At 58.6% G+C, this 115,343-nt stretch carries 112 protein-coding genes (2 of these 112 running past the window's edge); 49 read left to right on the top strand and 63 right to left on the bottom strand.

Annotated elements, in window-relative coordinates; all coding sequences use genetic code 11:
- The 16 genes from bamB to trmJ form a co-directional block, all read right to left on the bottom strand.
- Positions 1-576, bottom strand: partial view of an outer membrane protein assembly factor BamB gene (gene bamB, locus C4S72_RS23695; RefSeq protein WP_104005679.1) — the 5' portion only. The gene continues 573 nt to the left of window position 1, outside the view; the window shows 576 of its 1,149 coding nt (coding positions 1-576); the start codon lies at positions 574-576; its stop codon lies off the left edge, out of view.
- On the bottom strand, positions 573-1,232 hold the full coding sequence (locus tag C4S72_RS23690) for a YfgM family protein (RefSeq protein WP_235009245.1): 660 nt from the start codon (positions 1,230-1,232) through the stop codon (positions 573-575). Before C4S72_RS23690 ends, bamB begins: the two co-directional genes overlap by 4 nt.
- Before the next feature lie 13 nt (positions 1,233-1,245).
- Positions 1,246-2,526 (bottom strand): histidine--tRNA ligase, encoded by a 1,281-nt coding sequence (hisS, locus tag C4S72_RS23685; protein WP_104005677.1) that lies wholly within the window; start codon positions 2,524-2,526, stop codon positions 1,246-1,248.
- A gap of 30 nt (positions 2,527-2,556) precedes the next feature.
- A complete protein-coding gene (locus tag C4S72_RS23680) occupies positions 2,557-3,537 on the bottom strand; it encodes a RodZ domain-containing protein (protein WP_104005676.1) in 981 nt (326 codons plus the stop codon).
- On the bottom strand, positions 3,534-4,313 hold the full coding sequence (gene pilW, locus C4S72_RS23675) for a type IV pilus biogenesis/stability protein PilW (protein ID WP_104005675.1): 780 nt from the start codon (positions 4,311-4,313) through the stop codon (positions 3,534-3,536). The genes C4S72_RS23680 and pilW overlap by 4 nt, the downstream gene beginning before the upstream one ends.
- A 9-nt stretch (positions 4,314-4,322) precedes the next feature.
- Positions 4,323-5,459: a 23S rRNA (adenine(2503)-C(2))-methyltransferase RlmN gene (gene rlmN / locus C4S72_RS23670; protein WP_104005674.1), complete on the bottom strand. Its 1,137-nt coding sequence runs from the start codon at positions 5,457-5,459 to the stop codon at positions 4,323-4,325.
- A gap of 56 nt (positions 5,460-5,515) precedes the next feature.
- A complete protein-coding gene (gene ndk, locus C4S72_RS23665) occupies positions 5,516-5,923 on the bottom strand; it encodes a nucleoside-diphosphate kinase (protein WP_104005673.1) in 408 nt (135 codons plus the stop codon).
- Positions 5,924-6,066: 143 nt separating this feature from the next.
- Positions 6,067-6,267, bottom strand: coding sequence for a Fe-S cluster assembly protein IscX (gene iscX, locus C4S72_RS23660; protein ID WP_104005672.1), 201 nt, complete (start codon positions 6,265-6,267; stop codon positions 6,067-6,069).
- Between the two features lie 14 nt (positions 6,268-6,281).
- Positions 6,282-6,620, bottom strand: a complete 339-nt coding sequence (fdx, locus tag C4S72_RS23655) for an ISC system 2Fe-2S type ferredoxin (RefSeq protein ID WP_104005671.1) — start codon at positions 6,618-6,620, stop codon at positions 6,282-6,284.
- Positions 6,620-8,500 carry a Fe-S protein assembly chaperone HscA gene (gene hscA, locus C4S72_RS23650; protein WP_104005670.1) on the bottom strand — a complete coding sequence of 627 codons (1,881 nt, stop codon included), beginning with the start codon at positions 8,498-8,500 and terminating at the stop codon, positions 6,620-6,622. Before hscA ends, fdx begins: the two co-directional genes overlap by 1 nt.
- A 12-nt stretch (positions 8,501-8,512) precedes the next feature.
- Positions 8,513-9,043, bottom strand: coding sequence for a Fe-S protein assembly co-chaperone HscB (gene hscB / locus C4S72_RS23645; protein ID WP_104005669.1), 531 nt, complete (start codon positions 9,041-9,043; stop codon positions 8,513-8,515).
- A gap of 47 nt (positions 9,044-9,090) precedes the next feature.
- A complete protein-coding gene (iscA, locus tag C4S72_RS23640; protein WP_104005668.1) occupies positions 9,091-9,414 on the bottom strand; it encodes an iron-sulfur cluster assembly protein IscA in 324 nt (107 codons plus the stop codon).
- 45 nt (positions 9,415-9,459) lie between these two features.
- Positions 9,460-9,840: a Fe-S cluster assembly scaffold IscU gene (gene iscU, locus C4S72_RS23635; RefSeq protein ID WP_104005667.1), complete on the bottom strand. Its 381-nt coding sequence runs from the start codon at positions 9,838-9,840 to the stop codon at positions 9,460-9,462.
- Positions 9,841-9,869: 29 nt separating this feature from the next.
- Positions 9,870-11,084, bottom strand: a complete 1,215-nt coding sequence (locus tag C4S72_RS23630) for an IscS subfamily cysteine desulfurase (RefSeq protein ID WP_104005666.1) — start codon at positions 11,082-11,084, stop codon at positions 9,870-9,872.
- Between the two features lie 24 nt (positions 11,085-11,108).
- The gene (gene iscR / locus C4S72_RS23625) at positions 11,109-11,597 is read right to left on the bottom strand and encodes a Fe-S cluster assembly transcriptional regulator IscR (protein ID WP_104005691.1); all 489 of its coding nucleotides are present in this window, start codon (positions 11,595-11,597) and stop codon (positions 11,109-11,111) included.
- Between the two features lie 84 nt (positions 11,598-11,681).
- Positions 11,682-12,455, bottom strand: a complete 774-nt coding sequence (gene trmJ / locus C4S72_RS23620) for a tRNA (cytosine(32)/uridine(32)-2'-O)-methyltransferase TrmJ (protein ID WP_104005665.1) — start codon at positions 12,453-12,455, stop codon at positions 11,682-11,684.
- Positions 12,456-12,651: 196 nt separating this feature from the next.
- Between trmJ and C4S72_RS23615 the strand changes: the two genes are divergently transcribed.
- Positions 12,652-13,458 carry an inositol monophosphatase family protein gene (locus C4S72_RS23615; protein WP_235009244.1) on the top strand — a complete coding sequence of 269 codons (807 nt, stop codon included), beginning with the start codon at positions 12,652-12,654 and terminating at the stop codon, positions 13,456-13,458.
- Between the two features lie 93 nt (positions 13,459-13,551).
- Here C4S72_RS23615 and C4S72_RS23610 read toward each other — a convergent pair whose 3' ends face one another.
- From C4S72_RS23610 to C4S72_RS23555, 12 genes are all read right to left on the bottom strand, one after another.
- A complete protein-coding gene (locus tag C4S72_RS23610; protein ID WP_104005663.1) occupies positions 13,552-14,847 on the bottom strand; it encodes an adenylosuccinate synthase in 1,296 nt (431 codons plus the stop codon).
- 37 nt (positions 14,848-14,884) lie between these two features.
- The gene (locus C4S72_RS23605) at positions 14,885-16,060 is read right to left on the bottom strand and encodes an ATP phosphoribosyltransferase regulatory subunit (RefSeq protein ID WP_104005662.1); all 1,176 of its coding nucleotides are present in this window, start codon (positions 16,058-16,060) and stop codon (positions 14,885-14,887) included.
- A gap of 30 nt (positions 16,061-16,090) precedes the next feature.
- Complete coding sequence (locus tag C4S72_RS23600; RefSeq protein WP_104005661.1) at positions 16,091-16,285, bottom strand: DUF2065 domain-containing protein; 195 nt, start codon at positions 16,283-16,285, stop codon at positions 16,091-16,093.
- A gap of 96 nt (positions 16,286-16,381) precedes the next feature.
- Complete coding sequence (gene hflC, locus C4S72_RS23595) at positions 16,382-17,275, bottom strand: protease modulator HflC (RefSeq protein ID WP_104005660.1); 894 nt, start codon at positions 17,273-17,275, stop codon at positions 16,382-16,384.
- Positions 17,275-18,477 carry an FtsH protease activity modulator HflK gene (hflK, locus tag C4S72_RS23590; protein WP_104005659.1) on the bottom strand — a complete coding sequence of 401 codons (1,203 nt, stop codon included), beginning with the start codon at positions 18,475-18,477 and terminating at the stop codon, positions 17,275-17,277. Before hflK ends, hflC begins: the two co-directional genes overlap by 1 nt.
- 133 nt (positions 18,478-18,610) lie before the next feature.
- Entirely contained in the window at positions 18,611-19,924 is a 1,314-nt protein-coding gene (gene hflX, locus C4S72_RS23585; RefSeq protein WP_104005658.1) for a ribosome rescue GTPase HflX, read from the bottom strand.
- Positions 19,925-19,932: 8 nt separating this feature from the next.
- On the bottom strand, positions 19,933-20,172 hold the full coding sequence (hfq, locus tag C4S72_RS23580; RefSeq protein ID WP_027854732.1) for an RNA chaperone Hfq: 240 nt from the start codon (positions 20,170-20,172) through the stop codon (positions 19,933-19,935).
- A gap of 105 nt (positions 20,173-20,277) precedes the next feature.
- The gene (gene miaA / locus C4S72_RS23575) at positions 20,278-21,183 is read right to left on the bottom strand and encodes a tRNA (adenosine(37)-N6)-dimethylallyltransferase MiaA (RefSeq protein WP_235009247.1); all 906 of its coding nucleotides are present in this window, start codon (positions 21,181-21,183) and stop codon (positions 20,278-20,280) included.
- Between the two features lie 35 nt (positions 21,184-21,218).
- Entirely contained in the window at positions 21,219-23,177 is a 1,959-nt protein-coding gene (gene mutL / locus C4S72_RS23570; RefSeq protein ID WP_104005656.1) for a DNA mismatch repair endonuclease MutL, read from the bottom strand.
- Between the two features lie 44 nt (positions 23,178-23,221).
- Positions 23,222-24,568 (bottom strand): N-acetylmuramoyl-L-alanine amidase, encoded by a 1,347-nt coding sequence (locus C4S72_RS23565; protein WP_327332991.1) that lies wholly within the window; start codon positions 24,566-24,568, stop codon positions 23,222-23,224.
- A gap of 97 nt (positions 24,569-24,665) precedes the next feature.
- Positions 24,666-25,130, bottom strand: a complete 465-nt coding sequence (tsaE, locus tag C4S72_RS23560) for a tRNA (adenosine(37)-N6)-threonylcarbamoyltransferase complex ATPase subunit type 1 TsaE (RefSeq protein ID WP_104005654.1) — start codon at positions 25,128-25,130, stop codon at positions 24,666-24,668.
- Complete coding sequence (locus C4S72_RS23555; RefSeq protein ID WP_104005653.1) at positions 25,123-26,640, bottom strand: NAD(P)H-hydrate dehydratase; 1,518 nt, start codon at positions 26,638-26,640, stop codon at positions 25,123-25,125. The genes tsaE and C4S72_RS23555 overlap by 8 nt, the downstream gene beginning before the upstream one ends.
- Before the next feature lie 36 nt (positions 26,641-26,676).
- On the opposite strand from C4S72_RS23555, the gene queG reads away from it, so the two are divergent.
- Positions 26,677-27,825, top strand: coding sequence for a tRNA epoxyqueuosine(34) reductase QueG (queG, locus tag C4S72_RS23550; protein WP_104005652.1), 1,149 nt, complete (start codon positions 26,677-26,679; stop codon positions 27,823-27,825).
- A gap of 29 nt (positions 27,826-27,854) precedes the next feature.
- Here the strand turns inward: queG and orn are convergent, their stop codons facing one another.
- Entirely contained in the window at positions 27,855-28,397 is a 543-nt protein-coding gene (gene orn, locus C4S72_RS23545) for an oligoribonuclease (RefSeq protein WP_104005651.1), read from the bottom strand.
- A 93-nt stretch (positions 28,398-28,490) separates the two neighbouring features.
- Here orn and rsgA point away from each other — a divergent pair, with 93 nt between their 5' ends.
- The 8 genes from rsgA (at position 28,491) to C4S72_RS23505 (ending at position 38,766) form a co-directional block, all read left to right on the top strand.
- A complete protein-coding gene (gene rsgA / locus C4S72_RS23540; protein WP_104005650.1) occupies positions 28,491-29,528 on the top strand; it encodes a small ribosomal subunit biogenesis GTPase RsgA in 1,038 nt (345 codons plus the stop codon).
- Positions 29,529-29,564: 36 nt separating this feature from the next.
- Positions 29,565-31,178: an HDOD domain-containing protein gene (locus C4S72_RS23535; protein ID WP_104005649.1), complete on the top strand. Its 1,614-nt coding sequence runs from the start codon at positions 29,565-29,567 to the stop codon at positions 31,176-31,178.
- 57 nt (positions 31,179-31,235) lie between these two features.
- Entirely contained in the window at positions 31,236-32,051 is an 816-nt protein-coding gene (locus C4S72_RS23530; protein ID WP_104005648.1) for a sulfurtransferase, read from the top strand.
- A 35-nt stretch (positions 32,052-32,086) separates the two neighbouring features.
- The gene (gene asd, locus C4S72_RS23525) at positions 32,087-32,983 is read left to right on the top strand and encodes an archaetidylserine decarboxylase (protein WP_104005647.1); all 897 of its coding nucleotides are present in this window, start codon (positions 32,087-32,089) and stop codon (positions 32,981-32,983) included.
- A gap of 25 nt (positions 32,984-33,008) precedes the next feature.
- A complete protein-coding gene (gene ygfZ, locus C4S72_RS23520; RefSeq protein ID WP_104005646.1) occupies positions 33,009-34,046 on the top strand; it encodes a CAF17-like 4Fe-4S cluster assembly/insertion protein YgfZ in 1,038 nt (345 codons plus the stop codon).
- Between the two features lie 154 nt (positions 34,047-34,200).
- On the top strand, positions 34,201-35,388 hold the full coding sequence (locus tag C4S72_RS23515; protein WP_104005645.1) for an efflux RND transporter periplasmic adaptor subunit: 1,188 nt from the start codon (positions 34,201-34,203) through the stop codon (positions 35,386-35,388).
- A 3-nt stretch (positions 35,389-35,391) separates the two neighbouring features.
- On the top strand, positions 35,392-37,341 hold the full coding sequence (locus tag C4S72_RS23510; RefSeq protein ID WP_104005644.1) for a MacB family efflux pump subunit: 1,950 nt from the start codon (positions 35,392-35,394) through the stop codon (positions 37,339-37,341).
- Positions 37,342-37,347: 6 nt separating this feature from the next.
- Positions 37,348-38,766 (top strand): efflux transporter outer membrane subunit, encoded by a 1,419-nt coding sequence (locus C4S72_RS23505; RefSeq protein ID WP_104005643.1) that lies wholly within the window; start codon positions 37,348-37,350, stop codon positions 38,764-38,766.
- 80 nt (positions 38,767-38,846) lie between these two features.
- Here C4S72_RS23505 and C4S72_RS23500 read toward each other — a convergent pair whose 3' ends face one another.
- The 5 genes from C4S72_RS23500 to prfB form a co-directional block, all read right to left on the bottom strand.
- Positions 38,847-39,152, bottom strand: a complete 306-nt coding sequence (locus C4S72_RS23500; RefSeq protein ID WP_104005642.1) for a monooxygenase — start codon at positions 39,150-39,152, stop codon at positions 38,847-38,849.
- Positions 39,153-39,154: 2 nt separating this feature from the next.
- Positions 39,155-39,856 carry a uracil-DNA glycosylase gene (ung, locus tag C4S72_RS23495; RefSeq protein ID WP_104005641.1) on the bottom strand — a complete coding sequence of 234 codons (702 nt, stop codon included), beginning with the start codon at positions 39,854-39,856 and terminating at the stop codon, positions 39,155-39,157.
- 41 nt (positions 39,857-39,897) lie between these two features.
- Positions 39,898-40,344 (bottom strand): hypothetical protein, encoded by a 447-nt coding sequence (locus tag C4S72_RS23490; RefSeq protein ID WP_104005640.1) that lies wholly within the window; start codon positions 40,342-40,344, stop codon positions 39,898-39,900.
- A 94-nt stretch (positions 40,345-40,438) separates the two neighbouring features.
- Positions 40,439-41,947, bottom strand: a complete 1,509-nt coding sequence (lysS, locus tag C4S72_RS23485) for a lysine--tRNA ligase (protein WP_104005639.1) — start codon at positions 41,945-41,947, stop codon at positions 40,439-40,441.
- 50 nt (positions 41,948-41,997) lie between these two features.
- Positions 41,998-43,092, bottom strand: coding sequence for a peptide chain release factor 2 (prfB, locus tag C4S72_RS23480; RefSeq protein ID WP_104005638.1), 1,095 nt, complete (start codon positions 43,090-43,092; stop codon positions 41,998-42,000).
- A 304-nt stretch (positions 43,093-43,396) separates the two neighbouring features.
- Here prfB and C4S72_RS23475 point away from each other — a divergent pair, with 304 nt between their 5' ends.
- Positions 43,397-44,071, top strand: coding sequence for a cytochrome b/b6 domain-containing protein (locus C4S72_RS23475; protein WP_104005637.1), 675 nt, complete (start codon positions 43,397-43,399; stop codon positions 44,069-44,071).
- A 115-nt stretch (positions 44,072-44,186) separates the two neighbouring features.
- Here C4S72_RS23475 and C4S72_RS23470 read toward each other — a convergent pair whose 3' ends face one another.
- From C4S72_RS23470 to C4S72_RS23460, 3 genes are all read right to left on the bottom strand, one after another.
- Positions 44,187-44,630 carry a c-type cytochrome gene (locus tag C4S72_RS23470; RefSeq protein ID WP_104005636.1) on the bottom strand — a complete coding sequence of 148 codons (444 nt, stop codon included), beginning with the start codon at positions 44,628-44,630 and terminating at the stop codon, positions 44,187-44,189.
- Between the two features lie 77 nt (positions 44,631-44,707).
- Positions 44,708-45,223 carry a flavodoxin FldB gene (fldB, locus tag C4S72_RS23465; RefSeq protein WP_104005635.1) on the bottom strand — a complete coding sequence of 172 codons (516 nt, stop codon included), beginning with the start codon at positions 45,221-45,223 and terminating at the stop codon, positions 44,708-44,710.
- 156 nt (positions 45,224-45,379) lie between these two features.
- Positions 45,380-45,703 (bottom strand): phasin family protein, encoded by a 324-nt coding sequence (locus C4S72_RS23460; RefSeq protein WP_104005634.1) that lies wholly within the window; start codon positions 45,701-45,703, stop codon positions 45,380-45,382.
- Between the two features lie 129 nt (positions 45,704-45,832).
- Here C4S72_RS23460 and gloA point away from each other — a divergent pair, with 129 nt between their 5' ends.
- From gloA to C4S72_RS23430, 6 genes are all read left to right on the top strand, one after another.
- Entirely contained in the window at positions 45,833-46,225 is a 393-nt protein-coding gene (gloA, locus tag C4S72_RS23455; protein ID WP_104005633.1) for a lactoylglutathione lyase, read from the top strand.
- A gap of 194 nt (positions 46,226-46,419) precedes the next feature.
- Entirely contained in the window at positions 46,420-47,229 is an 810-nt protein-coding gene (locus C4S72_RS23450; RefSeq protein ID WP_104005632.1) for a tetratricopeptide repeat protein, read from the top strand.
- Positions 47,230-47,310: 81 nt separating this feature from the next.
- Complete coding sequence (locus C4S72_RS23445) at positions 47,311-47,784, top strand: RDD family protein (RefSeq protein ID WP_104005631.1); 474 nt, start codon at positions 47,311-47,313, stop codon at positions 47,782-47,784.
- A 69-nt stretch (positions 47,785-47,853) separates the two neighbouring features.
- Positions 47,854-48,951, top strand: a complete 1,098-nt coding sequence (locus C4S72_RS23440; RefSeq protein ID WP_104005630.1) for an HD-GYP domain-containing protein — start codon at positions 47,854-47,856, stop codon at positions 48,949-48,951.
- A 31-nt stretch (positions 48,952-48,982) separates the two neighbouring features.
- Positions 48,983-49,528 carry a heme NO-binding domain-containing protein gene (locus C4S72_RS23435; protein WP_104005629.1) on the top strand — a complete coding sequence of 182 codons (546 nt, stop codon included), beginning with the start codon at positions 48,983-48,985 and terminating at the stop codon, positions 49,526-49,528.
- Positions 49,525-52,581 carry a PAS domain-containing hybrid sensor histidine kinase/response regulator gene (locus tag C4S72_RS23430; RefSeq protein ID WP_104005628.1) on the top strand — a complete coding sequence of 1,019 codons (3,057 nt, stop codon included), beginning with the start codon at positions 49,525-49,527 and terminating at the stop codon, positions 52,579-52,581. The genes C4S72_RS23435 and C4S72_RS23430 overlap by 4 nt, the downstream gene beginning before the upstream one ends.
- Before the next feature lie 66 nt (positions 52,582-52,647).
- Here the strand turns inward: C4S72_RS23430 and lptG are convergent, their stop codons facing one another.
- On the bottom strand, positions 52,648-53,715 hold the full coding sequence (gene lptG, locus C4S72_RS23425; RefSeq protein WP_104005627.1) for an LPS export ABC transporter permease LptG: 1,068 nt from the start codon (positions 53,713-53,715) through the stop codon (positions 52,648-52,650).
- Positions 53,712-54,836, bottom strand: coding sequence for an LPS export ABC transporter permease LptF (gene lptF, locus C4S72_RS23420; RefSeq protein WP_104005626.1), 1,125 nt, complete (start codon positions 54,834-54,836; stop codon positions 53,712-53,714). The genes lptG and lptF overlap by 4 nt, the downstream gene beginning before the upstream one ends.
- Before the next feature lie 200 nt (positions 54,837-55,036).
- On the opposite strand from lptF, the gene C4S72_RS23415 reads away from it, so the two are divergent.
- The 11 genes from C4S72_RS23415 to C4S72_RS23365 all read left to right on the top strand — a co-directional run bounded on the left by C4S72_RS23415 (position 55,037) and on the right by C4S72_RS23365 (position 66,070).
- Positions 55,037-56,545: a leucyl aminopeptidase gene (locus C4S72_RS23415; RefSeq protein ID WP_104005625.1), complete on the top strand. Its 1,509-nt coding sequence runs from the start codon at positions 55,037-55,039 to the stop codon at positions 56,543-56,545.
- Positions 56,546-56,561: 16 nt separating this feature from the next.
- Complete coding sequence (locus C4S72_RS23410) at positions 56,562-56,993, top strand: DNA polymerase III subunit chi (RefSeq protein WP_104005624.1); 432 nt, start codon at positions 56,562-56,564, stop codon at positions 56,991-56,993.
- A gap of 21 nt (positions 56,994-57,014) precedes the next feature.
- Positions 57,015-57,947 (top strand): LysR family transcriptional regulator, encoded by a 933-nt coding sequence (locus C4S72_RS23405; protein WP_104005623.1) that lies wholly within the window; start codon positions 57,015-57,017, stop codon positions 57,945-57,947.
- Between the two features lie 90 nt (positions 57,948-58,037).
- Positions 58,038-59,069 carry a TRAP transporter substrate-binding protein gene (locus C4S72_RS23400; protein WP_104005622.1) on the top strand — a complete coding sequence of 344 codons (1,032 nt, stop codon included), beginning with the start codon at positions 58,038-58,040 and terminating at the stop codon, positions 59,067-59,069.
- 59 nt (positions 59,070-59,128) lie between these two features.
- On the top strand, positions 59,129-59,608 hold the full coding sequence (locus C4S72_RS23395; protein ID WP_104005621.1) for a TRAP transporter small permease: 480 nt from the start codon (positions 59,129-59,131) through the stop codon (positions 59,606-59,608).
- A 6-nt stretch (positions 59,609-59,614) separates the two neighbouring features.
- Entirely contained in the window at positions 59,615-60,892 is a 1,278-nt protein-coding gene (locus tag C4S72_RS23390; RefSeq protein WP_104005690.1) for a TRAP transporter large permease, read from the top strand.
- 2 nt (positions 60,893-60,894) lie between these two features.
- Positions 60,895-61,689 carry a M15 family metallopeptidase gene (locus C4S72_RS23385; protein ID WP_104005620.1) on the top strand — a complete coding sequence of 265 codons (795 nt, stop codon included), beginning with the start codon at positions 60,895-60,897 and terminating at the stop codon, positions 61,687-61,689.
- 90 nt (positions 61,690-61,779) lie between these two features.
- Positions 61,780-62,946 carry an efflux RND transporter periplasmic adaptor subunit gene (locus C4S72_RS23380; protein WP_104005619.1) on the top strand — a complete coding sequence of 389 codons (1,167 nt, stop codon included), beginning with the start codon at positions 61,780-61,782 and terminating at the stop codon, positions 62,944-62,946.
- On the top strand, positions 62,943-63,680 hold the full coding sequence (locus C4S72_RS23375; RefSeq protein WP_104005618.1) for an ABC transporter ATP-binding protein: 738 nt from the start codon (positions 62,943-62,945) through the stop codon (positions 63,678-63,680). The genes C4S72_RS23380 and C4S72_RS23375 overlap by 4 nt, the downstream gene beginning before the upstream one ends.
- The gene (locus C4S72_RS23370; RefSeq protein WP_104005617.1) at positions 63,667-64,884 is read left to right on the top strand and encodes an ABC transporter permease; all 1,218 of its coding nucleotides are present in this window, start codon (positions 63,667-63,669) and stop codon (positions 64,882-64,884) included. The genes C4S72_RS23375 and C4S72_RS23370 overlap by 14 nt, the downstream gene beginning before the upstream one ends.
- Entirely contained in the window at positions 64,877-66,070 is a 1,194-nt protein-coding gene (locus tag C4S72_RS23365; RefSeq protein WP_104005616.1) for an ABC transporter permease, read from the top strand. The genes C4S72_RS23370 and C4S72_RS23365 overlap by 8 nt, the downstream gene beginning before the upstream one ends.
- Positions 66,071-66,133: 63 nt before the next feature.
- On the opposite strand, the gene C4S72_RS23360 is transcribed toward C4S72_RS23365, so the two are convergent.
- The 4 genes from C4S72_RS23360 to C4S72_RS23345 are packed head-to-tail and all read right to left on the bottom strand — an operon-like array spanning position 66,134 to position 69,644.
- Positions 66,134-66,766, bottom strand: coding sequence for an ABC-type transport auxiliary lipoprotein family protein (locus C4S72_RS23360; RefSeq protein WP_160115580.1), 633 nt, complete (start codon positions 66,764-66,766; stop codon positions 66,134-66,136).
- A 10-nt stretch (positions 66,767-66,776) separates the two neighbouring features.
- Positions 66,777-67,715, bottom strand: a complete 939-nt coding sequence (locus C4S72_RS23355; RefSeq protein WP_104005614.1) for an MlaD family protein — start codon at positions 67,713-67,715, stop codon at positions 66,777-66,779.
- Position 67,716: 1 nt separating this feature from the next.
- Positions 67,717-68,538: an ABC transporter ATP-binding protein gene (locus tag C4S72_RS23350; protein WP_104005613.1), complete on the bottom strand. Its 822-nt coding sequence runs from the start codon at positions 68,536-68,538 to the stop codon at positions 67,717-67,719.
- On the bottom strand, positions 68,535-69,644 hold the full coding sequence (locus C4S72_RS23345) for an MlaE family lipid ABC transporter permease subunit (protein ID WP_104005612.1): 1,110 nt from the start codon (positions 69,642-69,644) through the stop codon (positions 68,535-68,537). Before C4S72_RS23345 ends, C4S72_RS23350 begins: the two co-directional genes overlap by 4 nt.
- Before the next feature lie 244 nt (positions 69,645-69,888).
- On the opposite strand from C4S72_RS23345, the gene C4S72_RS23340 reads away from it, so the two are divergent.
- Positions 69,889-72,744: a valine--tRNA ligase gene (locus C4S72_RS23340; RefSeq protein WP_104005611.1), complete on the top strand. Its 2,856-nt coding sequence runs from the start codon at positions 69,889-69,891 to the stop codon at positions 72,742-72,744.
- Positions 72,745-72,908: 164 nt separating this feature from the next.
- On the opposite strand, the gene C4S72_RS23335 is transcribed toward C4S72_RS23340, so the two are convergent.
- The 4 genes from C4S72_RS23335 to C4S72_RS23320 all read right to left on the bottom strand — a co-directional run bounded on the left by C4S72_RS23335 (position 72,909) and on the right by C4S72_RS23320 (position 77,395).
- A complete protein-coding gene (locus C4S72_RS23335; RefSeq protein WP_104005610.1) occupies positions 72,909-74,450 on the bottom strand; it encodes a sensor domain-containing diguanylate cyclase in 1,542 nt (513 codons plus the stop codon).
- The gene (locus C4S72_RS23330; RefSeq protein ID WP_104005609.1) at positions 74,450-75,370 is read right to left on the bottom strand and encodes a phosphate/phosphite/phosphonate ABC transporter substrate-binding protein; all 921 of its coding nucleotides are present in this window, start codon (positions 75,368-75,370) and stop codon (positions 74,450-74,452) included. The genes C4S72_RS23335 and C4S72_RS23330 overlap by 1 nt, the downstream gene beginning before the upstream one ends.
- Positions 75,371-75,494: 124 nt before the next feature.
- Positions 75,495-76,694, bottom strand: coding sequence for a tryptophan synthase subunit beta (gene trpB / locus C4S72_RS23325; protein WP_104005608.1), 1,200 nt, complete (start codon positions 76,692-76,694; stop codon positions 75,495-75,497).
- 101 nt (positions 76,695-76,795) lie between these two features.
- Positions 76,796-77,395 carry a YitT family protein gene (locus tag C4S72_RS23320; RefSeq protein WP_104005607.1) on the bottom strand — a complete coding sequence of 200 codons (600 nt, stop codon included), beginning with the start codon at positions 77,393-77,395 and terminating at the stop codon, positions 76,796-76,798.
- Between the two features lie 425 nt (positions 77,396-77,820).
- Between C4S72_RS23320 and C4S72_RS23315 the strand changes: the two genes are divergently transcribed.
- Positions 77,821-78,231 (top strand): host attachment protein, encoded by a 411-nt coding sequence (locus tag C4S72_RS23315; protein WP_104005606.1) that lies wholly within the window; start codon positions 77,821-77,823, stop codon positions 78,229-78,231.
- 191 nt (positions 78,232-78,422) lie between these two features.
- On the opposite strand, the gene C4S72_RS23310 is transcribed toward C4S72_RS23315, so the two are convergent.
- On the bottom strand, positions 78,423-79,052 hold the full coding sequence (locus C4S72_RS23310) for a hypothetical protein (RefSeq protein ID WP_104005605.1): 630 nt from the start codon (positions 79,050-79,052) through the stop codon (positions 78,423-78,425).
- A gap of 275 nt (positions 79,053-79,327) precedes the next feature.
- Between C4S72_RS23310 and C4S72_RS23305 the strand changes: the two genes are divergently transcribed.
- Positions 79,328-80,083, top strand: coding sequence for an RIO1 family regulatory kinase/ATPase domain-containing protein (locus C4S72_RS23305; protein WP_104005604.1), 756 nt, complete (start codon positions 79,328-79,330; stop codon positions 80,081-80,083).
- 41 nt (positions 80,084-80,124) lie between these two features.
- Here C4S72_RS23305 and C4S72_RS26155 read toward each other — a convergent pair whose 3' ends face one another.
- The gene (locus C4S72_RS26155; RefSeq protein ID WP_268807741.1) at positions 80,125-80,247 is read right to left on the bottom strand and encodes a hypothetical protein; all 123 of its coding nucleotides are present in this window, start codon (positions 80,245-80,247) and stop codon (positions 80,125-80,127) included.
- Positions 80,248-80,419: 172 nt separating this feature from the next.
- On the opposite strand from C4S72_RS26155, the gene C4S72_RS23300 reads away from it, so the two are divergent.
- Complete coding sequence (locus C4S72_RS23300) at positions 80,420-81,862, top strand: mannose-1-phosphate guanylyltransferase/mannose-6-phosphate isomerase (protein WP_104005603.1); 1,443 nt, start codon at positions 80,420-80,422, stop codon at positions 81,860-81,862.
- 31 nt (positions 81,863-81,893) lie between these two features.
- On the opposite strand, the gene C4S72_RS23295 is transcribed toward C4S72_RS23300, so the two are convergent.
- The 6 genes from C4S72_RS23295 to C4S72_RS23270 all read right to left on the bottom strand — a co-directional run bounded on the left by C4S72_RS23295 (position 81,894) and on the right by C4S72_RS23270 (position 88,367).
- Complete coding sequence (locus C4S72_RS23295; RefSeq protein ID WP_104005689.1) at positions 81,894-82,550, bottom strand: DsbA family oxidoreductase; 657 nt, start codon at positions 82,548-82,550, stop codon at positions 81,894-81,896.
- Between the two features lie 54 nt (positions 82,551-82,604).
- Positions 82,605-83,927 (bottom strand): DEAD/DEAH box helicase, encoded by a 1,323-nt coding sequence (locus C4S72_RS23290; RefSeq protein WP_104005602.1) that lies wholly within the window; start codon positions 83,925-83,927, stop codon positions 82,605-82,607.
- 65 nt (positions 83,928-83,992) lie between these two features.
- Positions 83,993-85,390, bottom strand: a complete 1,398-nt coding sequence (locus C4S72_RS23285) for an amidase (protein ID WP_104005601.1) — start codon at positions 85,388-85,390, stop codon at positions 83,993-83,995.
- 32 nt (positions 85,391-85,422) lie between these two features.
- Entirely contained in the window at positions 85,423-86,721 is a 1,299-nt protein-coding gene (locus C4S72_RS23280; RefSeq protein ID WP_104005600.1) for a TRAP transporter large permease, read from the bottom strand.
- Positions 86,721-87,311 carry a TRAP transporter small permease subunit gene (locus C4S72_RS23275; RefSeq protein ID WP_104005599.1) on the bottom strand — a complete coding sequence of 197 codons (591 nt, stop codon included), beginning with the start codon at positions 87,309-87,311 and terminating at the stop codon, positions 86,721-86,723. Before C4S72_RS23275 ends, C4S72_RS23280 begins: the two co-directional genes overlap by 1 nt.
- 18 nt (positions 87,312-87,329) lie before the next feature.
- Positions 87,330-88,367: a TRAP transporter substrate-binding protein gene (locus tag C4S72_RS23270; RefSeq protein ID WP_104005598.1), complete on the bottom strand. Its 1,038-nt coding sequence runs from the start codon at positions 88,365-88,367 to the stop codon at positions 87,330-87,332.
- Positions 88,368-88,697: 330 nt separating this feature from the next.
- On the opposite strand from C4S72_RS23270, the gene C4S72_RS23265 reads away from it, so the two are divergent.
- From C4S72_RS23265 to C4S72_RS23210, 12 genes are all read left to right on the top strand, one after another.
- A complete protein-coding gene (locus C4S72_RS23265) occupies positions 88,698-89,384 on the top strand; it encodes a GntR family transcriptional regulator (protein WP_104005597.1) in 687 nt (228 codons plus the stop codon).
- A 192-nt stretch (positions 89,385-89,576) separates the two neighbouring features.
- On the top strand, positions 89,577-90,329 hold the full coding sequence (locus C4S72_RS23260) for a maleate cis-trans isomerase family protein (RefSeq protein WP_104005596.1): 753 nt from the start codon (positions 89,577-89,579) through the stop codon (positions 90,327-90,329).
- On the top strand, positions 90,329-91,780 hold the full coding sequence (hydA, locus tag C4S72_RS23255) for a dihydropyrimidinase (protein WP_104005595.1): 1,452 nt from the start codon (positions 90,329-90,331) through the stop codon (positions 91,778-91,780). Before C4S72_RS23260 ends, hydA begins: the two co-directional genes overlap by 1 nt.
- Positions 91,780-92,604 carry a fumarylacetoacetate hydrolase family protein gene (locus C4S72_RS23250; RefSeq protein WP_104005594.1) on the top strand — a complete coding sequence of 275 codons (825 nt, stop codon included), beginning with the start codon at positions 91,780-91,782 and terminating at the stop codon, positions 92,602-92,604. Before hydA ends, C4S72_RS23250 begins: the two co-directional genes overlap by 1 nt.
- A 36-nt stretch (positions 92,605-92,640) precedes the next feature.
- Positions 92,641-93,636 carry a TRAP transporter substrate-binding protein gene (locus tag C4S72_RS23245; protein WP_104005593.1) on the top strand — a complete coding sequence of 332 codons (996 nt, stop codon included), beginning with the start codon at positions 92,641-92,643 and terminating at the stop codon, positions 93,634-93,636.
- Positions 93,633-94,172, top strand: coding sequence for a TRAP transporter small permease (locus tag C4S72_RS23240; RefSeq protein WP_146071933.1), 540 nt, complete (start codon positions 93,633-93,635; stop codon positions 94,170-94,172). Before C4S72_RS23245 ends, C4S72_RS23240 begins: the two co-directional genes overlap by 4 nt.
- A complete protein-coding gene (locus tag C4S72_RS23235) occupies positions 94,169-95,449 on the top strand; it encodes a TRAP transporter large permease (protein ID WP_104005591.1) in 1,281 nt (426 codons plus the stop codon). The genes C4S72_RS23240 and C4S72_RS23235 overlap by 4 nt, the downstream gene beginning before the upstream one ends.
- A gap of 13 nt (positions 95,450-95,462) precedes the next feature.
- Positions 95,463-96,209, top strand: a complete 747-nt coding sequence (locus C4S72_RS23230; RefSeq protein ID WP_104005590.1) for an aspartate/glutamate racemase family protein — start codon at positions 95,463-95,465, stop codon at positions 96,207-96,209.
- 151 nt (positions 96,210-96,360) lie between these two features.
- The gene (locus C4S72_RS23225) at positions 96,361-97,053 is read left to right on the top strand and encodes a P-loop NTPase family protein (RefSeq protein ID WP_104005589.1); all 693 of its coding nucleotides are present in this window, start codon (positions 96,361-96,363) and stop codon (positions 97,051-97,053) included.
- A 181-nt stretch (positions 97,054-97,234) separates the two neighbouring features.
- Positions 97,235-98,194, top strand: a complete 960-nt coding sequence (locus C4S72_RS23220; protein ID WP_104005588.1) for an ABC transporter substrate-binding protein — start codon at positions 97,235-97,237, stop codon at positions 98,192-98,194.
- Between the two features lie 21 nt (positions 98,195-98,215).
- On the top strand, positions 98,216-99,913 hold the full coding sequence (locus C4S72_RS23215; RefSeq protein WP_104005587.1) for an ABC transporter permease: 1,698 nt from the start codon (positions 98,216-98,218) through the stop codon (positions 99,911-99,913).
- Positions 99,910-100,926, top strand: coding sequence for an ABC transporter ATP-binding protein (locus C4S72_RS23210; RefSeq protein ID WP_104005586.1), 1,017 nt, complete (start codon positions 99,910-99,912; stop codon positions 100,924-100,926). Before C4S72_RS23215 ends, C4S72_RS23210 begins: the two co-directional genes overlap by 4 nt.
- Positions 100,927-100,966: 40 nt before the next feature.
- Here the strand turns inward: C4S72_RS23210 and C4S72_RS23205 are convergent, their stop codons facing one another.
- Positions 100,967-102,553: an ABC-F family ATPase gene (locus tag C4S72_RS23205; RefSeq protein WP_104005585.1), complete on the bottom strand. Its 1,587-nt coding sequence runs from the start codon at positions 102,551-102,553 to the stop codon at positions 100,967-100,969.
- Positions 102,554-102,840: 287 nt separating this feature from the next.
- Here C4S72_RS23205 and C4S72_RS23200 point away from each other — a divergent pair, with 287 nt between their 5' ends.
- The 4 genes from C4S72_RS23200 to C4S72_RS23185 all read left to right on the top strand — a co-directional run bounded on the left by C4S72_RS23200 (position 102,841) and on the right by C4S72_RS23185 (position 108,623).
- A complete protein-coding gene (locus C4S72_RS23200) occupies positions 102,841-103,377 on the top strand; it encodes a sigma-70 family RNA polymerase sigma factor (protein WP_104005584.1) in 537 nt (178 codons plus the stop codon).
- A complete protein-coding gene (locus tag C4S72_RS23195; protein WP_104005583.1) occupies positions 103,364-104,383 on the top strand; it encodes a FecR domain-containing protein in 1,020 nt (339 codons plus the stop codon). Before C4S72_RS23200 ends, C4S72_RS23195 begins: the two co-directional genes overlap by 14 nt.
- Positions 104,384-104,497: 114 nt before the next feature.
- A complete protein-coding gene (locus C4S72_RS23190) occupies positions 104,498-106,885 on the top strand; it encodes a TonB-dependent siderophore receptor (protein WP_104005582.1) in 2,388 nt (795 codons plus the stop codon).
- A 94-nt stretch (positions 106,886-106,979) separates the two neighbouring features.
- Positions 106,980-108,623 carry an alpha/beta hydrolase-fold protein gene (locus C4S72_RS23185; RefSeq protein ID WP_104005581.1) on the top strand — a complete coding sequence of 548 codons (1,644 nt, stop codon included), beginning with the start codon at positions 106,980-106,982 and terminating at the stop codon, positions 108,621-108,623.
- Between the two features lie 57 nt (positions 108,624-108,680).
- Here the strand turns inward: C4S72_RS23185 and C4S72_RS23180 are convergent, their stop codons facing one another.
- Both C4S72_RS23180 and C4S72_RS23175 read right to left on the bottom strand, forming a co-directional pair.
- Positions 108,681-109,103 carry a YbaN family protein gene (locus tag C4S72_RS23180; protein ID WP_104005580.1) on the bottom strand — a complete coding sequence of 141 codons (423 nt, stop codon included), beginning with the start codon at positions 109,101-109,103 and terminating at the stop codon, positions 108,681-108,683.
- A 128-nt stretch (positions 109,104-109,231) separates the two neighbouring features.
- On the bottom strand, positions 109,232-109,915 hold the full coding sequence (locus C4S72_RS23175) for a hypothetical protein (RefSeq protein ID WP_146071932.1): 684 nt from the start codon (positions 109,913-109,915) through the stop codon (positions 109,232-109,234).
- 221 nt (positions 109,916-110,136) lie between these two features.
- Between C4S72_RS23175 and C4S72_RS23170 the strand changes: the two genes are divergently transcribed.
- The gene (locus C4S72_RS23170; protein ID WP_104005578.1) at positions 110,137-112,059 is read left to right on the top strand and encodes a bifunctional diguanylate cyclase/phosphodiesterase; all 1,923 of its coding nucleotides are present in this window, start codon (positions 110,137-110,139) and stop codon (positions 112,057-112,059) included.
- A 22-nt stretch (positions 112,060-112,081) separates the two neighbouring features.
- Here the strand turns inward: C4S72_RS23170 and C4S72_RS23165 are convergent, their stop codons facing one another.
- The 5 genes in view from C4S72_RS23165 to C4S72_RS23145 are tightly spaced (at most 31 nt apart) and all read right to left on the bottom strand, a layout consistent with a single transcriptional unit that may run on beyond the window.
- Complete coding sequence (locus C4S72_RS23165; RefSeq protein ID WP_104005577.1) at positions 112,082-112,546, bottom strand: phosphatase domain-containing protein; 465 nt, start codon at positions 112,544-112,546, stop codon at positions 112,082-112,084.
- Between the two features lie 7 nt (positions 112,547-112,553).
- Positions 112,554-113,135 carry a histidine phosphatase family protein gene (locus C4S72_RS23160; protein WP_160115579.1) on the bottom strand — a complete coding sequence of 194 codons (582 nt, stop codon included), beginning with the start codon at positions 113,133-113,135 and terminating at the stop codon, positions 112,554-112,556.
- A gap of 31 nt (positions 113,136-113,166) precedes the next feature.
- Positions 113,167-114,246, bottom strand: a complete 1,080-nt coding sequence (locus tag C4S72_RS23155) for an MBL fold metallo-hydrolase (protein ID WP_104005575.1) — start codon at positions 114,244-114,246, stop codon at positions 113,167-113,169.
- Positions 114,243-115,271, bottom strand: coding sequence for an ABC transporter ATP-binding protein (locus C4S72_RS23150; RefSeq protein WP_104005574.1), 1,029 nt, complete (start codon positions 115,269-115,271; stop codon positions 114,243-114,245). Before C4S72_RS23150 ends, C4S72_RS23155 begins: the two co-directional genes overlap by 4 nt.
- Positions 115,259-115,343, bottom strand: the end of a protein-coding gene (locus tag C4S72_RS23145) for an ABC transporter permease (RefSeq protein ID WP_104005573.1). 1,616 nt of this gene lie beyond the right edge of the window; only the last 85 of its 1,701 coding nucleotides appear in the window; its start codon lies beyond the right edge, outside the window — the gene reads right to left on this strand; its stop codon occupies positions 115,259-115,261. Before C4S72_RS23145 ends, C4S72_RS23150 begins: the two co-directional genes overlap by 13 nt.

Below are 115,343 nucleotides of genomic sequence, written 5' to 3'. Positions count from 1 at the left end.
AGTAACCACCGGCGCGCTGGTACCACGCAGACTCAGCTGCGGGATCTGGCTGTCGTAGGTCCAGAGCTGCTCACCGGTCACACGATCAAGAGCAGTCACCTGACCATTGATCACCTGCACAACGACCAGGTTGGCGTTCACCTGCGGCTGCGCGACCACCTCGGAAGCTACCCGGCTACGCCAGAGCTCGGCACCGCTATCACTGTCGAGCGCGATCACTTCACCGTTCTCGGAGGCAACGACCACAGTACCGAAGCCATAACCGACACCGCCGGAAAGGCGCATATCCAGTTCTACTTCCCAGAGACGGTTGCCGCTGGCCCGATCAAAGGCATGTACTTCACCTTCTGCATCGGTCGCGTATACGCGACTTTCACCGATGGCCGGTGCAAACTGGTGATAACCCTCGCCCGGGCCATCACCGACCTGAGCACTCCAGAGAACGGAAACCTCTTTCTCGGCATCGAAGTCGACCAGTTCGGCAGGTTCGATTTCATCGGGTCCACCCCACAGGCCACAACCACCCAGGGTCGCGGCCAGCATGCCGGCGGCCAGCACACGAATCATAGGTTTCATGAGTTTTCTCCCCCGGCCAGATCGTCATGTTTCATCTGAATGACCGGACGCATCTGCGGACTGGCAGTTTCGAGCGCCTTGGCATAAGCCTGACGCGCCTCAGCCAGCTGTCCCTGTGCAACCAGGATGTCCCCATGAAGCTCGGCATAAGCTGAGCTGAAATGGTCAGCACTGGCCTGTGCCAGCAGAGAACTTGCAGCGGCAGCATCGCCCTGAGCCAGCTTAATGCGCGCACTACGCACGGTTGCCAACTGCTTGAGCTCTTCGTCTTTAGCATTCTCGCGGGCCCAGTCAAGCTGAGTCAGCGCCTTATCCAGATCACCCGCATCAACGGCAACCCGCGCCATGAGCATAGCGCCCAAGGAAGCGTAACCGGTGCTGGAGTAATCATCCTGCAGCACACCCGCCAGATGTTCAGCCGTGGTTGCCTGAGCCTGATCATCCGGAGCACCGCGCAACGCTGTTACTGCCTGGAGCAGCTCCTGATAAGTGACTGATGCGTTGCTTGACTGAACTTCGACACGCTTCTGCCAAGCCTGCCAGCCAACCACACCGGCAATCGCTACAGCAACGGCCAGAAGCAGTGAGCGTCCATTCTCTTTCCACCAGCTTTTGATCGCCTCGATCTGTTCCTCTTCGGTACGCAACTCAGCCACGATCCTGCCTCTCTTAATCTTCGCTATAGATACTGACCAGTTCCGCGGCCAGATCCTTAAAGGTTATCTGTTTCTGTTCAGCGGCTTCGCGCAGCGGCTTCAGGGTTACCACCCCGTTGGCCAGCTCGTCATCGCCCAGCAGCAAGCCAAAGCGTGCGCCACTTTTGTCCGCTTTCTTCATCTGGCTCTTGAAACTGCCGCCGCCGCAGTGCAACTGGACGCGCAAGCCGGTCTCATCACGCAGCTGTTCGGTGAGACGGAACATCTCAACCTGAGCATCGTCACCCATGGCCATGGCATAGATATCGACATTCTGGTGGACGCTCTGCGGAACCAGCTCCAGGGTTTCAAGCAGCAGGATAAGCCGCTCCATGCCCATGGCAAAACCAACCGCTGGAGTTGCGCGACCGCCCAGCTGTTCAACCAGGCCGTCATAGCGTCCGCCGGCACAAACGGTTCCCTGGGAGCCAAGCTTATCGGTGATCCACTCGAACACGGTTTTACCGTAGTAATCCAGGCCACGTACCAGGCGCGCGTTAACCTCGTATTTCACACCCGCCTGATCAAGCAGGGTGCGAAGACGATCAAAGTGCTCGCGCGATTCTGCATCGATGTAATCGTGGAAATGCGGTGCATTATCCAGCAGTGCCTGAGTACCGGCATCCTTGCTGTCCAGCACACGCAGCGGGTTGGTCTTCAGACGGCGCTGGCTATCCTCATCCAGCGATGCTTCGTGCTGCTGCAGATATTCAACCAGATCCGCTTTAAAGCGCGCCCGCTCCTGCGCAGTACCCAGGGTATTGAGGTGCAGGGTCACCGCGTCGCTCATACCCAGCTGACGCCACAGGCGTGCGGTCAGAATGATCAGTTCAGCATCGATATCGGGACCCTGCATACCGAAGGTCTCGACACCGATCTGATGAAACTGGCGATAGCGTCCCTTCTGCGGGCGCTCATGACGGAACATCGGCCCCATGTACCAGAGACGCTGAACCTGGTTAAAGGTCAGTCCATGCTCTTCACAGGCACGCACACAGCTGGCGGTTCCCTCGGGACGCAGCGTCAGGCTGTCGCCGTTACGGTCCTCAAAGGTGTACATCTCTTTTTCAACGATGTCGGTTACTTCGCCGATGGAGCGCTTGAACAGGTCGGTCTGCTCGACTATCGGCATGCGCAGTTCGCTATACCCATAGGCGCCAAGCACCTCTTTAACCTGCTTTTCAAGGTACTGCCAGACCGGGGTCTGCTCCGGCAGGATATCGTTCATGCCCCGGATGGCTTTTATTTTCGCCAAGGTATTACTTTCCCGTATTGCAGATGGTGGTTAACGCAGAGACGTCGGCAGCCTCAGACGGGCGACATTGTTATCGCTTGCCTGGGAGAGATCAACCGGCTCGCCCCGATATTCAATACTGGTGACCGCACTGGCGCGCCCGATCACCACCGCGAGCGGCTCTTCACCTTCGAATGTCAGCTCACTGCCTGGTTGGGCAATGCCGTTAAACAGTGTACGACCCGTAGCATCCTTCACACTGAGCCAGCTCTCATCGGCCAGCACCAGGCGAAACTGATCGTCAGTAGCGGCCACTGCAGGCGCGGCTTCAGCCTCTTCAACCTCAGCCGCCTCTTCTGGCGAGGCCGCACCTTCGACTGTCTCAGTTGCAGCGGCGGAATCCGGCAGAGCAGGTAATGCCGCTGAAGCTGCGGTTTCCTGGATCTCTTCCGCCAACCCGGCCTCAGCACCTACGCTATCCGGAGAATTAAAAGCCGGCAGTTCGCCCGCCGGGGCCGCAACGGCTTCATCGTCCAGCGGCGGCAGTACAAGGGTGTTACCATCGGCTGTATCCACCGTCACAGGTGAATCGCCCGCCGGTGTAAGCACGCTGTCGATGGAGTACTGGGTCTGCCACCACCAAACGATAAAGCCAACGATGGCGACGATAAAAATCAGGGTGCCAACACGCATTAGCGAACGGCTCTGCCGTGCGGGACTGGTTGAAACTGTACCCACGGCGCGCACAGCCGCCGCGGTATCCTTGATACCAGAGAGGCGGTCGAACTGGCTGACGTAGGTATCGGGGTTCATTTTCAGGCGGCGGGCGTACGAGCGGATATAACCGCGTACAAAAACGGGCCCGCCCAACCCCTTGAACTCTCCCCTTTCAATCGCTTCAAGCGTGCGCACCGGCAGATGAAGCTCTCGGGAGAGCTCCTGAAGACTGACCCCTAGGCTTTCCCTCGCCTTAACGAAGTTACCACCGCTGAAAGTGGCACCAGCATCCTGAGATATTTCTTCGCTGCTCACTGCGCAGACTCCTTATATGCCCTGTATTCAACGGACTGAGGGTACATATTTTTTAACAACAGCGCGTAGGTCGCCGCCATATTGGCATTCCCCTCGTAACGGGCCACGCGGATACCCACCCAAAGGCTCAACGGGAAGTGGTTCACACGCTTCTGCTCTACCAGCTCGCGGAAACGGTTGAACAACGCTGCAGCCTCAGGGTCCTGATTTTTCTCAAGCATCAGATCCGACAGCTCAACCAGAGCCAACGGACGCTGCTGCGACAAAGTCAGGGAACGGCGCAGGGCATGCTCCGCGACGTCCGGACGCCCCGTACGACGGTAGCAACGTCCCAGGTTTTCAAACGCCTGAGCGCGGGCTGTATAGAAAGGATCTTCGGTGGCGCGGGCGAGTTCAGAACAGGCTTCCTGGTACCGTTCCTGGGAAAACAGGAAGACACCGAAGTTGTTGTGAATCATCGCCGAATCGGAATCGGCATCGATCGCCTTGCGGAAGTAGCTCTCGGCGATATCCAGGTCGCGCTCGGCCTGGAACACCAATGCCATGGCGTTGTATGCCGGCGCGTAGCTATCATCGATGTCGAGGGCGCGCTGCAGCGGCGACTTGGCCCCGGCAGTATCGCCGGCACGCAGGTACTGCAGACCAAGACTGGTATAGGATTCGAGCGCATCTTCCTTGGAGGCACCGGCCTTTTCAAACCGGTCGGAGGAGGTCGTCGAACATGCTGAAACCATTATTGCCATCAATAGCAGCAGCACAGCATGAACTTGTCGCATTACTCCCCCTTACAGAGTCTGGCTCTTCCCCTGAACAGGCTCTTCTTGTACCACAGCGATATATTTTTGGCTACGCCGGGTACGGTCAGCAACCTGCCCTACCAACTGACCACAGGCGGCATCCACATCGTCACCACGGGTGCGGCGAACGGTGGTGATAATATTGCTGGTCAGCATGATCTGCTTGAACGCGGCAATCGCCTTTTCACTCGGCCTTTCGTAGCCGGAATTAGGGAAGGGATTAAACGGAATCAGGTTAAGTTTGCACGGCACCTTGCGCAGCACTTTGATCAATTCACGCGCGTGCTCCGGCTGGTCGTTAACGCCGGCGATCAAGGTGTACTCGACGGTGATCGAGCGTTTGTCATTGAGGCTGGCCAGGTAACGATTACATGCGGCCAGCAATTCGGCGATCGGATAACGGCGGTTGATCGGTACCAACTGGTCACGCAGCGCGTCATTCGGCGCGTGCAGGGATACAGCGAGGGAGACGTCGCTGACATTACAGAGCTTATCCAGCGCCGGCACAACACCGGAGGTACTTACCGTCACTCGACGCTTGGACAGCCCGTAGGCGTTGTCGTCCATCATCAGCTGGGTAGCCGCGACCACATTGTCGAAGTTGAGCAGGGGCTCACCCATACCCATGAACACGACGTTGGTCACCCGGCGGTCGCCATTAGGATCGAAGGGACCGAATGAACGGATCGCCACACGCAGCTGACCGATAATTTCGGCGGTGCTCAGATCTCGGTTAAAACCCTGTTTACCGGTAGAGCAGAAGCTACAGTCCAGCGAACAGCCAACCTGAGAGGAAACACAGAGAGTCGCGCGATCACCTTCAGGGATCAGCACCATCTCTATGGCAGAGCCACCATCCATACGGATAACCCATTTACGGGTACCGTCTTTGGAAAACTTCTCCAGCACGATTTCAGGCTCACGAATATCCGCCATCTCAGCCAGTTTGGCACGCAATGCCTTGCTGATATTGGTCATCTCGTCGAAGCTACTGGCCCCATACTGATGCATCCATTTCAGCACCTGGGTGGCACGGAAGCGCTTTTCGCCCATTTCGTCGAAGAACTGTTCGAGCTGTGAAGGGGAAAGACCGAGAAGATTGACCTTGGAGGGAGCGTCAGTCATGAGAAATCACCGCGTTTGGAGTATGGGAGCCGCTCGAATGAGCGGCTCCGACAGGATCAGTTACCGAAGAAGTAACCGATCTCGCGCTCTGCAGAAGCAGCAGAATCAGAACCGTGTACGGCATTCGCATCGATAGACTCAGCGAAGTCGCGACGGATAGTACCTTCAGCAGCTTCTTTCGGGTTGGTAGCACCCATCAGTTCACGGTTCTGAGCGATAGCGTTTTCGCCTTCGAGAACCTGAACAACAACCGGACCAGAGGTCATGAAAGCGACCAGATCAGCAAAGAAAGGACGCTCTTTGTGCTCAGCGTAGAAGCCCTCAGCTTCAGCCTGGCTAAGAGACTTCATCTGCATTTCGACTACTTTGAGGCCCGCTTTTTCGAAGCGAGTCACGATTTCGCCGATCACGTTTTTAGCAACAGCGTCAGGCTTGATGATGGAGAGAGTACGTTCAGTAGCCATGGTTTAAACCTAATCCAATTGATTATATAAAAATGACAAGGCGCGACATTATACGCGAGTGATTAAAGGCTGAACAGTTCCACCGAGATAAACAAAACCCGGCGCTTAGCCGGGCTTGTAGACCATCAGAAGCGGAATTTGTTTCAGTCCTTCTCCTCGATCCAGGCCATCTGGATCGCCTCAAGGATTTTCTCACCACAATGTGACGGGTCATCATCGAACTGCTCGAGATCCATCACTTTCTGATAGAGATCGGGAAAGCTGATCTGCATCGGATCCACATCGGGATACTGCTCGTCGAGCTCGATAGCGATATCAAGAACGTCAACCCACTTGAAACCCATGTCGCCTACCCCGCTCAGTGCTGTTCCGAAACCTGGTTGATGGTGTACTTGGGAATCTCGACCACGAGATCCTCATCGGCCACGATCGCCTGACAGCTCAAACGCGACTCCGGCTCAAGGCCCCAGGCCTTGTCCAGCATGTCATCCTCAAGCTCATCAGACTCTTCGAGCGAATTAAAACCTTCGCGCACAATCACATGACAGGTTGTGCAGGCACAGGATTTCTCGCAGGCGTGCTCGATATCCACACCATTGGCCAGAGCGGCATCGCAGATGCTGATACCCGGCTCAACATCAACCACCTTGCCTTCCGGGCAGAGTTCCTCATGCGGCAGAAAAATCAGCTGCGGCATTACTCCGACTCCTTATCCAGTTCGTCTATTCGATGCCCCTTCAGCGCACTCTGGATACCTTTATCCATGCGCCGAGCGGCGAACTCATCACTCAGTTTAGCAAGCGTTTTCACGCCCGCCTCTATGGCAGCAGAATCACGACCTGCCGCCGTCTTACGCAGTTCTGCCACACCCGCTTTTAGCGCCGCCAATTCATCAGAATCAAGCAGCTCTCCGTCCTGGACGATGGCCGCCTCTACCGCAGCGGCGAGACGCTCCGCCTCAACCTGCTGTTCACGCAACGCGCGGGCGGTCAGATCTTCCGCAGCATGGCTGAATGAATCCTGCAGCATACCGGTAATTTCATCATCGGTAAGGCCGTATGAGGGCTTCACCTGAATACTGCTTTCAACCCCGGTAGACAGCTCCTGCGCCGAAACGCTGAGCAAGCCATCCGCATCCACCTGAAAGGTGACACGAATTTTGGCTGCGCCCGCGGCCATCGGCGGTATACCACGCAGGACAAACCGGGCCAGCGAGCGGCAGTCCGCTACCAGCTCACGCTCACCCTGGACCACATGAATAGCCATGGCAGTCTGGCCATCCTGGTAGGTGGTGAACTCCTGGCCACGCGCCACCGGAATCGCGGTGTTACGGTGGATAACCTTTTCCACCAGCCCACCCATGGTTTCAAGACCAAGCGACAGCGGGATCACATCCAGCAGCAGCATCTCGCTGTCCGGCTTATTGCCGGCCAGGACATCCGCCTGCAGCGCAGCACCGACGGCTACGACGCGGTCTGGATCAATATCGATATGCGGCTGACGACCAAACAGCTCGCCCACCTTGGTACGCACCAGAGGCACGCGGGTGGAACCACCGACCATGACTACATCGCGCACCTCATCTGCCGACACACCGGCGTCTTTAAGGGCACGACGACAACTGCGCAGAGTCTTTTTCACGAGCGGTTCAATGACTTCGTCGAACTGTTCACGACTTACATTCACTTCGGCGCTCTGACCGGCCAGATCCAGCTTTACCCGGGTTTCCGATTCAGCACTCAGAGCCTCCTTGACGCGTTTGGCCAGAGTGGTGAGATAACGAGCCTGCTGCGCGTCGGGCTCCAGCTCAATACCGGACTCTTTCAAAATCCAGCGCGCCAGAGCGTAATCGAAGTCATCACCACCAAGAGCACTGTCGCCGCCGGTGGCAAGCACTTCGAACACGCCTTTATTGAGGCGCAGAACGGAGATATCGAAGGTACCGCCGCCCAGGTCGTAGACCGCGATAACGCCCTCATCGCCCTGATCCAGCCCATAGGCCACAGCAGCCGCGGTAGGCTCATTCAGCAAACGCAGTACGTGCAGACCCGCGATGCGCGCCGCATCCTTGGTGGCCTGACGCTGAGCATCATCAAAGTAAGCCGGCACGGTAATCACCGCTCCGGTCAGCTCACCCTGCAGCGAATCTTCGGCGCGCTCACGCAGGGTACGCAGAATATCGGCCGACACCTGGACCGGACTGCGCAGCCCTGCACTGGTCTCGATATAGGGCATACCGCCCTCGCCTGGCGCGAAGCGGTAAGGCAGCTCATCACCGAAGGAGAGCACATCCTCAACACCACGCCCCATCAGGCGCTTGACCGATATTATCGTGTTATAGGGATCGTCTGCGGCGCACTCAAGCGCCTCGCCACCCACCTGCAGCGAACCGTCGCCGGAGTAATGCACCACCGAGGGCAACAGGTGTTCGCCGTTCAAATCCGGCAGCGTCTGCGCCTCACCGCTGCGCACCGTAGCCGCCAGCGAGTTGGTAGTTCCCAGGTCGATCCCGACCGCGAGTCTGCGCTCATGAGGCGCAGCACTCTGGCCGGGTTCGGCGATTTGCAACAAAGCCATATGGGGTTCCGTTCAGTCGTCGAACAAACGATCTTCGAGCGCTTCTATCTCGCTTTCAAGCTTGGTGGCAAACTGCATCTTGCGCACCGTACGCTCAGCGCCGTCGAGATCGCCGCCCGTGTAGAGTGAGACAAACTCAGCCCGAAGCTCCCGCAGCGCCTGCTCAGCTTCCTGCTGCAGCTGCTCAAGCTCCGCCTCCGGATCATCCTGTTCGGCAACCTCTGACAAGCGCTCTCGCAGCTCCATCTGCTCCATCAGGAACATGGGATCAAGCTGCGCGCCGGATTCCCCGTGGGTATCGCGGCCCTGAAGCAACAACAGATACTGCGCGCGACGCAGTGGAGACTTGAGCGACTGGAACGCCTCGTTCAGATGTGCCGTGTACTGCACGGACAATCGGCGTTCACGCTCGGAGAGATGGGCAAAGCGATCGGGGTGCCACTGTTTCTGGAGTTCCCGGTACTTTTCACTGAGCAAGCCAAGATCCAGCTCGAACCCAGGCGTGAGATCGAACAGCTCAAAGTAATTACGGGTCATATCCATTGTTTAGCCGGGCACCCTCGCTATTATATTTAGGTGTTAACGTACGTTTAGACGTTAAAACTTTCGCCACAGCCGCATTCGCTGCTGACGTTAGGGTTATTGAACTTGAAGCCTTCGTTAAGGCCTTCCTTGACGAAATCCAGTTCGGTTCCGTCAAGGTAGACCAGGCTTTTCGGGTCGATCGCCACACGCACATCACCAAACTCAAAGACCTGGTCTTCAGCTTCTACCTGATCGATGAATTCGAGCACATAAGCCATGCCTGAGCACCCTGAAGTGCGAACACCCACCCGAATACCGCTGCCGTGGCCGCGCTTTTCAAGGAAGCGTGCGACATGGTTTACCGCCGCGTCTGTCATGCTGATCGCCATATAACCCTCACCCTGTTCTGCTTGGCAAAGCCAAGGCCGAAGGCCTTAGCCCTGCTTTTTACGGTAATCTTCTACGGCTGCCTTGATCGCATCTTCCGCGAGTACGGAGCAGTGGATTTTCACCGGCGGCAATGCCAGTTCTTCCGCGATCTGTGCGTTTTTCAGCTCAGCCGCCTGATCCAGCGTCATGCCCTTGACCCATTCGGTTACCAGGGAGCTGGATGCGATTGCTGAACCACAACCGTATGTCTTGAATTTTGCATCTTCGATCACGCCGTCGTCATTGACGCGGATCTGCAGGCGCATAACGTCGCCACATGCCGGAGCACCCACCATGCCGGTACCGACATGATCGTCTTTATCGTCCATCTTACCGACGTTGCGTGGGTTTTCGTAATGATCAATAACCTGTTCGCTGTAAGCCATGATGACCTCCAAGAGCCTGTTTAGCCGGCTTAGTGGTGAGCCCACTCAACTGTGTTTAAATCGATTCCGTCTTTGTACATATCCCACAGAGGAGACAGTTCACGCAGCTTGTCGACAGCAACGCGGATCTGTTTGACGGCGTAGTCCACTTCTTCTTCGGTGGTAAAACGACCAAAGGAGAAACGGATGGAGCTGTGTGCCAGCTCGTCATTCAGCCCCAGTGCACGCAGCACGTAGGAAGGCTCAAGACTGGCCGATGTACACGCTGAACCGGAGGAAACCGCCAGGTCCTTGATGGACATAAGCAGAGACTCACCCTCAACGAAAGCAAAGCTGACGTTCAGGTTGCCGGCAACACGCTGCTCCAGAGAGCCGTTCACGTGTACTTCTTCCATATCACTGACGCCCTGCCAGAAACGATCGCGCAGCGCTTTCAGCTTCTCGCTTTCGCTGGCCATCTCTTCGTGACAGATACGGGCAGCTTCGCCCATGCCAACGATCTGATGGGTCGGCAATGTACCTGAGCGCATACCACGCTCATGGCCGCCACCGTGCATCTGGGCTTCCAGGCGCACGCGCGGCTTGCGGCGCACGTAAAGGGCACCAATACCTTTCGGACCGTACATCTTGTGACCAGAAACGGAGAGCAGATCCACCTTTACACTGGACATATCCAGCGGCAGTTTGCCTGCGCTCTGGGCGGCATCCACGTGGAACAGCACGCCGTGACTGCGGGTCAACTCGCCGATTGCGGCGATATCGGTGATGGTGCCGATCTCGTTGTTCACATGCATCAGTGACACGAGAATAGTGTCTTCACGCAGAGCATCAGCCACCATCTGCGGTGTGATAATGCCATCGCTGCCCGGTGTCAGATAGGTCACTTCAAAACCTTCGCGCTCGAGCTGACGGCAGGTATCCAGCACCGCCTTGTGTTCGATCTTGGAGGTAATGATGTGCTTGCCCTTCTTCTGATAGAAGTGGGCGACACCCTTGATCGCCAGGTTATCGGACTCGGTCGCACCGGAGGTCCAGACAATTTCACGCGGATCTGCACCCAGCAGATCTGCCACCTGACGACGCGCTGTCTCGACTGCTTCTTCAGCCTTCCAGCCAAACATGTGAGAGCGGGAAGCCGGGTTACCGAAGTTACCCTCCGGCGTCAGGCAGCTCATCATCTTCTCGGCCACACGCGGATCTACCGGTGTTGTTGCTGAATAATCGAGATAGATCGGCAATTTCATTTCAATCTCCAAAGCTCTTCGCTATCAGGATGCTGACGCAACACTGCTGGCGATCAATTGTTCCGGTTGAGTCCGGCTACGCTGCCCCTGGCGCTCGGCAACTTCCTGCACATCGTTTCGCAGAACCAGATCCGCCAGGCTGATATCACTCAGGAAGCCATGGATCTGATCACTCAAATCGCACCAGAGGTGGTGTGTCAGACAGACCTCACCGCTCTGGCAGTTGCCCGTGCTGCGGCAACCCGTGGCGTCGACCGACTCGTTGACAGCGTCGATCACTTCGGCCACATTAATTTCTCCGCGCTCGCGCTTCAGCTGGTAACCACCACCCGGGCCGCGTACGCTATGCACCAGTTCGTTACGGCGCAGCTTGGCAAACAGCTGCTCCAGATAGGACAGCGAAATACCCTGGCGCTCAGAAATATCCGCCAGGCTGATCGGTCCTTTACCCTCATGAAGGGCCAAGTCGAGCATTGCCGTTACGGCGTAACGCCCCTTAGTTGTCAATCGCATAGTCATCCTCACCTGCTGCTGCGAGCCTGACGTCATTGTGCAAAAACCAAGAGTTTTAGTCAAGTATATTCCCGACTATAAAAGTCAGGATTTATCGCCCTTTTCGCCACTCTCTTTTGTGGAATCTTTTTCAAAACCCCGATTAACGGACTTCAAGATTCCACGCAGTACATTGACCTCAACCTTGTCCGGCACAGCCCGCAGCAGCAGGCGACGCAAACGCGGCATCAGTTGACGCGGATTGTTCGGATCCAAGAACTCGATATCGACAAGCGTCTGCTCCAGATGCTCAAACAGACGCTCAAGCTCAGCGTGATCAGCCAGCTCGATATCCCAGTCGGTTCCCCACTGCGGCTTACTCTGCTCATCGTTAAGCAGCTGCGCCATACGCAGTTCGTAGCAGATAACCTGAACTGCCGCCGCGATATTCAGCGAGCTGAATCCTTCCACGGATGGGATATGAACATGATGGTGACAGGCATGCAGCTCATCGTTGGTCAGGCCTCGATCTTCACGACCGAAGAGCACCGCCACTCGAGACTTAGCTGCCAGCGGCGTGGCGATAGCACCCAGCTCACGAGGATTAATCACCGGCCAGGGGATATGCCGACCACGGGCACTGGTACCGACCACCAACTGACAATCTGCCAGAGCCTCTTCCAGCGTTGCGACAACCTGGGCGTTATCAAGGATATCGGTGGCACCCGATGCGCGCGCCGTAGCCGCCTCGTCCGGGTAGTGCTTGGGCTCAACCAGGCAAAGATCGCTCAGCCCCATATTTTTCATGGCGCGAGCCACGGCACCGATGTTGCCGGGATGGGTGGTATTCACCAGAACGATACGGATGTGCTCAAGCATATGCACCAAGAAACCTGTTAAAAAAGGGCGCATATAATAACAGAACTCCACCACGCTGATCGACTCGGGTGCGACACATAAAGGAGCAACTCCCCTCGTTAACCTCACCGTATTGCGATCAACGTTTATTCAACAGTGCAGAGTGCGTTATAATTTCCGTTTGATTCCCCATTCGAACGACTGGATTCCATACCCAATGCAACCAATGGTCAACATCGCTCTGCGTGCCGCACGTCTCGCCGCCGAGCAGATCGCCCGAGGCACCGAACGCCTGGATCTGATCAAATCCGAGCAGGACAAGGTCGCTGCCTTTATCAATGACCTCTGCCTTCAGGCTGAACGCACAGTCGCCCACACGCTGCAGAAAGCCTACCCCCACCACACGGTAATCGGCGATTACAGCGGACGGCACACAGCAACCGGCGAAGGCCCCACTCCCTGCGAGTGGCAGGTAACACCGATCGACAGCCTGGTGAACTTCTCCAATGCGGTACCCTCTTTTGCGCTGAGCATCACCGGACGCATCAAGGGCAAGGTCACCCACGCACTGATCCTTAACCCGATCACCGGCGACGAATTCACCGCCAGCCGCGGCGAAGGCGCACAGCTGAACGGTAAGCGCCTGCGCGTAAGCTCACGCAAAGCACTGGACGGCGCCCTGATCGGTACCGGCTTCCTGGGACGCAGCAGTGACACTTCCGGTCTCGACACCCAGATCGCCATTATGCGCGAACTGGTCAGCGCCGGTGCCACCCCGTTCAACACCGGCTCCGTAGCACTGAACCTGGCATACACCGCTGCCGGCCGCCTGGACGGCTTCTGCCAGCTGGGCCTGTACCAGAGCGAACAGGACGCAGGCCTGCTGCTGCTTCAGGAAGCAGGCGCACTGGTAGGCGACACCGCGGGCGGCAGCAACCACCGCGATAGCGGCAAACTGGTTGCCGGCAACGCCAAGATATTCAAGGCATTGCTCAAAACCCTGCACCCGGCCGTTCAGCACTAACACCAAACCTCAGCCTTCCCGGGCTGAAGGCAGAAACAAAAAAGCCGCGCTATCAAGCGCGGCTTTTTTATGTCTCGCAGGACCCGGTGAAGATTACTCTTCGAACGGGTCGCGCAGCACGATAGTTTCGACACGGTCAGGACCGGTAGAGATGATATCGATCGGCGTTTCGACCAGAGTCTCCAGACGCTCGATGTAAGCACGAGCATTAGCCGGCAGCTCGTCGAGAGACTTCAGACCTACGGTGGATTCACTCCAACCCGGTACCACTTCATAAACCGGCTCAACAGACTCGTAAGCTTCGCTACCGCAGAGAGAGGTCACCGGATTGCCTTCGGCATCGGCATAACCGATACAGATATTAATCTGATCGAGACCATCCAGAACGTCGAGCTTGGTCAGGCAGATACCGGATACGGAGTTGATCTGGATAGCGTGCTTGAGCGCTACCGCATCAAACCAACCGCAACGGCGTGCACGGCCGGTAGTCGCACCAAACTCATGACCACGCTCGGCCAGACGCGCACCGATATCGCAGTTCAGCTCGGTCGGGAACGGACCGCCACCAACGCGAGTGGTGTAAGCCTTGGTGATACCCAGCACGTAATCGAGGTAAAGCGGACCGAAACCACTACCAGTAGAGGTACCGCCGGCGGTGGTGTTGGATGAGGTCACGTACGGATAAGTACCGTGGTCGATATCCAGCAGCGAGCCCTGTGCACCTTCAAACATGATGCTGGCACCCTGCTTGCGCAGCTGATGCAGACGTGTAGTCACGTCGGTCATCATCGGCACCAGGGTCTTGGCCATTTCCAGGCAGTGAGCAAGCAGCGCATCAACGTCGATCGGATCAACTTCGTAGTAATGCTCAAGCATGAAGTTGTGATACTTCATCACTTCACGCAGCTTGACTTCAAAGCCAGCCGGATCAGCCATATCACCCAGACGCAGACCGCGACGAGCCGCCTTGTCTTCGTAAGCAGGACCGATACCACGACCGGTAGTACCAATCTTGGAGTCACCGCGCGCTTTTTCGCGCGCCTGGTCCAGCGCCACGTGATAGGACAGGATCAGCGGGCATGCAGGGCTAAGACGCAGACGCTCAGCCACCGGAACGCCGCTCTCTTCAAGGCCGGCGATCTCTTCCAGCAGTGCATCAGGAGAAAGCACCACCCCGTTACCGATCAGGCATTCGACATTCGGCCGCAGGATCCCTGACGGAATCAGATGCAGTACGGTTTTCTGTCCATCGATTACCAGTGTATGACCGGCGTTATGACCGCCCTGAAAGCGAACGACCGCCGCGACTTTTTCAGTCAGCAGATCGACGATCTTACCCTTGCCTTCATCACCCCACTGGGTACCCAGAACAACGACGTTTCTACCCATTGCTGTCTCTAAAAACTCTTAAAAATTGAGAAAATGTTCACCGGGTCTCAACGACCCACTGCCCGTCCTTCAGTACCAGCTGACGATCACAGCAGCCCGGTACCACTTCTCCATCCAGCATCTGCACGACACGCACACCGGCCTGCCTCAGATCCGCGATCGCAGCAAGGAGATCCTGCTCTTCGGTGGCCGGCACCAGCACAGCGGAGCGCTCGATCTCCGGCATCGCCAGCGCGACTTCCAGCAGGGTTTTAAGGTCAGCACTGAAACCCGTTGCCGGGCGCGCTCGACCAAAGTCTTCTCCAATACGGTCGTAACGACCACCCTTGGCCAGCGCTTGACCAAAGTGAGGCGAGTAAGCAGCAAACACTACACCTGTGTGATAGTGATAGCCACGCAACTCACCCAGATCAAAGTAAAGGTCGGTCGCCGGATAGCGACTTTCCACCCGCTGCGCCACCTGTTCAATATAGGTCAACGCAGCCAGAATACTCTCGGAACCCGCAAATAGTTCGCGCGCACGCTGAAGTACCTCAACACCGCCATTAAGCCGCGGTAGCGCGAGGAGCTTTTCAGCAACACCTTCGACCAGCTCCAGACCAGCCACGAAGCTGCTGATTTCCGGCAGAGCCTTACGCTGCAGCATATCGATAAAGCGATCCTGATCCTCACCGGTCAAACCGGCTTCCTGCATCAGCTCGCTAAATACGCCCACATGCCCCAGATCCAGGCTCACTGGACCTTTTACATCGATAGTGCGCAGCGTCTCAAGCATCAGCGAGATCACTTCTACATCACTATCGAGGCCCGCATGACCGTAAAGCTCGGCACCGAGCTGAAGCGGGTTGCGCGACGCCAGCATATTGCCGGGCCGAGTATGCAACACGGAACCACAGTAACAGAGACGGCTCGGCCCCTCGGTACGCAGACGATGTGCGTCAATACGGGCAACCTGAGGCGTCATATCGGCGCGAATACCGATAGTATGGCCACTGACCTGATCGGTCAGCTTGAAGGTCTTCATCTCCAGGTCCCGACCGACCCCGGTCAACAGCGACTCCAGATGTTCCGCCAGCGGCGGCATCACCAGGTCGTAGCCCCAGCAGTCATACAGATCCAGCACGCGACGACGCATCATTTCTACCTGACGCGCGCGAGGCGGCAACATCTCTTTCATTCCATCGGGCAGCAACCAGCGATCTGCCAATGTCATGCAGCACTCCAGTACGAATAACGCTTGAAATCAGTGAACCAGATAGAGTAGCGCCACACCCAGCAACATCGACACAAAACCCGCCACCCTGAGTGACGAATCCGGGACATATGCCAGCTTGGCAACCAGCCGACGCCAGCGCTGGGGATAGAGAAAAGGCAGCACACCTTCGATTACCATCACCAGGCAGAACGCGATCAATAATTCGCGCCAGAGATCGACCATTACTCACCTAAAGTCCACAAAAAAACCGGGCCTCGACCCGGTTAACGAATACTACCACGAAATCGGGCGCCAAGGGCACCCGATTTCTGTATTGCACTATGGCTGTGTCGCGCTGCGTGACGGCGGACGCGCATCATCCAGATAACGGAAGAACTCCGAATCCGGCTCCAGCAGCATCACATCACCGCCACCTTTAAAGGTATCGCGGTAAGCCTGCAGACTACGGTTAAAGCTATAGAACTCCTCATCCGCCGAATAGGCATCGGCATAGATGCTTGCTGCCTGCGCATCACCCTCACCTCGAGTTTCTTCAGACTCACGGTAGGCTTCCGCCAGGATAACGGTGCGCTGACGATCCGCATCGGCGCGAATACCTTCGGCAAGCTCCTGACCACGAGCACGGAGCTCACGGGCCAGACGCTGACGCTCGGTACGCATACGCTGATACACGGAAGAGGACACCTCGGTCGGCAGATCGATACGCTTGACGCGCACATCGATAATCTCGATACCGAACTGTTCGTCCGCACGCTTGCTGAGGTCGCGAATTACCGCATCCATCAGCTCCTCACGCTCACCGGAGATAACTTCGGTCACGGTGCGCTCACCAAACTGGTTACGCAACTCTTCCTCAATGTTGTTGGCCAGACGCTCAGACGCCTGGAACATATCACCGGAGATAGAGGTGTAGTACTTGGCCGGATCGTTGATCTTCCATTTCACGAAAGAATCCACGATCAGACGCTTCTTCTCCAGTGTCAGGAAAGACTGCGGACGCGCATCCAGAGTCTGCACACGGGCGTCAAAGGTACGCACGGTGTTGACGAACGGGATCTTGAAATGAAGACCCGGCTGGATATCACCATCGACGATCTCACCGAAACGCAGCTTAACGGCGCGCTCAGTCTCCTTGACGATATAGACCGACTTGGAACCGATCATCACCACGACCAGCACGGCGATCAGTAAATAGAGCGATCGAGCGTTCATTAGCGGCCCTCCCGTGTAGTGGTGGAAGAATTCTGGCGCTGACGAGCCTGCTCCAACACCTGATCGGTAATAGCCTTCAGACTGGCACTATCCAGACGAAGAGGACGACCGCTACTGTCGCGAACGCTGTCCTGCTTTTCCATCAATTTGTCGAGCGGCAGGTACATCATGTTATTGCCACCTTCGACATCAACCAGCACCTTCGGTGTTTTACCGAGCACTTCCTGCATAGTTTCCAGGTAGAGACGCTGACGAGTGATATCCGGCGCCTTGGCGTATTCTTTCTCCAGGGCCGTAAAGCGGTTAGCTTCACCTGTCGCGCGAGCAACGATCTCTTCACGGTAGGCGTTAGCCTCTTCAATGATACGCTGAGCTTCACCGCGAGCTTCAGGCACTACACCGTTGGCGTAGGTCTGAGCTTCGTTGATCACACGCTGCTCATCTTCACGCGCCTTGATCACATCATCGAAAGCGTCCTGCACCTGACTCGGCGCCTGGGCGTTCTTGATATTGACCTGAATGATGTTGATACCGGTACCGTAGAACTCCATGTAACGCTGTAGACGCTCCTGCACCTGAATACCCAGTGTCTCACGACCCTCGGTCAGGATAGAGTGCAGTTCGGTGGTACCCACGACATGACGCAGGGCAGACTCGGCCGCATGCGACAGACTCTGCTCGGGATCACGCACATTGAGAATGAAAGCCTTGGGATCGGTCGCCACGTACTGCACGGTCAGATCGACGTAAACGATGTTCTCGTCTTCGGTCAGCATCTGGGAATCGTGATTGTGAGTACGCACCATCTCGGTGTTGACCTTGGTGACGTCATCGATCAGCGGTGGGTTCCACTGCAGACCCGGGTTTACCGTTTCATAGAACTTACCCAGACGCAGCACCACACCACGCTCAGGCTGGTCCACGGTATAGAAGCCCATACCGGCCCAGAACAGCGCCGCCACTACTGCGATCACCACAAGGAAGCCAAAACCACCGCCTTTGCCACCCGAGCTACCGCCCGAACCGCTGCCGCGACGCTTGTTGCCACCGAATAGCGAATTCATCCGGTCCTGCAGCTTGCGCAGTGCCTCATCCAGATCAGGCGGCCCCTGATCCTGACCGCGTTTACCGCGGTTCTTATCGCCGCCACTGCTCCAGGGGTCATGGTTATTGCCATTCCCGCCAGGCTCGTTCCAGGCCATACAGTTCTCCGTCGTTGAAAGGGCGTTATATTTTTGAAAATTCTAGGGATACCCGAGCATCCACGCAACAGCGTCAGGCATTTTCGACACCAGTGCGTTGCAGTTTTTGGCGCTCTATCGGGGCAAGCTGCATCTACCAGAGGTCTTCTTCGTGGACAGGCTCAGGCAGATAACGTTCCGCCGGTATGCTCAAACGACTGAGGAGCTGCCGAATATCACGCATCGGCATCCTTACCTCCAGAGACATACGGCCATCATCTTCGATCCGTTCATTGACCACGGCACCCTGGGCGTAAAGGCGTGCGCGGAACTGCCCCTGCTCGGGCGTCAGGCTAAGTGTGTCGTGGAACATGTCACCACTGAGACGCTCTCGCACCGCGTCCATCAGCAGATCTATTCCCTCGCCACTCTGTGCCGACAACCAGACCCGACGCGGAACGCCGTCTTCGTCACGGTCCACACGAGCATCCTGACCCGGCAGAAGATCGATCTTGTTGTAGACCTGCAGTACCGGCACTTCATCCGCACCGATCTCACTCAGAACATGATGCACCTGGGTAATGTAGTCCTGGCGCTCCTCATCCTGACTGTCGATGACGTGCAGCAACAGCGTTGCTTCCACCGTTTCCTGCAGCGTGGCCCGGAACGACTCTACCAGCTTATGCGGTAGATGTTTGATAAAGCCCACCGTATCCGCCAGGATCGCGGGACCAACATCGTCCAGATCGATCCGGCGCAACGTCGGGTCAAGCGTCGCAAACAGCTGGTCCGCCGCGTAAACACCGGAATCGGTAATACGGTTAAACAGGGTGGATTTGCCGGCGTTGGTGTAGCCCACCAGAGAAACAGTCGGCACCTCTGCACGCTGCCGCGCACGACGCCCCTGCTCACGCTGGGTACGCACTTTCTCCAGACGTTTCAGGATCGACTTGATGCGGGCTCGCAGCAAACGACGGTCAGTTTCGAGCTGGGTTTCACCCGGCCCGCGCAGACCTATACCACCTTTCTGACGCTCAAGGTGGGTCCAGCCACGTACAAGACGTGTGGACATATGCTCGAGCTGCGCCAGCTCAACCTGAAGCTTACCTTCATGGGTGCGCGCGCGCTGGGCAAAAATATCGAGAATAAGCCCGGTGCGGTCGAGCACACGACACTGGATCTCGCGTTCGAGATTTCGCTCCTGGGCTGGACTCAGCGCATGGTTAAAGATCACCAGCTCAGCCTGATGCGCCTGCACCATAGCCCGCAGCTCTTCTACCTTACCTGCACCGAGAAAGAATTTAGGACTGGGATCGGCACGGGACCCGGTCAGAAATGCGACCGGATCTGCACCTGCGGAGAGCGCCAGCTCTTCCAGCTCCCGGGGATCTTCGCTATCCGCATCAGAGGACAGCTCAATGTGGACGAGAATCGCTATCTCGCCCGATTCGGGACGTTCGAAAAACAATTAGGACCTCAGTCTGCCGCCTTTTCGTCGCCTTGCGGCAGTTTCACCGGACGCGACGGAACAACGGTAGAAATGGCATGTTTATAAACCATCTGGCTGACGGTGTTTTTCAGCAGGATAACAAACTGATCGAAAGATTCGATCTGACCCTGCAGTTTGATACCGTTGACCAGAAAGATGGATACCGGAATACGCTCTTTACGCAGCACATTCAGATAAGGGTCTTGTAAAGACTGCCCTTTTGACATTGCAAACTCCTTCCCAAAAAGAAACTAAAACGTTTAGTTGTAATAGGCTGCACCCGTTTCCCTGGCCAAAACTCCAACCAACTCGCACCGGTGACAAGCCTTCCATTATATAATGTTTGCCTCAGCCAGTTTCAAGGCAGAATCGAGTAATTTATCCGCCTCGCTATCCAGCCAGTGAACGCCCTGCCAGCCACGTAGCCAGGTCAGCTGCCTTTTTGCCAGCTGCCGGGTGGCGACCACGCCGCGATACCTCATCTCATCATAGCTCAGGCGGCCTTCAATGTAGTCCCACATCTGGCGATAACCGACACAACGAATTGAAGGCAGATCGGCGTGCAGGTCACCCCGCCCATGCAGGCGCCGCACCTCTTCCTCAAATCCCTGCCCGAGCATCAGATCAAAACGCTGTTCGATACGCTGATGCAGACGCGCCCGATCACCGGGCATCAAGGCCAGTGGCAACAGGTTATAGGGCAAAGCGGCGTCCGCCTGCTCAGCCCAGTGTTCGCTGATCGGCTTACCGGTCAGTAGCACCACCTCCAGCGCACGTTCGATACGCTGTGAATCGGTAGGCTTCAATCGCTCGCCTGCCGCCGGATCAAGTTTTGCAAGGCGTTCATGCATGGCGGGCCAGCCCAGACGCTCCGCATCGGCCTCCAGCTCGGCGCGAAGCTCTGCGTTCGCTTCCGGCAAAGGCGCCAACCCCTTCTGCAGGGCGTTAAAATAAAGCATGGTGCCACCCACCAGCACAGGCACCTTGCCCGCTGCGCTAATTTCCGCCATAGCTGCCAGGGCGTCCTGGCGAAACTCGGCAGCAGAATAACTTTCCGCAGGATCGCGAATATCGATCAGGCGATGAGGGTAGCGCGCAAGCTCTTCTGCGTCCGGCTTCGCCGTGCCTATGTCCATATCACGGTAGATCAGCGCCGAGTCGACACTGATCAACTCACAGGACAGGTTATCGAACAGGTGCATCGCCAGCGCTGTTTTGCCGGACGCCGTCGGCCCCATCAGAAAGATGGCCGGTGGTAGTGTATCCGCCAAGATTACTGGCCTCGCAGAAAAAGTTTGTCCAGCTCGTGCATCGACAGCTGGGTCCAGGTCGGACGACCATGGTTACACTGGCCGCTGCGCTCCGTGGCTTCCATATCGCGCAGCAGGGCATTCATCTCGGGAATACTGAGCTGACGGTTGGCGCGCACGGCGCCGTGACAGGCCATGGTACCAAGCAGCTCGTTAATGCTCTCTTCGATACGGCGACTGCTACCAAACACCACCAGATCGGCCAGCACATCACGCACCAGCTGAGGCGCATCCGCCTTCGCCAGAGAGACAGGCACCTCACGTACGGTCAGCGTATCCGCCCCCATACGCTCCAGACGAAAACCAAGACGCTCGAACAGCTCGGGCTGCTCCTCCGCCAGGTCCGCCTCTCGCTCACTGACGCTGAGACTCACCGGCACCAGCAGCGGCTGGGAGCGCACCCGATCCTCATCCCAGGCGGTTTTCATGCGCTCGTAGACGATACGCTCATGGGCCGCGTGCATATCCACCAGCACCAGGCCCACCTCGTTTTGCGCCAGCACATAAACACCATGCAGCTGGGCGATGGCATAACCGAGCGGCGGCGCTTTCTCGGCATCATCTTCCGGCATCGGCATACCTGGCCGCCCGACATTCTGCAGCCCTTGCGCAGGCGCAGCCGGTGTATGCAGGTCCGCGTAGGCCGAGATCTGATCCCGGACTGCAGACGCAGAGCCCGCCGCACCGCCGTAGCTGCCATAATTTCCCGGGGACTGGCCGGGCTGATAGTTCCCGGAAGACTGATAGCTCCCTGGAGACTGATAGCTACCGGAAGACTGATACAGCGGCATCCGCCCCTGACTAAAGGTGCCACCACCCGAAACACTGCCGGGCGATGACTGCATCGCCATGGACGGAGCGCCTGCGCCATCACCTGCCGACTCACCTGCGCCCGCTGGTACCGCATCCTTGGGACGAAGATCACCAATAACACGATGCAGGGTGCGGAAAATAAAGTCATGCACCAGCCGCGATTCGCGGAAGCGCACCTCGTGCTTGGTCGGGTGTACGTTCACATCCACCAGGGCCGGGTCCAGCTCAAGGTAGAGTACAAACGCCGGATGCCGGCCGTGGAAGAGCACATCGCTGTAGGCCTGGCGCACCGCGTGGGTCACGACCTTATCGCGGATGATGCGTCCGTTGACGAAAAAGTACTGTTGATCCGCCTGGCTGCGCGAATAGGTGGGAAGACCGATCCAGCCCCAAAGCCGCAACCCTGAAGCCTCGGCGCTCACATCCAGGTGTACTGCCTGCTCGATAAAACTCCCGCCAAGCAGAGAAGCCAGCCGCCGTTCCCGGGCCTGCTCGCTATCCACCGGACGCAGCTGCTGCACTCGGCGTCCGTTATGTTGCAGATTGAAGGAGACATCGAACCGGCTCAGCGCCATGCGCTTGATCACCTCTTCGAGGTGGCGAAATTCCGTCTGATCTTTCTTCATGAATTTGCGCCGCGCCGGCGTATTGAAGAACAGGTCCCGCACCTCGACAGTGGTACCGCGAGGATGGGCTGCGGGCTCCAGCACCGCCTCCATATCGCGCCCCTCGGCACGCACCTGCCAGGCAGCTTCCTGATCTTTTGTGCGAGAGGTCAACGTCAAACGCGCCACCGAACTGATGGAAGCCAGGGCCTCACCACGAAATCCCAGACTGGCAACCGCTTCGAGATCTTCCAGCTGCAGAATTTTGGAGGTAGCGTGGCGACTCAGGGCCAAAGCCAGATCGCCCTTTTCGATGCCGCCGCCGTTATCGCGCAGACGGATCAGCTTAATACCACCCTGTTCCACATCCACATCGATTTTGGTAGCGCCGGCATCAAGACTGTTTTCCAGCAGTTCCTTGACCACGGAAGCGGGACGTTCGACGACCTCACCGGCGGCGATCTGGTTCGCCAGCTGCGGTGAGAGCAGGTGAATACGACTCATAAAATTATGCCTGAGGGGGTTAAAGCGAAAACAGGAAACAGCACTTAACTGGCCGGGATTTTCAGCACCTGACCTACGCGGATACGGTCACCACGCAGCTCGTTGGCGCGGCGCAGCTGATCCAGAGAGATACCGTTGCGCACGGCAATAACCGACAGCGTATCACCGGGAGCGACCCTATAGGTACTTTCGGCACCCGCCAGGGTTTCACCGGCGCGTTTACGGGCAGCAATATGAGTGCGGCTCGGCGGCCGATCCCAGAAGTGAGCTTTGACGCCACTGACGATGGCTCGCGCCATCTGGTTCTGGTAGCTGCTCTTTTTCAGGTTGGCGGCTTCATTGGGGTTGGAGATAAACCCGGTTTCCACCAGGATCGAGGGAATATCCGGGGATTTGAGCACCACGAAACCAGCCTGTTCAACGTGGTTTTTATGCATCCGTGCAAAACCGGCGATATTGCTGTGCACCCGGTTAGCCACCTCTCGGCTGCTGGACTGACTTGCCGTCATCGACATATCCAGCAATACACTGGCAAGGAGGTCATCCTTGTCTTCCAGGCTGACACTGCCAACACCACCGATAAGGTCGGCGCCGTTTTCTTTCTGCGCCAGCCAGCGACCCATTTCACTGCTCGCCCCACTGCCAGAAAGCACCCAGACAGAGGCTCCTCGAGCACTCTTGTTACGGGCCGCATCGGCATGTATGGAGACAAACAGGTCAGCGTTGATCTTGCGCGCCTTGAGTGTACGACCGCGCAGGCTGACATAATAATCGCCACCACGAATCAGCTCAGCTCGATAGCCAGGCTCGGCATCAATCAGGCGAGCCACCTCTTTGGCGATCGACAGCACCACGTTCTTCTCGCGTAACCCACCCGGCCCCAGCGCTCCGGGGTCTTCACCACCGTGGCCGGCATCCACTGCGACAACGATATCGCGCAGCGGGCCGGTGTTGGCCTCCTGCTTGCGCTCCACGCTCTCGCTTTCTGCCTTAACCGCTTCGGGCAGCGCAAGATCCAGCACCAGGCGGTTGCCATATTGATCGTTGGGAGCGAGCTGAAAACTCTTCGGACTGATCTTTTCGCCATCCAGGTCCAGTACCAGACGCACGCCATCGCCTCGCTTACCGGTGCGCACCTTCTGAATCGGTCCCTTGGCGAGCCCCAGGGCATCAATATTGAGATCGAGCTTGGTATCCTCGATATCCAGCACCAGCCGCTGCGGGTTATCGAGCATGAAAACTTTGTGCTGTACGGGCGAGCTGAGGTCGAACACCAGACGAATGTTGTCCGGTGCCTGCCAGGCACGGATATTGTCGACATTGGTTACTGCCTGCGCCAGCTGACTCCAGGCCAGCATGAGCGTCAGTATTAACCCGCTGAGTATGCGCACCAGCCTTTTCACCCCTTCACTTCGCGTGTATCGCCCAATATTGGCAAACTACAAACCCGCTCGCCTCCCGCTGAAAGCAGCGGATATATCGGCGAATTTAACCCTTTCTTAAACTATCGGCCAATTTACGGCCTTTTTCAGTATTATATTGCCACGACAGCAAACGTCCTGTCCCCTCGACACGGATTTCGATCTCCAGATCCGCCACCGGCAGAATCCCTGCGCCCCGCTCCGGCCATTCGATCAGGCTCAATGAGCGTTCATCGAAGTAATCCCGAATTCCCAGAAACTCAAGCTCTTCCGGGTCACCCAGACGATAGAGGTCGAAATGGTAGACCGGGCCGGCTGGCGTCTCGTAGGGCTCTACCAGCGTATAGGTCGGACTCTTAACAGAACCTTGATGACCGCAGCCACGCAGTACGCCGCGGGACAGTGTGGTTTTCCCCATACCCAGGTCGCCGTGCAGAAAAATGACCGCACCTTCAGTGCAGCAGGCTGCCAGATGCTCACCGAACGCCACCATCGCCGGCTCATCGGCCAGTTCAATCGAATAATCAGACATTTTCTTCCAACCCATTGATAACGAGCGGAATGGTATTCATAAGGTCGGTCGCCAGCAATCCACCTGCACCTAATTGCCGGGCACAGAGGTCTGCCGCCCGGGCATGAACCAATACGCCGACCCGCGCCGCATCCACCGCGGGCATGCCCCGCGCCAGCACACCACCGATAATGCCACTGAGCACATCGCCCATACCGGCCGTCGCCATTCCGGGGTTACCGTCGCTGCAGAGGTGGATCACATCGCCATCACAACTGAGCGTACCGGCGCCTTTCAATACCACTGTGCCACCGCAACGGCTCTGAAGTTCCCGCACCTGTTCGAAGCGATTGGCCTGAATATCCGCCGTATCGGTATCGAGCAGGCGCGCCGCTTCCCCCGGATGCGGTGTCAGCACCCAGTCATGCTCCGGCAGCGTCGAGTCACTCTGGGCCAGAAGATTCAGCGCATCGGCATCAAGCAGCATCGGTTTGTCACTCTCAAGCACGGCTTCAAACAACCGCCGCCCCCAAACGCTCTGCCCGAGCCCCGGGCCGATCACCACTGCGTCCGCTTTCGCCAGCAGCGGTTCCAGTTCATCGGCCTCGTCGATGCCGTGACACATCACCTCCGGCACGCGGGTGAGCGCCGCCATGCGGTGCTCCTCGCGCGTGGCCAGGGAGACCAACCCTGCCCCTGTGCGCAGCGCCGCCTGGGCCGCCATCAGTGCAGCTCCTCCCATACCCAGGTCACCGCCCACCACCAGCAGATGGCCGTACATGCCCTTATGAGAGGACGCGGGACGCTTCGGCAGCAGTTCACGCAGGTCTTCCGTATCGGTGCGAAAGGCGCTGACCGGCACATCCTCGAACACTTCATCGGGTAACAGCAGCGCATCAAACAGCAGGTTACCGACATGATCGACACCCTGATGAGTCAACAGACCCTGCTTCAAGGCGATAAACGTGATGGTGAGGTCAGCGTAAACCGCCATTCCCAGTTCGGCACCAGTATCGGCACAAAGACCCGAGGGGATATCCACAGCCAATACCGGCTGTTCGCAGCGATTGATCTGAGCTATCACACTGGCGGCCTCGCCACGCACCTGCCCGCTAAGGCCGATACCCAGCAGCGCATCAACGATCAGCTCGCCCGTCAGTTCTATACCGGGGTACCAGTTGTCAGCCTTCACGCCAAAACCACTGAGCCACTGCCAGGCCTCCAGCGCTTCGCCACGCAGCTTTTCGGCATAGCGTTCGCCAACCACTATCAACTGCACCTCGAGCCCGGCCTGCCAGGCAAGTCCCGCGATCACCAGACCATCACCGCCGTTATTGCCGGCACCGCAGACAATGCTGATGCGCCGCAACTGCGGCCACTGCTGCCCGATCACCGCCCAGGCGGCCTGACCGGCACGCTGCATTAAACGAAAGCCGGGGATGCCAAACTGCTCAATCGCGGTCCGGTCCAGCGCGCGGCACTGCTCTGCCGTGTATAATGTGGCCGGCAAGACCTCTCTATTGATGCTCATAGACCTTCACTCATCACTGATCTGCACGCCATTATAGTGGAACAGCCCAGCGCAAACGCAAACCAGCCCGAACCTCTCGAGTCCCTGGCCCAACGCCTGAAACAGCGCGCCCGCGAGCTGGGTTTTCAGCAGTGCGCCATCACCCTGCCGGACGCTTCCGCCGAGGCGGAACATCTGCAGCAGTGGCTGGACACCGGTTACCAGGGCGAGATGGGTTACCTCGAGCAGCATTTCGATAAGCGGATAGACCCCAAGCTACTGGTACCGGGATGCGAACGAATCGTCATGGTCCGCATGGATTACCTGCCGCCAGAAACGACCACCCTCAAGACCCTGGCCAACCCGGACAAAGCCTATATCGCGCGCTATACCCTGGGCCGTGACTACCACAAGCTGATCCGCAAACGCCTGAAACAGCTGGGCCAGTGGCTGGCGGCGGAAGCCGGCGACGAAGCCGCCGTTCAATTCCGCCCCTTTGTGGATTCCGCCCCGGTACTGGAGCGCCCGCTGGCCCGCAACGCCGGTATCGGCTGGATCGGCAAGCACACCCTGCTGCTAAACCGTCAGGCAGGATCGCTGTTTTTCCTCGGCGAGCTGTTTACCAACCTGCCGCTGCCGATCGATGCTCCAGAAACCGAATCCCACTGTGGTCGCTGCAGCGCCTGCCTGGATATCTGCCCAACCAAGGCTTTCCCGGAAGCGGGTGTGCTCGATGCCAGACGCTGCATCTCTTACCTCACCATCGAATACAGCGGTTCGATCCCAGAAGAGCTGCGCCCATTGATGGGCAACCGCATCTTCGGCTGTGACGACTGCCAGCTGATCTGTCCCTGGAACCGCTTCGCCAAGCGCACACCGGAAGAGGACTTCAAACCGCGCCACAGTCTGGACGACGTGGATCTGCTGACACTGTTTAACTGGGATGAGGAAACCTTTCTCAAGAATACCGAGGGCTCGGCGATCCGTCGCACCGGTTTCGAGGGCTGGCAGCGCAATCTGGCGGTCGCCCTGGGCAACAGCCGCGGCGGAGATAAAGTAGAGGAGGCGCTTAGGAGCCGCCGGGAAAGCGTGTCAGCGCTGGTGCAGGAGCATATCGACTGGGCGCTGGAACGACTGGCCAGCAAGGCCGGGCCGGTGCCACTGCCGATTCAGCAGCATCCGGGTGCCCGCAGAATAAAGGACTAAATCCTTAAGAGTTAAAGCGCCAACAGGGATTAGAGCGCAAAAAAGTGCTCGCGGTAGTAGCGCAGCTCTTCAATGGAATCGCGAATATCATCCAGCGCCAGATGTGAGCCTTTCTTCTTCACGCCATCGAGAACCTCAGGCTTCCAGCGGCGCGCCAGCTCCTTGATGGTGCTGACATCCAGATTGCGATAATGGAAGTAAGATTCGAGCTCAGGCATATAGGCGTAGAGGAAACGACGATCCTGCCCGATGCTGTTACCGCACATGGGGGATGCGCCCTGCTCCACATGCTGCTTGAGAAAATCGAGCATCATCTGTTCGGCCTGGGATTCGCTGATATCGCTGGCTTTTACCCGGGCGGTCAGTCCTGACTGGCCGTGCTGGCGGGTACACCACTCGTCCATGCCATCAAGCAGCTCATCCGACTGATGTACGCAGATAACGGGGCTTTCCGCGATCAGGTTCAGATCGGCATCGGTCACAATCGCCGCCATTTCGATAATCCGGTCTTTCTCCGGCATCAAGCCGGTCATTTCCAGATCGACCCAGATCAATCTCTGATCCTGCGCCATATAAGCCTCTCCCCGTCCAAAGCTGTAAATTTTAGCGAATTTAGAATACCTTAGCACATCAAATAACTGGCCCCTGGGACAACGCCCGCAACGATGGCGAAACGCAAACTGACAAGGCGCCAAGCCTGGCGCGTGGAAAAGATTCAGGCGGAACGCGCAAAACGCGCCGAACTCCGTGACAACCGCCTTGATGACAAGCTCGAGGGGGGCGATCTCGGCCCGGAGCAAGCCGGCCTGATCATCTCTCACTTCGGCCGCAGCGTTGACGTGGAAGCGCTTGAGGGCGAGGAAGCGGGCAGTATTCACCGCTGCCATATGCGCACCAACCTGGGCCAGCTGGTCACTGGCGACCGCGTTGTCTGGCGTGCCTCCAACGACGGCGGCGTTGTGGTCGCAACCCAGCCGCGCAAAAGCGAACTGCAGCGCCCGAACAACCAGGGCGAGCTCAAGCCTGTGGCGGCCAATATCGACTTTATCGTCATTGTGTTCGCCGTGGAGCCTCGCGCCCACGCCAACCTGATCGACCGCTACCTGGTGGCCGCCGAGGCCTGCGGCATCGAACCGGTGCTGCTGCTCAACAAGTTTGACCTGCTCGACAGCCCAGCCGGCGCCTACCTTCCGCCGCTGCTGGCGCAGTACGAGAAACTGGGCTACCGCGTGCTCAAGGCCTCGACCACCGCGGATCACGGTCTGGATGAACTCAAGCAAATGCTGAATAACCGCATCAGCGTGTTTGTTGGCCAATCGGGCGTTGGTAAGTCGTCACTGATCAACAAGCTGCTGCCGGGCATCGACCTGCGCGTGGGCGAGCTGTCCGAGCAAAGCCGCAAGGGGCGACACACCACTACGACCGCCCGTCTGTTCCATTTCCCCGATGGCGGCGACCTGATCGACTCCCCGGGGATCCGCGAATTTGCACTCTGGCATATCGATGCCGACCAGGTACTCGACGGCTTCCCGGAACTGCGCGAGCTGCGCGGCATGTGTAAGTTTCGCGACTGCAAGCATGAGCAGGAGCCGGGCTGCGCCTTCAAGCGCGCCCTGGAAGAGGGCGAGATCAGCGAGCCCCGCTTCAACAGCTATCGACAGATTCTGGCTTCATTGAACGATGGACAGCTTCGCGACAGCTGACCGGAGTTTTCTGGCGGCAGCAGCGGACACTAACCTATGACCAGCAAGAACCTTTTCGGACTCGACGACTGGACCGCCTACCTGGGAGACAAAACGCTCCCGGTGCGCACCAGCTCGCTGGTTCGGCTAAAGCACACCCTGGCCAATGACGATTCCACGCTGGCCAGCCTCGGGCACCAGGTTCTCAAAGACCCGGTACTGGCGCTGCATGTCACCCGTCTGGCCCAGTCACGTCACGAAGCCAAGGGCAGCGTTGTCACCAGCGTCGATCACGCCATCGCTTCACTGGGGTTTGGCGCCATCGAAACCCTGATCCGTGAACTGGACACCATGAAGGTTCACCCTCATTCGGTCTCGGAGCGCTCTTTTTTCCGCGCCATTGCGGCGAGTCACCACGCCTCGGTGCAGGTGGCCGACTGGGTTTCGCTGAAACAGCTCCCCTACGCGGAAGAGGCGCGCCTCGCCGCACTGTTCTATGGCCTGGTGCACTGGATGCTCTGGCTCTACGCACCGCTGCACAAGCATCGCTTTCAGATCGGCGTCATTGAAGAGAACGCCAGCCCCGTGGAGATGGAACGCCTGGTGTTCGGCTGCACCACCCAGGAGATGGGCCGTGCCCTGGCCGACCGCTGGAAGCTGAATGAGCTGACGCTGCAGGCGCTGGATCACGATACCTCGCCATCGCTGAGCACCATAAAGCAGCTGCACATGCGCGCCCTGAACGATCCCCGTCTCGAAGAGGAGGATATGCGCGAGCTCAATCACCTGGTTCAGCAGCACTATTTCCCGGTCAAACTGGCCAACTGGATGACGCTCAACGTCAGTCGCAGCTGGACCGGCGAACGCTCGCTACGTACCTTCGACATCATCGGCGATTACCTGGACCAGCCACTGGCCGCCACCATGTCGAGACTGCACCGCAACTGCGCCCTGTCGGCGCGGGAGTTTCATGTACCGGGTGTGATGATGCCCGCCAGCGAACTGCTGCTGCTTCCCGGCGGTGGACAGCTGCCGCATCGCCTCACCGACCAGGAGCTGAAACTCTACGCCGAGCGCTTCCCTGAACCGGCAGAGCCCCAGCAGGAAGAGCTTCCCGTCGAAGAGGAACTGCCGCCAGCGCCGGAACTGCTCAACCCGCATATCTATAAACAGATTTTGGACCGCTTCCGGCGCGGCTACGAGCTTTACACCAAGCAGGCTCATATCCTTCAGGGCCTGATCCAGGGCCTGAACCGGGGCCTGGGCATGGAGCGGGTCGCACTCTGTGTGATCAACACCCGCACAGCCACCCTGCGCACCGCCAAGGCGATAGGGGTTGATCCGGCAGAACCGCTGTCACAACTTGAAGTCGACCTGAAGCAGCCAAGCATATTCTCCAGACTTTGCGAAAAGCCGGCCCTGTTGCAGATTCACGAGGCTAACCGGAAGCAGATCCACAACGGTCTGAGCCCGGAGTTGCGGGGCTTGCTGGAGCAGAATGACTGCCTCATCATGTCCATATTCATCGGCAAACAGCCGCTGGCACTGATCTATGCAGATCGTCAGGGCAGCAATGCTCCACTGGAAGAGTTTCATCTGGAGCATTTCCGCATTCTCTGCAGCGCCGCCACCCGGGCGCTTAAGCAGCTGCCGGCTCACACCCCGTCCTGACTTCGAACCGCCAGATTTGGCCGCCATATTTAGCCGCTATAGTTAAGGAGTTTCGTTTTGACCCATCTACCGCTTGTTATCGAACCGGAGCAGCTGGCTGCCCACCTGGGCGATCCGAACCTGCTCGTCATCGACCTGTCCAGCGCCGAGAGCTACGCGGCCGGTCATATTCCTGGCGCCATCAACGTCAATTCCCAGCGCCTGCTGCGCGGCGAAGCGCCGGTACCGAACAAGCTGCCGAGCGTGGAGCAGCTCAGCGCCCTGTTCTCAGAAATCGGCCTTAAGCCTGAACACCAGGTGGTTGTGTACGACGATCAGAAAGGCCCCTGGGCTGGTCGCATGATCTGGACCCTGGCGATCGCCGGTCACAACCAGGCCAGTTTCCTGAATGGCCAATTCGCTGGCTGGACCGCTGCCGGGCAACCTGTTGAGACCGAAGCGAATCTGCCGACGCCGTCGAGCTTTAGCGCTGAATACGATACTAACCTGGTGGTCGATATCCCATGGATTCTTTCCCACCTGGACAACGGCGATCTCTGCGTCTGGGATGCCCGCGGTGGCGATGAATACCGTGGTGAAAAGATCACCAACGCCCAGGTCGGCGGCCATATTCCGGGCGCCAGACTGCTGGAGTGGACCGACCTGCTTGAAGCCGGACCTGTGCCGCGTCTGAAAGACCAGGACAGCCTGCGCCAGCTGCTTGCTGAAGCGGGTATCGACGCTGGCAAAACCATCATCACCCACTGCCAGACCCATCGCCGCTCGGGCCTGACCTGGCTGGTGGGCCGCTGGTTGGGACTGGATGATATTCGTTGCTACGATGGCTCCTGGTTCGAATGGGGCAACACCCCGGACCTGCCGGTCGAACGCTAAGTTTAGGGCCACCATCTCGGCCCATGGAGAGACCCTTGAAAGACAAACTGTTTATTCTGCTGCAGCACCTGCTGCCCCAGCACCTGCTGTCGCGCCTGGTCGGCATGATCGCCGAGTGCCGTATACGCTGGGTGAAGAACACCTTTATCGAAGTGTTCCGCAAACACTACAAGGTGGATATGAGCCAGGCGCTGGAGGAGGATCCCCGCGCCTACGCCAACTTCAACGACTTCTTTACCCGCGCCCTCAAGGCCGATGCGCGTCCGATCGATGAAGACGCGGACGCACTGGTCTCTCCCTGCGACGGTGCCGTCAGCCAGGCGGGACCAATCCAGCACGGCCGCCTGATTCAGGCCAAGGGCCGCGGCTACAGCCTGACCACCCTGCTCGGCGGCACGCCGTCACGGGCAGAGCCATTTATCAACGGCCGCTTTGCCACCCTGTATCTGTCACCGCGGGATTACCACCGCGTACATATGCCGGTGAGCGGCACGCTACGCGAGGCGATCTATATTCCCGGCGATCTGTACTCGGTGAACAACACCACCGCCGAGGGTGTGGATAACCTCTTCGCCCACAATGAGCGCCTTGTCACCATCTTCGATACCGAGTACGGTCCTATGGCGATGGTGCTGGTTGGCGCCATGATCGTCGCCGGTATCGAAACGGTCTGGGGCGGTCAGGTTGCTCCGGCAACGCGCCAGCCACAAACACTCTACAGCCGCTCGGAACCCGCCCCGATCCGGTTGGAGAAGGGACAGGAGATGGGACGCTTCCATCTGGGCTCCACCGTGATTCTCGCCTTCGGGCCTGAAGCACTGGAGTGGGAGGAAAGCCTGACCCACCTGTCCACCGTCACCCTGGGACGCCGCATCGGCACGTTTAAAGGCGCCACCTTTAAATCCGAGCCTGCGGCCCCATCAAACAGCTAACAGATCGATTACGAGGCGGGAACAGATGACTACAGCCTGGCAGGACAAACTCCAGACACTCGGCTACACATTCGACGACCAGGGCGTGGCCACGGCCGCTGCGCCGTTCAGCGGCGAAGGCGCTGCACTGGTGCCGCTGACCCATCAGCGCATCATCAGCATCAACGGCCCGGACGCGCAGAAATTTCTGCAGGGGCAACTGAGCTGCGATATGGCCGAGGTGAACCGCATCGGTAGCCGCCTGGGCTCTCACTGCAACATCAAGGGCCATATGATCAGTCTGTTCCGTGTGATCAGGCAGTCGGCCGAGGCCATGCATCTGCGCAGCGACGCCAGCATCGCCGACAAGGCGCTGACCACGCTGAAAAAGTACATCATCTTTTCCAAGGCAGAAGCCACGCTGAACGATTCGCTGGTGGGTGTCGGCCTGTTTGGCGCCGGCGCCGAGACACTGGCGACGAAGGTCGTTGCGTCACTTCCCGAAGAGGTCGATGGCGTCAGCGTCGATAACGACGCTCTGGTGGTGAAGCTACCAGGTGAAAACCGTTTTGAATGCTGGCTGCCGGCCGATCAGGCTCTCGAGCTGCTCGACAGCCTGGGCACTGATGCGACGCTGGCCAGCACCGATGACTGGACTCTGCAGGAGGTACGCGCAGGCGTTCCCGATCTGCGTGCCGACACCTCAGAGGCCTTTATCCCGCAGATGACCAACCTGCAGGCGCTGTCCGGGGTCAGCTTTACCAAGGGCTGTTATACCGGCCAGGAAGTGGTCACCCGTCTGCAGCACCGCGGCATTCTGAAAAAGCCGATGTACCGTGCTTCAGTCAGCAGCAGCGAACGCCCGCAGCCTGGCCAGGCACTGCACTCCGAAGCGAAGGAAAATGTCGGCCAGGTAGTGATCGCAGCCCCCACCGGCGGCGACAACTATGAGTTGCTGGCAGTGATCACCAAGGAGCAGGCGGACAACTCAACGGTCCACCTGGAATCCGCTAACGGACCCGAGCTCAGCCTGCTGGAGCTCCCGTATACGCTGGATCCGCGCCTGTTTGAAAGCAAGCGTTAAGCCTGACAACCTTTGGGTGTCCTTATTGATAGCGACACCCAAAGGTTAATGATTCTTAATAAAACTTTACGTCTCATCGCAACACCTCCCCTCTTCACATCGATATACTGCAGATTCTGAAAGGATTTTCACTCGTCAGGACTGCACCCTCCCCATGAACAGATCAACTAAATTCGGACTCGCCGGCCTGGCCGTTATCGCTCTAGTAGCCGCGGGCACTTACGGATACCGCGTTTACAGCGCTGATCCTGCGCCCTCCTATGTCACCGAAGCGGTGCGCACCGGCAAGATAGAACAAACCGTACTCGCCACCGGCATGCTGCAGGCCTCCCGGCTGGTGAATGTGGGCGCCCAGGTGTCCGGCCAGATCGAATCCCTGGCAGTAGCCCTGGGGCAGCAGGTCAAGGAGGGCGACCTGATCGCCCAGATCGACAGCCTCAGCCAGCAGAACAATCTGAAAGAGGCCGAAGCCTCGCTGAAAAGCATCGACGCCCAGATCCGCGCCAAGAAAGCACAGATTGAACAGGCCAGCCTGGAGTTCGCACGCCAGGAGCGGATGCAGGCGGCCAACGCCAGCGCCCGGGCCGATTTCGAGAGCGCCCGCGCCAGCCTCACCGTCTATCGCGCCGAACTGGAGCAACTGAACGCCCAGCGTGAGCAGGCCGTGGTCAGCGTCGATACCGCCAAGCTCGACCTGGGCTACACCGAGATCACCGCACCGATGGACGGCACCGTGGTCTACACCGCCGTCGAACAGGGCCAAACCGTTAACGCCAACCAGAGCACACCCACCATCGTCGAGATGGCGCAGCTCGACAAAATGACCGTGGAGGCTCAGATCTCCGAGGCCGACGTGATCAACGTCAAACCGGGTCAGGAAGCCTACTTCACCATTCTCGGTCAGCCCGACAAGCGCTATCGCGGCACCCTGCGCGCCATCGAACCCGGCCCCACGCTGATGGACGGCGACGATGCCGATATGAGCGCCAGCGACAGCGATGCGATCTACTACAACGGCCTGTTCGATGTGGATAACCCGGAGGGCGTGCTGCGCATCGGCATGACCGCCGAGGTCTCCATCGTGCTGGCCAACGCCGACAACGCGCTGCTGGTGCCCGCCCAGATCCTGCAGAAAAAGCCGGCTGGCCGTGGCGAAAGCGGCTACCAGGTACCGGTGCTGGCTGACGGCAAACTGGAATACCGCCCGGTTAAGGTCGGCATCAACAACAAGGTGTTCGCCCAGATCACCGAGGGGCTCAGCGAAGGCGACCAGGTCGTCACCGGCATGTCCAACGGCGAAGGCAACATGTTCCAGGCACGCCGCGGGCCGATGGGGTTCTAAATCATGGCCGAAGCACTGCTTGAACTGCGCGGTATCAGCCGCGCCTTTCCCGCCGGCGATCAACCGCTGACCGTTCTCAAAGAGGTGGACCTGAGTATCCATCGCGGCGAGATGGTGGCGATTATCGGCTCATCCGGCTCCGGCAAATCCACGCTGATGAATATTCTCGGCTGCCTGGATCGCCCCTCATCCGGTACCTACAGGATCAACGGCCGGGATATCTCCACCCTGAATGCGGATACGCTGGCGGAGCTGCGCCGCGAGTACTTCGGTTTTATCTTCCAGCGCTACCACCTGCTCGGCGACCTCAATGCCATGGGCAACGTGGAGGTGCCTGCGATCTACTCGCTGCAGGACCGTCAGACCCGGCACGAACGCGCTGCAAAACTGCTCACGCGCCTGGGTCTTGGCGAGCGTCTGGATCACAAGCCCAGCCAGCTCAGCGGCGGTCAGCAGCAGCGGGTCAGTGTCGCCCGCGCACTGATGAATGGCGGTGACGTGATTCTCGCCGACGAACCCACCGGCGCCCTGGACAGCGCCAGCGGCGAAGAGATGATGCGCCTGCTGCGCGAGCTGCACGATGACGGTCACACCATCATTATCGTCACCCATGATCCCAAGGTGGCCGAGTTTGCCGACCGTATCATCGAGATCAAGGATGGCGAGATCGTCAGCGATCACAGCAAAAAGCAGCCCCCGGAAAACATCGAAATCCGCGACGAGGCTCCCCCCAAGGCGCGCCACCCCTGGCTGAATGCCTGGGAGGCTCAGCTGGAAGCGCTGAAGATGGCCCTGCTGGCGATGTCCTCGCACCGGCTGCGCACCTTTCTGACCATGCTGGGCATCATCATCGGCATCGCCTCCGTGGTCTCGGTGGTAGCCCTCGGCGCCGGCTCGCAGCAACAGATCCTCTCCAATATCGCTTCCATGGGGACCAATACCATCGATATCCGCCCTGGCAGCGGTTTTGGCGACCGGCGCTCCGGCCGGGTACGCACGCTGACCAGCCAGGATAGCGAGGCGCTGGAGAATCTCAGCTTTGTTGATAGCGTAACGCCGTCGATCAGCTCCAGCGCTACCATCCGCTTCGGCAACCAGGCGGTCAGCGCCAGTATCAGCGGTGTCGGGCCGGACTTCTTCCGTGTGCGCGGCTATGAACTGGCCCAGGGCCAGTACTGGGATGACGCCAGCGTCAAAACCCTGGCGCAGGAAGCGGTGATCGATAACAACACTCTTAAGGAGCTGTTCCCGGACTCCAACCCGATCGGCCAGGTTATTTTCCTCGGCGATCTGCCGGTGCGCATCGTTGGTGTTACCGCGCCGCGCCAGAGTGCCTTTGGCAATAATGACTCGCTGACGGTGTGGATCCCTTACACCACCATCGCCGGGCGCATGGTGGGGCAGAGTTACCTCAACGGTATCACCGTGCGGGTCAACGCCTCGGTGCCCAGCGATGCCGCGGAACAGGGGATCGTTTCCCTGCTGAAGATGCGTCACGGCAAGCAGGACTTTTTCACCATCAACACCGATACCATCCGCGCCAGCATCGAGCAGACCACGGCGACGATGACGCTGCTGATCTCAGCGATTGCGGTGATCTCACTGGTGGTGGGCGGTATCGGCGTGATGAACATCATGCTGGTCTCGGTCACCGAGCGCACCAAGGAGATCGGGGTGCGCATGGCGGTGGGCGCACGGCAGGCGGATATCCTGCGCCAGTTCCTGATCGAGGCGGTGCTGGTATGCCTCTGCGGCGGGCTGCTCGGTATCCTGCTGGCCTACCTGATCGGTGTCGGTTTCAGCTACTCCGGCAGCAGCTTCAACCTGATCTACTCCAGCAACTCGATCCTGGCCGCCTTTGCCTGCTCCACCCTGATCGGCGTGCTGTTCGGCTTCCTACCCGCACGCAACGCCGCCCGGCTCGACCCGGTCGATGCCCTGGCCCGAGAGTAAAACGCGATGAAGATAAAACGCCCTTTTCACCCCAAGCTTAGTATTCTCGCCCTCAGTGTCGCTCTGCTGAGCGGCTGCGGTGCCCTGACCCGCTCCGAGTTTCAGGAGCCGAGCGTGCAGGTGCCCGCCAGCTGGCAGAGCGAAACGCTGAGCGACGCGGTCTCCATGGATCCCTGGTGGCAGCAGTTCAACGACCCTGAGCTGAATACGCTGGTTGCCGGTGCTCTGGCAAACAATAACGACCTGGCCCTGGCCACGCTGACGCTGCAGCGCGCGCGACTGCAGGCCGGTATCAGCCGCCAGGATCTTTATCCACAGCTGTCATCCAGTGTTTCCGGATCACACAGTGAAAATCTGGACAGCGGCGCCAACAGCCACAGCTACTCCGCCAACCTGTCGGTCAGTTACGAACTGGATCTCTGGGGCCGCCTGTCCGCCAACCTGGATGCCGCCAACTGGAGCACCCTGGCCAGCGCCGAGGATCGTGAAGCCACGGCGCAGAGCCTGGTGGCCACCACCTCCTCGCTCTACTGGCAGATCGGCTATCTGAAGCAGCGGCTGGCCCTGGCCGACGCCAGTATCGATTACGCCGAACAGACGCTGGAGCTGACCCGGACACAATACGAGGCCGGTGCCGTCTCCCGGCTCAATGTGCTGCAGGCAACCCGCAGTCTTTCCAGCCAGCGTGCCAGCCGCATAGAACTGGATCGCCAGTTGAACGAGGCGCAGAACGCCCTGTCGATCCTGTTCAACCAGCCGCCCGGTGAGATCGAAACCTCGATCACCCAGCTGCCCACGGCAGAGGTTCCTGAGGTACGCGCAGGTATTCCCGCCGATCTGATGGTGCGCCGCCCGGATGTGAAGTCTGCGCTCTACAGCCTGCAGGCTTCCCTCGCCAGCCGCGACGCCACCTTTGCCGACTATCTGCCCACCCTGACCCTGACCGGCCAGATCGGCGATTCTTCCTCGGCGCTGAGAGAACTGCTGCGCGATCCGGTGGGCAGCCTCGGTGTCGGCCTGGTGCTGCCCTTTCTGCAGTGGAACGAGATGCAGCTGAACCGGGATATCGCCGAGATCGATTACGAAAGCGCCGTGATCACCTACAGGGATACGCTCTATCAGGCGTTTGAGGATGTGGATAACGCTCTGTCGGCAATCAGCCACTACCGTCTGCAGAGTGAGGAGCTGGAGCAGCAGTACCAGGCCGCCGAGGAAGCGGAGCGACTGTACGAGAGCCAGTACCGCAACGGTGCCGCCGCGATTCAGGACTGGCTCGATGCCCAGGACGATCGCCGCAGTGCAGAGGAGTCACTGCTGGAAAACCGATACAACCGCCTCACCGCGGTGGCGACGCTATACCAGGCACTGGGCGGCAGCGACACGGCTCCGGCAATGCCTGAGGCTGAACCGGAGGGGGCAGAGTAAAGAAATAAGGATAATCGGGCGGCCGGTTCAGGAAGAGATCAGATACCGGCCGGTCTTTGCCAAAGCGCTATTTAACAGCGCTATTTAATCGGACCGCGGGTGATCGCCGACAGGCTCTCATTCACATCGAACACCTTGGCTTCGATCCCGCTGATACCAAAGCCATTAAGGCGCGCGGTATGTTTTTTCAGATAAGCGCGGGCGTTCTCTTCGGTATCAAACAGATAGATGCCACCAGCCTGTTGAGCACTCTGGCTTTCGGTCCAGATCTTCCACATAAAGCCAGGTTCATCGTTAATGGTCGCCGCCAATTCAGCAAACGCCTGCGCCATCTCTTCACCAAAGGGGCCCGCGAAGGGAAAATCGATCTGCAGCAATGTAGCCATCTTTACTCCTCAGCCAGCTCTTCAACCTGTTCGGGCAGCTGCCACTGCACCGGCTCACGCCCTTGGGCCTGAAGCCATTCATTGGCCTGGGAGAAGGGACGGGTGCCGAAAAAGCCGCGATGCGCAGACAGCGGCGACGGGTGCGGTGACTTCAGCACCAGGTGTTTGCTCTGGTCGATAAAGGCGCCTTTCTTCTGTGCATAACTGCCCCAGAGGATAAACACCACGTGATCGCACTGTTCATTGACCAGGTGGATAACCCGGTCTGTAAACTGCTCCCAGCCCTTGCCCTGATGCGCATTGGCGTTGCTGTCTTCCACGGTGAGTACCGCATTCAGCATCAGCACGCCCTGCCTGGCCCAGGATTCCAGGTAGCCGTGTTTCGGCGGCACCAGGCCCAGGTCCGAGTGCAGCTCCTTGTAGATATTCACCAGGGACGGCGGCACTTTTACGCCCGGCTTGACCGAGAAGCAGAGCCCGTGAGCCTGCCCTGGCTGATGGTAGGGGTCCTGCCCGATAATCACCACGCGCACGTTATCCAGCGGCGTGGCCTCCAGCGCGTGGAACCAGTTGCTGGAGTGCGGGTAGATGGTGACGTGCTGCTCCTTGCGCTGTTTCAGAAACGCTTTGAGCTCAACCATGTAGGGCTTTTCGAACTCCTGCGCCAGCAGCGGCTGCCAGCTGGGGGCGTTATCCAGTGCCATCTTTACCTCATTTGTCCCAGGGACTCATATTGCAATTTATTTCATCGCTGGCCGCTGTTGCGGATACGGCCATCGGCGGTACGTAGCGCCTTGACCACCTCACCGTGCCAGATCGAATAGTAACGAATCTTGCCCGGCGCATGGGAGAAGAAGGCCGACAGCAGCACAATGATAATAAAGTTGATCGCGGCGCTGGCCGGCCAGATCAGCGCCAGCACCAGCAACACGAGCTTCAACAGTACCGCCTGGCCCCTGAGCTGAAACAGCCAGACACCATCGCCCCAGATCTCCATCGCCATCATCAGTACACCGCTGGCCAGCGCCAGCAGGCCGTAGATACGCCACTGCTCAAACGGCAGCTGGAACAGAAACAGCCCCGCCACACCCGCCACACCGACCAGATGCAGGCCGCGCAACGTCAGGCTGATATAGCGTTTGCCGGGAATCTCCCGGGAGGTCTGCGGAAACAGAATCTGCTTGAAGCCCAAGGTTTTCTCCCAACGGGGCTCGGCCCGCTTTGGATTTCAGCCAAAAAGAAAGCCGCACTGAGCGGCTTTCTGTAAACATCTACACCTGCGCGAATCAGACCCGCGGGCGCATGGCCGGGAACAGGATCACGTCACGGATTGATGCGGAGTCGGTAAACAGCATCACCAGACGGTCGATGCCGATACCTTCGCCAGCGGTCGGCGGCAGGCCGTATTCCAGGGCGTTAACGAAGTCCGCATCGTAGTGCATCGCTTCGTCGTCACCGGCGTCCTTCTCTTCCACCTGCTTGCGGAAGCGTTCGGCCTGGTCTTCGGCGTCGTTAAGCTCGGAGAAGCCGTTGGCCAGTTCGCGGCCGCCAACGAAGAACTCGAAGCGGTCGGTAACGAACGGGTTGTCATCGCTGCGACGGGCCAGCGGGCTGACTTCGGTCGGGTATTCGGTGATGAAGGTCGGCTGCTGCAGGCGGTGCTCGCAGGTCTCTTCGAAGATCTCGATCTGGATCTTGCCGAGGCCCCAGCCGTCTTTCACATCGATATCCAGACGCTGGGCGATTTCACGGGCAGCATGCTCGTTGGCCAGCGCTTCGGCAGTGATATCCGGGTTGAAGTGCAGGATCGCATCAAACACAGACATGCGCGCGAACGGCTTGGACAGGTCGTATTCGAAGGTTTCCATCACCTCACCCTCTTCATCACGCACGGTGTTGATCAGGGTGGTGGTGCCGAGGACGCTCTGCGCCACAGTGCGCAGCATCTCTTCGGTCAGGTCCATCAGGTCGTGGTAGTCCGCGTACGCCTGGTAGAACTCGATCATGGTGAACTCGGGGTTGTGACGAGTCGACAGCCCTTCGTTACGGAAGTTACGGTTGATCTCGAACACGCGCTCGAAGCCGCCAACGACCAGACGCTTGAGGTACAGTTCCGGCGCGATACGCAGGTACATGTCGATATCCAGCGCGTTGTGATGGGTCACGAACGGACGCGCACTGGCGCCACCCGGGATCGCCTGCAGCATCGGGGTTTCCACCTCGAGGAAGCGACGTTCTGCCAGGAACTGGCGGATCGCGGCGACGATACGGAAACGGGTCTCGAACACGGTGCGGGACTGTTCGTTGGTGATCAGGTCCACGTAGCGCTGACGGTAGCGCATCTCCATGTCCTGCAGACCTTTGTGCTTGTCCGGCAGCGGACGCAGGCTCTTGGTCAGCAGCTGGTATTCATCCAGGTTCACGTACAGGTCGCCCTTACCGGACTTCTGCAGCGTACCGGTGATACCGACGATGTCGCCCAGGTCCAGGGACTTGGCGAACGGACGCGCTTCCTTGGTGACGTACAGCTGGATACGGCCGCTCATATCCTGCAGCACCATGAAGGCGCCACGGTTAAGCATGATACGTCCCGCGACGGATACCTTGATGCCCGCTTCGGCCAGCTCCTCTTTGCTCTTCTCACCGTGTTCCTTCTGCAGATCGCCGGCATAACTGTCGCGTCGGAAGGTGTTGGGGAAGGCGTTGCCCTGCTCGCGCTGCGCAGCGAGTTTTTCGCGGCGCTCGGCGATCAGGCGGTTTTCATCTTGTTGAGGGGTCTGAGCGTTGTCGGACATCAGGTCTGTACCTTAAAAAGTCGGCTTATATCGTTTCTAAAGGATCCGGATCAGAGACCGGCCTTCAGACTTGCTTCGATAAACTGGTCGAGATCGCCATCGAGTACGCGATCACAGTTGGAGGTCTGCACACCGGTGCGCAGATCCTTGATGCGCTGGTCGTCGAGCACGTAGGAGCGGATCTGACTGCCCCAGCCGATATCGGCCTTGGTGTCTTCCACTTCCTGGGCGGCTTCGCGACGCTTGAGCATCTCCATCTCATAGAGTTTCGCGCGCAGCTGTTTCATACAGGTGTCGCGGTTCTGGTGCTGCGAACGCGCGGACTGGCTCTGCACGACGATACCGGACGGCTCGTGGGTAATACGCACGGCGGATTCGGTACGGTTAACGTGCTGACCACCGGCGCCGGAGGCGCGGTAAACGTCTACGCGCAGGTCGGCCGGGTTGATCTCGATATCCACGTTGTCATCGATCTCAGGAGAGACGAAGACAGACGAGAACGAGGTATGACGGCGGCCACCGGAATCGAACGGCGACTTACGTACCAGGCGGTGCACGCCGGTCTCGGTGCGCAGCCAGCCAAAGGCGTACTCGCCCTCGAAACGGATGGTGGCGGACTTGATACCGGCCACTTCACCGTCGGAGACTTCGATCAGTTCGGTCTTGAAGCCCTTGGCTTCACCCCAGCGCAGGTACATACGCAGCATCATGTTGGCCCAGTCCTGGGCCTCGGTGCCACCAGAGCCGGCCTGGATATCCATGAATGCGTTGTTACCGTCGGCTTCGCCGGAGAACATGCGGCGGAACTCGAGCTGGCTCAGCTTCTCGGTCAGGGACGCGACTTCGGACTCAACTTCGGCGACGGTATCTTCGTCGTCTTCTTCAACGGCCAGGTCCAGCAGTTCGCGGGCATCGCTGACACCACTTTCCAGCGCATCAATCGTGCTGACCACGCCTTCCAGGCTGGAGCGCTCGCGGCCCAGCTGCTGGGCGTTTTCCGGGTTGTTCCAGACCTCAGGATCCTCGAGCTCGCGCTCTACCTCTTCGAGGCGTTCTTTCTTGACGTCGTATTCGAGGTAGGTACGCAGCAGTTGGGTGCGCTCGCCGATATCCTTGAGGCTATTCAGTATCGGGTTAATTTCCATCTGGGTTTCAAAAACTCGCTGCTTGGAAAAAGGAGCGTATTCTACCTGATCCGGGCCGCTGTTTGAATTGTGTACGCCGCCACATCGCAGGAAACTCTCAGGAAAACTGTCGCAACAGTCGCAACCCTGGCGCTGTTTGCCGCGCCGAGCAGGTTTTCACCGAAAAACCGTTCGGAATCGGCTCATTTGGGAACCAATTCGTCACGCTTTTCTCTTAAAATCTATAACCTTAAATATGGCCAAGTTCTCCGCAGCGAGATCCCGCCATACAGCCTGTCAGTGACGATCAAATGGAGCCAGACACATGGACGCCAGTACCAAAACCCAAGCACTCCCCGTGTGGGACGTTTTTACCCGCCTGTTTCACTGGGGCCTGGTCGGCGCCATAGGCTTTGCCTGGTGGAGCGGCGAAGAGGGCGGCATGTGGATGAGCTGGCATATGATCGCCGGTTACGCGGTGGTCTCGCTGGTGCTGTTCCGGCTGATCTGGGGGTTTACCGGCAGCCCCTACTCGCGTTTCAAGGACTTTCTGCGCAGCCCCGGTTTTACGCTGAGCTACCTCAAACAGGTGCTCAGCGGCAAAGCGCCCACCTACACCGGTCATAATCCGCTGGGCGGCTGGATGGTCCTGGCGCTGATCCTTCTGTGTGCCGTACAGGGAATCACCGGTCTGTTTGCCACCGACGATATCTTTACCGAAGGTCCGCTGACCTCCATGGTCAGTGGCGATACCGCCTCTTTCCTGACCAGCGTGCACAAGATCAACTTCAATATTCTGCTCACCGCTGTGGGGCTGCATCTGCTGGGTGTGGTCTATCACCAGCGCTTCAAGCGTGAGCCGCTGGTACAGGGGATGATCCACGGCCGCAAACCAGTAAGCGACGTCCACAGTCACCCGGCGCTGGCACCGTTCATGCGCGGCGCTGTCGTCGCCGTTATCGCAATAGCGTTGTTTGGCACGCTCTACTGGATCGGCTGATTCCCTACTCGAAAACACAGCCTGCAAAAACAGAAAAGGGCGCCAGATGGCGCCCTTTCTCTTGCCGCAGACCCCACACAGATCTCACGACATCTGCTGATATTCGCGATAAAAATCAGTCGCGGAAGTTGTCGTGGCAGCCCTTGCAGGTTTTACCCACTTCGGCGAAGGCCGGCATGATGGTGGCCATGTCGCCAGACTTGGAGGCTTCTGCCAGGGCTGCGGTGTTTTCCTGAAGCTTGTCAAAACCGGCGCTGAACTGATCCATATCTTCCCAGATCGCCGGCAGTGCATCGGTGTCGCCCTTGTCGGAACCGGCGATAAAGCCCTCTTCCGGCATGTAGCTGAGCTGGTTCAGCATCTCGGCACGGCGGGTAAACTCGGCCGCATCATATTCGATATCGCCCTTGGCCATGCCGGCCATCGGACCGAAGTACCATTTGATCGCCTGGAAAACCCCCTGGCGATACTCGATAGCGTCCTCTACATCGTCAGCGTATACATTCAGGCTGCCTGCAAGCAGGGCGCCGCCGAGTGTTGCAATGACAAGCTTCTTCATTCTCTAGATTCCTTCTATTGGGATGGTTTTCAACTTTGTTAGACGATGCTGATGCATCAAGTTCCGCAGTGCACAACTCAAATATCGAAGGCTGCCAGCACTTCCGGCACCCAGCGCTCCACACGTTCGCTGGTTTCTCCGGACTGGGCGTCCTCATCGATAGCCAGGCCCACAAACTGGCTACGATCTTCGGTCAGCGCCTTGGACTCCTCAAATTCATAACCTTCGGCCGACCAGGGCGCGACCAGTTCTGCTCCGCGCTCCTGCAGCAGCTCCGCCAGCAGCCCCATGGCATCTACGAACCATTCGCCGTAGCCGATCTGATCACCCAGGCCAAACAGCGCCACCCGACGACCACTGAAGTCGAGCTGTTTAAGCTCTTCCCAGATCGCGTCCCAATCTTCCTGCAGCTCACCGTAATCCCAGGTCGAAATGCCGAAGATCAGCCGCTCATAATCATTGATGCTGCTGACCGGGTCCACCGCCAGATCGTGCAGGTCGACCGCTTCACCGCCGATAAGTCCGGCGATCTGTTCCGCAACCGTTTCGGTGTTGCCGGTGGTGCTGGCGTAGAAAAGGCCAATCTTTTCCATCTATCAATCCAGTTCACTAACTTAAACAACAAAAAAGCAGCCTTCGCGGGCTGCTTTTCCATTCTAACCGACTCGTTTTTATCTTACCGGCTTAGTTTTTCTGACTCAGTTTCTAACCCAGCTGTTTTTCAAACGCGTTAATTTTCAGGCTGAAACTTAACCGCTGAACTTATCCATCGCGCCTTTGGTCAGGATTTCCATCGCCTCTCTGGCCTGGGTCAGTGCCTTGAGGTTTTGCTGATTGGCGGATTTAAGCGTGTCTTCCAGCTCTTTGGCATAGGCCTGCTGAAGCTGTAGGATATCGCCAGGCGTCTTACAGTTTTGCAGCTCCCGTGTCTGATGCACGGTGGCCTCGATACAGGCCTTGGTGCAATCCATCTGGTGACGGGTCAGCTCTTCCAGCATCTTCGTCTGGATATCGACCAGTTCCTTAAACGGTTCCATCGATTGGCTGAACATTTTGTTCATATCTTGAAACATGCCGCACCCCATCCTTATGTTATTTACTTATAGAGGAAGCTACTGACTCAATCGCAGTTTCCTTTAATTAAGCATTGTAGACTTATCTTCGCAAGACGCCGGTTTGGCAAAATTTCACGAGGTACTCTCATGCGCTTTCTTCACACCATGATTCGGGTCGGCGACCTGGATAAATCGATCTCCTTCTACACCGACATCCTGGGCATGAAACTGCTGCGTCGCAAAGACTATCCGGAAGGCAAGTTCACCCTTGCCTTTGTCGGTTATGGCGATGAGTCGGAACAGGCTGCACTGGAGCTGACCCATAACTGGGATACCAGCGCCTATGACCTGGGCAGCGGTTACGGCCACATAGCCATCGAAGTTGAAGATGTTTACGCCGCCTGTGATGCGATCAAGGCCAAGGGTGGCGAAGTGGTTCGCGAGGCGGGGCCGATGAAGCATGGCACCAGCATCCTGGCCTTCATCAAAGATCCAGACGGTTACATGATCGAACTGCTTAGCCCACAGCGCAAAGACTGACGCCCGGGCTGCGTCTGCCGGCGAAATCCGGTACAATTTGCACCCATATTAGAAGAAACTTAAGTTACTCCTAATGTTCGGATTCAGCTTTTCCGGACCTTGCGGGGTAGATGTGTAGCCGAATGCAGAGTTTACCGGCGGGCCCGCCCAGCGTGGGCCCGGGACAGTCAGTTATTTCGCAAGGCATGGGTTTAATGAAAAAGATCGCACTGATGACAACCGCCGGCCTGCTGCTCAGCTTCCAAGTTGAGCTGGCCTCAGCCGCTTCGATCAGCGCTGCAAAGCGCGCCTTTGATGAGCAGAACTACTCCGAAGCGATGACGGAATTGACCCCTCTGGCACAAGAGGGCAACGCCGACGCACTGAATATGCTCGGCAAGATGTACGAAAACGGCTGGGGCGTTGAAGCGGACCCGGAACAGGCGATGCGCTACTACGAGCGCGGTGCCCGCCAGGGCAACCTGGATAGCGTCAACAGCATTCGCGCCCTGAAAAACAAAGCGTTCAAGAAAGAGTTCGACAGCCTGCTGCCGGACGCGGAAACCGGCAACGCCAGCGCCCAGAACCGCATTGGTGAAATGTATGAATTCGGCCAGGGCGTGGATCGCGACCCGGACACCGCCTTCAGCTGGTACCAGAAAGCCGCCGACCAGGGCAACGTGACCGCCTGGCACAACCTAGGACGCGCCTACAACTTCGGCACCGGTGTCGAGCAGAACTACGAGACCGCCGAGCAGTGGTATCTCAAGGCTGCCGAACAGGGCCATCAGCAGGCGATGTTCTTCCTCGGGACGCTGTACGCCACCAATCATGGCACCGACACCAGCAAGGATTCAGACGTCATCGCCTACGCCTGGCTCTACAACGTGGCGGAGCAGGGTGATCGTACCGCCAGCGCCATCGAGACCCGCATGAAGATGAAGCTGACCGATGCCCAGCTCAGTGAAGCTCAGGCGCTGGCCGAAGAGCTCAAGAGCAAATATATCGATCCGTTCAGCAACTGATTCACTCACGGAAACAGATCCAGCGGGTAAAGGCCCCCGGCCCTGCCCGCTTCCTCTCTGCCGCCCAGGATTTCCCCGAACATGCAGCGCCCCTTTCGAGAAGAGATCAGCGATATCCGCCCCGCCAGCTTTGGCAAACGCCTCATGTCGATGGTTTACGACGGCTTAATCCTGATATCGATCTGGCTCGGCGTCGCCATTGTCGGCACGATGATCAATCAGGGGGGCGTGATCTCCCCGCTGGGTCGCGCAGCGATGCAGTCAGCAGCGTTCTGCTGCAGCTTCCTGTTTTTCGGTTATTTCTGGACCAAAAATGGCCAGACGCTGGGGATGCAGGCCTGGCGCCTGCGGGTGCAGACCTTTGATGGCCAGCGCATCAGCTGGACCCAGGCACTGATCCGTTTTCTCTGTTCCATCGTTTCCTGGATTCCCGCTGGCCTTGGCTTCCTGTGGATGCTAGTCGGTGACGAGCGCCTGACCTGGCATGACCGCTGGTCGGAAACCAGCGTCGTCAGCCTGCCTAAACGGGAAAAGAAAAAGAAGTCCGGGCGCTAGCCAGGACTCGACACCAGTTCCCTCTGTCGGCTAGTGTAAACAACAATAAAAGAAGCCCATGTCGCCGCCATGCAGACCGATGAAAACCGCGCCACCCTTCTGATCGTAGACGACGAGCCGATCAACATTTCGGTGCTGTCGGATATTCTCAGGGACAAGTACCGCATCCTCGCAGCCCGCAGCGGTGAGCAGGCGCTCACTCGCGCCCAGGGCGACATCACCCCCGATCTGATTCTGCTCGACATCATGATGCCGGAGATGGACGGTTACGAGGTCTGTCGCCGCCTGAAGCAGGATCCGAGCACGGCCGAGATCCCGGTGATTTTTGTCACCGCAATGACCCAGGAGCTGGACGAATCCGCCGCCTTCGATGTGGGCGCCATCGACTACATCACCAAGCCGGTGCGCCCGGCCATCGTGCTGGCCCGCGTGCGCGCGCAACTGGAGCTGCAATGGCATCGCCGTCGCCTCGCCGACGACAACCGCCGCCTGGATGAGATGGTCCGCGAACGCACCGCCGAACTCTACAACACCCAGCAGGTGACCATTCACGCCATGGCCACCCTGGCGGAAACCCGGGATAACGAAACCGGCAACCATATCCGCCGCACCCAGTACTACGTCAAGGCGCTGGCCGAAGCACTGCGGGATCTGGGCGACTATCCCGAACTCAGCGACGAAAATATCGATCTGCTCTACCGCTCGGCGCCGCTGCACGACATCGGCAAGGTCGGCATCCCGGATGCGATTCTGCTCAAACCGGGCAAGCTCGATGACGCGGAATTCACCATTATGAAGACCCACGCAGAGCTGGGCGGCGCGGCCATCGACGAGGCGGAGAAATCACTCGGCAACCGCGAAAACTCCTTTCTGCGCTACGCCCGTCAGATCGCCCACTACCATCACGAAAAATGGGACGGTTCGGGCTATCCTCAGGGCCTCAAGGGTGAGGATATCCCCCTGGCCGGCCGCCTGATGGCCTTGGCGGATGTGTACGATGCACTGATCTCACGACGCGCCTACAAGGAGCCCTTCTCCCATGAGCGCGCCAAGGCACTGCTGCTCGAGGGTAAGGGCAAACACTTTGACCCGGCCGTGGTCGAGGCCTTCGAGAAGATCGAAGACAGCTTTATTGATATAGCCAAACGTTTCTCCGACGAGGACTGACCCTTTCGCCTGTTAAGACGGGAGCGCAGCGATGCTAGGTGTTGTCTATACGAGCTTTATCGAGATGGTCGAGGAGAAGTTCTCTCCCGAAATTGCCGACCAGCTGCTGGCAAACCCCCAATTGCAGTACGGCGGCATCTATACCGCCGTGGGCTCCTATGAGCACCACGACATCATCCGTATGGCGATCCACCTCAGCGAAATAAGCGGCATACCCGCCGACGATCTGGTGCCGGCCTTCGGCGAATATCTGTTTCACCAGCTGGTGCAGCGTTACCCCCAGATGATCGAGGATTGTCACAGCATGCTCGATCTTCTTCAGGGGATAGAGACCAGCATTCACACCCAGGTCCGGGCGCTCTACCCCAGCGCCAGCCTGCCCAGCTTTGAGTGCATCCGCGAAGCGGATAACCACCTTGTCATGCAATACGAATCAAAACGGCCTTTCGTCAATCTCGCACTGGGCCTGATCCAGGGTGCCGCCAACCATTACGGTCAGCAATATGAGATCGAAGTGGTTCGCGCCCGCGACAACGAAGATAACAAAGCCAGCTTTTACATCACGACCCAACCATGACCGATGAAGCACTCTGGCAACGCCGCCTGGAGAGAGAAAGAGCCGCCCGCAAAGAGGCGGAAAGCCTGCTGGAAGACAAGGCGGCAGAACTCTTTGCCGCCAATCAACAGCTTGAGCAGGAACGCTCACAACTGAGCGAAATGATCGAAACCGTTGAGTCTTCGATCAACCAGCTGCTGCGTAAAACCTCTGCGGAACCCCGCAACACGAATATCAGCACCGCTGAACTGCCCTCTCTGCTGGCCGGTCTGATCAATGATAATGCCCGCGTCCAGAAGCTGTTGGCGCGGCAGAAATTTGCCCTCGACCAGCACGCCATCGTCAGCATCAGCGATACAGACGGCATCGTCACCTACGTCAATGACCGCTTCTGCAAGCTCTCCGGCTACGCTCGTGAGGAGATTCTCGGCGGCACCTACGACCTGGTGCACTCCGCTTACCATCCGCCCGAGTTCTTCGAGCAGATGGACGCTCAATTGCTGCGCGGCGAAGTCTGGAGTGGCGAGATAAACTCCCGCGCCAAGGACGGCAGTAATTTCTGGGTTGCAGCCACCATCGTGCCGATTTTCGATGAAAATAACGCCCCGGTTGAGTTTATCGCGATCCAGACGGACCTGACCGGCGCCAAGGCCCTGGAGCAGGCGTTCAAAGAGGAGAAAAACTTCCTCAAGAACCTTACCGACAGCATGGATGAGGGCGTGTACGTCATTGATGACCAGGGTATCTGCCTGTTTATCAACGAGGCTGCTGCGCGTCTTCTGGGGCGCCAGCGGGAGGAGTGCCTCAATAGCGTCCTGCATCCAGGGGTAATGGCCGGCTTCGACCAGTTGCCGGAAGACCCGGTGCTAAGCACCCTGGGCGCAAGCCGCGAGCAGAAAGAACAGGTCTTCGAGTTTATCCGCCCTGATGGCTCGTCCTTTCCGGTCAGCCTGGTAGCCAGCCCGCTGGTGCAGGATGAGGCTCATCTGCGTGCGGTCTGTGTGATCCGCGATATCAGCACAGCCCAGCAGCTGGAAGAGGCGCGCGAGAAAGCCCTGCATGCCGCCCAGACCACTGCGGCGGCCAAGTCCAACTTCCTCTCCAACATGAGCCATGAGATCCGCACACCACTCAATGCCCTGCTCGGCTTCAGCGATACGCTGCTGCAATCACCACTGGAGCCCAAGCAGAAGGACTACGCCAGCAAAATCCGCGTCTCTGCCCATAGCCTGCTGGAAGTGATCGACGATGTACTCGACTTCTCCGACCTGGACTCCGGCACGCTGAAGCTGCGCAACAGCTGCTTCGATCTAGACGAGGTCCTGCAGGCAGTCTATGACGGCGAATCGATGCAGGCCCACGACAAGGGTCTGAGCCTGATGATCGAAAACCTGGCGCCAGACACCCACCGGCTGATCGGCGACCCCATGCGGCTGCGGCAGATCCTGGTCAAGCTGACCAACAACGCCATCAAATTCAGCCCCAAGGGTAGAATCAGAGTACAGGTCAGCAGCCGGCAGAGCACAGCGGACAAGCTGGAGCTCAGCATCTCGGTTTCCGATCAAGGCGTGGGAATCAGCGCCGAGAAACTGGCGCTGCTCGGTACTCCCTTTTCCCAGGGCGACAGTTCCACCACCCGTCGCTTCAGCGGCACCGGGCTTGGCCTCTCGATCTGCTACCGCCTCGCTCACACCATGGGCGGGGTGATCGATGTCAGCAGTACAGAGGGCGAAGGCAGCTGTTTTACACTCAGACTGGAGCTACCCTTCCAGCCGACTCCTCCAACAACGCTCCAGCAGCGTACCGTTCACCTGATCGATCCACAGGGACGCCTGGCGCCACTGTGCAATCTTCTCGGCTACCAACCGCTGGAGGAGCAAGACAGCGGTGAAACACAGCCGACAGCCACACTGATCGACCTGTATTGCGTCGGCAACGAGAGAGAGATCGGCCATTATTCCAGCGACGCCCCGCTGATTCTCCTCGCCGCACCTGAACAGCTGGAACGCTTCAATGCGGAGCGCAGCTCCAACAAGGCGGTGGGATGCAACCTGCTCACGGCCCGCGCCCTGGCAAACGCGCTGGAAACCGCTTTTTCAAGACCGGCTGCCCCCCATGTCCTGCTGGTGGAAGATAACAGCATCAACGCGCTGATCGCCCGGCGCATGCTTGAACGCCTGGGCCTGAAGGTGAGCCACTGTAAAAATGGCGAGGATGCGATCAGGCTAAGCAGCGAACGGCGCTTTAACCTGATTCTGATGGATATCGAAATGCCGGGGCTCAACGGTTATGAAACCAGCCGTAAAATCCGCGAGCAGGACAACCGAACGCCGATCATCGCCCTCACCGCCCACGACGAAGCCGAGTGTCTTGCAAACGTGCACGAAGCCGGCATGAACGACCTGCTGGGCAAGCCGCTGGATATCACCCCCCTGCAGGAATGCCTGGTACGCTGGCAGGTCAGTGCCGAAGACAACGCTGAGGTACCCACCTTCGACACCAAGTCAGCGCTGCGCCGCTTCGGCGGCGATGAGCAGCTGCTGAAACATCTCTGCGATCAGTTCATCGAACAGCACAGCGAGGATGCCCAACGCATCACCGCGGCCATAGCCGAGGAAGAGCCTGCCCGGGCCGCGCTGATCGCACATTCGCTGAAGGGGATCGCCGGCAACCTTGCCCTGGCCGATCTGAAGCAGCAAAGCGCGGAGCTGGAAGACTCACTGCGGCGCAACAAACGACCGTCAGAGGACCTGCTGCTAAGCTTCCAGCAGGCGCTGGGCCAGGCCATAGAGGCGATGAGGGGCTACTCTGAACCATCCGCCATTGAAGAGGAGCGGGAAGCTAACCCCAGGCTTTCGATCGATGACAAAGAGATGGCGAGCACGCTGGATGAGCTGATCCAGCTACTTGAAGTGGGCGATATCGACAGCATTGAAAAGGCCCGCCACCTGGCGGAGATAACCCCGCCGGGGCCGTTGGCCGCACCGGTAGCCCGCCTGCTGAAACAGGCGGACAATTTCGATTTTGAGGCCGCGTACGGCAGCGCCACGCGGCTGAGGGAAAATCTGAACTAGACCGGGTTTCGGCTCTTTTTCAGACCCGAATCAGCCGTTGGATCAGGCCCGGAATCAGAACAGAGCCTAGCCCGCCCTGCGCAGCAGCCAGAAACCTGCTCCGAAGCAGAGCAGTATCGGAGCAGCCACCGCCAGCAGCGGTTCAAAGCCAAACACACTGCTGGCCGGGCCGAGCATATCCTGGGCGAACTTGAAGCAGACACCGCAGATCACCCCCGCGATCACCCGTTGACCAGCCGTTACATTGCGAAGCGGGCCGAAGATAAACGAGACGCCGATCAGCACCAGCGCTGCGATGGAAAACGGCTGCAGCAGCTTGCCCCACATCGCCAGTCGATAGGCATCGGAGTTAACGCCCTGCTCCTCCAGGTAGCCGGAGTAGCTGGACAGCCCCGTGATCGACAGGTCTGCCGGCTCTACGATAATCACCGACAGCAGGTCCGGCGTCAGCCCGGTGCTCCAGTGCTCCTGCGGTTCCTGCCCCGCCTCGGTACGATCGTCCACAAAGCGGGTGTCACGAACGTCGCGCAGAATCCAGCCATCGTCGGTAGCCTCACCGATACGGGCATAGCTTGAGCGCAGCAACTGCTGCTGGTCATTAAACTCGTAGCGGGTAATGCCGTGGATAGCGCCGCCGGGCTCTATCGCCGCTATGTGGATAAATTCATTGCCTTCGCGATGCCAGGCGCCCTCTTCAGCGTCCAGCACACCATCGGTGGCCTTGGCGATGGCGCGGCTGTTTACCGCCAGTTGTTCACTGGCCGGCGCGATATATTGCCCCAGCACCAGCTCGAACAGCATCAGCAGCAGCACCGGTTTGAAAACCGCCAGCACGATACGGGCGGTGGAAAAACCCGCAGCTCGCATGACCGTCAGCTCTGATTGGCTGGCCAGGGAACCAAGCCCGATCAGACAGCCGACCAGAGCGCTCAGCGGCAACATCTCGTAGATACGCTTCGGGGTCGTCAGCACCAGGTAATGCAGCAGGCCGACGAAATTGTACTGTTCGGTCAGATCCCCCAGCCCATCGATCAGTGCCGACAGCAGATCCAGACCAACGACGATCAGCAGCACCACGGCGATGGCAGACAGCACATGGCGGGCGATATAACGGTCCAGTTGCCCAAATATCATGCTTCGCCCTCCGTTTGCGACTTGCGACTGCGAATCCTTGGCAGCGACGGCAGGCGTCCGAACAGCGCCTCCCAGAAGCGGCCGGCAAAGATCAGGTTCGCCGCCAGCGCCAGGAAGCCCAGGTGGATCGCCCAGAGCGCCCAGACACCGATCTTCTCATCCTCGATGGCTGAGCGGGTGGCGGTCAGCAGCGTAACGTACAGCAGGTAGATGATGATCGACGGTATCAGCTTGGCGAAACGGCCCTGGCGCGGATTGGTGCGCGACAGCGGCACCGCGATCAGCGTCACGATAAAAGCCAGCACCGGCAGCGACAGGCGCCAGTGCAGCTGTGCGCGCTCTTTCGGCGTAGAACCATTGAGCAGCGCTGCGGTGGGTACCGCTTCGATTTCGTCGATTTCAGCGGCCTGGGCTTCCGGCAGACGGATACCGTATTCGCCGTAGCGGGTGATGCCGTAGTCAGCCTTGCCCGGCAGGCCATCGATGCGGTAGCCGTTTTCCAGCACCAGGAAGCGCCCCTGATCATCGATGGTCCTCTGGCTGGCACTTTGCGCCACCAGCAGCATCGGGTGACCGTCTTCGTTACGCTGGGCGATAAACACCTGCTGCAGCGCCGAGCTCTCCTGATCGAGACTCTGGGCATAGGTGACCTGACGGCCATCACTCTGCGACTGGAAACGTCCGGGCGTCAGCAGCTCCAGCTCGCTGCGTGCATCCTGCTGGGCAAAGATAGTCTTTGCCTGCCCGACCCCCCAGGGCGCTACCAGAAGCGATATGCCGGCGACGATTACCGAGACCAGCACCGCCGGCCCCAGGGCATAGAGCACCAGGCGTTTATGACTGACGCCGCAGGCACGCAGCACCACCATCTCGCTTTCCAGGTAGAGGCGGCCAAAGCCAAGCAAAATGCCGAGAAACAGCCCCAGCGGCAGCAGCAGTTCAAGAAAGCCGGGAATACGGTAAGCCAGCACCAACAGGACAAAGTCGGCGTCCAGTTTGCCGGTGGCCGCTTCGGTCAGATACTTGATCAGCCGGGCGCTGGTGATAATCAGCAGCAGTACCGCGGTGACTGCGGTGGTGGAGATTAAAACCTCGCGGGAGAGATACCGAAAAATGATCAAAACTCAATCCCTGTCGCGATTACTGAAGGATGGTGTTCGGGTTAACGGCTCAAGTTAAACCAGTGCCGAGTCTGGCACTGCTTCCCGTAACCGCTGTATAGTGCGGCGAGTACGAAGGAAGCGATAGACTTAATTCGTAGCGTCGTTATAGGCGGGGCATTATCCCGCAATCAGTCTGCAATGTCTTGTATGGAGTCGTCATGGATTTCGAGATCGTCAATGGCCCGGTGGAAACTCTGGAAACCGATTGTATCGTCGTCGGCGTTGAAGCGGAGGGCAAGCTCTCCCCGTCCGCAGCCGCCCTGGACAAAGCTACTTCTGGCTATCTCAAGGAATTGATCGACAACGGCGATATCACCGGCAAGGCCGGCGAGCTGGTCACCCTGTTCAAACTGCCGGGTCTGAAAGCGCGCCGCGTCATGGTCGTGGGCCTTGGCAAGGCAGACGAGCGCAAAGACCGACACTACCGCAAGCTGGTTACCGCCATCGCAGGCGGTCTGAAAAAAGCGGGCATAGCCAGCGCTACCATCGCCCTGGACGGTCTCGCCTCTGACCAGGAAGACACCTACCGCCAGACCCGTCAGTTGGTGGAATGGATCACCGCCGAGCTGTATCAGTACGATGCTACCAAGAGCAAGAAAGCAGATCCGATCAAGCTGGAGATGATCTCCCTGCTGCTGTCTGAAGATGACACCGAACTGGGCGAAGGCGCTCTGCTCGACGGCGTATCCATCGCCAATGGCGTTAACAGCGCCCGCGACCTGGCCAACCTGCCGGGCAATATCTGCACACCGAGCTACCTGGCGGAGCGCGCCATCGCCCTGGCCGAAACCTACGAAAGCATCGAGGTTGAAGTGCTCGATGAAGCACAGATGGAAGAGCTGGGTATGGGCTCCCTGCTGTCGGTCGGTCGTGGCAGCGCCGAACCCTCCAAGCTGATCGTTATGCGCTACACCGGCGCCGACGACGCCGAGGAAAAACCCCATGCCCTGGTCGGCAAGGGCATCACCTTTGATACCGGCGGTATCAGCCTGAAACCGGGCGCGGCCATGGACGAGATGAAGTACGACATGGGCGGTGCCGCCAGCGTACTCGGTGCCATGGAAGCCGTGGCCGAGATGCACCTGTCGATCAACGTGGTCGGCGTGATCGCGGCCGCCGAAAACATGCCGGGCAGCAAGGCCACCAAGCCGGGTGATATCGTCACCACCATGTCCGGCCAGACTGTTGAGATTCTGAACACCGATGCGGAAGGCCGCCTGGTACTCTGCGATGCCCTGACCTACGTGGGCCGTTACGAGCCACAGAGCGTGATCGATATCGCTACCCTGACCGGCGCCTGCATCATCGCCCTGGGTCATCAGGCCACCGGCCTTTTGAGTAACGATGACGATCTGGCCGAGTCCCTGCTCGATGCTGGCGACTACGCCGCCGATCGCGCCTGGCAGCTGCCGCTGTGGGACGAGTTCCAGGAGCAGCTGGATTCCAACTTTGCCGATATCGCCAACATCGGCGGTCGCCCGGCCGGTACTATCACCGCGGCCTGCTTCCTGTCCCGCTTTACCACCGAGTACCGCTGGGCGCACCTGGATATCGCCGGTGTGGCCTGGAACAGCGGCAAGGCGAAAGGCGCTACCGGTCGCTGCGTACCGCTGCTGAGCCAGTACCTGCTGGATCTGTCAGAGCAGAAAGACCTGGCTGAAGACTGAGACTGAAAACGATCCGATGAGTCGCGCCGACTACTACATCCTCGCAGAAGCCGACCGGGACAGCCGTGAGCAGTTCCTGTGCCGGCTCTGCGAGAAGGTGCTTGCCCTGGGCAAGCGGATCTACATTCATGTCTCGGACGAGACCGAGGTGGAGCGTCTCGACGCCCACCTCTGGTCGTTCCGCGCCGATGCCTTTATACCCCATGTAATTCTTGGCAAAACCCCGTCCGCACCGATAGAGATCGGCTGCGGCGAGCAGCGCCCGGATCATCAGCAGGTATTTATCAACCTGGCCCTGCAGCTGCCCGAGGATGCCTTCGCCTTTGAGCGCATTGTCGAGATCGTGGTGCAGGATGAGGAGGTGTTGGGCGCAACCCGTCTCAACTACCAGCGTTGCCGCGATCAGGGCATCGAGCTGCACCGCAACGATATGCGTCAACGCCAGTAAAGCTGCGAACAAGCCCCACCCATGCGCCAACTTAACCCTCGTGCTCTTGAGTATCTCAATGCCCTGTCGCGCTCAGGCAGTCTGCGTAAGGCGGCCGCGCGTCTTGGCGTCGATCCCGCCTCCGTCAGTCGGCTGATCAGCCAGCTAGAACAGGCGGTGGAGATGCCGGTCTGGGAGCGCAGTAACAGTCAATCACCGCTGACCGAAGCCGGCAACGAGCTGCTCGTTTACTACCGGCAGATGCGCGCCAACGAGGCGGCGGCGCTGTCACGGATCCACGACCTGAAGGAGCTTCAGCGCGGTCAGATAAGCATCGCCCTGGGCGAGGGCTTTATCACCGATCTGATCTCCTCCTCGCTGCAGAGTTTTATCGCCGCCTACCCCGGCATACGGCTGAGCATCCAGATGGCCGGCGCACTGAACGCCGTGCAGCTTTTGGAAGACAACCAGATCGACTTCGCCGTTACCTATGCCTCGGCGCCGAACCCCAAGCTGCATAATCATGTAGAGACCCTGCATCCGCTGGATCTGATCGTGCCGGCCCAGCATCCGCTAAGTAGCCGCGACACTCCCCTCGCGCTGAACGAGATCGTCGACTACCCACTGGCACTGATCGACAGCACCACCGGTATGGGAAGGCTGGTCAACCTGGCCCAGGAGAGCAATCACCTGCGCCTGGAACCACACCTGAAGACCAACTCGGTATCGGTGCTGAAGAGCTTTGTCTCCGCCGGCATCGGTATCACCTTTATGCCCGCACTCACCGTCAGTTCGGAGATCGAGGCAGGCATTATCAAGGCGCTGCCGATGCAGGATGGAGTACTCGCCAATGCGCGGGCCCGCGTGCTCAGTATCGCTGGCCGCGATCTGACATTACCGGCCCAGGCACTGCTGGATCACCTGAAAAGCCATACTCAGTTTCTGAATAGCGACGTTTCGCCCCATCTTCGTTGACTTAAAAGCAACACAAACCCCATTGAAAGGTCAACAACGCAACGGATACTGTGACCGTCAGGTTACTGACAACAATACTAGGGAGAGATCATGACCTCACAGCGTTTCATCAAGAAGCCCCTGAGCCTGCTGAAAGGCCTGGTTCTCGGTGCTGGCCTGGCCACTGCCTGCAGCCTGCAGGCGCAGACCATCAACCTGAGCTACAACGGCGCGCCCGACGCGGAAAAGAACGCCGTTCACCTGTTCGCCTCCAACCTGAAGAAGCTGGTTGAAGAGAAAACCGGCGGCGAGCTGGAGCTGAAACTCTACCCCAACAGCATGCTGGGTGAAGAGCAGGAGCGCATGGAACAGGTCATGAACACCCCCAGCCTGAACATCGCCTCTTTCGGCGGTGTCTCTCCGCAGTTCCCGGAGATCTTTGTCAGCGCTATCCCGTTCATGTTTGATGGTTTCGACAGTGCCCGTGATTTCTTTGACAACGGTGAATACTGGAAAGCCTCCCAGGAAGAGTTCTACAACCGTACCGGCGCCCGCATCCTGGCGGTCGTTGAAGAGGGTGGTTTCCTGGCGTTCACCAACAACGAACGTCCGATCCACTCACCGGCCGACTTCGACGGCCTGCGCTTCCGCGCCATGGACAAGAGCCAGGTAGCCCTGTTCGAATCCTTCGGCGCTTCCGGCACCCCGATCCCCTGGACCGAGGTTTACATGGCGCTGCGCACCGGTGTGGCCGATGGCCAGATGAACCCGCCGATGTACATCATCCTCGGCAGCCTGTTTGAGGTGCAGAAGTACCTGACCCTGGCTGATATCCAGTACTCCGACCAGTTCCTGATCGGTAACGGCGAGCTGATCGACAGCCTGTCCGAAGAAGATCGCAAAGCCCTGCAGGAAGCCGTGGTTGAAGCCAACGAGATCAACCGTGAAGCGGTGGAATCTCAGGTCGAGTCACACGTGAAGTACCTGGAAGAACAGGGTATGGAAGTGTACAAGCCGACCGAAGCAGAGCTGGCTGAATTCCAGAAGATCGGTCAGCCCTCCTACATCGAATGGCTGAAAGAGCAGAACATCGACCAGAAATGGATCGACAGCGCTCTGAAGGATGCCGGTCTGGCGCAATAACCAGAACGCGTGGGTACTTCGGTCTGAATGCCGGGGTACCCACCTCGAGACCTTAGCTTATGATCGAAACACTACGCACGCGTCTGTCCCAGGGGCTGTTGCTGCTGGCCTGCTCTCTGCTGGTCATCAACCTGGCGATACTGCTCTACGGCGTCTTTGCGCGTTACCTGCTTAATGCCTCGCCGATCTGGATGGATGAGCTTGCCCGCTACCTGGTGATAGCCAGCGTCATGCTCTGCGCCGGCACCGTCTATCTGCGCGATGAGCACATGCGGGTCAATATCATCAACCGCTTCGCCACCGGCCGCTGGGGCCAGTTGCTGGCGCTCTATCACTGGCTGGTTGTCCTGTTGCTGACCGGTTTTATCGCCTGGGTCAGCGCCCGCTACGCGATCTCCATCCAACGTTTCATGACACCGGGACTTGGCATCAGCAAGAGTATTCCTCTGCTGAGTCTACCCATCGGTTTTGGCGCACTCTGCCTGCTGACGCTGCTCCGCGGCCCCGTGACCCATACCGCGCACTCAACTGAGAACTGATCCATGATGCTAGCTTCGATGCTGGCGGCTTTTGTCGCCAACGTTCTACTGGGGCTGCCCCTGTTTGTCTGTCTGCTGCTGGCTGCGGTGGTCGGTTTCTTTTTCGTCGATCTGTCGCTGCTGCCACGCATGCTGCCGCAACAGCTGTTCGCCGGCATCGACGTGTTTTCGCTGATGGCGATTCCGCTGTTTATCCTGGCCGGTAACCTGATGAACAGCGCGGGCCTCACCCCGCGCCTGATCGACCTGGCCAAGGCCCTGGTGGGCCACCTGCGCGGTGGCCTCGGCTACGTCAACGTGGTTTCCAGCGTGTTCTTTGCCGGCGTTAACGGCTCGGCGGTAGCGGATACCTCCGCGCTGGGCTCGCTGCTGGTTCCGGCAATGAAGAAAGAGGGCTACTCCACCGCCTACGCGGCGGGCCTCACCGCCGGTAGCTCGCTGATCGGGCCAATTATTCCGCCCAGCATTTTCATGATTCTGTACGCCTCGCTGACCAACACCTCGGTGGGTGATCTGTTCCTCGCCGGCGTAATTCCGGGCCTGATCCTCGGCGTTGCCTTCATGATCATGAACTGGGCCTATGCCCGCAAGGCGCAGCTGGCGGTGACCGGTACCCGTCCTACGATCAGGGGTGTGACCGTCGCACTGTTCCAGGCCGCTCCTGCACTGATGGCGCCGTTTATTATCGTCGCCGGTATCGTGTTCGGTTTTGTGACCCCCACCGAATCCGGTGCGCTGATCGTGGCCTACGCCATTATCGCCGGTCTTTTCAGCCGTCATCTGGACTGGCAGGGGATTAAATCCGCGGTTTGCGAAACCACCCGGCTTTCCTGCGCTATATTCCTGATAATCGCTGCATCGGCGGTGGTGAGCTGGCTGCTGGCGTTCGCCCAGGTGCCGAGCGAGTTCTCGGTGCTGCTGGCGCCCTTCTCCGACAGCCCGATCATCACCCTGCTGCTGCTCAGCCTGATCACCTTTGTCACCGGCATGCTGATGGAAGAGGTTTCCGCGCTGATGCTACTGACACCGGTATTCCTGCCGGTAGCGATGCAGGCGGGTGTGGATCCGGTGCATCTGGGGATTATCGTCACCATGAACATCACCATCGCGCTGATCACGCCGCCCATGGGCGCCTGCGTATTCGTCGCCGCGGCGGTGAGCAAACTGGATCTGAGCGTCATGTTCCGCGCGATCTGGCCCTTTGTACTGGTGGCCCTGAGCACTCTGATCCTGATGATTTTACTGCCTCAAATTACTCTGTTCCTGCCAGAGCTGCTGGGATAACCATGACAGACAACGCTACAACACCGCTTCAAGCAGACAATGCTGCACCGATAGACCAGGTGATTCCGTCCATTCCGATGCCGGACTGGGAGAGCCTGCGCGCCATGCCTCTGGTAGAAAACCAGGAACCGCTGCTGCCGCTTAGCCTGAGCCCGGTGATCACCACCTACCCGGCTTACTACAAGATGGGCGTGCCCAACGCCATGGATGAGTGCTTCGTGCGCCGCAGCGTCTTCGATCGTCTGATCGAGGCGAACCGGCTGCTGCCTGAGGGGCTGCGGCTGGTGGTGCTGGACGGCTGGCGGCCGTTTATCGTCCAGCAGTACCTGTTCGATACCCTGAACAACCTGATCCAGCACGCCAAACCCGAGCTCAGCGCCGAGGAGCAATACGCCTTTGCCCGCACCCTGGTATCTCCGCCCAGTGCCGATCCCGTAGCGCCGAGTCCGCACCTGACCGGTGGTTCCGTGGATGTCACCCTCAGCGATACCGATGGTCATCTGCTGGATATGGGCACCCTGTTCGACGAGGCCAGTCCGCTCTCCTGGAGCGCAGCGCTTGAGGAACAGGGCGACAGCTGCAGCAACGAGGAAGCCCGCACCAACCGCCGTATCCTTTACAACGTGATGACCGCGGTAGGCTTCACCAACCTGCCCAGCGAGTGGTGGCACTACGACTTCGGCAACCAGCTCTGGGCGCTGAACAAAGGCGAGCCAAAGGCCGTTTACAGCGCCACCCGTCCACCGGGTGTTGAGCGTCTCTGGCAGCGCCAGCTGGGACTAAAACCCGGCGTTTGACCGCCATCACCGCACGGCTCTTTTCCTGCCCTGACGCCTGCTCTCAGCGCTCTATACTGAGAGTGAAGCAAGGGACAGGAAAAGACCCCGGTGAAACGAGCACTGATACTTCTGACGATACTGCTGCCGCTTGCGGCAGCGATCTGGTATTTCTCCCGCCCTCAACCCATTGCCGTCACACTGATCCAGGTCGAACGCGGCCCGGTCGAGGTGATTGCCGCCAACAGCCGTGCCGGCAGTATTCGCGCCTGTCAGCGTTCCCGTCTTGCCGTTCCTCTTGGCGGTCGTGTGGAACAGCTGCTGGTGGACGAAGGCGACCGCGTCAAAACCGGGCAACTGCTGCTACAGCTCCACGATGACGAGCAGCAGGCACTGGTCGCTCAATCCAGGGCCGATCTTGAAGCGGCACAACTGGAACAGCAGCGATCCTGCCTCAACGCCGATCTCACCCAGCGCGAGCTGAAACGCTCCCAATCCCTTGCCGCCCGCAAACTGGTTTCCGCCGAACAGCTGGACCGGTTAAGCACCGAAGCGCGCACCAGCGCCCTCGACTGTGAACGAGCTCAGGTGGCCATCGCCCAGTCTCAAGCCCAGCTCGCCCTCTATACCGCTCAGCTGGAAAAGCGCCAGCTACGCGCCCCCTTTGCCGGAATTATTGCCGAGATCAACGGCGAGCCCGGCGAATACACCACACCCTCACCTCCCGGCGTAGCGACACCACCCGCCGTCGATCTGATCGATGACAGTTGCCTTTACGTGCGCGCCCCTATCGATGAGGTGGAAGCCGCTCACCTCGCACCCGGCCAGAGTGCTCGCATTACCCTGGATGCCTTTAGGGGCGAGAGCTTCAGCGGCACCCTGACCCGCATCGCGCCGTTTGTATCGGAGCTGGAGAAACAGGCCCGCACCGTGGATGTGGATGTTTACTTCACGCCAGTCCCTGCAACCACCCGATTACTGGTGGGCTACAGCGCCGATGTGGAGGTGATCATCGAGCAACATGCCGATCAGCTGCGCATCCCCACCGAGACACTGCTTGAAGGCAGCTATGTGCTGCGCTTTAACCCGGACAGCTCAACGCTTGAGAAGGTCGCCGTTACCACCGGCGCCGCAAATTGGACCTGGACCTCTATTACCTCCGGACTCGAAGCGGGCGATCAAATCCTTTCCCGGCTCGATATCGAGGGAGCGGTGGATGGCGCCGAGGTTGAGGGCAAGGTTGAAGGCAGCCTTGAAGGAAAGGTCAACGCGGAATGATCAGGCTCGAGCAGCTGTGCAAAACCTATCACCTGGGCGGCGAAAGCGTGCACGCCCTGGATCATATGGATCTTGCCATCGCTGCCGGCGATTATCTGTCGGTGATAGGGCCTTCCGGCTCCGGGAAATCCACGCTGCTGAATATGCTTGGATTGCTGGATACGCCCGATAGCGGCGAGTACTGGCTTGAGGAGCAGCAAGTTAGCCTACTTAACGAGGAGCAGCGTGCCGCCCTGCGTAACCAGCGCATAGGTTTCGTGTTCCAGGCCTATCACCTGATCGATCGGCTCAACGCCCGCGAAAATATCGAGCTGCCACTAGTACTGAATGGCACCCCACCGAAACTGCGTCGCCCGCTGATCGATGAGCTGCTGCAGCGTCTGGGACTGGAAAAACACGCCCTGCACCTGCCTCACCAGCTATCAGGTGGCCAGCGCCAGCGGGTGGCCATCGCCCGGGCCGTGATCCGTAAACCCGCGCTGCTGCTGGCGGACGAACCCACCGGAAACCTGGACAGCCACTCCAGCAACGAGGTGATCGAACTGCTGGAGGAGCTCAACGGCGAGGGAATCACCCTGCTGGTGGTCACCCACGATCCGAAGATCGGCGAGCGCGCCCACCGCAGGCTATGGATGCAGGATGGCAGGCTGACCGGGGAGAACCTCGACGCCGAAAGTCGCGAAGGTCGGACAGGTCGCAAAGATCGAAAAGGTAGCGACGATGCGCAGCGCTGACCTTCTGAGCTTCAACCTGCGCCTGCTCACACGCCAGTGGTTTCGTACCCTGATGATCCTGCTGGCCACCGCCGTGGGCGTCGCTGCCGTGCTGCTGCTGACCGGCCTTGGCGAGGGCGCCCGCCGCTTTGTTCTGGAGGAGTTCTCCCTGCTGGGTCAGGACACACTGATTATGCTGCCCGGACGCAAGGAGACCACCGGCGGCCTGCCGCCACTGACCGGGGAAGGCAGTCGCGATATCACCCTGGCCGATGTGGCGGCGCTGGAGCGCCTCAGCAGCATCTCGCTGGCGGCGCCTCTGATCGCCGGCAACGCCCAGGTCGTCTATGCCGGCCGCAACCGCGAGGTGATGACCCTGGGCACCAGCGCACGTTTTTTCGAGATCCGCGAACTGACCCTGAAACAGGGGCGCTCTCTACCGCTGATACCGCTGGAGCGCGCCGAGGCGGTCTGCCTGATCGGCCCGAAAGCCAAGGCTGACCTGTTTGGCAGCGCCCAGGCCTTGGGCCAGTGGCTACGGATCGGCGAGCGCCGTTTTAGGGTGATCGGCATTATCGAGGACCGCGGCCAATCCCTCGGCATGGATGTCAGCGATCAGCTGATTATCCCCGTGGCCTCGGCGCAGCAGATCTTCAATGTGCAGGGGATGTTCCGTGTGTTCCTGAAGGTTCGCCCCGGCAGCTCCATGCAGCAGGCCCGCAGCGAAATTATCGATCTGATGCAGAAACGTCACGGCGGCGAGCGCGATGTCACCCTGATCACCCAGGATGCGCTGCTCGGCGCCTTCGACGATATATTGAAGTTACTGACGTTAAGCGTCGGCGCCATCGCGGCGATCAGCCTGGTGGTGGCCGGCATCCTGATTATGAACATCACCCTGATCAGCGTCAGCCAGCGCACCGCCGAGATCGGCCTGCTGAAGGCGCTCGGCGCCAGTAGCAAGGATATCCGCCTGCTGTTTCTCAGCGAAGCGATGCTGCTGGCACTGCTCGGCGCTCTGATCGGCATCGGTAGCGGCTACGCCCTGCTCTGGCTCGGCCACAGCCTCTGGCCTCAGTTCCCCGTCTCAGTACCGCTCTGGGCGCTGCTCGGTGCGCTCTCGATTGCACTGGGCGTTGCCGCCCTGTTTGCCTGGCTGCCCGCCAGCCGCGCCGCCCGCCTGCCACCGGTGGAAGCGCTGCACGGGGAGGTCGGCCATGCTTAGCCGCGACTATCTTCGCCTCACGCTTAGCAACCTTCACTCGGGGCGCATGCGCTCGGCGCTGACCATCCTCGGCATCGCCATCGGTATCGCTGCCGTGATACTGCTGACCACCCTCGGCGAAGGACTGCGCCTCTACGTGCTGGAGAACTTCTCCCAGTTCGGCAGCCGCATCGTGGCCGTAAGCCCCGGCAAAAACCAGACCGGCGGAATCGGCGGACTGCTCTCCAGCACGCGCCCGCTAAGCATTGAAGATGCCAACAGCCTGCGCAACCTGCCCTACGCTATCCATGTGGTGCCGGTGGTCCAGGGCGCCGGCGCCATCGAGTACGGCAAACGGGTCAGACATACCGATATTCTCGGCACCGGATCGGAGGCGGCCGATGCCTGGCTGTTCCGCGTGGCGCTGGGCAGTTTTCTGCCACCCAGCGCCGGTTATTCACAGCCCTTTGCCGTGGTTGGCCACAAGGTGCGTAACGAGCTATTTGGCACCGAAAATCCCCTGGGCAGGTTTATCCGCGTCGGTGGTGAGCGCTATCGCGTGGTGGGCGTGATGGAAGAGAAGGGACAGATGCTCGGCTTCGACCTGGACGATATCGTCTATATTCCCATCGACCGCGCCCTGAGTCTGTTTAACCGCACCGGTCTGATGGAGGTGGATATCACCTACCAGCCCGGCACAAGCGCCGAGGCGATGGCCGAACGCATACGCAACCGGCTGATCGCCCGTCACGGCGCCGAGGATTTCACCATCATCACCCAGGACGAGATGCTCGCCAGCCTGGATCGGATTCTCGGCATTCTCAAGCTGGCGATCGGCGGTTTGGGCGGGATTGCACTGCTGGTGGGCGCCATCGGCATACTGACGATCATGGTCACCACGGTACGCGAGCGGCACGGCGAGATCGGGCTGCTGCGCGCCATCGGCGCCACACGCCGGCAGGTGCTGCTGCTGTTTCTGGCCGAGGCGACCCTGCTTTCACTGGCCGGTGGCCTGGTCGGCATGCTGCTGTCAGGATTGCTGCTGGCGGCTCTGGCGCTGGCGATTCCAGCGCTGCCGATTCAGATCAGCCCGCTGTTTTTACTCCTGGCGCTGGGGCTCTCCGCCCTGGTGGGTCTTTTGGCCGGCGTTATTCCGGCCAGCCAGGCGGCGCGACTCGATCCGGTTATCGCGCTGCAGAGCGAATAAGCTGGGCCTACGTTGCTTACGTTGCTTACGTTGCTTACTTTGCTTACGTTGCTTGGATAACGCTCAGCCCTTCGGCGTCACCCGCAGCAGCCAGGTTTTAATCTCTTCAACGGCATCCGCCATTACCTCGGAAAACGCATCTACAACGGCGCTGACCTCGGTGCCAGCGGCCGGTTTCGATAGTTCGATGGCCCGCTCGGCAATCAACGTCCGACTATCGCTGTCGATCAGTTGCAGATAGCCGCGCATCACCGCCACCGGTTCACCATCGCGATACTCGCTCTGAAAAGCATCGAGCCGGCTGACCAGCTCATAGCGGGCGTCGATTCTGGCGCTGTCACTGCTGATATGGGCAAAGCGGCTGTCGCTCTGCAGCGCATGGACCAGGTAATCGCGCCAGAGTGTCGGCACGTTGGCGCTCCAGCGGTTGCCCTTGTACACGCTGACCGGCTGCCCCTCGGGTACCACCAGCAGGTAGCGGCCGCTGAGCAGATCCTGTGCCTGGGCGCGCAACACACGCAGATCAGAGAGTTCAACGGGCCCAAGATCCTGCTTGGCGACCGGCTGCAGTGTCCAGCTCTGTACCGGATCGGACTCCGGGATCAAACTGCAGCCGCCCAGGGCAGAGATAAACACCAGGGAGAGCCCAAGCACTAATCCCTTATTCACTTTTTTCGGCGCCTCAGATCGCAACATGCTCTGCCTCTTAAGGGGTAAATTCATTGGCCGGAGCCTGGCCGGTCAGGTAACCCGCCGGGTCCTCTTCCAGTCGCGACAGGATACGGTTCAGCGTGCCCAGGCTGCGCTGCAGCTCACGCATCACAGGCCCAATCTCCGCTACACCCTGAAAGCCCTTATCCAGCTGCGTGGCATTGCGGCTCAGCAAGCCTTCCAGCTGTTCGCTGCTGCTGGCCAGAGAACGCATCGCCTTCTGCCCCTCATCGAACATGGGACCGCCGCGGGACACCAGCAGCTCATCGGCATGGCCCATCAGTTCCCGGGCATCGAGCATCACCCGCTGCGCTTCCTGCGCGGCCAGGGTCAGCTCATTCAGGCTGGTCGAAACGTCACTGCGCGAATCGGCCAGATCGGAGGATACCCGTTCCAGGTTGTGGATAATCAGGCCGATACGCTCGATATTATCAGGCGAGAGCAGCTTGGCGCCCTGCTCCACCAGCTCGTTAACATTGGCAAACAGGGTTTCGCTGTTGCCGATCAGCGAACCAAAGGCAGACGGCTCCGCCTGAATAATCGGCAACGCATCCTCATGCCTCTCCAGCGGCGGCGCCTTGGGGTTATCGGTGGTCAAAAGGATATTGGCGGAGCCGGTGATATTGGCGATCGCCTGTTTCGCCACCGTAGCTTGGTTGATCGGTGTGGTGGCGTTAACCTCGATATCGGCCAGCACGCGGCGTGGATCGGCAGGATCCAGCGCCAGCTGTCGCACCTCGCCCACGCGCAGCCCGCTGTACTTCACCTGGCTGCCCACACTAAGGCCGCTGACCGCCTCGTTGAACACCACCCGGTAGCTGAGGGTTTCCTCCTGTTTGCCGGAGTTCACCAGCCATACGCCAAAGCCCAGCGCCGCCAATAACGCCACCAGCGTAAACAGGCCGACCACTACATGATGCGCGCGCGTTTCCATATCAGCTCCTTTGCAACCCACTCTCTTTAACGGCGCTATTTTCTACTGAGCTTTCGTTCAAAGATCTATGAGCAGCCCGCCCACGGGGACCTTTGAAATAACTTTGTATCCAATCGTCCGGGTATTCCGCCACCCGTTCCGGCGCATCCGCCACCAGCACCCGTTTCTGCGACAGCACGGCGATACGGTCACACACGGTCCAGAGCGAATCCAGATCATGGGTGACCATAAACACGGTGAGCCCCAGCGCATTGCGCAGCGTCAGCAGCAGCTGATCGAAATCGGACGCGCCGATGGGATCGAGCCCTGCCGTGGGCTCATCAAGAAACAGCACATCCGGGTCCATCGCCAGGGACCGCGCCAGCGAGGCGCGTTTGATCATGCCGCCGGACAGCGATGCGGGATAAAGATCACCGGCATGAGGCGCCAGGCCCGACAGCGCCAGCTTCACCTCCGCCAGCTCCTCGGCATCGTCACGGCTAAGACCGGCATGCTCGATCAGCGGCAGCGCGACGTTTTCCCGCACGGTCAGAGAACTGAACAGCGCTCCGCCCTGAAACAGCACGCCAAGGCGCTGCTCGAGTCGTGAACGCTCTTCCACCGGCAGCGCCAGCAGGTTCTGACCGAACAGTCTGACCTCACCGGCGCTGGGTCGGTTCAGACCGACGATGGAGCGTAACAGCACCGACTTGCCGGTACCCGAGCCACCCACAACACCCAGGATCTCTCCGCGATACAGATCCAGATCCAGATTCTCGTGCACCGAGTTATCGCCAAAGCGGTTACTCAGGCCTCGCACCTCAATAATGGCTTCGTCCGTCACCAGCCCATCTCCATGAAGAATAACGCCGCCACGGCATCGAGCAGGATCACCATAAAGATCGACTGCACCACGCTGGAGGTGGTGTGCTGCCCCACGGACTCAGCGCTGCCACCGACCCGGAACCCCTCCATGCAGCCGATCACCGCGATGACAAAGGCAAACACCGGGGCTTTGACCATACCGACCAGGTAATGCTTCAGCGGCACATCGGCGAGAATCGACAGGTACTGGCTCAGGGCGATATCCAGCGAAACCACCGACACCAAGGCGCCACCGACCAGCCCCGACACCACTGCCACAAAGGTCAGCAGCGGCAGCGTAATCAGCAGCGCCAGTACCCTGGGGACCACCAGCAGCTCGATGGGACTGAGCCCCAGAGTTCGCAGGGCGTCGAGCTCCTCATTGGCATTCATGGAACCGATCTGGGCGGTAAAGGCGCTGGCCGTGCGCCCGGCGAGCAGAATCGACGCCAGGATCACGCCGAACTCGCGCAGAAAGGAGTAAGCCACCAGGTTGACGGTATAGATCTCGGCGCCAAACTCGCCCAGTACCGTGGCGCCAAGGAAGGCGACCACCGCGCCCACCAGGAAGGTGAGCAGCGCCACAATCGGCACCGCATTGAGGCCGGTCTGATGAATCTGGTTCACCAGCGCCGTCATGCGCCAGCGTGAGGGTCGCGGCAGCACTGTGGCCAGCGTCTGCAGCACGTAACCGACAAAGCCGCTCAGCTGCCAGAAATGCCGCGCCAGGGTCTCGGTTTGCTGGCCCAACAGCTCCAGCGCCTGAATCAGCGCATTGGGTGGTTTCTGTCGCGCAGCCGGCTCTCGGCCCATGGCGCGGGTCAGGGTTTCCAGCAGCGCCTTGCGCTCCGGCTGCAGCTCGGTGTCGCTGCTAATGATCTGCTGTAACCGTTCCACACCCAGCCAGCGAATCAGCAGCGTCGCCCCGGCGGTATCCAGGGCGCTGATCTGTTTCAGGCAGAGATCGCCCTCGGGCACCGGAGACTGAGCCAGCAGGCGCTTGATCTGGGCGTGCCGCGACAGCGTCCACTCACCGAGCAGTCGCGTTGTTGCACCCTGTTCTATTCCAGGCTCGGCCTGATCCATCAGCGGCTTCCGTTTCTGAACTGTTTAGGTCCCATTTTCGCGATGCTCTGTGCCCGCTTCAAGCCGGGTCACGGCCCTGTAATCGACCTCTCCCAGACTGTATAATGCCCGGTTTCGACCGAGTTGCCGACGCCCGGTGCTCCACAGGCCTAACGCAGCGTACTTTACAGTAGCGCGATCAGTTACGCCCAGCCCGCGTCAGACAGCCATCCGAGCGGCCAAAACGATCAGAGATACGGACCCAATGGACAAGACTTACCAGCCACACGAGATTGAAAAATCCTGGTACCAGACCTGGGAAGAGAAGGGCTACTTCGCGCCCTCCGGTGAAGGCGACGCCTACAGCATCATGATCCCGCCGCCCAACGTCACCGGCAGCCTGCACATGGGTCACGCCTTCCAGCACACTATCATGGATTCTCTGATCCGCTACCGCCGTATGCAGGGCCGCAACACCCTGTGGCAGGTAGGTACCGACCACGCCGGTATCGCCACCCAGATGGTGGTTGAGCGCAAACTGGCCGCCGAAACCGGCGAGAGCCGCTACGACCTGGGCCGCGATGCGTTTATCGAGAAGGTCTGGGAGTGGAAAGAGCAGTCCGGTGGCACCATCACCGGTCAGATGCGCCGCCTGGGTAACTCGGTCGACTGGCCCACCGAACGTTTCACCATGGACTCCGGTTTCTACCACGCGGTGCAGGAGGTGTTTATCCGCCTGCACGATCAGGGTCTGATCTACCGTGGCAAGCGCCTGGTCAACTGGGATCCGAAACTGCACACCGCCATCTCCGACCTGGAAGTGGAGAACCGCGAAGTCAAAGGCAAGATGTGGTACCTGCGTTACCCGCTGGCCGATGGCGAAAAGACCAAAGATGGCCTGGACTACATCGTTGTCGGTACTACCCGTCCGGAAACCCTGCTCGGTGATACCGGCGTTGCGGTTAACCCGGAAGATGAGCGTTACGACAACCTGGTCGGCAAGTTCATCGAGCTGCCGCTGACCGGCCGCCGCATCCCCATCGTGGCCGATGAGCACGCCAGCATGGAGAAAGGCACCGGCTGCGTGAAGATCACCCCGGCGCACGACTTCAACGACTACCAGGTAGGTCAGCGTCAGAAGCTGCCGATGATCAACGTGCTGACCCTGAACGCCGATATCCGCGACGAAGCCCAGGTGTTCAACTTCGACGGCACCGTTAACAACGAACTGGACCCGAGCCTGCCGGAGAAATACCACGGCATGGAGCGCTTCGCGGCGCGCAAACAGGTCGTTGCCGATATGGAAGAGGCCGGCCTGCTGGTCAAGATCGACGAAAACGATATGACCGTGCCCTACGGCGACCGCGGTGGCGTGGTGATCGAGCCGATGCTGACCGACCAGTGGTTCTGCGATGCCAAGACCCTGGCGAAGCCTGCGATCAAGGCGGTCGAAGATGGCGATATCAAGTTCGTACCCAAGCAGTACGAAAACATGTACTTCGCCTGGATGCGCGATATCCAGGACTGGTGTATCTCCCGTCAGCTCTGGTGGGGCCACCGTATCCCGGCGTTCTATGACGATGCCGGTAACGTCTATGTAGCCGCCTCCGCCGAAGCTGCCCGCGAAAAATACGGCCTGGACCTGGAAACCGAACTGCGTCAGGACGATGACGTCCTCGACACCTGGTTCAGCTCCGCGCTGTGGACCTTCGGTACCCTGGGCTGGCCGGAAAATACCGACCGCCTGAAGACATTCCACCCGTCCGATACGCTGGTCACCGGCTTCGACATCATCTTCTTCTGGGTTGCACGCATGATCATGTTCACGCTGCACTTCATGAAGGACGAGGATGGCAAGCCGCAAGTTCCGTTCAAGAACGTGTACGTTACCGGCCTGATCCGCGACGAAAGCGGCGACAAGATGTCCAAGTCCAAGGGCAACGTACTCGACCCGCTGGACATGATCGACGGTATCGGCCTGCCGGAACTGCTGGAAAAACGTACCGGCAACATGATGCAGCCGCAACTGGCCGAGAAAATCGGCAAGCGTACCGAGAAGCAGTTCCCGGAAGGGATCGCCGCTCACGGTACCGACGCCCTGCGTTTCACCCTGGCGGCGTTGGCCTCCACCGGCCGCGATATCAACTGGGATATGAAGCGTCTGGAAGGCTACCGTAACTTCTGTAACAAGATCTGGAACGCTGCACGCTATGTGCAGATGAACACCGAAGGTGAAGACTGCGGTCAGAGCGGTGGCGACGTGGACCTGTCCCTGGCGGATCGCTGGATCATCAGCGAACTGCAGCGCGCAGAAAGCACCGTCACCAAGCATATGGACGAGTTCCGCTTCGACCTGGCGGCGCAGACCATCTACGACTTCGTCTGGAACCAGTACTGCGACTGGTACCTGGAGCTGTCCAAACCGGTACTCTGGGACGACAACGCCTCCGCCGAAGCCAAGCGCGGCACCCGCCGCACCCTGGTACGCGTGCTGGAAGCGATCCTGCGTCTGGCGCACCCGATCATGCCGTTCATCACCGAAGAGATCTGGCAGGCGATCAAGGAACTGGCCGGCACCGATGGCGACACCATCATGCTCAAGTCCTACCCGGTCGCTGAAGAGAGCAAGATCGACGCTCAGGCGGAAACCGATATCGAATGGCTCAAGGGTGTGATCGCCGGTGTGCGTAACATCCGTGGCGAGATGAAGATCGCGCCGTCTCAGGATCTGGATCTGCTGTTCGCCCACGGCGACGCCGACGACAAGCGTCGTATGGAAGATAACGCTGCGTTCCTGAAAAAACTAGCCAAACTCAGCTCACTGACCTGGCTGGACAACCCGGAAGACGCACCGATGTCCGCGACCCAGCTGGTCGGCAAGATGGAAGTGCTGGTACCGATGGCCGACCTGATCGACAAGGAAGCGGAACTGGCGCGTCTGCAGAAAGAGATCGACCGCCTCACCGGCGAGATCAAGCGTGTGGAAGGCAAGCTGTCGAACGAGAAGTTCGTCGCCAATGCGCCGGAAGCCGTGGTCGCCAAGGAGCGCGAGAAGATCGCCGCTTCTCAGGAAGCACAGACCAAGCTGCAGGAACAGTACGCCAAGATTGAGGCGCTCTGATCCAGAGGCAAAACTAAAAAAGCCGGGGCATCTGCTCCGGCTTTTTTTTTGGCTTGTCCCGTCCTGAATAAGATTTCGGCACCACGCTGCCCGGTCTCTCGCCCGGCTATAGGCCCTAATTATCCGCTCTGACGGTTTGGGACGAGCGACCCTCGGGATGCTTGCTAGGCCGACGCTCCGACCTGCTGGCAGACCTCCACCCGGTTACGTCCCTGCTGTTTTGCCCGGTACAGCGCCCTGTCGACACGCTGCAGCAGCTGTTCGGTGGTTTCACCCGGCTGCCATTGGGTGACGCCAACACTCAGGGTCCCGACATAGCCCTCAGAGCCGATCAGCTTCACCTCATTGCTGCGCTGCGCCTCCACCAGCCGACGGAGCTTTTCGGCCAGTTCACCGGCACCTTCCAGCTCCAGGTCCGGGCAGAGCAGCATGAACTCCTCCCCGCCCCAGCGAGCGATAATATCGCTGCTGCGACAGTTATCGCGGAAAATGCCAGCCACACTGCGCAGGTGTTCATCGCCCTTGTCGTGGCCCAGGCGGTCATTGATCCGCTTGAACTCGTCCAGGTCGATCAACAGAACGCTCATCTGCCCACCGTGACGATAGATGCGCGCCATGGCATGTTGCATCGAGGCGGTCAGAAAACGTCGGTTCTTAAGGCCTGTGAGCTGGTCAGTGACCGCCAGATGCTCAAGCTCATCCATCTGGCGTTCCAATGTCTGCGCCATACCGGAGATCGCCTGAGCCACACGACCCACCTGTTCCGGCGCGTCGCAAAAATCACGCCCCAGCTTGTTGCGGATCACTCCCAGATCGACACTACCCACCGACAGCTGCTGCAGCTCTTCAACCAGTTCGGCGTAGGGACGAAGATAGCGGCGCAAAATCCACATCAATAGAACCGGCAACAGAACCAGCAACACCACGAAGAGAACCAGCAACTGACGCGCCAGGCTGTCCACAGAATGGATGCCGCGATCGGGCCAGAGCAGAAGCTGCGCTTCTTCTACGACCAGGCCTGCGCTGCGACCGCCAAAGGCCATCGGCACAACGCGCCGAACCGTTTCCTTTGCTGCACCTTCAGGCTCATCAATCGATGAGAAACGCTGACCGCCGATCTGAATCTCAATATCTGCACCGGTCCCCAGCACCAGCTGCTTTAGTCGCTCAGGCGTGACCTTGACCTGGCTGACGACGATGCCAATGGGAATCTCCTGATACTGCAGCACAGGTCGGGCGATCAGGTAATAGAGGCCGTCCTCCTGCTGAAAAAGCCCGGCAACCCGATCTCCGGCCTGCACTCCATCGGCCAGCAACTGGCTAATTTCATCGCGTTTACTGAGGTCATCGCCAAAACGGTAGCGATCATCAGAACGACTCAGCACCCGCCCCTGCAGATCCAGATAGGTGATGCGGCTAAGCTGCAGCGGTTCATATTGCCGGCCCAGCTCGTAGAGGATATTGACGTTATGATCCCGCACCGCGAGCACTGCTTCACGATTCAACGCCAGTATTTTACTGGCCGCATCAACACTGCCCAGCAAGCTAATCACGCGGGCGCGAACAACCTGCTGCAGCAGTTCATCCTCCTGCTGGATCTGCTTTTCCTGCTTGTCGACCGAGCTGCTTAGCAGCCAGACGCCGGCCAGCAACACTGCAGCCAGGGGCAAAATCGCGGTGAGAAGAACCTGCCTTACCAGCTTCATCAAGGCTCCAGAGAAGGTCCTGCAAGCGCACGTTTCAGTGGCAGGTAGAACTCCGCGGAGCGCTGTTCAAAACCGGCCGCGGGCCAGGCAAGGTTTTGCTGAATCGCAAGGTTAACAGGATGGTCGCCAGTGCCAATATCCAGCAGGGCCTGGCGCACCTGATCGACGGTCTCCGACGATAGATCAAACGCCGCCACAATCGCATCCAGTGGGATAGGGTCAGACCAGGCCAGCACCTGGAGCTCGCCGGGGTGCTCCGCCATAGCGGTGTAATAGGTGCCATCGGAAACCGCCCCCGCCTGAATAGAACCAGCGAGCAGCGCTTCAATCACGCTGCGGTGGGTGCCCAGAAAATAGGTATCGGAGAAAAAGCGTTCCGGGTCGATCTGCTGCTGTTCCAGCATCATCCGGGGATAGACATGACCCGAGGTGGAATCCGGGTCGGTGAAACCGAATCGTTTACCCTGAAGATCGGCCAGCCCGGAATAACCGGAGCTTGCCAGCGCCAGTATGACGGCACGGTAAAAGGCATGAACCTCTCCGCTCTCCTTGGAGCGCTCACGGTAAGTCGCAATGTATTGCGGGCGCCGCTCACTATCGAAAGTGCTGACGTAGTTGGCTGACCCGATCCAGGCCAGATCCACGGTTCCCTCATCAAGCCGCCGCGCCAGCTCCGCGTAATCCCGCGTCACGATCAGGTTAACCCTGACTCCCAAACGCGTTTCAAGATACTGAGCCAGCGGCGAAAACGCCTGGTGGATGCTCGCCGCATCGCCAAAGGGATAGGTGGCGAGGCTGATGCTTACAGAGTCCTGTGGACGAGTCTCCGCCTTCAGCGGACCTGCCGCCAGAAGCATCAACATCAACACAGAGGTAAGAAAAAGAAGTCGGTTGCTTATGCCGCTCAAGCGCCATGCCATTGAGCTGTTCTCCAGGCATCGCGCCTATAACAGTAACCACTAAAGTGTATCGCCTTAGCTTGGGTATTAATACTGCGACAGTAAGCAAAAACGGGCGACAGCGGGTGCTGTCACCCTTCGCCGGTCAGCTTCCTTCAAAGCCAAAGTTGTCAGCGACGTAATCGATATCCTTATCACCACGACCGGACAGGTTGATCAGGATGGTTTCGCCAGGATTCTCGCGGCCATGCTTCATAGCCCAGGCCACGGCATGAGCACTCTCAAGCGCAGGGATGATCCCTTCCATACGTGACAGTTTGTAGAAAGCGTCCAGCGTTTCATCATCGCTGATGGCATGGTAATTCACGCGGCCGGAGGTTTTCAGGAAGGAGTGCTCAGGGCCTACGCCCGGATAATCCAGGCCAGAAGCGATGGAGTGCACCGGAGCCGGGTTGCCTTCTTCATCGCTCAGCAGTAGGCACTTGAAGCCGTGGATCATGCCCGGCTTGCCGAAAGTCATGGTGGCGGAGTGCTCACCAAGCTTGGTGCCCTTACCCAGGGGCTCGACGCCGTTGAGGCTGACGCCTTCGTCATCAATAAAACCACTGAAGATACCCATGGCGTTGGAGCCGCCACCGAGGCAGGCGCCGACCTGATCCGGCAGTTCGCCCACCAGTTCCAGGAACTGCTCCCTGGCTTCGGTACCGATCACGGACTGGAAGTCTCGTACCATCAGCGGGAAGGGATGCGGACCGACCACCGAACCGATGGCGAACAGCGCCGTTTCCGCCTGACCGAGATAGGACTGGAACGCGGAATCCACTGCCTCTTTCAGACTGCGACCGCCAAAGCCTACCGGCACCACTTCAGCGCCAAGCAGCTTCATGCGGGTAACGTTGGGCGCTTCCTTGGCGATATCGATCTCGCCCATGTGGATCTCGCATTCCATGCCGAAGTAGGCGGCCGCAGTGGCCAGCGCCACGCCGTGCTGGCCGGCACCGGTTTCGGCGATCAGCTTGGTTTTGCCCATGTGCTTGGCGAGCAGCGCTTCGGCCATACAATGATTAAGCTTATGAGCGCCGGAGTGGTTCAGGTCTTCACGCTTGAGGTAAATCTGGGCACCGGTTTCGCGGCTCAGGTTACGGGCGTAAGAAACCGGCGTTGGGCGCCCCTGGTAGTGCTTGCGGATATAACGCAGCTCATTGAGAAAATCCGCCGAGCGACCCAGCGCCAGATATGCCCTGTTGATCTCGGCAAACTGGGACTCCAGTTCCGGCGGCAGAAAAGCACCGCCGAAATCGCCGAAATAACCATCTTGGTTTGGATACTGCTTCAGATAACTCATACCGCTGCCTTACTGTTGACTGTTCGTTGTGAAGACAACATAAAATCAACGACAGGTCGAAGCAACCCAACCTTTGTGTAAAAGCAATCGGTTAGCCTGTTTTATCCCACTTGCTGAGGCACCCTTGCCCAGCGCGGTGGCCGATGATAGCGCCCAACGACTGAGCTCAGCGCCAGGAACGCCGCCAGCGACCAGGCCATCTGCACCGGTGAATAAACCGCAAAGCCGCAGGCCCCGATCAGCAGATCACAGGCCAGAGTCGTTTTCCCGGCATGGATATCGAACCGTTTTTCAAAAAAGATCGCCAGGATATTCACACCGCCCAGGGATGCATGATGACGGAACAGGATAATCAGGCCAAAGCCCACCAGCATGCCGCCCAGTACGGCCGCCAGGACCGGCTCCTGCATATTGAAGTCAGCCCAGAGCCGCATCAGCTCAGACAGCCCCGACAAAATACTGACTGCCACAAAGGTACGCAAGGCAAACGCCCAGCCCAGGCAGCGTATGGCCAGCAGATAGAACGGCAGGTTCAACAGAAAAAACAGCTGACCGAAACTCAGGTCGGTGACCTGTTTAAGAATAAGGCCCATCCCCGCGGTACCGCTGATCAGCAGACCCGAGGCTTCAAGTAGATGTATGCCCAAGGCAACGAGCAGACAGCCTTCCAGAATGGAAAGCCAGCGATGTGTAGTAACCATGTGTACGACTCCCTCCGCTTGTGGCGGTCCGAACCGAAAATGTGATGTGGATAAGAATCTTTTGGATTCTCCACCTGAATTTCACCCTTTTGGCCGGTAAGCCCGGGCGAAACAGCGTGTGATGATACAGCAGAGTTGATGCAGCAGGTATGCCAGCGTTAGCGTCATTATAAATCAGCAACTTAGAAAAACCCTTGCCCAATTGCTCACCACGCTGGTGCGATTTCGCCTCATCAGCGCGCACAAACGAACGCGAGGATAGGTCGGAAACGCCGAGTTGGTCTAAACATATAGAAGGCTGTAGGGATCTAACACCGCATCGCGGGGTCTTATTTCCTACACATAGCCCTTTGAAGGAAAGGAATCTCGGCCGCAAGCGGCCCACTCGTAAACCAACAAGCCAACCCCAGAAGAAGAGGTGTGTTATGCCAGATTGGATAGTCGTTGCAGATGCGTCGAAAGCAGTGATTTATACACAGGAGAAACCCCGCGGAGAACTGGAAGAGCTGACAAATCTGGTACACCCCCAGGCCCGGGTCAAAGAGAGCGACCTGGTGACCGATGCCCCGAGCATCCCCACAAAAACATCCGCCCGCGAAACCGAAGATAAACGCTTCGCGCGCGATATCGTCGCCAAACTTCGTAATGCCGTCGACACCAACGAGATCAGGGGATTCTACCTGTCTGCCCCGCCGCAATTTCTCGGACTGGTCCGCGACGCCATGGATGATCACGTACGCCGGCACCTGCGCGGCGATATAGGTAAAAAGCTCACTAACCTGCCGGTTGCAGACGTGCAGAAAGCCTTTGCCGCCTTCCCGACCATTCGCGACTGAGAAGGCCTGCGCCAAGCGCTTTTAACTCTCTAAAACGGAAAAGCCCGGGCAGATGCCCGGGCTTTCAGCTAAGTGGTAAGTACCTGAGATCCAGCCCCCTCAACATCCATACCGATAAGGTATTTCGTAACGCCAAAAACTTCCTAGTGCCAGAAACTCATTAGTACCAGAGACTCATTAGCGCCAAAAACTCAGTAGCGCCAGAAATGGGGAAAGGGTCTGGGAGGAAGACCTGAAAACCAGGGATTATCAAAGCTATCCACCTCGTCGATCCAGTAGCGAACCTTAAATGCACTCCCCCGCTCGCTCTCATCCGGAGACCCGCCATTGCGGCTGACCTGGAAATAACCAACGCAACCCAGACGCTCATCGCCCGGCGACACGTTGACGCGCCCTTCACCCAACCCTGTGACCTCATCCAACTGCCCCCAGAGGTGCAGTTCCGGTGCATCGTCAAACAACATCACACCGCCGTATACCCAGGTATCACCCTCTACTGGCTGCACCAGGCTGAAACGGCCATCGGCATCAATACCCGTATCAAACTCCAGCGCAGGGTCACTGCCCAGGCTGATCTCAACCCTGTCCCCCTCGCGTGTCAGGCTGACCAGATCCGTATATGAAGCACAGCGCACGGAAATCGCATGCATCAGTCTGTCGCGGCTGAAGTAATGCAGGGTGCCATTGCGTACCAGCCCCTGCCATATATCAGGCTCACCGCTTCCTGACGCAGCAGCTGGTGGCTCATGCCAGTAGGAAGGGCCTGCGCATCCCGCCAGCAATATCGATGCGGCACAACAGGCCAATATTGAACGTTTCATACCTCAACCTCCTGCTTTCAGGACCAAGCCGCAAGCTGAAAGTCCAGCGCCGGTCCCTCGAAAAAGCCCGTTCGACTCTTACTATAGTGGGCTCTGTCCCTTTCCGATCTTCAATTAATAAATATCATTCATATCAATTATTTACATAGCTCTTGATTCCATTTTCGGAAACAGAGTATTCGCTTTTTTCGGCACAGAGTAATCACCGGAACGCAATTACCTGCATGATACAATTATATTTAACCAATCCTTAACGCTTTATTAAATCGGCTGTAATGAACGAAACCCTCACCCTGTCTCCATCCTGTCTGCAGCAAAGCACTGTACTTACCTCGCTGCAGCAGCAATTCCCTGATCTTAGATTCCACCCGGAGAATCTAAGCGTGCTGCGCGACACCGGACATTGCGCCAACGCCGTAGTCATGCGTTACAAAGACAACAACCTCGACCTTGTCATCAAGGACTTCGCGCGCTGTAACTGGTTGTTACGTAAAACCTTCGCGCGTTTTATTGTCGGTCATGAAGCCCAGGTACTGAATCGGCTCGCCGGCCAGCCCGGCATTACACCAAACTGCTACAGACTCTCTGAAAGCATGCTGGCGTACCCATTTATCGAAGGTACTCCGCTGAGCAAAATAAAGCAGTCCGGGCAGCGCCTGCCACGCCAGTTTTTCACCGACTTCGAAAAGCTCGTTTCCCGTATGCACCAGCAGGGACTGGTTCACCTGGACCTTCGCAACCTTGGCAATGTACTGGTAGGACCGGACGGGAAGCCTTACTGCATCGACTTTCAATCGGCTATCGGGTTCCGTTCTTTCCCTGCAGGCCTGCAACGTTTTATGAAAGGCGCCGATATCACCGGTGTCTACAAAGCGTGGAAAATTCTCTGCGAGGAGCCTCTGCCAGCAGAGCATGCCGTCTACCTCGAAGAATATAACCAGGTACGTAAACGCTGGATCTTCCGTGGCTATCCGGTTGCCCGCCTGAAACGACGCCTGAAACGCCTGATCTGCTCTCGCAGCCGCAGCTGATCCTCGCTATCCCCACCATCACTTCCTCGTTCACTGCTCAGCTAAAGACTGGCGTGTACCCGTTTTCGCGGCACACGCTGGTCCCGGCGATTAGCGCAGATCGCCAACGGCAGCAGAATCACATAGATCAGCACCGTCATAGCCGCCGATACACCTGCGTCCATCAACAGAATCACGATAAACAGAAACGGGAAGTAGCGGTGTTGTCTGACACTCAGGCTTCATTGCAAGGAACCTCTCCCACGAGTACACCGCGCACTAGATACCCCAACCCGGCCAGCCACTGTAGAATTCATCGCCTGTCACAGCGTCTCTATCACTCCGCAAGGATTCCACATGCTTCTTCCTGTCATTCTCGCCGGCGGTTCAGGTACAAGGCTTTGGCCACTATCGCGCCAGGCGTACCCGAAACAGTTTCTGGCACTGACAGACAGCTCATTATCTCTGCTACAGGCAACCCTTGAGCGACTGAAAGGCATCGATAGTGCGCCTCCCTGGCTGATCTGTCAGGAAGAGCACCGCTTCCTTGCCGCAGAACAGCTGCGCCAGCTCTCACTGCAGAACGCCTCTCTGCTGCTGGAGCCCGAGGCTCGCGGCACTGCGCCGGCCATCGCACTGACAGCCCTGCGTGCCTGCGCCTGTGGCGATGATCCACTACTGCTGGTGCTGCCGGCCGATCACCTGATCAAGGATGAAACCGCATTTCACAGCAGCCTGGTTGCGGCTCTGCCTCTGGCCGAGGCGGGAAAACTGGTCACTTTTGGCATCATCCCCACCGAGCCTCACACCGGCTACGGCTATATCGAGTGCGGTGCTCCACTTTCAGAGGGCTTGGAATCAGAGAGCTTCGAAGTCGCCTGTTTCCGGGAAAAGCCCGACCGGGCACTGGCCGAGCGTTTTATCTGCAGCGGCAAGCATTTTTGGAACAGCGGCATGTTTCTGTTTCGCGCCAGCCGATTGGTGGAAGAGCTGAGTCACTACCATCCCGAGATCGTCAAACACTGCCGCGAGGCATTGGCCGGGGAAAGCCGGGATCTGGACTTTATACGGGTGAGCCAGGAAGCGTTTTCACACTGTCCGGATCTGTCGATCGATCATGCTCTGATGGAGCCTTTGAGCCAGGATACGAACAAGAAAGCAGCCGCGGCGGTGGTTCCCCTTGATGCGGGCTGGAGCGATATCGGTGCCTGGTCATCGCTTTGGGATGCGAGCGAAAAAGATGAGGCGGGTAACGTCACTCAAGGGGACGTCATCGCATTAGACAGCCGTAACAGCTACTTCTATGCCCAAAGCCGGCTGCTGACAACACTTGGCGTTGAAGACCTTATCGTCGTTGAAACCGCCGATGCCGTGCTCGTTGCACCAAAAGAGCGGGTACAGGATATACGTCTGCTGGTCTCGCGGATGGAGGCTGACGCCCGAGAGGAAATAAGCCAGCATCCGCAAAGCTATCGCCCCTGGGGAACCAGCACGGTGGTCCATAGCAGCGGCAACTACCGGGTCAAACACCTGCGGGTTAATCCGGGTGAAGGACTTTCGCTGCAGAAACACCGCCACCGCGCCGAGCACTGGATCGTGGTGCGCGGCACTGCACGCGTCACTCGAGGAAAAGAGGTGAGTCTCGTTACCGAGAACCAGTCCACCTTTATCCCGGTGGGTGAAATCCACTGTCTGGAGAACCCGGGCAAGTTTCCGCTGGAGCTGATCGAGGTTCAGTCAGGCGACCTCCTGGATGAGTCGGATATAGAGCGCCTCAAAGACAGGTATGGCCGCGAGTAGCGGCCACTTCACGGCGTCACAGAGGCCAGGATCAAGCTGGCTGGGCCAGCAGATCCCGAATCACCTTCACAAAGGTTTCAACCGGCTGCCCGCCGGACACCAGGTAACGTTCATTAAAGACGATGGCCGGTACCGAGCTGACACCGCGCTGCTGCCAGAGCGCTTCTTCACTGCGGACCTCTTCTGCATATCGGTCAGTATCGTAGACTCGCCCAGCCTCGCCAGCGTCCAAACCCACCTGTCCCGCCAGATCACAGAGCAGCGCCCGGTCGGACGGATTAAGGTTATGGCTGAAGTAGGCATCGAACAGTGCCAGTTTCAGCGCCAGCTGTTTGTCACTGCCCTGCTCTCCCGCCCAGTGCAGCAATCTGTGGGTATCGAAGGTGTTCCACTTGCGGCTATCGCTGTGGAAATCAAATTTAAATCCAAGCTCGGCGCCGCGCTCGGTGATCTGGGCCTGATTCTGCGCCACCTGCGCCTCGCTTATCCCGTACTTGTTGCAAAGGTAGGGAATCACCCGCTCACCTTCTGCCGGCATATCGGGGGTCAGTTCAAACGGATGAAAATGGATCTCGGCCTCTACTTCTCCGTTGAGCTGCTCCAGCCCAAGCAGCAGGCTATGCAAACCGACGGCGCACCAGGGGCACATCACATCGGAGACAAAATCTATTCTGAGTTTTACCGGCATATCAGGCTCCAACGATTGATCTCCTTGCACTGTTCATTGAGCTTAAACAGGCCACTACTTCGAGAACAGCGAGCGCCGCCCGGCCGAGCGGCTCGGTGCCTTGACCTCTTCCTGCTGGGGTAACTCTTTCTTCGCCGACTTGGTTTTCTTGCCGCCCTTTCCTTTCTGGGACTTAGCATTAAGAGGCTTGGCTTTCCCACCCTGCTGTTTATCCGGCAGCGCCTTGCCATCCACCAGCTTGCCATTCTCGGCCATCGGCACCGGCTGCAACTGCAGCGGTTTATTGATCAGGTCGGATATTGGCTTGAGAAAACGACGTTCATCCGGGCCGACCAACGAGACCGCCAGACCTTTTTGGCCGGCGCGACCGGTGCGGCCGATACGATGCACATAATCCTGCGGCTGGTTAGGCAGGTCGTAGTTAACTACCTGGGGCAGGCTTTCGATATCCAGCCCGCGCGCCGCCACATCGGTGGCCACCAGTACGCTGATCTCACCCTCGACAAAAGCGTTCAGCGCCGCGATGCGCTCGCGCTGATGCTTGTCGCCGTGTATCGCCAGCGCCTCTATGCCCTCCGCCTGCAGTGCCGCGCAAAGATCATCGGCTCGGCGTTTGGTTCGGGTGAACACCAGTGTCTGCCGCCAGTGAGCGCCCTTGATCAGGTAACAAAGCACATCGGCCTTGTCGGCATTATCCACCGCATAAACCCGCTGCCGCACCTGGCTGGCAGCGGCATTGCGCGGTGCCACACGAACCCGCTGCGGGTTGTTCAGCAGCGCATCGGCCAGCGCTTCAACACTGTCATCCAGCGTGGCGGAGAACAGCAACGTCTGTTTCTGCCGCGGCATGTATGACAGCAGCGCCTTAATCTCGTTGATAAAGCCCAGATCAAGCATCCGGTCAGCTTCGTCAAAGACGAGTATCTCGAGGTGATCGAGGGACAGCTTTTTCTGCTGCAGCATATCCAGCAGACGACCCGGCGTTGCCACGAGGATATCGGCGCCCCGCTTCATCTTGCGGATCTGATTATCGAAGCGCACGCCACCGAAGATGGAGATCACCCGCATCCCCAGCAGCTGAGCGTACTCCAGCGTGTTATCGCCCACCTGGATCGCCAGCTCCCGGGTCGGCACCAGCACCAGGCCGCGGATCTCACGATATTCGGGATTGGCCGGCTGCCTGCTCAGGCGCTCGATCATCGGCAGAGCGAAGCTGGCGGTCTTGCCGGTGCCGGTCTGTGCCTCGGCAATCACATCATGCCCCGCCAGCACCAGCGGGATCGCCTGGGCCTGGACCGGGGTCGGCTCGCTGTAACCCAGGGCTTCCAGGGTGGCGTTAAGTTCGGGGCAGAGATTCAGATCGATAAAGGTGGTCACGTGCGGATGCCCAGCAAGAATGGCGAGAGTGCCATGAATTAACCGAAAGAAAGACGGTTATTATGTCACGACGCAGCAGCCTCACCAATCCGCAACCACAGGCCCTCAAACTCAGTAGGTGGATCGATCTGCGCCTGGTACCGCTTCGCCACCGAAAACAGTCCATCCTCTCTACCCAGGGGGGCAACCAGCTGCATCCCCGCTCGCGGAGCCAGATAGCTGACCGGCAACGGCAGGTTGATCGATGCACTGCCAACAGCATTGACCCAACCAGTGAACACCGCATGCCCCCTGGGACCCACCGATTGACCATCAATTGTTTCCGGATAGCGCTGCTCGGCCGTCCAGGCGGGAGCGGCAATAGTCGGGGTTAATATCGCATCCCACTGCGTAAATATACTGGCCATCTGCTCGCGCAGCTCATTGAGCAGATCGAGGATCTGCCAGAGTTGAACTGCCGTTGCACGCGCCCCGCGTTCAGCCATGGCTCGGTAGGGTTCAGAGGCCTGTTCAATCCATTGGGGATATTTTTCTGCCAACTGGGCCAACCCGATTTCGCCGATCTGACTCCAGCAGTGGTTCAACGCCTCAAGGTCTATAGGTAACGGCCCCGGAACTATCGTCAGCCCCTGCTCACGCAGCAACGCCTTCCCTTTTTCCATTGCTGCACGGATCTGAGGATCGACAGGTGTATGAGCACCCAGTTGCTCAACGCTGAGCACCCGCCTCACGACAGGCGCTTTTTCGACCGGTGCACTCGTTTTAGTCAGCGCACGGTAGAGCAGCTCAATATCCTCGGAACAACGCGCTACCGGGCCGACCACCTCCATATCTAGCAAAAGCTGCGGCAGACCTTCGCCGCGTTCGATAGCACCAATGGCGGGTTTGAAGCCAAACAGATGGGAATGTGCGGCAGGGCGGCGTATGGAGCCACCGCCATCGGTACACAGCGCAAGCGGGCCGATGCCTGCGGCTACCGCGGCTACTGCCCCTCCACTGGAGCCGCCCGGTGTGGTCACCAGATCCCAAGGGTTACGCGTAACGCCATAAACGGGATTTCCGGTATAGCCCTCCAGGGTAAACTCGGGCACGTTGGTTTTGGCGAAAAGGACCGCGCCCTGCTCCCTCAAACGCGCGACGGGACGCTCGTCATGGTCGGCTATATTCCCGGCCAGCGCCCGGGTACCCCAGACACAGGGCAGCCCCTTCAACATCAGGTTGTCCTTGATGCTGACCGGGACTCCGTCAATATCGCTCAGCGGCACTCCCTGCCGATACCGTTCGGTCGCCTCCTCCGCACTCGCGCGAGCGTCGGGCGCCAGTGCCACAACCGCATTCAACTGCGGGTTAACCACATCCAATCGCGCCAGCACCGACTCAAGTGCCTCCACCGGAGTCCAGCTTCTCGCCTTAAACCCTTCTACGAGCGCCGTAGCGCTCAGTTGCCAAAGTGGCGTGTTCATATCGATTTACTCCATCGGCCTTGCAACGCCATTTAGTGCATCAAGCCGGGCAACCAGGTGACGATGCCAGGTAGCGTAATCAGCACCAGTGTGAATACCAGCATCAGCAGTGCAAAAGGCAGCGCTCCCCACATTGCATCGGATATGCTTCCGTTATCAGGGCGTATACCCTGCACCACAAACAGGTTCATCCCCACGGGCGGTGTAATCAGCCCCATCTCACACATCATCACCACGAAGATACCGAACCATATCGGATCGATACCCAGAGCCACCGCCATCGGGTAGGTGATCGGAATGGTGGCAACCTGCATCGACAGAACGTCCATAAACATGCCGAGCACCACATAGAAGATCACCAGCGCCAGCAGGAATCCGGTTGGCGTCAGCCCCAGCGAGGTGATCCACTCGGACATCTCTTCAGCCACGCCGGTGAGACTGATAGTCAGGTTGAGAATAAACGCGGCGGTAATGATCAACAGGATCATGCCGGACACCCTCGCCGTCTGGACAAAACAGACCTGCAGTACAGACCAGGTCAGACGCTTTTTCATTGCGGCAAAGATCAGCGCAGCTACCACACCAAGTGCCGCCGACTCTGTTGCCGTGGCTAAGCCCGAGTAAATGCTGCCCATAACGACTGCAAACACCACCAGCGGCGGAATCAGGTCTAGCGACAGGCGCCAGCGTTCAGCCCAGCTGACGACCTCTTCCTGAGGGCGGTCCTCTTTAATCAGCGAGCTACTCACCGCGATGAACAGCATGAACAGTAAGGTCAGAATAATGCCGGGCAGGATACCGCCAACGAACAACTGTCCGATGGAGGTATTGGTCAGCGAGCCGTAGACAATAAGGTTCACACTCGGCGGAATCAGTATGCCCAGCGCACCGCCCGCCGCCAGCGACCCCAGCGAAGTGCTCATGCGGTAGCCGCGACTTTTCAGAGAAGGCAGCGCCACCGTACCGACAGTCGCTGCTGTCGCCACTGATGAACCGGAAGTGGCAGCAAATAGTGCACAGGTACCGATATTTGAGTGCAACAGACCACCGGGCAGGCGCGAAAGCCAGGCGGAAAACGCTCGGTACATACCATCGGCGATACCGGCACGCAGCAGCAGCTCGCCGAGTAAAATAAACAGTGGAATCGAGGTCAGCAGAAAATTGTTCTGCACGCCCCAAACCACAGGGGAGATCGAATCCATAAATGGAGCGCCGTAGGCCAGCACTCCGCCAAGGATACCGATCACTGCCATGGAGACGGCTATCGGCATGCCGATCAGCATCATCCCCAGCATCGCCACAAAGGCGATCAACACATAGGTGACGGACATCAGGCCACCTCCTCACGACGCTCAGGCATTACAGAACGTTCAGTCATATTATCGAGCTCTTCCTCAAGCTCCTGCTTGATACTCTTGGGGTGAAACTCGTCGTCTATCTGCCCAACTCGCCCGCGCACCAGCAGCCAGACACCTTTGCAAAGCAGCGCGAAGCTCACCAGCATGAAGATCATCTGACCTGCCAACCAGGCGCTCTGCGGATATATAAGTGGAGTGGCCCAGGAGGTCTGGGCGGTCGAACGGTAATCGAGTGTATCGGCGATCACCGCTACCGACAGATAACCCAGCAAGCCGGCGAATGCGGCCATCAGCAGCAACGACATCAGATTCAACATCGCACGAATGGCCGCCGGAAGGCGGTCATGCAGTATGTCTATACGGATATGGTTACGCCCAAACAGCGCCAGAGTGAAAGCCAATGTAGACCCCACAGCAAGGGCGTAACCTCCCAGCTCGAACGATCCCTCCAGCGCAATGCCAAAGAACTTCCGAGCCACTACTTCTACCGTTACGAGTAGCGACAGGGCGATAAATATCGCCCCGAAGATCGTAGCCAGCAGAGTTTCGATACGTGCAGACATACTGACCTCCGGGTGCTTTTAGTTCAGGCCGATAATCGGACCGACACTGGACTTCCAGTTGTCGGAGCAACCTTTGGTTGAGGCATCGCATATTTCCGCCCAGGCCGGCAGCGAAATATTGATCAGCGCCTCATTCACCAGCGTCATGTCATTCGCGGTGGGATCGACATTGACCAGGTCGAACGGCTTGCCGGTTTTGCATTCACCACCGGTATTGCAGCTAAGCGCATCATCGTAGAGCGATTCAGAGTAATCCCAGATCTCAGCACCCAACTCATCAAAGGCCGCCTGCAGTTTTTCCTGCTGATCGGTATCCAGCGAGTTCCAGGCTTTCAGCGAGATGCCATAGCCATTCATCGCGATGCCCATGCCTAACGGAACCTGATGTGTTGCCACTTCAGGCCAGCCAGCCGAGTTGGCAGAGCTGGGGCCGGTAATAGCACAGTCGATCACCCCGGTAGACAGCGCCTGGTGCACATCGGGGAAGCTGATCGGCACCGGAGTCGCGCCGACAGACTCGACGAAATTAGCGAGGCTCTGATCGTAGACACGCACCTTCAGACCTTTAATGCCAGCAAAGCTGTCTACAGGAGCGTTGCAGAAAAGAATCTGCGGGCCGAAGGGCCATACACCCAGCAGCTTGGTGTTGAAGCGCTTCTGAAGCTGCGCATCAAGTACCGGCGTGTAAGCCTCTGCAACCTTGGCACCCTTGTCATATTGCGTATTCAGGCCAACCAGGTCGAGACCAAGCAGTGCCGGCTCGTCACGCGAATTTTGTGAAACACGGATTGAAACGATATCGAACAGGCCGGACTTGAGCATGCGCAGCTCTTCTGTGTCCTTGATACCGGTGGTGTCCACCGGCTTGTAGTCAACATCGATCGGCAGACCAGTGCGTTCAGCGAAGTTTTCGAAGAACGGCTGCTCTTTTTGGCTCTGAATCAGGCCAGTGGCCACCGGCTGTCCCAATGCTTTCCACTGCATATTTTCAGCTAACACATTACCTGCAAGCGTGGCGGCAACTGCGCCGGCGGCGATCATCTTCACAGCTTTCATGTTTCATCCTCATAACGAGTCAGTTGGTCGGGTGTTATCTCGAGGTAGATTTGAATATTGCATACAATTTTGGCAACAATAAAAAACACAAGGCAGTAAGCATGCCAACTTAAAAAAAGCATATTAACTTCAAGGGATTTAGCTAAAAAAAGTGCTAGCAATTTAACCAGGAGGCGTTTCAGAGCGCGATACAGGCCCTATTCGAGTGCACTAATATAAAAAATGCACTTATTTTGCACACAAAACTGCTCTTCGAGGATTACAGGAAATGTATATAATTCACTGTACACAATTCATTTATGCTTTTACGTATACAGACAGGTGAACAGCATGACAGCTGATGACTCCAACAAAATGCAGGCAGAGAAAATCGCCGAAACCATTACCAATGCTGTCATGGAGCATCGCATAGCCCCCGGCAGCAAACTCTCTGAGTCACGCATGGCTGAGGCGTTTAAAGTTTCCCGCACCAAGATCCGCCAGGCACTGACCATGCTGGCTGAGAGTGGTCTGGTGCGTTTGCTGCCCAACCGGGGCGCCTTCATCGCCAGCCCCACTGTGCAGGAAGCGCGGGAGGTGTTCGCACTGCGGCGAATACTGGAACCAGAAATTATTCGCGGGGTGATTTCTCAGGCTAAAAAGAGTGATATCAAACAGTTAAAAGAGCACCTCAAAGCCGAAAAGGACGCTCGCGCCGCCTCTAACCGACGCACAATCATACGTCTATCGGGCGACTTTCATTTGCTGCTGGCTAGCATCTGCGGCAACCGCTACATAGAGAAGATGATGGCAGAACTCTGCCCCCTGACCTGTTTGGTCATTGCTCTCTACGATGTGCCTCAGACTCCCGCATGCCCAGAGGATGAACACGACAAAATCGTCGCCGCCATCGAAGCTGGTGATGACGCCAAGGGAGTAGAACTGATGCTGCATCACCTCACCCACATCGAAAATGCGCTTAACCTGGATGGCGGATTCGATGATGACCAGGTCGATTGGGATATGGTTTTAGGCTGAGGTCCTTTCTCTCTTCGAGGGCAAAGTGCCTCTATCTTTGCCCTTACCTCCCCCTCTTCACAATCAAATCCACTCAAGCTGGCACGCTATCTGCTTAGCAAATTGCATACAATATTTCTTACAATGAAGTATGCAACTTATAATAATCCAGACTAATGTCTTATCAGTCTGGAACAGAATGAGTGGACTATTATGTCGTCAACAGCTTCAAACCAACCTGACTCACGCACACTCTTGGGCGTGCTGACCCCCTCTTCAAACACTGCGCTGGAGCCACTCACCAGTGCGCTCCTGGATCAGGCAAAGGGCGTCAGTGCGCACTTCTCCCGTTTCCGGGTTACTAAGATCACACTGGACGAGCTGGGACTGAGTCAATTCGACCTGGAACCGATCATCAACGCGGCTCAGCTACTGGCCGACGCTAAAGTGAATATGATCGGCTGGAGTGGAACCGCTGCAGGCTGGCTTGGCTTCGAGCAAGACATCCATCTATGCGCCGCAATAGAGGAAGCCACCGGCATCAAGGCCACCTCATCTATTCTGGCCTTGAACGAGGTTTTGAACCGTCTCGGAATCAAGCGAATCGCACTGGTATCGCCGTATACCGACGACGTACAGCAAAAAATCATCGCCAACTACCAAGAGATCGGGATCGAATGTGTGGCCGAGCGCCACCTGGATATCAGCGACAACTTCAGTTTTTCTGAAGTAGATGCGGCAACACTTACAGAGTGCGTCACCGAGGTGGCGAAGACATCGCCTCAAGCCATTCTTCTCTACTGCACCAATCTACGTTCCGCACAGCTGGCAGACGAGTGGGAGCAGCACCTGGGCATCCCGGTCATCGATACAACCTCAACAGTGCTTTGGAAAATGCTCCGCGAAACCGGTTTTGACAGCAGCCAGATCCAGGGCTGGGGACGCTTTTTCCAGGAGGCGAAGTGATGAGCCAGACTTTCGACCTGGTGATCCGCAACGCTCGCTGCGCCACCGCTGCAGATACCTTTGAATCCGATATCGGCATCCGTAACGGCGTCATCGAAGCACTCGGTAAATCGCTGCCGGCAGGTAAGGAAGAGATTGACGCGGCTGGAGCCTGGGTCACCCCCGGTGGCGTAGATGGACACTGCCACTTCGACCAGCCGACCAACGACGGCACAGAGATGGCCGACGATTTTCTCAGCGGAACACGCTCGGCGGTTTGTGGCGGCACGACAACGGTAATCCCCTTCGCCCTGCAACAGCGCGGTCAGAGCCTCAAGGACGCGGTTGCCGATTACCATCGCCGTGCCGGCCAGAAAGCATGCATCGATTACTCCTTTCATATGATCATCAGCGACCCTACGGAAGAGGTACTGAGTAACGAGCTGCCGGAGTTGATTTCAAAGGGCTACACATCGTTCAAGATCTATATGACCTATGACGACCTGAAGCTCTCTGACCGGGAGTTTATCGATGTGCTTGCCGTCGCCAGAAACGAAGGCGCCATGGTGATGGTTCACGCAGAAAACGCCGACTGCATCGCCTGGATGACAGAGCGCCTTCTAAAGGCAGGCCATACCGCACCCAAGTACCATGCGGAGTCACGGCCGATGCTGGTGGAGCGCGAAGCGACACATCGCGCTATCAGTTTTGCCGAGCTGGTCGATGTTCCGATTCTGATCGTGCATGTATCAGGACGCGAGGCTGTTGAGCAGATCCAGTGGGCACAAAGCAAAGGTCTTCGGATCTACGGAGAGACCTGCCCGCAATACCTTTTCCTCAGCGCTGAAGATCTGGGCGGCGATGACGATTACGAAGGCACCAAATGCATCTGCAGTCCGCCGCCGCGTGACAAAGGTAACCAGCAGGTGATCTGGAATGCGCTGGAATCTGGCACCTTCGATGTTTTCTCGTCCGACCATGCCCCGTTCCGCTTTGCCGACCCCAAGGGGAAACAGGCGGAGGGCGACCAGCCCAGTTTCGACAAGGTCGCCAACGGTATCCCAGGCGTCGAAACCCGCATGCCTCTGCTTTTCTCCCATGGCGTGCTGACTGGACGGATCAGTATTCAACAGTTCGTATCCCTGACCTCCACCAGCGTGGCCAAGATGTACGGGATGTATCCGCGCAAGGGCTCCATCGCCGTTGGCGCCGATGCGGATCTTGTGATCTGGGACACCGACACCCACAGGGTTATCCGCAATGACGACCTTCATCACAATGTGGATTACACACCCTATGAAGGTATCCACCTGAATGCCTGGCCCGCCATCACGCTTAGTCGCGGCCGAAGTCTCTGGAAGGATGGGCAATATCTCGGCCATGAAGGGATGGGCGAATTTCTGCCCTGCGAACGACCCGAGCCCGCACGCCCCAAGGTCACCCACTCGCCTTTCATCAGGGAGAGCAACTAATGACCACCCCATTGATCGATCTTTTGAGCCAAGCCTGGACCACGGGCCCAAGCCTGAGTGCAGAGCAGGCTAAAGAGCTTGCCCCTAAAGACTTTCCCGAAGCCTACAGTATTCAGCAGCAAGTCGGGAAAGCCCTCGGCTGGTTCGACGCAGAGGGACCCAAGTTCTGGAAACTGGGAGGTCCCAAGGGCGGCTCAACTGGAGCAGGCGTACCAATTTCGCTGGTAAGGCAGGTGCCAGCAGACATCCCTGTTCAGCTATTCAGCGATGATGCCTGCAACTTCACTGCACTGGAGGTTGAACTGGCTGTGCGCCTGGGACAGCCGTTGGAGCCTGGCTGCACATTGGAGGATGCCTGTGCGGCGGTTGCCGAGGTCTACCTGGCTATCGAGGTGTGCGATCTGCGCGCGGAGAACTGGCAGGAGCTGCCGCCGACCTATCGTCTTGCGGATCAGCAGATGAGTCGCGGTTTCCTGCTTACAGGCACGCCGCTATCCGGCTGGCGGGATGAACTGAAACAGATTTCACCAACCATCAGTATCAACGACACCCTCATCAGTGAGGGTCTGCTCTCCCACCCTCAGGACCATCCTTTGGCAGCACTGCCGTGGCTCGCCAACCTCAGTGCGGCTCTCTATGACGCGCCACTATCTGAGGGAACGGTCATCGCAACCGGCACCTGGGCGGGCATGCACCTGCTAGCACCCGGCGATCATTTCCGGGTAGCCCTGGAGGGCTTCGACAGTTTCGATGCAACCCTGGATTCAGCTGCAGAGGACGCCACCGCCGTGCGCTTTCTGGGTGCTTTCAAACAAAGCAAATAACAACCCTCTCTAAATTTACTGGAAGGAGTAAATTCCATGCTGATCAAACAGACCATCCTGAAAGGTTGTTCCATGGCACTGTTGTGCGCAGGCATGACATTTCCGGCTCTGAGCCAGGCAGAAACCCTGCGCCTGGGCGGTAATTTTGCTGCGGATCATTCAAGCAGCCGGGCCATGGAGATATTCAAAGCCGAACTGGAAAAAGCCGATGTGGATGTGGATGCTGCGCTTTTCCCAGCGATGCAGCTAGGTGGCGCGCAGGAAAACGTGGACCAGGTGCGTTCCGGCGCCATTTTCGGCACCTGGATCGGTATCGCCTACGTCTCGCGTATCGTTCCTGAGCTTGAAGCAGTCAGCCTGCCGTTTGCATTCGACAGCCGCGAGCAGGCATTCAAGCTAATCGATGGACCTGTTGGTGACACGTTTAACGAACTGCTCGCCAAGAAAGGATTCACCGCACTCGGTTATATGGAACTGGGCTTTCGCAATATCACCAACAATGAACGCCCGATCGAAAGCGCTGATGATCTTGATGGCCTGAAAATTCGTCTCCAGCCAAACGAAACTCACCTGGCCACCTTCCGTGCGCTAGGTGCTAACCCTGTATCCATGGATGTAAAAGAGCTTTACGGCGCGCTTCAGCAGGGCGTGCTCGATGGCCAGGAAAACCCGTACAGCATCATCGAGACCAAACGCTTCAACGAGGTACAGAAGTACCTCTCCGACTCCAAACACTTCTACGATTTCATCGTAGTTCTGGCAAACAAGGATAACTTCGATTCGCTGAGCGCTGAAAAACAGGCAGCCGTGAAATCCGCTTTGGCAAAAGCCGTATCCTGGCAGCGCGAGCAGGCAGCCGCTGAAGATAAGCAGGCACGCCAGGCTCTGATCGACGCAGGCATGGTGTTCACACCTATCTCTGACGAAACCCGTGACGAGCTGCGTGCACGCACCAGCGGCATCAAGGACACACTGCGAGAAAAACTCGGCACCGAGATCATCGATCAGGTTGAAGCGGAACTGGCCAAGTGACGGCCACAACAAAGGGGAGCCGGGCTTACGCCCGCGCTCCACTACCGATGAAAACACTGAAGCGACTACTGGAACATATCGACCGGGCATCATACCTGTCCATCGCGGTAGCCTTTGGACTGATGGCACTACTCGTATCCGTTCAGGTATTTATGCGCTACGTTCTGTCCTCTTCGATCGATTCAGCGGCAGAACTCTCCAGGCTGTTTTTCGTCTGGACCATATTTCTCGCGCTACCCCAGGGCATCGCCCGGGGCGTTCACGTAGGCATCGACGCCCTCGTCACTGTAATGCCAAGAACACTCAGGCTCTGGTGCTGGCGTTTCACCACCCTGCTGAGCCTGGTGCTGATGCTCGCGCTGAGCTGGTTCTCATTTGGCGCCATCACTGACAAGTGGCAGGAGCTGATGCCCACCATCGACATCACAGCTGCTGTCTTCTACATCCCGGTGTTGATCTGTGCCGTTCACTCATCACTGCATCTGCTAGTTATGCTGCTTGAAGACAGCATGCCGGAACCCGAGGATGTGCCATGACACTTACCATTCTTCTGAGCTTTCTTGTCCTCGCGCTGCTTGGCATGCCACTGGCCTTTGCGCTCGGTCTCTCCTCCCTGGCCGGGCTTTGGGTCGGCGATATGAACCTGGCGATTATGCCGCAGCGCATGATGCACGCTATCGACAACTTCCCGCTGATGGCAATCCCGCTGTTCATGCTCGCTGGCGAGTTGATGGTGGCCGCAGGCATACTCCAGCGCCTGGTGGACTTCTCCAACTCGCTGATCGGCCGCGTCCATGGCGGCCTGGCCCACGTTGCCATTGTCGCGGGTATGATTCTCGCTGCGGTCAGCGGTGCAGCCGCCGCCAGCGCCAGCGCTCTGGGCAGCACATTAGTACCCTCCATGCGTAAACAGTACGATTCGGGCTATAGCTGCGCCGTCATCGCCTCCGCAGCCAATCTCGGTGCAATCATCCCGCCAAGCAACGCCATGATCGTCTACGCGTTGATGGCCGGCTCCACCGTGTCGGTGGGCGGCCTATTCATGGCAGGCGTAGTTCCAGGCCTGATACTGACACTGGGCTTTATGGCACTGGCCAGCCTGATCGCCTGGCGCAGACGCTACCCGCTGAGCGAGCACTCACTCGACCTGAAACAGATCGCTGGTCAGACTGTGCGTGCGCTACCGATTCTTCTGATGCCGGTTATCGTGGTAGGCGGAATCGTCGCCGGCGCATTCACCGCCACAGAAGGTGCGGGGATCGCAGTGGTTTACGCGCTGGTGATGGGCTTTTTCGTCACCCGTGAACTCAAATTGTCTGACCTGCCAACGGCGATGTTCCACGCGGCTATTACCGCTGCGATGGTTGGTGCGCTGATTGCGTTTGCATCAACGCTTACCTTTGCCTTCACTATCGACCTGGTGCCGATGCGGCTTTCCAGCTGGATACAACAACTGACTGACGACCCAACGATTTTCATCCTGCTGGTGATGGGACTGCTGCTGGTTGTCGGGATGTTTATCGAATCCAACGCTGCCTACATCATGCTGGTCCCTCTGCTCGCTCCCGTGGCGGCAGCTTACGGCATCGATCCGCTACTGTTTGGATTCCTGTTCGTATTCAACCTGGTCATCGGCATGATGACGCCGCCGGTGGGCGTTCTGCTTTTCGTGATGTGCGGCGTATCCGGTGTCAGTCTGCAAACGCTGATCCGCAGCGCCTGGCCTTTTATCCTGTTCCAGTACTTCGTCCTGGCACTGTGCCTGATCTTCCCTGACATTGTCACGGCACTGCCAAAGGCGCTCGGCTATTAAGGTTTAAAACGCGATGAAACTACTCGTAATCAACCCCAATATCTCCACCTCTGTCAGTGAGCTGATCCGCTCTGAATCAGAGCGCTGTTTACTACCTGGCACCGAGGTAGATGTCATAACAGCGCCCTTCGGTGTCGCCTATATAGAAACCCGGGCTGAAGCGCTGATTGGTGGCTTCGCCGCCATGCAGCTCGCCGCCGAGCACTACGCGGATTATGACGGTGTAGTGATTGCCGCTTTTGGCGACCCCGGCCTCGAAGCTATACGCGAGATGCTACCCTGCCCGGTCATCGGCATGACCGAAGCTGCCCTCGCCAGCGCGTCGCTCTATGGCGGACGTTGCTCAATTATCGCTATTTCCAACCGGATCAAGAGTTGGTACCGGGAAACCGCAGAGCAGCATGGCTTCGGCCAACGCCTCGCCAGCATCCGTTCTCTGAGTGATCCACTCGCCGATATCGGCCGTGTGCAGGAAGATCAGGGCGCACGGCTGCTCGCCCTGGCTCAGGATGCGATAGACAAGGATGGTGCAGACTGTCTGATCATGGCTGGTGCCCCGCTGGCAGGTCTGGCACGTAGCCTGGCGGACCAGATCCCGGTTCCGGTACTCGATGGTGTCAGCTGCGCCGTACGCCAGGCACAGATGCAGGTACTGGCAGGCAGCCAGACGCGCAGTGCCGGTAGCTATGCGCCACCACCGGAGAAAGGGCATCAGGGGCTGACTCCCGCGCTGGCCGCTCTTATCGGCCGCGCCTGTTAGACTGCCGAATAACTCAAGCGCCTAATCTTTAGTCACTTGATTCCCTGTTGTGGCTCATAACCGCCACCGTTTCGACACAGGAGTGAGGTATGATCAGAGAGGTATTAGCATTCAAGCATATTCTCCACTGGCTCCATAACAGGGAAAGCTCATGAGTAAGGTACATTTCATCGGCGGTGAAAAAGGCGGCGTCGGCAAATCGATGACCTCCCGTTTGTTAGCTCAGTACTACATCGACCGCGAACTTCCGTTCCTCGGTTTTGACTCCGATGCCTCCCACGGCACCTTTTCTCGTTTCTATGGCGAGTTCGCCTCGCCCGTCATCGTTGGCGAAGATGACAGCCTGGACGGCATTCTCGAAGCCTGCGAGTCCAAGCCGGATCACGATCTGATCATCGATCTGGCGGCGCAGACCTCCACACGCCTCGGCGAATGGATCGATGAAACCGACGTCTTCGGGCTGCTCGACGAGCTCGGCTACGAGGTGTTTCTCTGGCATGTAATGGACGATGGCGCCGACTCCATCGACCTGCTGGGCAAATCGCTGGCGCGCTACCCACAGCCGGAACTGAAGTTTGTTCTGGTACAGAACTTTGGCCGCGGCAACGACTTCAGCCAGCTGCATGACTCCGACGCTTACCAGAGCGCCAAGTCACGCGGCGCCAGCCTTTTCGAACTGGGCAAACTGCACGCCAAACTGACCCATAAGGTGGACTTCGCCAACGCCAGTTTCTGGGCCGCCGCCAACAACCGTGACATGATGAACATCGCTGAGCGTCAGCGTATGCGGGTATGGCTGAAGAACAACTACAGCCAGCTCGAAAATCTGCTCGCTGGCCAGTAAATCTGCTTCAAAGACAGCAAGCCTGCCGCCACCCGGCCCACGCCGGGTGGCATCGCCCCACGCCTTTCACCAGACCCAGCCGCCGAAGCGGTCACTTTTCGGTCATATGTCAGTTCTATGATGGTTCGATTAACCCGTTAGCAACGTTCGCCTATCGAACTGAACATGCATGGAGCCGCAGATGAAACAGCTAGTTGCCGGTCTTGTGATCGGACTTACCCTTTCCGTTCCCGCTTTTGCCGAAACCCTCGTTGTTTACAGTGCCGGCCCCAAGCCGCTGTCCGATCAACTGGCCAAGGGCTTCAAGGCAAAATCCGGTATCGATGTGGAGATGTTTCAGTCCACCGCCGGCAAGATCATGGCGCGCTACCAGGCGGAAAAATCCAACCCCCATGCCGATGTGATGATCTCCGCCTCCTGGGGCCACGCCATCACTCTGGATCAGGAAGGCGATCTGCTGGCGTACACCTCTCCCAATGCGGCCAACGTACCGGCGTCGCTGAAAACCTCCAGCTACGTGGCCCAGGGCGCCGCCGCACTGGCCATCGCCTATAACCCGAAATCAGGCGTGCCGACTCCTCAGCACTGGGCCGACCTGGCACTGCCCGAGTATCGCGATCAGGTGACCATGCCGGACCCGGCCAAATCCGGCTCAGCGCTGACGCTGGTGCAGGGCTTGGTCACCCTGGATGCCGATAAAGCGTGGAACCTGTTCGACCAGCTTGCCGCCAACGACGTGCTGGTGCCGGGCGCCAACAAGGCCGCTTTAAACCCGGTTCTTCAGGGTGCCAAGAGCGTGGTCTTCGGAGCCGTGGATTACATCGTCATCGACGCCAAGCAGAAAGGCGAAAACATTGAAGTGGTTTACCCCAGCGAGGGCACCGTTCTGGCACCGCGTCCGGTCATGATCATGAAGTCATCCCAGCACCAGGATGCAGCCAAGCAGTTCGTCGATTACCTGCTCTCCGACGAGGGACAGCAGCTGGTGGCTGAGCAGTACATCCTGCCGGCACGCACCGATATCCAGGCCAAACGCCCGGGCTGGAACGACCTGAAAATCATCGACTTCGATGCCGGAGAAGCCGCCGCCCAGGCTGCCGAGACCCAGAGCAAATTCGCCGAAATCATGGCTGCGAAATAAACCAGCCAGAGCGATACAACGATGACAGCTGTAGCTTTGCCGGCGCGAAGCTCCGGGCAGACGCGGTCGATCCGACCGCTGCTGCTCGGGCTCGCCGCCCTGATTATGCTGACACTGGTGGGCCTGCCGGTGCTGGCGATTCTGCTGTATGCACTCTTCCCGCATATCAACGAATGGTCGCTGGCTGAGCCGTTCAGCGTGCTGCTGCCAAATCTGGCGAACCCGCACCTGATCGGCGCCACCCTGAACTCCCTATCGCTATCCCTCAGCGTCACCCTGTTATCGGCGGCAATTGCTCTGCCGCTGGCTTACCGCAGGGCGCAGCTGCCAGAGAGCAGCGGACGCATCTGGGATGCGCTGCTGATGCTGCCGTTTCTGATCCCGCCCTATATCGGCGCTCTTTCCTGGATGCAGCTGCTGCAGGTAAACGGCTTCAGCGAGCAACTGCTGGGGTTCAACCTGGCCAGTTTTCTCTACTCCTTTCCCGGCATCGTCACGGTGATGGCGCTGCACCTGTTCCCGATGATCTATTTGGCCACGTCCAAGGCGTTCGCAGTGATCGGTCGCCGCTACGGCGATGTGGGGCGGGTCTTTGGTGGCTCTACACTGCAGATTTTTACCCGTATCCATCTGCCGATGGTGCTGCCTACACTGCTCTCCAGCGGGCTGATCGTATTTGTACTCACCATTGAGGAGTTCGGCACGCCTGAGATCCTCGGCAGCCGCTTCGGCTTTCGCGTGATCGTCACCTCGATCCACGAAAAGCTATCGGACTGGCCCATCGACCTGCCGGGCGCATCGGTGCTGTCGATCATCCTGATCCTGATCGCCTTTGCCGCCTATCGTCTGCATCAGCGTCTGGCCAACCGCTTCAGCGCCGCCATCGATAACCAGCAGGTCGATGCCGCCGGGACAGAGCGCACCGGCAGGCAGCGCCTTATCGACCTGCTGCTATTCGGCAGCGCCTTTTTTCTGGCGGTCATGCTGCCATTGCTAACCATTACCGCAAGCTCATTGCTGGACACCCTGTCCGGCGGTCTTACCCTGGCCAACATGAGCCTCAAGCACCTCAGCGGCCTGTTCGACCTGGACAGCGAAGCCTGGGGCGCAATCAGCACCAGCTTTGGCCTGGCGCTGGCTGCCGCTCTCTGCAGTGTGCTGATCGCTATCCTTGTCGCGTTCACGGTGGTGCGGCTGCGTACCCGCGGCACGGCACTGCTCGATTTCCTGTCGATCCTGCCCAATGCAATTCCGGGCATGGCGATCGCCGTGGGGCTGATCCTGACCTGGAACCAGCCGTTCTGGCCGGTCACGCCCTATAACAGTTCGGCGATTCTGCTGGTGGCCTACATCTGCCTGACGCTGCCCTACCCTATCCGTATGCTCAGCGCCGCGCTGAAACAGCTGCCCCAGTCGCTGGACGATGCGGCCTATATTTCTGGCGCCAGCGAAGCACGGGTAATCCTGCGCATACTGGCACCGCTGCTGGCACCGGTGGCGCTGGCGGCGGGCTTTATCGTCTTCGCGATCTCCACCCGTGAGCTGGTCAGTTCGCTGATGCTAGCACCGCCCGGTGTGCAGACCGTGGCCACCTACGTTTTCCATCAATTCGACCAGGGCTCGATCAACGCCGGTATGGCGATGAGCCTGGTCACTATTCTGGTCTCGGGGTCGATTATCCTGCTGGGCCAGCGCCTGCCGGGAGCCAAGATCCGATGAGCCAACTCACCATCCGCCAGGTCTCAAAGAGCTTCGGCAACAGCCAGATTCTGCGCGATATTACACTGGACGTGGAAACCGGCAGCATCATGACGCTGCTCGGCCCTTCCGGCTGCGGCAAAACCACGCTGCTGCGCATCATCGCCGGGCTGGAAACGCCGGACAGCGGCTTAATCCGCGCCGGTGACCGGGAGTTTGTCGACTGCGCCAAGGGGATAATTCTGCCGCCGCAGCAGCGTCGCCTCGGTTTTGTGTTTCAGGACTACGGACTCTGGCCCCATATGAGCGTGGCGAAGAACATCGCGTTCCCGCTGAAAATGCTCAAGCTGCCACGTCACGAAATAGATAGCCGCATTGCCGAAGTGCTCAGCGCCGTGCGCCTGACCGAGCACGCGGCCAAGTTGCCAGAGCAGCTTTCCGGTGGGCAGAAGCAGCGTGTTTCCATCGCCCGTGCACTGGCCGCTCGGCCAACGCTGATTCTGTTTGATGAACCCCTCTCTAACCTGGACGCCAACCTGCGCGAAGAGCTGGGCCAGGAGATCCGTCAACTGGCGCAACAGTTCGGCCAGACCTGCGTTAACGTCACCCACGACCGACGTGAGGCTCAACTATTATCGGATCGCATCGCACTGATGAAGGATGGCGTCTGCCACCAGTATGGACGGCCGGAAGAGCTGTTCCGCGCACCGGTGGACTCCTGGGCGGCTCGATTTCTCGATGCCGGAAATATCCTGCCGGCGCGGGTATTACCGGAGCTGTCGGATGCAAAAGCCGAAGTGATGATTCCGCGCAGCGCGCTGCGCCTGGCAGATAATACTGCCAAGATGGATCAAGGGAAGGATGAGGGAATAGAAGCCACCGTACTCAGCAGCCTCTATATCGATGACCGTTACGAGGTGGTGGCAGTGGTTGCTGGCCACCCGGTGAAGCTGTTCACCGACCGCCTGCTGTCGGCAGGCCAGCCGGTGCGGATCAACGTAGCGCGGGAAACGCTGCTTAGTTACCCCCGATAGCCGAGGCGAAAACAGCGGGCAGCGGTTCCCGCTGTGCTGATCAGTTTTCCTGGCTTTTCAGGTAGTCGTCGTAATCACCGTGGAAATCGACGATACCGTCGGGCTTGAGCTCGATGATGCGGGTCGCCAGTGAGGAGACGAACTCCCGGTCGTGGCTGACAAACAGCAGCGTGCCGGGGTAGTTTTCCAGCGCCAGGTTGAGCGACTCGATCGATTCCATATCCAGGTGGTTGGTGGGCTCGTCGAGCAGCATGATGTTGGGCTCCTGCAGGATCAACTTGCCGAAGATCATACGGCCCTGTTCACCACCGGAGATCACCTTCACGGACTTGCCGATCTCTTTCTGTGAGAACAGTAGACGGCCCAGGGTGCCGCGGATTACCTGCTCGTCATCGCCCTCTTTGCCCCAGTAGGACATCCAGTCGTAGAGGTTCTTGTCCTCTTCAAACTCATGCGCATGATCCTGGGCGTAGTAGCCAAGCTCGGAGTTTTCAGACCATTTCACGGTGCCGGCATCCGGCTCCAGATCGCCAACCAGACACTTCAGCAGTGTGGACTTACCGATACCGTTGGGGCCGATGATCGCGATCCGCTCGCCCACCGCCACGCTCAGGTTCAGACCTGCAAACACCGGCTCGTCGAAGGACTTGGACAGACCTTCCACTTCCAGCGCGGTACGGTGTAGCTTTTTCGCCTGCTCGAAACGGATAAACGGGTTCTGACGGCTGGAGGGCTTTACCTCTTCCAGCTGGATCTTGTCGATCTGCTTCAGACGGGAGGTGGCCTGACGCGACTTGGAGGCGTTGGCCGAGAAGCGGCTGACGAAGGTTTTCAGATCGGCGATCTGAGCCTTTTTCTTGGCGTTATCGGAGAGCATTTTCTCGCGTACCTGGGTCGACGCGGTCATGTACTCGTCGTAGTTACCCGGATAGACGCGCAGCTCACCGTAATCGATATCCGCCATATGGGTGCAGACCGAGTTCAGGAAGTGACGGTCGTGCGAGATGATTACCATGGTGCAGGTGCGCTGGTTAAGCACGCCCTCAAGCCAGCGGATGGTGTTGATATCCAGGTTGTTGGTAGGCTCGTCGAGCAGCAGGATATCGGGATCGGAGAACAGAGCCTGCGCCAGCAGCACGCGCAGCTTCCAGCCCGGCGCGATCTCGCTCATCGGGCCGTAGTGCTGCTCTACCGGAATCTCCAGACCCAGCAGCAGCTCGCCCGCACGCGAGTCGGCGGTGTAACCATCCATTTCGGCGAACTCAGCTTCCAGTTCACCGGCGCGGATACCGTCTTCCTCGGTCATCTCAGCCTTGGCGTAGATGGCGTCACGCTCGGACTTGATCGCCCAAAGCTCTTCGTTGCCCATGATCACCGTGTCGATGACGCTGAACTCTTCATAGGCGAACTGATCCTGGCGCAGCTTACCGAGACGCTCGTTCGGGTCGGTAGACACGTTGCCGCTGCTCGGCTCCAGATCACCGCCGAGGATCTTCATGAAGGTGGATTTACCGCAACCATTGGCGCCAATAAGGCCATAGCGGTTGCCGTCGCCAAATTTGACGGAGACGTTTTCAAACAGCGGCTTGGCGCCAAACTGCATGGTGATGTTGGCAGTGGTCAGCAAGGGGAAATTCCGAAATTTTATACAGTGGAGGATGCGGCGACTTCGACTGAGCGAGACGCCGGTCGTAAAGTGCACAGTATGCCATAGATCCCCAGACTTTGCCGCGAAAGCTCTGACGATAAAAGCACAAGTTGCGCCCTACGCCTGCGCCGACAGAACCCACCATAGAATTCAGCGACATCCGTGCCGAAGATTCAAAACGAATTACTTGAATACGAATCATAATCATTTATATTTATGTGGAATTCGTTTTCTCTCGGAGTTCCGCCGTGTCCAGCCACCAATTAATGCCAAGTACCACTCTGAGTAGTTTTTATCAGCAGCACCACGGCTGGCTCTGGGCCTGGTTGCGACAACGGCTGGAATGCTCGGATACCGCAGCCGACCTGGCTCAGGACACTTTTGTTCGACTGCTGACCTGCTCCACTCCGCCACGCTTTTTCACCGTTGCTCAAGCCCGTGGCTATCTTTGCACGACAGCCAAGCACCTATGCCTCAACCTCTGGCGCAGGCAGGAAATCGAACGCGCCTGGCTCGAGACTCTTTCCGCCAGCCCGGAGGAGCTTCATCCATCTGCCGAGCATCAGGCCGCGGTGATGGAGGCGCTCGAAGAGATCAGTCTTATGCTACAAGCCCTGCACCCGAATACTGCCAAAGCGTTCCTGCTGGCCGTAGTCTGTCAGATGACCGACGATGCGGTAGGCACAGAGCTGGGTATTTCCGGACGCATGGTACGCAAGCATGTGGCCAAGGCGATGCTAATCTGCCTGCAACTCCAGGCCCGATTCACGGCCAGGGAATTGCCGCTCTATGCCGAGCACTGAGCCTTCCAACGCCGCGCTGGAGCAGGCTGCCTACTGGTACGCCAAGCTCAGGGACGATTCCGCCACGCCTGCGCAACATGAGGCCTGGCTGCAATGGCTTGATACCGCTGCAGAGCACCGTACCGCCTGGAGCTATGTAGAGCAGGTTTGCGGCCGTTTCGCTCCGCTGAGCCAAACACCGAACCCAAGATTAACCAGCCGCAAGTTACAGGAAGCGAACAGCCGGCTACTGCAGAGGCGACGGGTTCTCACCGCATCGGCAAGCGTCGTCGCCCTTGGCGTACTAGCCGGACTGGGATCCAAGCAGGGGCTTCTTCCTGCCAGCATCAGCAAGTCGATCACCGAAAGCATCAGCGCCTGGGGCGCAGACTGCAGCACCGCCATTGGCGAGCAGCGAGAGTGGATACTCGATGACGGCACCCGTCTCTGGCTCAATACCGATAGCGCCGCCAATATTCACTACGATGCCGACATACGCCGCATTCAACTCCTCAGCGGCGAGATCTTTATCGAAACAGCCAAGGACCCCGGCCGTTCATTGGTGGTAGACACCGCCCAAGGACGGCTGCGTGCTCTCGGAACAGTGTTCAACGTTCGCCAACTCGATAGCAAAATCCTGCTGTCCGTTATAGAAGGCGCAGTGGAGATCCAGCCCGGCACCTCTTCTATCAAGAGCATCGTAAACGCCGGACAGCAACAGAGCTTCAACCGTGAAGTCGTTGAAGCAGCCGTAGCCACCGATGCCACCGGCGCCTGGACCCGTGGCGTGCTGGTCGCACATAACATGCCCTTAAAACAGTTGGTGGATGAGTTACGCCGCTACCAACAGGGTCATATCGGCGTTGCGGACGAAGTATCCGATCTCAGGGTTTATGGCCAGTTCCCGGTGCAGGACAGCGACCGTGTTCTGCAAATGCTGACAACCGTTCTGCCGGTACGAATCCACCGTACCCTGCCCTGGTGGGTCTGCATCGAACCGTCTCAGCCCGGCCTAACAAAGCCCTGATGCCAGGCTAACCAGCAGAGAAATTAATTTTAAAAAACTAAAAAAGCGGTTCCGGGTTTAGTTCGCTCAGTTGTTCTTAGGAGTAAATGCACAACCAAGGAAGGTATAACCCGGATGAAAACGCTCCCCCTTAGCCGCAAGCCGCTTGCGCTTGCGATTCACCTGCTCGCCATCGGTAGCCTGTGTACATTTGCCGGCTGGACGCCTCAGGCGCAGGCTCAATCCGGCAGTACTGCTACCACCGCAGAGGTAGAAACCAAGCTCTACAAGATACCTGCGGGCCCGCTAACGGCTGCGCTGAATCGTTTTTCCACCCAGGCGGGGGTATTTTTGGTCGGAGCATCCACTGCAGCTCAGGGCAAGAACAGCCCTGGCTTGAACGGTAATTACACCCTAGAACAAGGTTTTGCCGCACTGCTCACTGGCAGCGGGTTGCAAGCGGTCAAACAGACAGATGGCAGTTATACACTGCAGGTGATCAGCACTGACGAATCTATGCTGCCCACTATCAGCGTAACCGACACCGCAACAGCGACGGAAAGCGCCGAGTCCTACAAGATCACCTCGTCGCCCTCCGCTACCAAAATGCAGATGGATATCCTCGACACTCCGCAAAGTGTCAGTGTGGTAACCGCCAAGCAGATCGAGGATTTTCAGCTTGGCACCATTAACGATGTACTCGACAGCACCACCGGCATCACCGTAGAGAAGATGGAATCAGACCGCACCCAGTTCACCTCCCGCGGTTTCGAGATCACCAATTTCCTTATCGACGGCGTCAGCCTGCCACTGAACTACTCTTACCAGTACGGCGATATCGATATGGCGATCTATGATCGCGTGGAAGTGATCCGCGGCGCCACCGGGCTGGTCAGCGCCAACGGCGATCCGTCCGCCACCATCAACCTTATCCGCAAGCGCCCTACCGATGAGTCCCAGGCGGAACTCAAGGTGTCGGCAGGATCCTGGGACTACAGGCGCGCCGACGCCGACTTCTCAGGCGCACTGAATGAAGCGGGCACGGTGCGCGGCCGGGCAATTTTTGCAGTGGAAAACGCCGACTCCTATCTCGACCGTTACGAAACAGACTCCAACATCGCCTCCGCCATTATCGAGACAGACCTGTCCGACAGAACCCTTTTAAGCGCCGGTTTCACCCGTTACGAAGACAATAACCAGGGTTCTCAGTGGGGCGGCATCCCCGCGTTTGACGGCACCGATTACGATGTTTCCACCAATGCCACCAGCGACTGGGCCTACCGGGATGTGGTGACCAATGACCTGTTCGTGGAACTTGAACACACTCTGGCCAACGACTGGCAGATCAAGGGTACCTACGCCTACGAGGATATCGATCAGGACGCCGAGTTGATCAATCTCTGGGTCTACAGCGGGGTGCTTGAGATCGATGGCGTACAACAGTACGAGTTATCGTCGAAAGAGCACCTGTTTAACCTGACCCTGAATGGCGATTACTCCCTGTGGGGGCGGGATCACGAGTTTGTTGCCGGTATCGATTTGGCCAAACGCGATCTCGAAGAAACCTCCAACTATGACTACGACCTGCTTGGCACCGTAATCGACCTGGACAGCTGGGACGGCAGCACCGATACCCCCACCTATGACGACCGTACCGACGGTACCGACTACACCGAGAAGCAGGCGGCACTTTTCCTCGCCAACAATCTCCACCTGACCGACAAACTCAGCCTGCTTCTTGGCACCCGTCTTTCCAACTGGGAACGCAGCGGCACCGGCTACTGGGATAGTGACTGGGGTAGCGACGATAGTGGTGTACTCACCCCCTATGCCGGCGCGGTTTATAAAATCACCGACAACTTATCCACCTATGCCAGCTACACCACGACCTTCACCCCGCAAAGTTATATCGATGAAAACGGTCGTTACATCGATCCAGCTGAAGGCAAAAATTATGAGATCGGTCTAAAAACCTCTTTTCTGGATGATCAGATGGCCGCCACATTTGCCCTGTTCAGGACCGAGAAGGATAGTGTCGCCGAGTTCGCCGGCACCCTGACCGACGGTACCGGCAGAAGCTATTACTCAGCAGAGGACGGGGTAACTACCACCGGGGTCGAGTTGGAGGTCACTGGCAGCCCCACCGACACACTCGATATTACTGCCGGCTTCGCGGCCCTGAATATTGAAGATGCTGAAGGCCAGGATACCCAGACTTACATTCCCACCCGCACCCTCAACGCCAGTATCAGTTACCGTCCGTCGGTGCTCCCGGGACTGAAAGTAGGCGCCTCGGTGAGCCGCAGGAACGCTACCAGCATCTCAGGCTCTTACGGCAACGTCGAGCAGGGCGCTTACACACTGGTCGATCTGATGGCCGGCTACCGAGTAAACGACAACATCAGACTCTCGCTTAACGTCAACAATGTTACGGATGAGAAGTACTACGGCAGCCTGATCAAGCCCTACGTTGTCTACGGGGAGCCACGCAGCATCAACGCATCATTCACCTACCAGTTCTGATTCACAGCATAAGTTGGATACCCAGGTGCGCGGCGTTACCAGACGCCGTTTACCTGTTCTTATCCACTTCCGGTCCAGCTGGAGTTCCATCACCATGCCTCTACCGCTAAACGCACCTCGCAAGCTATTACTATCCACACTTGCCACAGCTGCACTGAGCTGTCAGCTCACCAGCGCCGAACCTGCTCTTTCCAGTGCCGACTCCTTTACAGGCAAGCTAACCACTACTACTGAAATCGAGCTGGACCTACCCCTTGGCTCCTACATTGCGGGCACAATCAGTATCAACAGCAGCGCCAGTAACGCCAAGGCGGATCTGTTGATCCCTTCCGGCCCCGGCAAACCGATGCGACAGCTGCTTGAGTCGGTGGAGCACCAGGGGCAGTTTCGGTTCGTCACCGCCGAGTCACCTCAACCGTTGAGAATTCACAACACGACTCAGGCGTCAGACGCAGAGGTGTCGCCGCAGATCGATTACCGCCTGAGCATTACCCGCCAGGTTCCGCCTGAGGAGCAGATTCCCCCGCAACCGGAGTACCTCAGCCCCGAAGTCAACAAACTGGCCCATGCGATCAAATCGGGAGACTCCATCGACACAATCTGGCAAAGCCTGGCCAAGCAGGGCACTCCGCTTATCGAACCCACGGATCAGCCGGATAGCCGGGTAATGACATTTCTCTACCGGGGGGCCAAAAGCAATGTGCGTATTTTTGGCGCGCCCCCCAACGATCACGACCCCATGTCGCGCCTGCTCGACTCCGATATCTGGTTTAAGAGCTATATCGTGCCTGATGACACCCGGCTCGCTTACCAGCTTGCGCCGGACATCCCGGAGTTTGCGGGCAAACCCTGGGAGCGACGCGTTGCCATCACCGCCACCGCACAGGCAGATCCTCTCAATCGCTATCCCTGGCCTGCATCCGCCGCAACCGCCAGCCCCTATAACTACGATTCCAGTATCGATCTACGAAAACTGAACACACCGCCGCAGAATGAAGAGAGTGCTCCTCGGCAGGGGCAGCTCAGCGAACATCAGCTTTCCAGTGAGATTCTTGGCAACCGTCGCAACCTTTGGATCTACAGGTCGGAGCACTTCGATCCCAAGGACCCCGACAGCCAATTACTCATACTGTTTGATGGTAAGGAGTACACCCGAAAAATCGATGTGCCGCGGATCATCGACAACCTGGTAGAACAAGGGACTCTGCACTCTATCGCGGCCGTCTTCATCGACAACCCCAGCCGGGAAGCACGGGCTCAGGAACTGCCTGCCAATCCGAAATTTGCCGATTTCATGGCCGATGAACTTCTGCCCTGGGCAGAACACACTTTAAATATGGATGCCCGGCCGGAGCAGACGATTCTAGCTGGCTCCAGCTACGGTGGACTCGCCGCCACCACTGTCGCCCTGAGTCATCCGCAGCTGTTTGCCAATGTACTCTCCATGTCCGGCTCCTTCTGGTGGTCGGCGCCGGGCACACCCGCAGAAAACTCAGAGTATGTAGCGCTGCAGGTGGCAACCACCCCTTCCCAGCCGATACGTTTTTTCCTCAGCGCGGGAGTGTTTGAAACCGCCAGAGATGGCGTGGGGATCTTAGAAACCAACCGTCACTTGCGAGACGTGCTGACCGCCAGGGAATATCCGGTGGAGTATCGAGAATACTCAGGCGGTCACGACTACTTTATCTGGCAGGAGATCCTTGCGGACGGGCTTACAGCGCTCGCGGCCTATCCCTGAGAAGAGATAAGCCAGCCCTGAGATGAGGGAAGAAAGAAACGCGGGATCCGACGAACTTCAGAAGCTGGAATCACGCTGCTGTTCTGGAAGCTGTTCGGGACGCGTCCAGACCACCAGCGCACCTACGGCGATGGTGCCGAGAATCAGCACCAGCAGCAACGGATGCCGGATCACGTACACCACGATAGCCGCAGCCAGCAGCATACCGATGCTGGCGCTGATTTTTGATTTGCGATCGATGACACCGCCCTGTTCCCAGTTGCGCAGGCGCTCGCCGAACAGGGAGTGATTCTCCATCCAGGCGCGCAGCCGTGGCGAGCAGCGGGAGGCGCTCCAGGCAGCGATGAGCACAAACACGGTGGTCGGTAGACCCGGCAGAATGGCGCCGAGTATCGCCAGCCCCAGCGCAACCCAGGTCAGCACCAGCCAGAGCCAGCGTGCGCCGCCTGTACCTGTCTTCTGCTCACTGGACTGGTTCATTGGATCTCCACCTCTATACCGCTTCTGGACAGTATAGGTAATTCAGTTCCCACTCGCGCCAAGAGCCTGCCAATGCCCACGATAAAGCCCGGCTATGGGGCGTTATGCCGAGAGTGCTACAGACACTGCTACAGCGAGTTGCAGTTGCGTGGCGCCCAGTCCACCCCGCTCTGCTGAGCACTGGGCTTGAAGCAGAAACTCATCTGGAACTCGGTACCGCAACGATCCATGGTCCACTCTTCTTCCCAGACATTATCGATGGTCTGGCCACCCAGCACCCGCGGCGCAGGGGGCAGGCTGACCCAGGTATCTGTGACCAGCACCTTTTTGCAGTCGCCCTTGGCTTCGGTCATGTTGGCCGACTCCACCGCCACCGCCTGCTCATAAAGATCCTTGATCAGGCTGGGGCCGGCGCGGGACTCTCCCGGCACCTGGGGCTGCAGCTCCACATTGCCGGACTTGGCCACGGCGATGGCGTTATAGGTCACCGTTTCGCCGCAGCGGCTGAGGCGGAAACGCTGCTGCCAGATACCATGCACCGGTACCGGGTTACCGGCCTCAAACTGCGGCGGGTCCAGCAGCATGAAGGTGGTAGGTTCCACTTCATAATTTTCCTGGCACTGCTGCTGGCGTTGCAGCACATTGCGGTCCCAGTAGATCCCCAGCTTGAACAGCCGGTCCATGTAATGCTTGCTGCGCAGATACTGCTCCATCGCTGCGCCATCCGGTCCTGCCGCCAACACCGGCGCTGTGGCTACCAGCGTGGCCAGAGCCAACGCTAACCTCGAAACTCCCATGCTACGCCTCAACATGATTATTTAGTCTTCACTGGTGTATGACCCTACCAGAGCCGCCAGCAAAAAAGACAGCCCCCGATCTGCCACAGCTTTACCACCGACGCTGTTTTCGATCATTACTTGAACAGAAAGGGGCTTGTACCCTTAATCTACTGGTGGTTTTATGAACAGATTAATCTCTGGCCGTGAAGGAAAGGAGAACGGGCGACCAGTTCCACCCGTTCATCTCCACAAAGATGGCAAAAGACAAAGGATACGCACTGTTTTTCCGCACTGAGCGTGGCCTCATCGCCACGCTTTTTATCCTCTATTTTATCGCCACCCTGACACTGACCGGGCTGACCTTTCGCGCCAGCCAGGTTGAACAGCTCTCCCAGACAAGTTCGACACTGCTCACTGCGGCGCGCTCAGGCGGCCACCTGATCGGGCGCTATTTTCACGACCTGTACGGCCTCAACCGTGAGCCTGGCCAGGCACAGTACCGCATGATCGTTGCGACCCTGGATCAGCTGGTCGCCGACCTGCCTGATGTGGAGTACGTTTACTCCATGGATGTGGTTGGAGAAAAGGCGTTCTTTATCGTCAGCAATGAGACCCACCTGGATCTGCAGCGCGGCACCCCGAGCACTTTCTACAATCCTTACGGCTCTGCCCCCGAAGAGCTGTTTGAGGCGTACCACTCGAAAACCGCCATCTTCACACCAGTCTACACCAACGAATGGGGCACCTTTCGCTCCGCCTTTGTACCGACCCAGCGTTCCGACGGCTCCTATTTCGTTATGGCTGCGGATATGAAGGTGGACGGTCCAAACACCCTGCTGATGCATAGTCTGGAACTGGCCGCTCTGGTCTCGCTGCTGGGGCTGGCGCCGATCTACCCCTTGTTGCACCTATACCACCAGCTGCGCCAGCGACGCGAAAGAGAGCTGGAAAAAGAGCTCTACTACGACCCGATCACCGGCCTGCCGCGCATCGCGAAAATGGAGGCGGACCTGGCCGAGAACGAACAGCCGATGGGCGGCATTCTGATCAACCTGGACGAGTTTCACGCCGTCAACACCCTGTTTGGCTACGATGTCGGCGACCATCTGCTGTTCCAGGTCGCCGAAGCGCTACGCGCGCAGCTGCCGGCCGACACCACCCTGTACCGGTCGCAGGTGGATGAGTATTTCATTCTGCTGCGCGGTTACGACGAGAGCCGCGCGTCCAACCTGGCCTCACGTTTACTGGCCAGCGTCTTCGAACCGATCAAGGCGGATGATCAACGCCGCATCACGCTGACCGCCCGCGCCGGCATTGTCCTGAATGAAAAAGACCCGGTGCGCCTGCAGCACGACGCCCGCGAAGCGATGGATGAAGCGTCGCGCAACGGTCGCGCCCTGGTGGTATTCAACGAGGCGCTGCGACCGGAGAATCGCTACGAGACCAACCTTCACTGGCTCAATGAGATCAACGAGGCGTTTCGCCACAATCGCGTCCAGCCCTGGTTTCAGCCCATCCTCGACGCCAACACCGGCCAGGTGCGTCATTACGAGGCCCTGGCCCGTCTTCTCGACGGCGAAAACAGGGTGCACACTCCGTTTCACTTTCTTCCGGTGATACGCAAAAGCCACCTTTATCGTCAGCTCACCTGCGCCATCATCGACCAGAGCTTTAGCCTGTTCGGGCCGCGCAGCTCCAGTCTGTCGATCAACCTGACCCGCTATGACCTGATAGACGAGGAAACCATCAATTACCTGCTGCGGGAATATGAGCATCAGGGTCTGCAGGGACGGCTGATTATCGAAGTGATCGAGTCCGAATCGATCGGTTACCAGGATGAGGTGCTGCGGGTGCTGAAGCGATTAAAAGAGGCGGGCATTCAGCTCGCCATCGACGATTTCGGCAGCGGCTACTCCAACTTCGACCATATGCTGAAGATCGATGCGGATTATCTCAAGATCGACGGTTCGCTGATCCGCTCGGTATTGGGCAACCACAAGGCCAGCGTGCTGGTGGAGGCGATCATCAGCTTTGCCAGCAGCCTGGATATCCCGCTGATCGCCGAGTTTGTCGAGGATGAGCAGATCCTCGACTACCTCAAGGCCCGGGATGTGCGTTTTATGCAGGGCTATGTTATCGGCCGGCCGGCCCCCGCCGACCAGCTTCAGATCGCCTGACTCTCGGCCACATTTCTGCGGTTCAGAATGCGCCCGGCGCGCACTGCAGGCAGGTCAGACCCAGTTCACGCCAGCGCGCCACCACCGCATCGCGGTCGTCCAGCACCAGCCAGGGGCTGAAACCATCAGCGCGAATCTGTTCCAGCAACTGCTGTTTCACCGCCTCGTCATCCACCTCATCATCGCCCAGAGCACGCAGGTATGCGCCGTCATAGGGGATCTCGTGGCGGTCGAGCCACTCCAGGGTGTGCTCCCGGTGTGAATCGGGACGCCCGCTGCAGATCACTATGCGCTGGCCCTGGGATTTCAGAATCCTTACCAGCGCACGCACTGGCTCAATGACCGGCGCCTGTTTCATATGCTCGAAAAACGGATCCCAGGCTTTCTTTTCACCCAGCACCCACTGGTGCACCTCGGTCGGATCAAAGTGCGCCAGGGTGCCATCCACATCCACGATGACAGTATCAGCCTTACCTAAAACGGACATGTCTAAATCAGACTTGCTCAAGCCAGTTCTCCTCAAGTGTTGTCATGCGCCAGCCGTTCTCGACCGGTTCGATCAAAACCGGCTGAGCGTTATCGATGCGCGGTCCGTACGGTGTACCCGTCTGCAGTGCGCGGATCACGCGGTATACGCCGGAGTGCGCCACCACCAGCGGCAGCTCATGCACCGCCAGCAGCCGGTTCAGTGTTTTCAGTACACGCGCCTGAAAAGCGCTCCAGGGTTCGCCATCCGGCGGGGTTTCCTCGTACGGGGTCTGCACGCTCAGCGGCGCCAGCTCCAGGCTGCCCCAGTGGCGTTCATTCAAGCCTTCAAAGCTGTACAGCGGGTGCCGCGGCAACGCCAGATGCGCCGTGTGCCTCGCCCGGTAAAGGCCGCTGGTGGCCACGCAGCTCCAGCAGTGCCTGTCCAGCCAACGGGCGCTCAACGCCTGCTGCTCCCCCAGCTTGCTCAGCGCCACATCGCTGGCTCCGCAGAGGATATTGTGGGCATTCATCTCGGTCTCGCCGTGACGCATAAACACGAAGGGTTTGCGGGTCAGGCTCTGGCTCGGGAAAGGGAATGAATCACTCATCTGTCGTCTCAATCGTTCTTTCCATACGGGTTCAATCGATAGATATTGCGGCGTTTGTCGACCGGGCTGCCCAGCCCTGAGCTGGCAGGTAAAGCGCATCGCCCAGCAGCGCACGCCAGCGCGTCAGCGGCTCAAGGCCAGTAAACAGCGGTACCGTGCGCCGCGCACCAAGGATGTCGGATAGGCGTCTAAGGTCCGAGCTGCGCGGATGCACATTCCAGCGCAGCCAACTGGCCCGGCCCTCCTCCACATCGGCACGCGCTTTTGGCGGCGTGTAACCTGTGTAGATCAGCTGCCGGTCGCCACGAGCGATCAGCCGCTCAATTTCTTCGCCCAGTCCTTCGGGGCTGCCAACGAGCGCCACATGGCTCCGGTCCAGCGAACCTGAGCCAGACAGCCGCTCTAACCTCTCCCTGACGCCTGGCTGAAAACAGCCCTCAGGCAGGCACTTAAGTGTGTCCAACTGATCGGCGCAGCGCTGATCCATAGCCCAATCGATCCCCTGCTCATCCAACCAGAGCGCCATCTCCAGCGCCCGTCCCGAGGCGGGTACCGGCAACAGCGTCGGTTGTTCAAGTCGCGCCTGCAGCGCCGCGCGGCAGTCGGTCTGGGGGTTGTCATAGAGGCCGTAGGAAGCATCCAGCAGCGCCAGCTCCGCAGGCGGCGGAGGATCAAAGCGGAACAGAGTCGATTCAAGTGAATAGTCTCCGCTGTAGAACAGCCCGCCGCCGATATCGAAGTGCAGCCAGACTCCACCCAGCGAATGGCCCGCCTGTCCGCAGCGCACGCGGATACCGGCGATCTCCAGCTCACCATTCAACGGCAGCGGTCGGTGTTGCAGATAGTCAGGCAGGGCCGTGGCTACAGGTTCAGTGGCATAAACTGGGACGCCCGCGGGCAGCATGTCAGCAGCGCCGATATGGTCCACATGGTCGTGAGTGATCACCACCGCATCCAGCGGTCGATCTTCTGGCAGCTCCCAGTCGATCTCCATACCCGGCTCCAGTGCACCGCCGGCCTCAATCAGAATGCGGGCAGTCGCGGTTTCCAGCAGCAAAGCCGCCGGCGCCTTGCCACCCAGGCCACTGAGGATCTCAAGCCTTGCACTCACCGCGTGGACTCCAGTGACCAGCCGCGGCTGATTTGAACTGCGGCACGCTGGCCCGCCTGCAGTGGCTGGTGGTGATAGGCCATCAATTCAGCACCGCTGGCGAGGCGCAGCTTGAGTTCATAGCGCTCGCCGCGATAGATCGACTCGGCCACGTCCACGGCGATACCGCGCTCGCTGACGCGCACATCCTGGGGACGGATCAGCACTGGTGTAGCGGCGCCGACGTCGGAGGAAAGCCCCTTAAGCAATGCCTCTTCGCCCAGCTCCATGCCGGCACTGACACCGTGTACAGGCGCCACGCCACCCTGGCCGATAAAGCCGGCCACCCATTCACTGCGCGGGTAGGTGTAGAGTTCCTGTGGCGTGCTCCACTGCTCCAGACGCCCCGCATTCATCACCGCGATACGACTCGCCAAAGACATCGCCTCGGCCTGGTCGTGGGTGACATAGATCATCGTGGCACCGGTACGGCGATGGAATTCGCGAAACGCCTCTTCCATGGATGCGCGCAGGTGGCGGTCCAGGTTGGCCAGCGGCTCATCCAGCAGCACCACGTCCGGTTCGGTCACCAGGCAGCGCGCCAACGCCACACGCTGACGCTGACCGCCGCTAAGATCTTTCGGCGCCCGATCCGCCAGGTGCGTCAGTTGCACTGCTTCCAGCGCCTCGCCGATGCGGCGTTTGCGCTCGCTGTCGGCGAGCTTTTGCATCTTCAGCGGATAGCCCACGTTCTGCGCCACGCTCATGTGCGGCCATAGCGCGTAGGACTGGAACACCATGCCCATGCGGCGCTGTTCCGGTGGCAGATGCACACCCTCCCCCGCCAGCAACTGACCGCCCAGACGGATGGAACCGCCGGTGATATTTTCAAAGCCCGCCAGCATCCTCAGCATGGTGGTTTTGCCGCAGCCGCTCGGCCCCAGCAGCGCGACAAACTCGCCCGGCTCGATCGACAGGTTTAGCCGGTCCACCGCGGGCTGATCGCCAAAATGCTTGCTGACGTTATCCAGAATCAGGTTCGCCAAGGTATAACTCCTTGCGGTAGCCAGCGCCCCATCAGGCTGAGTAACAGCATCAGCGCGACCACCATCAAAACG

This window comes from Marinobacterium lutimaris (genome assembly GCF_900108065.1).
Taxonomy (GTDB): domain Bacteria; phylum Pseudomonadota; class Gammaproteobacteria; order Pseudomonadales; family Balneatricaceae; genus Marinobacterium_D; species Marinobacterium_D lutimaris.
This window is presented reverse-complemented; position numbering and strand designations above follow the sequence as displayed.

Bases quoted from the DNA above. Each gene is read 5' to 3' on its own strand.
- pilW (WP_104005675.1), bottom strand. From the start codon at position 4,313: ATGCGACAAGTTCATGCTGTGCTGCTGCTATTGATGGCAATAATGGTT.
- rlmN (WP_104005674.1), bottom strand. From the start codon at position 5,459: ATGACTGACGCTCCCTCCAAGGTCAATCTTCTCGGTCTTTCCCCTTCA.
- ndk (WP_104005673.1), bottom strand. From the start codon at position 5,923: ATGGCTACTGAACGTACTCTCTCCATCATCAAGCCTGACGCTGTTGCT.
- iscX (WP_104005672.1), bottom strand. From the start codon at position 6,267: ATGGGTTTCAAGTGGGTTGACGTTCTTGATATCGCTATCGAGCTCGAC.
- fdx (WP_104005671.1), bottom strand. From the start codon at position 6,620: ATGCCGCAGCTGATTTTTCTGCCGCATGAGGAACTCTGCCCGGAAGGC.
- hscA (WP_104005670.1), bottom strand. From the start codon at position 8,500: ATGGCTTTGTTGCAAATCGCCGAACCCGGCCAGAGTGCTGCGCCTCAT.
- hscB (WP_104005669.1), bottom strand. From the start codon at position 9,043: ATGGATATGACCCGTAATTACTTTGAGCTGTTCGATCTCACGCCTGGG.
- iscA (WP_104005668.1), bottom strand. From the start codon at position 9,414: ATGGCGATCAGCATGACAGACGCGGCGGTAAACCATGTCGCACGCTTC.
- iscU (WP_104005667.1), bottom strand. From the start codon at position 9,840: ATGGCTTACAGCGAACAGGTTATTGATCATTACGAAAACCCACGCAAC.
- C4S72_RS23630 (WP_104005666.1), bottom strand. From the start codon at position 11,084: ATGAAATTGCCGATCTATCTCGATTATTCAGCAACAACACCGGTAGAT.
- iscR (WP_104005691.1), bottom strand. From the start codon at position 11,597: ATGCGATTGACAACTAAGGGGCGTTACGCCGTAACGGCAATGCTCGAC.
- trmJ (WP_104005665.1), bottom strand. From the start codon at position 12,455: ATGCTTGAGCACATCCGTATCGTTCTGGTGAATACCACCCATCCCGGC.
- C4S72_RS23615 (WP_235009244.1), top strand. From the start codon at position 12,652: ATGCAACCAATGGTCAACATCGCTCTGCGTGCCGCACGTCTCGCCGCC.
- C4S72_RS23610 (WP_104005663.1), bottom strand. From the start codon at position 14,847: ATGGGTAGAAACGTCGTTGTTCTGGGTACCCAGTGGGGTGATGAAGGC.
- C4S72_RS23605 (WP_104005662.1), bottom strand. From the start codon at position 16,060: ATGACATTGGCAGATCGCTGGTTGCTGCCCGATGGAATGAAAGAGATG.
- C4S72_RS23600 (WP_104005661.1), bottom strand. From the start codon at position 16,285: ATGGTCGATCTCTGGCGCGAATTATTGATCGCGTTCTGCCTGGTGATG.
- hflC (WP_104005660.1), bottom strand. From the start codon at position 17,275: ATGAACGCTCGATCGCTCTATTTACTGATCGCCGTGCTGGTCGTGGTG.
- hflK (WP_104005659.1), bottom strand. From the start codon at position 18,477: ATGGCCTGGAACGAGCCTGGCGGGAATGGCAATAACCATGACCCCTGG.
- hfq (WP_027854732.1), bottom strand. From the start codon at position 20,172: ATGTCAAAAGGGCAGTCTTTACAAGACCCTTATCTGAATGTGCTGCGT.
- miaA (WP_235009247.1), bottom strand. From the start codon at position 21,183: ATGGGGCCGACGGCGTCCGGCAAAACAGCGCTGGCGATGCACCTGTTC.
- mutL (WP_104005656.1), bottom strand. From the start codon at position 23,177: ATGAGTCGTATTCACCTGCTCTCACCGCAGCTGGCGAACCAGATCGCC.
- tsaE (WP_104005654.1), bottom strand. From the start codon at position 25,130: ATGTCTGATTATTCGATTGAACTGGCCGATGAGCCGGCGATGGTGGCG.
- C4S72_RS23555 (WP_104005653.1), bottom strand. From the start codon at position 26,640: ATGAGCATCAATAGAGAGGTCTTGCCGGCCACATTATACACGGCAGAG.
- orn (WP_104005651.1), bottom strand. From the start codon at position 28,397: ATGGCGCAGGATCAGAGATTGATCTGGGTCGATCTGGAAATGACCGGC.
- rsgA (WP_104005650.1), top strand. From the start codon at position 28,491: ATGGCGAAACGCAAACTGACAAGGCGCCAAGCCTGGCGCGTGGAAAAG.
- C4S72_RS23535 (WP_104005649.1), top strand. From the start codon at position 29,565: ATGACCAGCAAGAACCTTTTCGGACTCGACGACTGGACCGCCTACCTG.
- ygfZ (WP_104005646.1), top strand. From the start codon at position 33,009: ATGACTACAGCCTGGCAGGACAAACTCCAGACACTCGGCTACACATTC.
- C4S72_RS23515 (WP_104005645.1), top strand. From the start codon at position 34,201: ATGAACAGATCAACTAAATTCGGACTCGCCGGCCTGGCCGTTATCGCT.
- C4S72_RS23510 (WP_104005644.1), top strand. From the start codon at position 35,392: ATGGCCGAAGCACTGCTTGAACTGCGCGGTATCAGCCGCGCCTTTCCC.
- C4S72_RS23505 (WP_104005643.1), top strand. From the start codon at position 37,348: ATGAAGATAAAACGCCCTTTTCACCCCAAGCTTAGTATTCTCGCCCTC.
- C4S72_RS23500 (WP_104005642.1), bottom strand. From the start codon at position 39,152: ATGGCTACATTGCTGCAGATCGATTTTCCCTTCGCGGGCCCCTTTGGT.
- ung (WP_104005641.1), bottom strand. From the start codon at position 39,856: ATGGCACTGGATAACGCCCCCAGCTGGCAGCCGCTGCTGGCGCAGGAG.
- lysS (WP_104005639.1), bottom strand. From the start codon at position 41,947: ATGTCCGACAACGCTCAGACCCCTCAACAAGATGAAAACCGCCTGATC.
- prfB (WP_104005638.1), bottom strand. From the start codon at position 43,092: ATGGAAATTAACCCGATACTGAATAGCCTCAAGGATATCGGCGAGCGC.
- C4S72_RS23475 (WP_104005637.1), top strand. From the start codon at position 43,397: ATGGACGCCAGTACCAAAACCCAAGCACTCCCCGTGTGGGACGTTTTT.
- C4S72_RS23470 (WP_104005636.1), bottom strand. From the start codon at position 44,630: ATGAAGAAGCTTGTCATTGCAACACTCGGCGGCGCCCTGCTTGCAGGC.
- fldB (WP_104005635.1), bottom strand. From the start codon at position 45,223: ATGGAAAAGATTGGCCTTTTCTACGCCAGCACCACCGGCAACACCGAA.
- C4S72_RS23460 (WP_104005634.1), bottom strand. From the start codon at position 45,703: ATGTTTCAAGATATGAACAAAATGTTCAGCCAATCGATGGAACCGTTT.
- gloA (WP_104005633.1), top strand. From the start codon at position 45,833: ATGCGCTTTCTTCACACCATGATTCGGGTCGGCGACCTGGATAAATCG.
- C4S72_RS23450 (WP_104005632.1), top strand. From the start codon at position 46,420: ATGAAAAAGATCGCACTGATGACAACCGCCGGCCTGCTGCTCAGCTTC.
- C4S72_RS23445 (WP_104005631.1), top strand. From the start codon at position 47,311: ATGCAGCGCCCCTTTCGAGAAGAGATCAGCGATATCCGCCCCGCCAGC.
- C4S72_RS23440 (WP_104005630.1), top strand. From the start codon at position 47,854: ATGCAGACCGATGAAAACCGCGCCACCCTTCTGATCGTAGACGACGAG.
- C4S72_RS23435 (WP_104005629.1), top strand. From the start codon at position 48,983: ATGCTAGGTGTTGTCTATACGAGCTTTATCGAGATGGTCGAGGAGAAG.
- C4S72_RS23430 (WP_104005628.1), top strand. From the start codon at position 49,525: ATGACCGATGAAGCACTCTGGCAACGCCGCCTGGAGAGAGAAAGAGCC.
- lptG (WP_104005627.1), bottom strand. From the start codon at position 53,715: ATGATATTTGGGCAACTGGACCGTTATATCGCCCGCCATGTGCTGTCT.
- C4S72_RS23415 (WP_104005625.1), top strand. From the start codon at position 55,037: ATGGATTTCGAGATCGTCAATGGCCCGGTGGAAACTCTGGAAACCGAT.
- C4S72_RS23410 (WP_104005624.1), top strand. From the start codon at position 56,562: ATGAGTCGCGCCGACTACTACATCCTCGCAGAAGCCGACCGGGACAGC.
- C4S72_RS23405 (WP_104005623.1), top strand. From the start codon at position 57,015: ATGCGCCAACTTAACCCTCGTGCTCTTGAGTATCTCAATGCCCTGTCG.
- C4S72_RS23400 (WP_104005622.1), top strand. From the start codon at position 58,038: ATGACCTCACAGCGTTTCATCAAGAAGCCCCTGAGCCTGCTGAAAGGC.
- C4S72_RS23395 (WP_104005621.1), top strand. From the start codon at position 59,129: ATGATCGAAACACTACGCACGCGTCTGTCCCAGGGGCTGTTGCTGCTG.
- C4S72_RS23390 (WP_104005690.1), top strand. From the start codon at position 59,615: ATGCTAGCTTCGATGCTGGCGGCTTTTGTCGCCAACGTTCTACTGGGG.
- C4S72_RS23385 (WP_104005620.1), top strand. From the start codon at position 60,895: ATGACAGACAACGCTACAACACCGCTTCAAGCAGACAATGCTGCACCG.
- C4S72_RS23375 (WP_104005618.1), top strand. From the start codon at position 62,943: ATGATCAGGCTCGAGCAGCTGTGCAAAACCTATCACCTGGGCGGCGAA.
- C4S72_RS23370 (WP_104005617.1), top strand. From the start codon at position 63,667: ATGCGCAGCGCTGACCTTCTGAGCTTCAACCTGCGCCTGCTCACACGC.
- C4S72_RS23365 (WP_104005616.1), top strand. From the start codon at position 64,877: ATGCTTAGCCGCGACTATCTTCGCCTCACGCTTAGCAACCTTCACTCG.
- C4S72_RS23360 (WP_160115580.1), bottom strand. From the start codon at position 66,766: ATGTTGCGATCTGAGGCGCCGAAAAAAGTGAATAAGGGATTAGTGCTT.
- C4S72_RS23355 (WP_104005614.1), bottom strand. From the start codon at position 67,715: ATGGAAACGCGCGCGCATCATGTAGTGGTCGGCCTGTTTACGCTGGTG.
- C4S72_RS23345 (WP_104005612.1), bottom strand. From the start codon at position 69,644: ATGGATCAGGCCGAGCCTGGAATAGAACAGGGTGCAACAACGCGACTG.
- C4S72_RS23340 (WP_104005611.1), top strand. From the start codon at position 69,889: ATGGACAAGACTTACCAGCCACACGAGATTGAAAAATCCTGGTACCAG.
- C4S72_RS23335 (WP_104005610.1), bottom strand. From the start codon at position 74,450: ATGAAGCTGGTAAGGCAGGTTCTTCTCACCGCGATTTTGCCCCTGGCT.
- C4S72_RS23330 (WP_104005609.1), bottom strand. From the start codon at position 75,370: ATGGCATGGCGCTTGAGCGGCATAAGCAACCGACTTCTTTTTCTTACC.
- trpB (WP_104005608.1), bottom strand. From the start codon at position 76,694: ATGAGTTATCTGAAGCAGTATCCAAACCAAGATGGTTATTTCGGCGAT.
- C4S72_RS23320 (WP_104005607.1), bottom strand. From the start codon at position 77,395: ATGGTTACTACACATCGCTGGCTTTCCATTCTGGAAGGCTGTCTGCTC.
- C4S72_RS23315 (WP_104005606.1), top strand. From the start codon at position 77,821: ATGCCAGATTGGATAGTCGTTGCAGATGCGTCGAAAGCAGTGATTTAT.
- C4S72_RS23310 (WP_104005605.1), bottom strand. From the start codon at position 79,052: ATGAAACGTTCAATATTGGCCTGTTGTGCCGCATCGATATTGCTGGCG.
- C4S72_RS23305 (WP_104005604.1), top strand. From the start codon at position 79,328: ATGAACGAAACCCTCACCCTGTCTCCATCCTGTCTGCAGCAAAGCACT.
- C4S72_RS26155 (WP_268807741.1), bottom strand. From the start codon at position 80,247: ATGGACGCAGGTGTATCGGCGGCTATGACGGTGCTGATCTATGTGATT.
- C4S72_RS23300 (WP_104005603.1), top strand. From the start codon at position 80,420: ATGCTTCTTCCTGTCATTCTCGCCGGCGGTTCAGGTACAAGGCTTTGG.
- C4S72_RS23295 (WP_104005689.1), bottom strand. From the start codon at position 82,550: ATGCCGGTAAAACTCAGAATAGATTTTGTCTCCGATGTGATGTGCCCC.
- C4S72_RS23285 (WP_104005601.1), bottom strand. From the start codon at position 85,390: ATGAACACGCCACTTTGGCAACTGAGCGCTACGGCGCTCGTAGAAGGG.
- C4S72_RS23280 (WP_104005600.1), bottom strand. From the start codon at position 86,721: ATGTCCGTCACCTATGTGTTGATCGCCTTTGTGGCGATGCTGGGGATG.
- C4S72_RS23275 (WP_104005599.1), bottom strand. From the start codon at position 87,311: ATGTCTGCACGTATCGAAACTCTGCTGGCTACGATCTTCGGGGCGATA.
- C4S72_RS23270 (WP_104005598.1), bottom strand. From the start codon at position 88,367: ATGAAAGCTGTGAAGATGATCGCCGCCGGCGCAGTTGCCGCCACGCTT.
- C4S72_RS23265 (WP_104005597.1), top strand. From the start codon at position 88,698: ATGACAGCTGATGACTCCAACAAAATGCAGGCAGAGAAAATCGCCGAA.
- C4S72_RS23260 (WP_104005596.1), top strand. From the start codon at position 89,577: ATGTCGTCAACAGCTTCAAACCAACCTGACTCACGCACACTCTTGGGC.
- hydA (WP_104005595.1), top strand. From the start codon at position 90,329: ATGAGCCAGACTTTCGACCTGGTGATCCGCAACGCTCGCTGCGCCACC.
- C4S72_RS23250 (WP_104005594.1), top strand. From the start codon at position 91,780: ATGACCACCCCATTGATCGATCTTTTGAGCCAAGCCTGGACCACGGGC.
- C4S72_RS23245 (WP_104005593.1), top strand. From the start codon at position 92,641: ATGCTGATCAAACAGACCATCCTGAAAGGTTGTTCCATGGCACTGTTG.
- C4S72_RS23235 (WP_104005591.1), top strand. From the start codon at position 94,169: ATGACACTTACCATTCTTCTGAGCTTTCTTGTCCTCGCGCTGCTTGGC.
- C4S72_RS23230 (WP_104005590.1), top strand. From the start codon at position 95,463: ATGAAACTACTCGTAATCAACCCCAATATCTCCACCTCTGTCAGTGAG.
- C4S72_RS23225 (WP_104005589.1), top strand. From the start codon at position 96,361: ATGAGTAAGGTACATTTCATCGGCGGTGAAAAAGGCGGCGTCGGCAAA.
- C4S72_RS23220 (WP_104005588.1), top strand. From the start codon at position 97,235: ATGAAACAGCTAGTTGCCGGTCTTGTGATCGGACTTACCCTTTCCGTT.
- C4S72_RS23215 (WP_104005587.1), top strand. From the start codon at position 98,216: ATGACAGCTGTAGCTTTGCCGGCGCGAAGCTCCGGGCAGACGCGGTCG.
- C4S72_RS23210 (WP_104005586.1), top strand. From the start codon at position 99,910: ATGAGCCAACTCACCATCCGCCAGGTCTCAAAGAGCTTCGGCAACAGC.
- C4S72_RS23200 (WP_104005584.1), top strand. From the start codon at position 102,841: ATGCCAAGTACCACTCTGAGTAGTTTTTATCAGCAGCACCACGGCTGG.
- C4S72_RS23195 (WP_104005583.1), top strand. From the start codon at position 103,364: ATGCCGAGCACTGAGCCTTCCAACGCCGCGCTGGAGCAGGCTGCCTAC.
- C4S72_RS23190 (WP_104005582.1), top strand. From the start codon at position 104,498: ATGAAAACGCTCCCCCTTAGCCGCAAGCCGCTTGCGCTTGCGATTCAC.
- C4S72_RS23185 (WP_104005581.1), top strand. From the start codon at position 106,980: ATGCCTCTACCGCTAAACGCACCTCGCAAGCTATTACTATCCACACTT.
- C4S72_RS23180 (WP_104005580.1), bottom strand. From the start codon at position 109,103: ATGAACCAGTCCAGTGAGCAGAAGACAGGTACAGGCGGCGCACGCTGG.
- C4S72_RS23175 (WP_146071932.1), bottom strand. From the start codon at position 109,915: ATGTTGAGGCGTAGCATGGGAGTTTCGAGGTTAGCGTTGGCTCTGGCC.
- C4S72_RS23170 (WP_104005578.1), top strand. From the start codon at position 110,137: ATGGCAAAAGACAAAGGATACGCACTGTTTTTCCGCACTGAGCGTGGC.
- C4S72_RS23165 (WP_104005577.1), bottom strand. From the start codon at position 112,546: ATGTCCGTTTTAGGTAAGGCTGATACTGTCATCGTGGATGTGGATGGC.
- C4S72_RS23160 (WP_160115579.1), bottom strand. From the start codon at position 113,135: ATGAGTGATTCATTCCCTTTCCCGAGCCAGAGCCTGACCCGCAAACCC.